The sequence below is a fragment of the Streptomyces sp. NPDC050564 genome, assembly GCF_044457265.1.
Lineage (GTDB): Bacteria > Actinomycetota > Actinomycetes > Streptomycetales > Streptomycetaceae > Streptomyces.
Genome location: NZ_JBITGS010000014.1, coordinates 1 through 115343 on the forward strand (window position 1 = coordinate 1; position 115343 = coordinate 115343).

92 protein-coding genes, 12 tRNA genes, 1 other RNA gene, 3 pseudogenes and 1 riboswitch are annotated in these 115343 nt (G+C 70.5%); of the genes and pseudogenes, 54 read left to right on the plus strand and 54 right to left on the minus strand.

The annotated features are described in order from the left end of the window. Window positions 1-319: 319 nt before the first annotated feature. Window positions 320-868: a MarR family winged helix-turn-helix transcriptional regulator gene (locus tag ACIBK0_RS22500; RefSeq protein ID WP_399082639.1), complete on the minus strand. Its 549-nt coding sequence runs from the start codon at window positions 866-868 to the stop codon at window positions 320-322. A gap of 144 nt (window positions 869-1012) precedes the next feature. Here ACIBK0_RS22500 and ACIBK0_RS22505 point away from each other — a divergent pair, with 144 nt between their 5' ends. Further along, a complete protein-coding gene (locus ACIBK0_RS22505) occupies window positions 1013-2290 on the plus strand; it encodes an MDR family MFS transporter (RefSeq protein WP_399083239.1) in 1278 nt (425 codons plus the stop codon). Window positions 2291-2348: 58 nt separating this feature from the next. On the opposite strand, the gene ACIBK0_RS22510 is transcribed toward ACIBK0_RS22505, so the two are convergent. The 3 genes from ACIBK0_RS22510 to ACIBK0_RS22520 form a co-directional block, all read right to left on the minus strand. Further along, a complete protein-coding gene (locus ACIBK0_RS22510; protein ID WP_399082642.1) occupies window positions 2349-3164 on the minus strand; it encodes a class I SAM-dependent methyltransferase in 816 nt (271 codons plus the stop codon). Between the two features lie 167 nt (window positions 3165-3331). Further along, window positions 3332-4981: a SpoIIE family protein phosphatase gene (locus ACIBK0_RS22515; protein WP_399082645.1), complete on the minus strand. Its 1650-nt coding sequence runs from the start codon at window positions 4979-4981 to the stop codon at window positions 3332-3334. Between the two features lie 232 nt (window positions 4982-5213). After that, window positions 5214-6590, minus strand: coding sequence for an NAD(P)/FAD-dependent oxidoreductase (locus tag ACIBK0_RS22520; protein WP_399082648.1), 1377 nt, complete (start codon window positions 6588-6590; stop codon window positions 5214-5216). 375 nt (window positions 6591-6965) lie between these two features. On the opposite strand from ACIBK0_RS22520, the gene ACIBK0_RS22525 reads away from it, so the two are divergent. Continuing rightward, window positions 6966-7742 carry a TetR/AcrR family transcriptional regulator gene (locus ACIBK0_RS22525; protein ID WP_399082651.1) on the plus strand — a complete coding sequence of 259 codons (777 nt, stop codon included), beginning with the start codon at window positions 6966-6968 and terminating at the stop codon, window positions 7740-7742. A gap of 439 nt (window positions 7743-8181) precedes the next feature. Beyond that, the gene (locus tag ACIBK0_RS22530) at window positions 8182-10152 is read left to right on the plus strand and encodes a sigma-70 family RNA polymerase sigma factor (RefSeq protein WP_399082654.1); all 1971 of its coding nucleotides are present in this window, start codon (window positions 8182-8184) and stop codon (window positions 10150-10152) included. Window positions 10153-10171: 19 nt separating this feature from the next. Here ACIBK0_RS22530 and ACIBK0_RS22535 read toward each other — a convergent pair whose 3' ends face one another. Then, the gene (locus tag ACIBK0_RS22535; RefSeq protein WP_399082657.1) at window positions 10172-13579 is read right to left on the minus strand and encodes an AfsR/SARP family transcriptional regulator; all 3408 of its coding nucleotides are present in this window, start codon (window positions 13577-13579) and stop codon (window positions 10172-10174) included. A gap of 445 nt (window positions 13580-14024) precedes the next feature. On the opposite strand from ACIBK0_RS22535, the gene ACIBK0_RS22540 reads away from it, so the two are divergent. The 4 genes from ACIBK0_RS22540 to ACIBK0_RS22555 all read left to right on the plus strand — a co-directional run bounded on the left by ACIBK0_RS22540 (window position 14025) and on the right by ACIBK0_RS22555 (window position 17384). After that, window positions 14025-14543 carry a toxin-antitoxin system HicB family antitoxin gene (locus ACIBK0_RS22540; protein ID WP_399082660.1) on the plus strand — a complete coding sequence of 173 codons (519 nt, stop codon included), beginning with the start codon at window positions 14025-14027 and terminating at the stop codon, window positions 14541-14543. An 82-nt stretch (window positions 14544-14625) separates the two neighbouring features. Further along, entirely contained in the window at window positions 14626-15471 is an 846-nt protein-coding gene (locus tag ACIBK0_RS22545) for a DUF4097 family beta strand repeat-containing protein (protein ID WP_399082664.1), read from the plus strand. A 60-nt stretch (window positions 15472-15531) separates the two neighbouring features. Beyond that, window positions 15532-16569: an ATP-binding cassette domain-containing protein gene (locus ACIBK0_RS22550; RefSeq protein WP_399082666.1), complete on the plus strand. Its 1038-nt coding sequence runs from the start codon at window positions 15532-15534 to the stop codon at window positions 16567-16569. Then, window positions 16566-17384 (plus strand): ABC transporter permease, encoded by an 819-nt coding sequence (locus ACIBK0_RS22555; protein ID WP_399082669.1) that lies wholly within the window; start codon window positions 16566-16568, stop codon window positions 17382-17384. Before ACIBK0_RS22550 ends, ACIBK0_RS22555 begins: the two co-directional genes overlap by 4 nt. Window positions 17385-18057: 673 nt before the next feature. Here the strand turns inward: ACIBK0_RS22555 and ACIBK0_RS22560 are convergent. Continuing rightward, complete coding sequence (locus tag ACIBK0_RS22560; RefSeq protein WP_399082672.1) at window positions 18058-20160, minus strand: asparagine synthase-related protein; 2103 nt, start codon at window positions 20158-20160, stop codon at window positions 18058-18060. Between the two features lie 781 nt (window positions 20161-20941). Between ACIBK0_RS22560 and ACIBK0_RS22565 the strand changes: the two genes are divergently transcribed. The 4 genes from ACIBK0_RS22565 to ACIBK0_RS22580 all read left to right on the plus strand — a co-directional run bounded on the left by ACIBK0_RS22565 (window position 20942) and on the right by ACIBK0_RS22580 (window position 26241). Next, on the plus strand, window positions 20942-22363 hold the full coding sequence (locus tag ACIBK0_RS22565) for an MFS transporter (RefSeq protein ID WP_399082675.1): 1422 nt from the start codon (window positions 20942-20944) through the stop codon (window positions 22361-22363). Window positions 22364-22563: 200 nt separating this feature from the next. Further along, a complete protein-coding gene (gene lhgO, locus ACIBK0_RS22570; protein ID WP_399082678.1) occupies window positions 22564-23772 on the plus strand; it encodes an L-2-hydroxyglutarate oxidase in 1209 nt (402 codons plus the stop codon). A gap of 236 nt (window positions 23773-24008) precedes the next feature. After that, complete coding sequence (trmB, locus tag ACIBK0_RS22575; RefSeq protein WP_399083242.1) at window positions 24009-24809, plus strand: tRNA (guanosine(46)-N7)-methyltransferase TrmB; 801 nt, start codon at window positions 24009-24011, stop codon at window positions 24807-24809. Window positions 24810-24915: 106 nt separating this feature from the next. Further along, window positions 24916-26241 carry a PrsW family intramembrane metalloprotease gene (locus ACIBK0_RS22580; RefSeq protein WP_399082681.1) on the plus strand — a complete coding sequence of 442 codons (1326 nt, stop codon included), beginning with the start codon at window positions 24916-24918 and terminating at the stop codon, window positions 26239-26241. A 158-nt stretch (window positions 26242-26399) separates the two neighbouring features. Here the strand turns inward: ACIBK0_RS22580 and ACIBK0_RS22585 are convergent, their stop codons facing one another. The 5 genes from ACIBK0_RS22585 to ACIBK0_RS22605 all read right to left on the minus strand — a co-directional run bounded on the left by ACIBK0_RS22585 (window position 26400) and on the right by ACIBK0_RS22605 (window position 31652). Continuing rightward, on the minus strand, window positions 26400-27344 hold the full coding sequence (locus tag ACIBK0_RS22585; protein ID WP_399082684.1) for an aldo/keto reductase: 945 nt from the start codon (window positions 27342-27344) through the stop codon (window positions 26400-26402). A 156-nt stretch (window positions 27345-27500) separates the two neighbouring features. After that, window positions 27501-28538 (minus strand): M23 family metallopeptidase, encoded by a 1038-nt coding sequence (locus ACIBK0_RS22590; RefSeq protein WP_399082687.1) that lies wholly within the window; start codon window positions 28536-28538, stop codon window positions 27501-27503. Window positions 28539-28549: 11 nt separating this feature from the next. Then, a riboswitch (cyclic di-AMP (ydaO/yuaA leader) is annotated at window positions 28550-28706 on the minus strand. Between the two features lie 233 nt (window positions 28707-28939). Next, on the minus strand, window positions 28940-30115 hold the full coding sequence (locus ACIBK0_RS22595; protein WP_399083246.1) for a PP2C family protein-serine/threonine phosphatase: 1176 nt from the start codon (window positions 30113-30115) through the stop codon (window positions 28940-28942). Between the two features lie 224 nt (window positions 30116-30339). After that, window positions 30340-30413, minus strand: a tRNA-Met gene (locus tag ACIBK0_RS22600). Between the two features lie 93 nt (window positions 30414-30506). After that, a complete protein-coding gene (locus ACIBK0_RS22605) occupies window positions 30507-31652 on the minus strand; it encodes a dihydrofolate reductase family protein (protein ID WP_399082690.1) in 1146 nt (381 codons plus the stop codon). 140 nt (window positions 31653-31792) lie between these two features. On the opposite strand from ACIBK0_RS22605, the gene ACIBK0_RS22610 reads away from it, so the two are divergent. The 3 genes from ACIBK0_RS22610 to ACIBK0_RS22620 all read left to right on the plus strand — a co-directional run bounded on the left by ACIBK0_RS22610 (window position 31793) and on the right by ACIBK0_RS22620 (window position 33697). After that, window positions 31793-32302 (plus strand): MarR family winged helix-turn-helix transcriptional regulator, encoded by a 510-nt coding sequence (locus tag ACIBK0_RS22610; protein WP_399082693.1) that lies wholly within the window; start codon window positions 31793-31795, stop codon window positions 32300-32302. Window positions 32303-32428: 126 nt separating this feature from the next. Then, window positions 32429-33055: a GTP cyclohydrolase II gene (ribA, locus tag ACIBK0_RS22615; protein WP_399082696.1), complete on the plus strand. Its 627-nt coding sequence runs from the start codon at window positions 32429-32431 to the stop codon at window positions 33053-33055. Window positions 33056-33142: 87 nt separating this feature from the next. Further along, window positions 33143-33697, plus strand: a complete 555-nt coding sequence (locus ACIBK0_RS22620; RefSeq protein WP_399082699.1) for a DUF6817 domain-containing protein — start codon at window positions 33143-33145, stop codon at window positions 33695-33697. Between the two features lie 53 nt (window positions 33698-33750). Here the strand turns inward: ACIBK0_RS22620 and ACIBK0_RS22625 are convergent. From ACIBK0_RS22625 to ACIBK0_RS22645, 5 genes are all read right to left on the minus strand, one after another. Continuing rightward, window positions 33751-33823, minus strand: a tRNA-Lys gene (locus ACIBK0_RS22625). A gap of 109 nt (window positions 33824-33932) precedes the next feature. Beyond that, a complete protein-coding gene (locus ACIBK0_RS22630) occupies window positions 33933-35468 on the minus strand; it encodes an amino acid permease (protein ID WP_399082702.1) in 1536 nt (511 codons plus the stop codon). A 317-nt stretch (window positions 35469-35785) separates the two neighbouring features. Further along, the gene (locus tag ACIBK0_RS22635; RefSeq protein WP_399082706.1) at window positions 35786-37972 is read right to left on the minus strand and encodes a DEAD/DEAH box helicase; all 2187 of its coding nucleotides are present in this window, start codon (window positions 37970-37972) and stop codon (window positions 35786-35788) included. Between the two features lie 347 nt (window positions 37973-38319). Next, on the minus strand, window positions 38320-38835 hold the full coding sequence (locus tag ACIBK0_RS22640) for a hypothetical protein (RefSeq protein WP_399082709.1): 516 nt from the start codon (window positions 38833-38835) through the stop codon (window positions 38320-38322). Window positions 38836-38939: 104 nt separating this feature from the next. Continuing rightward, complete coding sequence (locus ACIBK0_RS22645; protein WP_369234815.1) at window positions 38940-39290, minus strand: metallopeptidase family protein; 351 nt, start codon at window positions 39288-39290, stop codon at window positions 38940-38942. Window positions 39291-39546: 256 nt separating this feature from the next. Between ACIBK0_RS22645 and ACIBK0_RS22650 the strand changes: the two genes are divergently transcribed. The 8 genes from ACIBK0_RS22650 to ACIBK0_RS22685 all read left to right on the plus strand — a co-directional run bounded on the left by ACIBK0_RS22650 (window position 39547) and on the right by ACIBK0_RS22685 (window position 46773). After that, entirely contained in the window at window positions 39547-41130 is a 1584-nt protein-coding gene (locus ACIBK0_RS22650; RefSeq protein WP_399083249.1) for a metallophosphoesterase, read from the plus strand. Between the two features lie 80 nt (window positions 41131-41210). Then, window positions 41211-41283 (plus strand) — tRNA-Glu (locus tag ACIBK0_RS22655). Between the two features lie 49 nt (window positions 41284-41332). Continuing rightward, window positions 41333-41407 (plus strand) — tRNA-Asp (locus ACIBK0_RS22660). Window positions 41408-41431: 24 nt separating this feature from the next. Beyond that, a tRNA-Phe gene (locus ACIBK0_RS22665) sits at window positions 41432-41505 on the plus strand. Window positions 41506-41753: 248 nt separating this feature from the next. Further along, window positions 41754-42041 carry a hypothetical protein gene (locus ACIBK0_RS22670; protein ID WP_399082713.1) on the plus strand — a complete coding sequence of 96 codons (288 nt, stop codon included), beginning with the start codon at window positions 41754-41756 and terminating at the stop codon, window positions 42039-42041. A gap of 85 nt (window positions 42042-42126) precedes the next feature. Next, window positions 42127-46107 (plus strand): ATP-dependent RNA helicase HrpA, encoded by a 3981-nt coding sequence (hrpA, locus tag ACIBK0_RS22675; protein WP_399082716.1) that lies wholly within the window; start codon window positions 42127-42129, stop codon window positions 46105-46107. 95 nt (window positions 46108-46202) lie between these two features. Next, window positions 46203-46277: transfer RNA gene (locus ACIBK0_RS22680), tRNA-Asp, on the plus strand. Between the two features lie 304 nt (window positions 46278-46581). Further along, window positions 46582-46773 (plus strand): DUF6274 family protein, encoded by a 192-nt coding sequence (locus tag ACIBK0_RS22685; protein WP_399082720.1) that lies wholly within the window; start codon window positions 46582-46584, stop codon window positions 46771-46773. A 468-nt stretch (window positions 46774-47241) separates the two neighbouring features. On the opposite strand, the gene bldC is transcribed toward ACIBK0_RS22685, so the two are convergent. Together bldC and ACIBK0_RS22695 are read right to left on the minus strand one after the other, a co-directional pair. Beyond that, complete coding sequence (gene bldC / locus ACIBK0_RS22690; protein ID WP_003949541.1) at window positions 47242-47448, minus strand: developmental transcriptional regulator BldC; 207 nt, start codon at window positions 47446-47448, stop codon at window positions 47242-47244. 557 nt (window positions 47449-48005) lie between these two features. Further along, window positions 48006-48854, minus strand: a complete 849-nt coding sequence (locus ACIBK0_RS22695) for a hypothetical protein (RefSeq protein WP_399082723.1) — start codon at window positions 48852-48854, stop codon at window positions 48006-48008. Between the two features lie 222 nt (window positions 48855-49076). On the opposite strand from ACIBK0_RS22695, the gene ACIBK0_RS22700 reads away from it, so the two are divergent. Next, window positions 49077-50162, plus strand: a complete 1086-nt coding sequence (locus tag ACIBK0_RS22700; protein ID WP_399082726.1) for a Leu/Phe/Val dehydrogenase — start codon at window positions 49077-49079, stop codon at window positions 50160-50162. A 281-nt stretch (window positions 50163-50443) separates the two neighbouring features. After that, window positions 50444-50698 (plus strand): DUF3073 domain-containing protein, encoded by a 255-nt coding sequence (locus ACIBK0_RS22705; protein ID WP_005315345.1) that lies wholly within the window; start codon window positions 50444-50446, stop codon window positions 50696-50698. A gap of 124 nt (window positions 50699-50822) precedes the next feature. Here ACIBK0_RS22705 and purM read toward each other — a convergent pair whose 3' ends face one another. The 5 genes from purM to ACIBK0_RS22730 all read right to left on the minus strand — a co-directional run bounded on the left by purM (window position 50823) and on the right by ACIBK0_RS22730 (window position 55997). Continuing rightward, the gene (gene purM / locus ACIBK0_RS22710; RefSeq protein WP_399082730.1) at window positions 50823-51920 is read right to left on the minus strand and encodes a phosphoribosylformylglycinamidine cyclo-ligase; all 1098 of its coding nucleotides are present in this window, start codon (window positions 51918-51920) and stop codon (window positions 50823-50825) included. Window positions 51921-51963: 43 nt separating this feature from the next. Continuing rightward, on the minus strand, window positions 51964-53490 hold the full coding sequence (purF, locus tag ACIBK0_RS22715; RefSeq protein ID WP_399082733.1) for an amidophosphoribosyltransferase: 1527 nt from the start codon (window positions 53488-53490) through the stop codon (window positions 51964-51966). A 61-nt stretch (window positions 53491-53551) separates the two neighbouring features. Next, window positions 53552-54346, minus strand: coding sequence for an META domain-containing protein (locus tag ACIBK0_RS22720; protein WP_399082736.1), 795 nt, complete (start codon window positions 54344-54346; stop codon window positions 53552-53554). Between the two features lie 219 nt (window positions 54347-54565). Next, window positions 54566-55360 (minus strand): sterol carrier family protein, encoded by a 795-nt coding sequence (locus ACIBK0_RS22725; protein WP_399082740.1) that lies wholly within the window; start codon window positions 55358-55360, stop codon window positions 54566-54568. A 10-nt stretch (window positions 55361-55370) separates the two neighbouring features. Continuing rightward, window positions 55371-55997 (minus strand): TetR/AcrR family transcriptional regulator, encoded by a 627-nt coding sequence (locus tag ACIBK0_RS22730; protein ID WP_399082743.1) that lies wholly within the window; start codon window positions 55995-55997, stop codon window positions 55371-55373. Between the two features lie 147 nt (window positions 55998-56144). Here ACIBK0_RS22730 and ACIBK0_RS22735 point away from each other — a divergent pair, with 147 nt between their 5' ends. Next, window positions 56145-56564 (plus strand): hypothetical protein, encoded by a 420-nt coding sequence (locus ACIBK0_RS22735; protein ID WP_399082746.1) that lies wholly within the window; start codon window positions 56145-56147, stop codon window positions 56562-56564. A 143-nt stretch (window positions 56565-56707) separates the two neighbouring features. On the opposite strand, the gene purL is transcribed toward ACIBK0_RS22735, so the two are convergent. From purL to purS, 3 genes are read right to left on the minus strand one after another with little or no spacing between them, the layout of a single operon-like run. Beyond that, window positions 56708-58966: a phosphoribosylformylglycinamidine synthase subunit PurL gene (purL, locus tag ACIBK0_RS22740; RefSeq protein WP_399082749.1), complete on the minus strand. Its 2259-nt coding sequence runs from the start codon at window positions 58964-58966 to the stop codon at window positions 56708-56710. Next, complete coding sequence (purQ, locus tag ACIBK0_RS22745; RefSeq protein WP_399082752.1) at window positions 58963-59643, minus strand: phosphoribosylformylglycinamidine synthase subunit PurQ; 681 nt, start codon at window positions 59641-59643, stop codon at window positions 58963-58965. Before purQ ends, purL begins: the two co-directional genes overlap by 4 nt. Continuing rightward, window positions 59640-59903, minus strand: a complete 264-nt coding sequence (gene purS / locus ACIBK0_RS22750) for a phosphoribosylformylglycinamidine synthase subunit PurS (protein WP_005482678.1) — start codon at window positions 59901-59903, stop codon at window positions 59640-59642. Before purS ends, purQ begins: the two co-directional genes overlap by 4 nt. A gap of 359 nt (window positions 59904-60262) precedes the next feature. On the opposite strand from purS, the gene ACIBK0_RS22755 reads away from it, so the two are divergent. The 7 genes and pseudogenes from ACIBK0_RS22755 (at window position 60263) to ACIBK0_RS22785 (ending at window position 63704) form a co-directional block, all read left to right on the plus strand. Then, the gene (locus ACIBK0_RS22755; protein ID WP_399082755.1) at window positions 60263-60580 is read left to right on the plus strand and encodes an Lsr2 family protein; all 318 of its coding nucleotides are present in this window, start codon (window positions 60263-60265) and stop codon (window positions 60578-60580) included. A gap of 142 nt (window positions 60581-60722) precedes the next feature. After that, window positions 60723-60794 (plus strand) — tRNA-Gly (locus ACIBK0_RS22760). A 79-nt stretch (window positions 60795-60873) separates the two neighbouring features. Further along, window positions 60874-60946 (plus strand) — tRNA-Gly (locus ACIBK0_RS22765). A gap of 252 nt (window positions 60947-61198) precedes the next feature. Beyond that, a pseudogene (locus ACIBK0_RS22770) lies at window positions 61199-61893 on the plus strand (ABC transporter ATP-binding protein); the annotation flags it as partial. 8 nt (window positions 61894-61901) lie between these two features. Continuing rightward, window positions 61902-62682: pseudogene (locus ACIBK0_RS22775) on the plus strand (sensor histidine kinase); the annotation flags it as partial. 287 nt (window positions 62683-62969) lie between these two features. After that, a complete protein-coding gene (locus ACIBK0_RS22780; RefSeq protein ID WP_399083252.1) occupies window positions 62970-63608 on the plus strand; it encodes a response regulator in 639 nt (212 codons plus the stop codon). 23 nt (window positions 63609-63631) lie between these two features. Continuing rightward, window positions 63632-63704 (plus strand) — tRNA-Gly (locus ACIBK0_RS22785). A gap of 125 nt (window positions 63705-63829) precedes the next feature. Here ACIBK0_RS22785 and ACIBK0_RS22790 read toward each other — a convergent pair. The 6 genes from ACIBK0_RS22790 to ffs form a co-directional block, all read right to left on the minus strand. After that, complete coding sequence (locus ACIBK0_RS22790; protein WP_399082758.1) at window positions 63830-64729, minus strand: phosphoribosylaminoimidazolesuccinocarboxamide synthase; 900 nt, start codon at window positions 64727-64729, stop codon at window positions 63830-63832. Between the two features lie 110 nt (window positions 64730-64839). After that, window positions 64840-66381: a N,N-dimethylformamidase beta subunit family domain-containing protein gene (locus tag ACIBK0_RS22795; protein ID WP_399082761.1), complete on the minus strand. Its 1542-nt coding sequence runs from the start codon at window positions 66379-66381 to the stop codon at window positions 64840-64842. Between the two features lie 484 nt (window positions 66382-66865). Further along, complete coding sequence (locus tag ACIBK0_RS22800) at window positions 66866-68683, minus strand: hypothetical protein (protein ID WP_399083255.1); 1818 nt, start codon at window positions 68681-68683, stop codon at window positions 66866-66868. A 434-nt stretch (window positions 68684-69117) separates the two neighbouring features. Then, window positions 69118-70371 (minus strand): phosphoribosylamine--glycine ligase, encoded by a 1254-nt coding sequence (gene purD, locus ACIBK0_RS22805; protein ID WP_399082764.1) that lies wholly within the window; start codon window positions 70369-70371, stop codon window positions 69118-69120. Window positions 70372-70462: 91 nt separating this feature from the next. Beyond that, on the minus strand, window positions 70463-72712 hold the full coding sequence (locus ACIBK0_RS22810; protein ID WP_399082767.1) for a DNA polymerase III subunit gamma and tau: 2250 nt from the start codon (window positions 72710-72712) through the stop codon (window positions 70463-70465). A 158-nt stretch (window positions 72713-72870) separates the two neighbouring features. Further along, window positions 72871-72969: signal recognition particle sRNA small type (gene ffs / locus ACIBK0_RS22815), an RNA gene on the minus strand. A gap of 71 nt (window positions 72970-73040) precedes the next feature. Between ffs and ACIBK0_RS22820 the strand changes: the two genes are divergently transcribed. Beyond that, window positions 73041-73128: transfer RNA gene (locus ACIBK0_RS22820), tRNA-Ser, on the plus strand. Window positions 73129-73492: 364 nt separating this feature from the next. Here ACIBK0_RS22820 and ACIBK0_RS22825 read toward each other — a convergent pair. From ACIBK0_RS22825 to ACIBK0_RS22860, 8 genes are all read right to left on the minus strand, one after another. Next, window positions 73493-75499, minus strand: coding sequence for a beta-galactosidase (locus tag ACIBK0_RS22825; RefSeq protein WP_399082770.1), 2007 nt, complete (start codon window positions 75497-75499; stop codon window positions 73493-73495). Then, window positions 75496-76809, minus strand: a complete 1314-nt coding sequence (locus ACIBK0_RS22830) for a glycoside hydrolase family 36 protein (protein ID WP_399082773.1) — start codon at window positions 76807-76809, stop codon at window positions 75496-75498. Before ACIBK0_RS22830 ends, ACIBK0_RS22825 begins: the two co-directional genes overlap by 4 nt. 51 nt (window positions 76810-76860) lie before the next feature. Beyond that, entirely contained in the window at window positions 76861-77748 is an 888-nt protein-coding gene (locus tag ACIBK0_RS22835) for a carbohydrate ABC transporter permease (protein WP_399082776.1), read from the minus strand. After that, window positions 77745-78725, minus strand: coding sequence for a carbohydrate ABC transporter permease (locus ACIBK0_RS22840; RefSeq protein ID WP_399082779.1), 981 nt, complete (start codon window positions 78723-78725; stop codon window positions 77745-77747). The genes ACIBK0_RS22835 and ACIBK0_RS22840 overlap by 4 nt, the downstream gene beginning before the upstream one ends. Beyond that, window positions 78722-80035, minus strand: coding sequence for an ABC transporter substrate-binding protein (locus tag ACIBK0_RS22845; protein ID WP_399082782.1), 1314 nt, complete (start codon window positions 80033-80035; stop codon window positions 78722-78724). Before ACIBK0_RS22845 ends, ACIBK0_RS22840 begins: the two co-directional genes overlap by 4 nt. A gap of 365 nt (window positions 80036-80400) precedes the next feature. Then, entirely contained in the window at window positions 80401-82278 is a 1878-nt protein-coding gene (locus tag ACIBK0_RS22850; RefSeq protein WP_399082786.1) for a copper resistance CopC/CopD family protein, read from the minus strand. Between the two features lie 82 nt (window positions 82279-82360). After that, on the minus strand, window positions 82361-82975 hold the full coding sequence (locus tag ACIBK0_RS22855) for a GNAT family N-acetyltransferase (protein WP_399082790.1): 615 nt from the start codon (window positions 82973-82975) through the stop codon (window positions 82361-82363). Further along, window positions 82965-85037, minus strand: a complete 2073-nt coding sequence (locus tag ACIBK0_RS22860; protein WP_399082793.1) for a penicillin acylase family protein — start codon at window positions 85035-85037, stop codon at window positions 82965-82967. The genes ACIBK0_RS22855 and ACIBK0_RS22860 overlap by 11 nt, the downstream gene beginning before the upstream one ends. A gap of 77 nt (window positions 85038-85114) precedes the next feature. Between ACIBK0_RS22860 and ACIBK0_RS22865 the strand changes: the two genes are divergently transcribed. The 5 genes from ACIBK0_RS22865 to ACIBK0_RS22885 all read left to right on the plus strand — a co-directional run bounded on the left by ACIBK0_RS22865 (window position 85115) and on the right by ACIBK0_RS22885 (window position 88187). Then, complete coding sequence (locus ACIBK0_RS22865) at window positions 85115-85837, plus strand: siderophore-interacting protein (RefSeq protein WP_399082800.1); 723 nt, start codon at window positions 85115-85117, stop codon at window positions 85835-85837. A 265-nt stretch (window positions 85838-86102) separates the two neighbouring features. After that, entirely contained in the window at window positions 86103-86696 is a 594-nt protein-coding gene (locus ACIBK0_RS22870; protein WP_399082803.1) for an HhH-GPD-type base excision DNA repair protein, read from the plus strand. A 98-nt stretch (window positions 86697-86794) separates the two neighbouring features. Then, window positions 86795-87454: an HdeD family acid-resistance protein gene (locus ACIBK0_RS22875; RefSeq protein WP_399082806.1), complete on the plus strand. Its 660-nt coding sequence runs from the start codon at window positions 86795-86797 to the stop codon at window positions 87452-87454. 122 nt (window positions 87455-87576) lie between these two features. Beyond that, window positions 87577-87951: a hypothetical protein gene (locus tag ACIBK0_RS22880; protein WP_399082809.1), complete on the plus strand. Its 375-nt coding sequence runs from the start codon at window positions 87577-87579 to the stop codon at window positions 87949-87951. A gap of 53 nt (window positions 87952-88004) precedes the next feature. Continuing rightward, window positions 88005-88187 (plus strand): hypothetical protein, encoded by a 183-nt coding sequence (locus ACIBK0_RS22885; protein WP_399082812.1) that lies wholly within the window; start codon window positions 88005-88007, stop codon window positions 88185-88187. 73 nt (window positions 88188-88260) lie between these two features. On the opposite strand, the gene ACIBK0_RS22890 is transcribed toward ACIBK0_RS22885, so the two are convergent. Continuing rightward, a complete protein-coding gene (locus ACIBK0_RS22890) occupies window positions 88261-89892 on the minus strand; it encodes a helicase HerA-like domain-containing protein (RefSeq protein WP_399082815.1) in 1632 nt (543 codons plus the stop codon). 114 nt (window positions 89893-90006) lie between these two features. Between ACIBK0_RS22890 and ACIBK0_RS22895 the strand changes: the two genes are divergently transcribed. Together ACIBK0_RS22895 and ACIBK0_RS22900 are read left to right on the plus strand one after the other, a co-directional pair. Beyond that, window positions 90007-90303 (plus strand): type II toxin-antitoxin system VapB family antitoxin, encoded by a 297-nt coding sequence (locus ACIBK0_RS22895; RefSeq protein ID WP_003999914.1) that lies wholly within the window; start codon window positions 90007-90009, stop codon window positions 90301-90303. Window positions 90304-90451: 148 nt separating this feature from the next. Then, window positions 90452-91087: a LytR C-terminal domain-containing protein gene (locus tag ACIBK0_RS22900; protein WP_399083258.1), complete on the plus strand. Its 636-nt coding sequence runs from the start codon at window positions 90452-90454 to the stop codon at window positions 91085-91087. A gap of 43 nt (window positions 91088-91130) precedes the next feature. Here the strand turns inward: ACIBK0_RS22900 and upp are convergent, their stop codons facing one another. Then, complete coding sequence (upp, locus tag ACIBK0_RS22905) at window positions 91131-91766, minus strand: uracil phosphoribosyltransferase (protein ID WP_399082818.1); 636 nt, start codon at window positions 91764-91766, stop codon at window positions 91131-91133. A gap of 175 nt (window positions 91767-91941) precedes the next feature. Between upp and ACIBK0_RS22910 the strand changes: the two genes are divergently transcribed. From ACIBK0_RS22910 to ACIBK0_RS22950, 9 genes are all read left to right on the plus strand, one after another. Continuing rightward, window positions 91942-92124 carry a hypothetical protein gene (locus tag ACIBK0_RS22910; protein WP_399082821.1) on the plus strand — a complete coding sequence of 61 codons (183 nt, stop codon included), beginning with the start codon at window positions 91942-91944 and terminating at the stop codon, window positions 92122-92124. A 304-nt stretch (window positions 92125-92428) separates the two neighbouring features. Then, window positions 92429-92965: a hypothetical protein gene (locus tag ACIBK0_RS22915; protein WP_399083261.1), complete on the plus strand. Its 537-nt coding sequence runs from the start codon at window positions 92429-92431 to the stop codon at window positions 92963-92965. Between the two features lie 151 nt (window positions 92966-93116). Then, a complete protein-coding gene (tadA, locus tag ACIBK0_RS22920) occupies window positions 93117-93548 on the plus strand; it encodes a tRNA adenosine(34) deaminase TadA (RefSeq protein ID WP_399083264.1) in 432 nt (143 codons plus the stop codon). A 136-nt stretch (window positions 93549-93684) separates the two neighbouring features. After that, window positions 93685-93769, plus strand: a tRNA-Ser gene (locus ACIBK0_RS22925). A 455-nt stretch (window positions 93770-94224) separates the two neighbouring features. Further along, the gene (locus ACIBK0_RS22930; protein WP_327429955.1) at window positions 94225-94404 is read left to right on the plus strand and encodes a hypothetical protein; all 180 of its coding nucleotides are present in this window, start codon (window positions 94225-94227) and stop codon (window positions 94402-94404) included. A gap of 109 nt (window positions 94405-94513) precedes the next feature. Further along, the gene (locus ACIBK0_RS22935; RefSeq protein WP_399082826.1) at window positions 94514-94807 is read left to right on the plus strand and encodes a Dabb family protein; all 294 of its coding nucleotides are present in this window, start codon (window positions 94514-94516) and stop codon (window positions 94805-94807) included. A gap of 196 nt (window positions 94808-95003) precedes the next feature. After that, window positions 95004-95873 (plus strand): RNA polymerase sigma factor SigF, encoded by an 870-nt coding sequence (locus ACIBK0_RS22940; protein ID WP_399082829.1) that lies wholly within the window; start codon window positions 95004-95006, stop codon window positions 95871-95873. 244 nt (window positions 95874-96117) lie between these two features. Further along, complete coding sequence (locus ACIBK0_RS22945) at window positions 96118-97035, plus strand: RNA polymerase sigma factor SigF (RefSeq protein ID WP_399082832.1); 918 nt, start codon at window positions 96118-96120, stop codon at window positions 97033-97035. Between the two features lie 554 nt (window positions 97036-97589). Beyond that, window positions 97590-97880, plus strand: coding sequence for a hypothetical protein (locus ACIBK0_RS22950; protein ID WP_399082835.1), 291 nt, complete (start codon window positions 97590-97592; stop codon window positions 97878-97880). Between the two features lie 78 nt (window positions 97881-97958). Here ACIBK0_RS22950 and ACIBK0_RS22955 read toward each other — a convergent pair whose 3' ends face one another. Next, complete coding sequence (locus tag ACIBK0_RS22955; RefSeq protein ID WP_399082838.1) at window positions 97959-98159, minus strand: hypothetical protein; 201 nt, start codon at window positions 98157-98159, stop codon at window positions 97959-97961. A gap of 237 nt (window positions 98160-98396) precedes the next feature. On the opposite strand from ACIBK0_RS22955, the gene ACIBK0_RS22960 reads away from it, so the two are divergent. The 4 genes from ACIBK0_RS22960 (at window position 98397) to ACIBK0_RS22975 (ending at window position 102892) form a co-directional block, all read left to right on the plus strand. Further along, window positions 98397-98900 carry a MarR family winged helix-turn-helix transcriptional regulator gene (locus ACIBK0_RS22960; protein ID WP_399082841.1) on the plus strand — a complete coding sequence of 168 codons (504 nt, stop codon included), beginning with the start codon at window positions 98397-98399 and terminating at the stop codon, window positions 98898-98900. 21 nt (window positions 98901-98921) lie between these two features. After that, complete coding sequence (locus ACIBK0_RS22965; RefSeq protein ID WP_399082844.1) at window positions 98922-101438, plus strand: MFS transporter; 2517 nt, start codon at window positions 98922-98924, stop codon at window positions 101436-101438. A gap of 106 nt (window positions 101439-101544) precedes the next feature. Beyond that, window positions 101545-102366 carry a YceI family protein gene (locus tag ACIBK0_RS22970; RefSeq protein WP_399082847.1) on the plus strand — a complete coding sequence of 274 codons (822 nt, stop codon included), beginning with the start codon at window positions 101545-101547 and terminating at the stop codon, window positions 102364-102366. Window positions 102367-102421: 55 nt separating this feature from the next. Next, window positions 102422-102892, plus strand: coding sequence for a PPOX class F420-dependent oxidoreductase (locus ACIBK0_RS22975; RefSeq protein WP_399082850.1), 471 nt, complete (start codon window positions 102422-102424; stop codon window positions 102890-102892). Between the two features lie 159 nt (window positions 102893-103051). Here ACIBK0_RS22975 and ACIBK0_RS22980 read toward each other — a convergent pair whose 3' ends face one another. The 10 genes and pseudogenes from ACIBK0_RS22980 to ACIBK0_RS23025 form a co-directional block, all read right to left on the minus strand. Beyond that, entirely contained in the window at window positions 103052-103825 is a 774-nt protein-coding gene (locus ACIBK0_RS22980; RefSeq protein ID WP_399082853.1) for a TetR/AcrR family transcriptional regulator, read from the minus strand. 79 nt (window positions 103826-103904) lie between these two features. Continuing rightward, window positions 103905-105113: pseudogene (locus tag ACIBK0_RS22985) on the minus strand (MFS transporter); the annotation flags it as partial. 137 nt (window positions 105114-105250) lie between these two features. Further along, entirely contained in the window at window positions 105251-107512 is a 2262-nt protein-coding gene (locus ACIBK0_RS22990; RefSeq protein ID WP_399082857.1) for an ArnT family glycosyltransferase, read from the minus strand. Further along, the gene (locus ACIBK0_RS22995; RefSeq protein WP_399082860.1) at window positions 107509-109014 is read right to left on the minus strand and encodes a glycosyltransferase; all 1506 of its coding nucleotides are present in this window, start codon (window positions 109012-109014) and stop codon (window positions 107509-107511) included. Before ACIBK0_RS22995 ends, ACIBK0_RS22990 begins: the two co-directional genes overlap by 4 nt. Before the next feature lie 14 nt (window positions 109015-109028). Further along, a complete protein-coding gene (locus ACIBK0_RS23000; RefSeq protein ID WP_399082863.1) occupies window positions 109029-110618 on the minus strand; it encodes a sensor histidine kinase in 1590 nt (529 codons plus the stop codon). Beyond that, window positions 110615-111355: a response regulator transcription factor gene (locus ACIBK0_RS23005; protein WP_399082866.1), complete on the minus strand. Its 741-nt coding sequence runs from the start codon at window positions 111353-111355 to the stop codon at window positions 110615-110617. The genes ACIBK0_RS23000 and ACIBK0_RS23005 overlap by 4 nt, the downstream gene beginning before the upstream one ends. A 98-nt stretch (window positions 111356-111453) precedes the next feature. Beyond that, on the minus strand, window positions 111454-112362 hold the full coding sequence (locus ACIBK0_RS23010) for an amidohydrolase family protein (RefSeq protein ID WP_399082869.1): 909 nt from the start codon (window positions 112360-112362) through the stop codon (window positions 111454-111456). Further along, complete coding sequence (locus ACIBK0_RS23015) at window positions 112355-112741, minus strand: antibiotic biosynthesis monooxygenase family protein (RefSeq protein WP_399082872.1); 387 nt, start codon at window positions 112739-112741, stop codon at window positions 112355-112357. The genes ACIBK0_RS23010 and ACIBK0_RS23015 overlap by 8 nt, the downstream gene beginning before the upstream one ends. Window positions 112742-112875: 134 nt before the next feature. Beyond that, window positions 112876-113748 (minus strand): DUF2797 domain-containing protein, encoded by an 873-nt coding sequence (locus tag ACIBK0_RS23020; protein WP_399082875.1) that lies wholly within the window; start codon window positions 113746-113748, stop codon window positions 112876-112878. A gap of 82 nt (window positions 113749-113830) precedes the next feature. Continuing rightward, window positions 113831-114196 (minus strand): HGxxPAAW family protein, encoded by a 366-nt coding sequence (locus ACIBK0_RS23025; RefSeq protein ID WP_399082878.1) that lies wholly within the window; start codon window positions 114194-114196, stop codon window positions 113831-113833. A 165-nt stretch (window positions 114197-114361) separates the two neighbouring features. Between ACIBK0_RS23025 and ACIBK0_RS23030 the strand changes: the two genes are divergently transcribed. Continuing rightward, the gene (locus tag ACIBK0_RS23030) at window positions 114362-114808 is read left to right on the plus strand and encodes a MarR family winged helix-turn-helix transcriptional regulator (protein WP_399082880.1); all 447 of its coding nucleotides are present in this window, start codon (window positions 114362-114364) and stop codon (window positions 114806-114808) included. Window positions 114809-115211: 403 nt separating this feature from the next. Here ACIBK0_RS23030 and ACIBK0_RS23035 read toward each other — a convergent pair. After that, window positions 115212-115284: transfer RNA gene (locus ACIBK0_RS23035), tRNA-Arg, on the minus strand. Window positions 115285-115343 lie beyond the last annotated feature (59 nt).

Genomic DNA, 115343 nt, shown 5'->3' on the forward strand with positions numbered 1-115343 from the left:
GTTTCCCTTTCCGGCGGTTCCGACTCTATCAGATCCTTTCGGGCCTGACTCCCAGTCAGCGGGCTTGTCTTCGCGGCTGTTGGGCCGTTCCGACGTTCCAAACTTTAGCGGATCCTCTCGGCAGTTCCTAATCGGGCCGCCGAACCCAAATCGAATTGAATTCGGGCACGCCGAATTCCACCCCGAAGGGAGATCATGCTGGTGGTTTGGTTGCCGCATCAGCGGCGGAGGTGCCGCCGCAGAACCGTTACGGCTCCGTGGCAACTCGAAGAACCTTACGGATCGGGAAGGGTGATGTCAACCGTCCCTGTCAAGATCTTTAATCGAGGTCGCTGAGCCGGCCGCCCGCGTCCGGCTGGGCGTGCTCCACTCGTCGTAGAAGACGGGTCAGAACTTCGCCCAGGACACCGCGTTCGTCAGCGGACAGGTCCTGGAGCAGGTCCTCCTCGAAGACCGTGGCGAGGCGCATCGCCTCAAGCCACTTCTCGCGCCCCTCGGCCGTGAGCTCCACGATGACGCGTACCCGATTGGACTCGTCGCGCTCCCGCGTGACCAGCCCCTCCGCTACGAGGCGGTCGATGCGGTGCGTCATCGCCGCAGGGGTCAGGCCCAGCCGCTTGGCGAGGTCGCTCGGGCCCATGCGGTACGGAGCCCCGGAGAGGACGAGGGCCTTGAGGACCTCCCACTCGGCGTTGCTGATGCCGAGCGCGGCGGTCTGGCGGCCGTAGGCGACATTCATCCGTCGGTTGAGGCGGGAGAGGGCCGAGACGATCTTCTCGACCTGGGGGTCGAGGTCCTGGAACTCGCGCTGGTAGGCAGCGATCTGTTCTTCGAGTGTCGGCTCGCTGACGCCGGGGGTGTCGCCCATGGTCGCAGTATCGCACGGCGCCGCTTGGCGTTGAAGTCCTTCGAGGTGTACAGTTCAACATCTAACTTTAGCTTCGAAGTCTTCAGGTCTGCATCGATGCAGAGGGAAGCTTCACGACCAAGGCAGGTGAAAGTGACCAGGGCGATGGGCGCAGCGATGCGCCGGATCCACGTGGGCAACGCACTCAGCGCGTTCGGGCTCGGCTTTACGGTCCCCTTCCTCTACGTCTATGTGGCGCAGGTGCGGGGACTCGGCTCCATGACGGCGGGCTTCGTGCTCGCCGTCTTCGCCGTCGCCGCTCTCGTCGTGCTGCCGTTCGCCGGGCGGGCCATTGTCCGGCGCGGCCCGCGGCCGGTCCTGCTCGCTGCCCTGGTCACCGCCGCCTTCGGAGCGATGAGCCTGGGGCTCGCGAACAGCGCCACGACCGTGCTGGTGTCGGCGGCCGCGCTCGGTGCCGGACAGGCCGTGATGCAGCCGGCGCTCGCGACGATGATCGTGGACTGCTCCACAGCGGACAGCCGCTCGCGCGCCTTCGCCATGCAGTTCTTCCTGCAGAACCTCGGGCTCGGCATCGGTGGTCTGATCGGCGGCCACATCGTCGACACCTCGCGGGCGAGCTCCTTCACGCTGCTGTTCGCGATCGAGGCGGCGATGTTCCTGCTGCTCGTCGTGATCATGTCGACCATACGGATGCCGCACGCGCCGAAGGTCGAAGGTGCGCCGCGGGCCAAGGGCGGCAGCTGGAAGCAGCTGCTCGGCAACCGGGCCATGGTGCAGCTGTCCGTGCTGGGCTTCGTGCTGTTCTTCGCCTGCTACGGGCAGTTCGAGTCGGGGCTCTCCGCGTACGGCGTCGAGGCGGCGGGGATCTCCACGTCCGCGCTCGGTACGGCGATGGCGGCCAACACAGCGATGATCGTGGTCGCGCAGTTCGCGGTACTGAAGTTCGTAGAGCGCCGGAAGCGGTCCCGGGTGATCGCCGCGGTCGGTCTCATCTGGGCTGTCGCATGGCTCGCGGCCGGTTACGCGGGCCTCGGCCACGGCAGCCGGACCATGGCCGCGGCGGCCTTCGTCTCGACGTACGCGCTCTTCGGGCTCGGCGAGGCGATGCTGTCGCCGACCGTCGCGCCGCTGGTCGCCGACCTGGCACCGACGGGCATGGCCGGTCAGTACAACTCCGCCTTCGCCCTGGTGAAGCAGCTCGCGCTGGCGGTCGGTCCCGCGGTGGGCGGGCCGATGGGGGCCTCGCTGCACGGCCCGTACATCGTGACGTTCCTGCTCTTCTCGCTCGGCATCACCTTCCTGGCCGTGCGGCTGGGGCGGCAGCTCACCCCCGTACAGAACCAGCCGTCGCTCGCAAAGAGCCGGGTGGTCGCGCAGGGCGGGGCGCCGGCGGAGCCGGTGCAGGTCCCGGCGAGTTCCTGACGGACCGATGCACGACGGCCGCGACCACCTTCACCGGGGTCGCGGCCGTCTTCGTCTGTCAGCGAACCCCTGTCACCAGGTTGGCGGTGAAGGGGAGGGTCGCGCTGCCGTCGGGGGCGGTGCGGTCCGCGAGGCGGGCGTGGACGGCGCGGCCTGCCCGTACGAGGGCGTCGTCGCCGGCGTTGTCGACGATCGACTGGCCCCAGGACGTCGACGAGAGCTGGCCGGGGGCGTATTCGGCGAGGGGCGGGAAGGCGATGCCGAAGCTGACCTCTCGGGAGGTGACGTCGTGGAAGCCGGCCGTGCGGAGGGCGGTGGTGAGACGCTCGGCGGTGCCGGAGAAGGCGCCCTCGTAGTCCGCGGCGATCTCCGGACCGCCGTATTCCTTGACGGCCTCGTACTGGGCCACGAAGTACGGGATGCGGTCCCTGTCGGCCCAGGCGGTGGCGACGAAGCGACCGCCCGGGCGGGTCACGCGGGCCGTCTCCGCGAGCGCCGCGGGCAACTCGGGGAAGAACTGGACTCCCTGCTGGCACACGATCGCGTCGAAGGCCGCGTCTTCGTAGGGGAGTTTGTCCGCCGGGGCCACTGTGAACTCGATGTCCGGGTACATGCGGGGTGCGTTTTCCCTGGCCACCCTGATCATGCCCTCATTGACATCCGCGCCCGAGACGCGGCCCGCTGGGCCCACGCGGGCGGCGGCCGCCCGTGCCGTGAAGCCGGTGCCGCAGGCCAGGTCGAGGACCGTGGCACCGGGGAACAGGTCGGCGGCGTCCAGGATCGTCGCCACGAAGGGCGCCATCAACGGCGCGGCGTACTGCTCGTAGCGCTCGGGAGCATTTCCTTTGAGCTGAAAGCCTGTTTCGTCTGCCATGGGGGAGCTACTAGCACTGGGTGGGGTGGGCGGCCAGGTGACGCGCGGGGGTGCGGGTGGGTGGTTTTTCGCCCCCTCCGCCCCTACCCGTCCCGTACCTGGGGGCTGCGCCCCCAACCCCGCTAAAAGACTGCGCAGTTCCCCGCGCCCCTAAAAGGGGCGCGGAACTACCCGCCCGGCAAGCCGAACTCGCACCAAACCGCCTTCCCACCACCCGGCGTACGCCGGGAACCCCAGCCGGAGGCGATCGTGGCGACGATGGCGATGCCACGGCCGGCCTCGTCGCCCGGCTCGGCGCGGCGTCGGCGCGGCAGGTGGTCGTCGCCGTCGGTGACTTCGATGATCAGGCGGCGGTCCGTGCGGCGCAGGCGAAGGCGCATGGGTGGGGTGCCGTGCTGCAGCGAGTTGGCGACGAGTTCGCTCGTGGCCAGGACGCCCAGGTCGTGCAGATCGGGCGGGAAGCGCCAGCTGGTGAGCACGCCGGAGGCGAAGGCACGCGCGCGTGGAGCCGCTTCGACGCCGCCGAGCAACTCCAGGGCGGCGTTGCGGAAGAGCTCGCCGTCCGGGCCCGTACGCGCCGGGTGTTGGAGGACGAGGACCGCCACGTCGTCGTCGTGGTCGGCCGTGACGCCGGCCGAGCGGACCAGGCGGTCGCAGATCACCTGGGGGGTGCCCGTGGCACCGGCCAGTGCGCGCTCCAGGGATGCGATGCCCTCGTCCAGGTCCTCGTCGCGGCGCTCGACCAGGCCGTCCGTGTACAGGACGGCCGTGGAGCCGGGGCCCAGCGGCACCGATCCCGACGTGTGCAACCAGCCGCCGGTGCCGAGCGGCGGCCCGGTGGGCTCGTCGGCCCGGTGGACGGTGCCGCTCTCGTCGCGGACCAGGATGGGCAGGTGGCCAGCCGAGGCGTACACGAGCCGGCTCTCGTTCGGGTCATGGACGGCGTACGCGCACGTGGCGATCTGGTTGGCGTCGATCTCGGTGGCGAGGCCGTCCAGGAGTTGCAGGACCTCGTGCGGGGGGAGGTCCAGGCGGGCGTACGCGCGTACGGCCGTGCGCAGCTGGCCCATGACCGCCGCCGCGCGGACCCCGCGGCCCATGACGTCGCCGATGACGAGCGCCGTGCGGCCGCCGCCGAGGGTGATCACGTCGTACCAGTCACCGCCGACCGCGGCCTCCGTGCCGCCGGGCTGGTAGGTGGCGGCGATGCGCAGGTCGTCGGGCTCCTCCAGCTCCTGCGGGAGGAGCGAACGCTGCAGGGTGACGGCCGTTTCTCGCTGGCGGCGCTCGCTGGCGCGCAGCCGTTCGGCGGCTTCGGCGTGGTCGGTGACATCGGTGGCGAAGATGAGTACGCCGCCGCCCTGGCCCTCCGGGGCGGTGTCGACGGGTGTGCAGGTGAAGGTGTACGAGCGCCCGCTCGGCACCTTGCGGGACTTGACCGTGCGGGGCTTCGCGCTGCGCAGGACCTGGTCGAGGAGTGGCAGCAGGCCGAGTTCGTCCAGCTCGGGCAGTGCCGCGCGCGCGGGCTCGCCGACGGGGCGTACGCCGAAGGCTGCCGTATAGGCGTCGTTGACGTACGCGAGGCGGTGCTCTGGACCGTGCACCAGGGCGACGAGGGCCGGGACGCGGTCGAGGACCTCGCGCACCGGCAGCTCGTCGACGGCGAGCACGGGCGGCGCGTCGTCATCCAGCTGCTCTACGCGGGCCCCGGGCACGGAGCTTTCCCCTCGTCGGTCCGGGGAGACCGTGTGCTCGGTCCGCGCTGCGGCGCGGCGCTGCGTTCCGGGGAGCCGGGCGCTCCAGCGCGTGAAGTTCACGAATCCTTGCCTCGTGTTTGTGGACTACGGCCGGCACCGGGTCGGTCGGGGTCCGGCCCGCGGCGGAGCCGCTGTTGAGTGCTGCGTCCCCCGGGGGGATGCAGCACAGTGGGGAAAGCTTCGCGGGTTCAGAGGGGCGGGCGGTGGGCCCACCCGAGGTCGTGGACCAGTCTGGCGGACCGGACCGACATCCGTCAGACGTCGGCCCAACCGGTGGAGTTCCTGGGTCCGGTCAGGACGACCCCTTCGGGTCGAGCTTGGGGTCGAGAGGATGCTTTCCACCGGCCGCGAGTTCGAACTCCGCACGGGGATGTTCGAGCGAACCGAGGGAAACGATCTCCCTCTTGAAGAGCCCCGCCAGGGTCCATTCGGCGAGCACACGGGCCTTGCGGTTGAAGGTGGGCACCCTGCTCAGGTGGTAGACGCGGTGCATGAACCAGGCAGGATAGCCCTTCAGCTTGCGCCCGTAGACGTGTGCGACGCCCTTGTGCAGCCCGAGGGACGCGACCGAGCCGACGTACTTGTGGGAGTACGTCTCGAGCGCCTCGCCGCGCAGGGAGTGCGCGATGTTGTCGCCGAGGACCTTGGCCTGACGCAAGGCGTGCTGGGCGTTGGGCGCGGTCTCCTTGCCGGGCTCGGCGGTGACGTCGGGGACGGCGGCCGCGTCTCCCGCGGCCCACGCGTGCGTGACGCCGTCGACGGTCAACTGGGCAGTGCACTTGAGGCGGCCGCGCCCGTTCCGGGGGAGGTCGGTGGCGGCAAGGAGCGGGTGCGGCTTCACACCGGCCGTCCACACGACCGTACGCGTGGGGAAGCGGGCACCGTCACTGAGGACGGCGATGCGGTCCGCGCAGGAGTCGAGGCGGGTCTCCAGCCGTACGTCGATGTTGCGGCGGCGCAGCTGGGTGATGGTGTACTTGCCCATCTCCTCGCCGACCTCGGGGAGGATGCGGTTCGAGGCCTCGACGAGGATCCACTTCATGTCCTCGGGCTGGACGTTGTGGTAGTAGCGCGCGGTGTAGCGGGCCATGTCCTCCAGCTCGCCCAGCGCCTCGACGCCCGCGTAACCGCCTCCTACGAAGACGAAGGTCAGCGCCGCATCGCGGATCGCGGGGTCGCGGGTGGAGGAGGCGATGTCCATCTGCTCGATGACGTGGTTGCGCAGGCCGATGGCCTCCTCGACCGTCTTGAAGCCGATGGCGTAGTCGGCGAGGCCGGGGATCGGGAGGGCGCGGGAGATCGAGCCGGGGGCGAGGACGAGTTCGTCGTACGTGATCTGCGCCGCGCCCGCGCCCTCCTCCTCGGTGGCGAGCGTGCTGAGCGTCGCGGTGCGCTTGGCGTGGTCGATCGACTGGACCTCGCCGATGACGATCCGGCACTGGTCCAGGACCCGGCGCAGCGGGACGACTACATGGCGCGGCGAGATCGAGCCCGCGGCGGCCTCGGGAAGGAACGGTTGATACGTCATGTACGGGTCGGGCGAGACGACCGTGATCTCGACCTCGCCCCGCTTCAGTTCGGGCTTCAACTTCTGCTGCAGGCGCAGAGCTGTGTACATCCCGACGTAGCCGCCGCCGACAATGAGAATGCGCGCACGTTCCTTCACCATCCCATGACGCACCCAGCTCTGGAGTTTGTCCACAGGCCCGGCAATTTGTGTGACCGGACGCCGACAACGCGCAGGGTTGGCCGATTTGCCGGAGTGCATGGAAGATGCGCAGGTCAGCGGGGGTGCGCGGGGTGCGCGGAGGGGGCGCAATCGGGACGTAACCGTCCCGTACTCCGATCGGGGGGCGCTCCGTGCGGAACCTGCCCCTTCTGAATTGACCCCCTCTCAACTATGTTCGTGTGTCGACGGGGTGTAGGGGGATGCGCTCGACGAGTCCGCAGGGCGGGCTCGTGCACACAAGCTTGTTCCGCACGCTCCGGCTACCAATGGCGGGGAGAGTCTCCGGGGGGAGACGTCATTACCGGGGGAACGCTTATGCACATTCAGGACTCTCATTGGTCTTCCGCGTCTGCCATCGCATCCGGTGGCACGGTCGGCGCGGCAGCGAGCGGCAACGGCCGCGGTCCGAGTGAAGGATCGCGTACGACGCCGCTGCGCGTGGACGCACAGCGCAATCTGGAGCACGTACTGCGCGCGGCGCGCGAGGTCTTCGGCGAGCTGGGGTACGGCGCGCCGATGGAGGACGTGGCGCGGCGCGCGAGGGTCGGTGTCGGCACGGTGTACCGACGCTTCCCGAGCAAGGACGTCCTGGTGCGCCGGATAGCCGAGGAGGAGACCTCCCGGCTGACCGATCAGGCACGCGCGGCGCTCGGCCAGGAGGACGAGCCGTGGTCGGCGCTCTCGCGCTTCCTGCGCACGTCGGTGGCTTCGGGCGCCGGCCGGCTGCTGCCGCCGCAGATACTGCGGGTCGGCGTCGCGGAGGACAGGGTCGAGGCGGACGAGGCGCGGGTGCCGCAGCAACGGTCCCAGCCCACGCCCGAGCTGCGGCTCGTCGAACAGCGGCAGACACCCGAGGAGGAGTCGGCGATCGCGGCGGACGACGCCGGTGCGGCGGCGCTGCTCGACGTGGTCGGCCGACTGGTGGACCGGGCGCGCGCGGCGGGCGAGCTGCGGGCGGACGTGACCGTGGCGGACGTACTGCTGGTGATAGCGACGGCGGCGCCCTCGCTGCCGGACGCCGCCCAGCAGGCCGCGGCCTCGGCACGGCTGCTCGACATCCTGCTGGAGGGGCTGCGCTCGCGTCCGGCGTGAGCCGTCCCTCGAGCCGTCACGCATCGGGCCTTCCCGGAGTACGGGTTTCCTGGAGTACGGGGTCTCCTGGAGTACGGGGTCTCCTGGGTGTACGGGTTTCCTGGGTGTACGGGTTTCCTGGGTGTACGGGGGTTTCCTGGGGTAACGGGCTTCCCGGAATCCCGGGTTCTCCCGGAGTAGCAGGCCGTCCTGGACGCGAGTGCTGCGCCACTCGCGTACCGGGTGCCGCCGGTTTCGTTCCAGACATGTCGGATGTCACGGCGACTCCCGTGCGGGGACCGTTCGTTGACTGTTCCCCAAACGAGTGACCGCTGGCTGCTCTCGTAGGCGAAGTCCCCACGGACGAGTGGTTGGTCCCTACAGGGGGGTCGGCCCCCTGAGGCCTGTGGCACTCTTGCCCGGTATTCGGGTCCGAGTGTGCAGGCGGGGGCTTTCCGCGATGAGCGTTGACGGGCGGGACGAGTCACTCGACGACGGTGGCGCGGACGGTGGCACGGGAACCGGCGGGCCGTCGACGCCCCAGGTGCCCAGTCAGGGCGGGCGGCAGAGCGGCACCCCGGGTAACACGCCGTCGGATGCCTCACCCCCGGGTGCCAGGCCGTCCCGTGGCGCGCCGGATCCCAGCGTCCCGTCGCAGCGTGACCGGTTCGACCGGCGCGACGGCGTCGCCCTGCCGCCGCCTCCGGCCGATCTGCCACCGTCCGACGCCGCTCTGATCGAGCGGATGCGCGCGGGCGACGACACGGCGTACGAGGAGTTGTACCGGCGCCACGCGGACGCCGTGCGCCGGTACGCCCGCACCTGCTGCCGAGACGGGCACACCGCCGACGACCTCACGGCCGAGGTGTTCGCGCGCATGCTGCAGGCGGTACGCGGTGGCAGTGGCCCCGAGCACGCCGTACGTGCGTATCTGCTGACGACCGTCCGCCGCGTCGCCGCGAACTGGACGAAATCGGCGAAGCGGGAACAACTGGTCGACGACTTCGCGGCGTTCGCGGCGCAGGCCGCGCGCACCTCCGAGGTCTCCGACGACGCCACGCTGGGCCTGGGAGCGGACGTCCGCGCGATGCACGAGGCCGAACAGTCCATGGCCATGCAGGCGTTCCGGTCGCTGCCCGAACGCTGGCAGGCCGTGCTGTGGCACACAGAGGTCGAGGACGAGTCGCCGAGCGAGGTCGCCACGCTCTTCGGGCTCGACGCCAACGGCACCCGCGTCCTTGCCAGCCGCGCCCGCGAGGGCCTCAAACAGGCCTACCTCCAGGCACATGTGAGCGCCACGCTCACCATGGACGAGGAGTGCGCCCGCTACGCCGACCGGCTGGGCGCCTACGCCCGCGGCGGGCTGCGCACGCGCGCCGAGCGCGGGCTGCGCAAGCACCTGGAGGAGTGCGCCAAGTGCCGGCTGGCCGCGGGCCAGATCAAGGAAGTCGCCGGCGGGATCCCCGCGGTCGTGCCGGTCGCGGTCATCGGTTGGTTCGGTGCCGCCGGGTACGCGAAGGCCGTCGCGCTCATCGCCGGTGGCGCCGGAGCGGGTGCGGCCGGGGCCGCGGCCGCCGCGGCGGGCGGCAGCTCCGGGGGCGCGAGCGCGGGGGGCGGCGTGGCTGCCTCGGAGGGGATCGGCGCGCCGGTCAAAGCAGGTATCGCGGCGGGAGTCGTCGCGGTGGCCGCGGCGGCGGTGGCGCTCGCCCTGGTCGGCAACGACGGCCCGGCCAAGCAGACCGAGGCCAAGCCGGCCACCTCGCCCGCCGTCGAAGCGCCGCTGCCGTCGCCGAAGCCGCCGAAGCCGCCGAAGAAGGCACCCGCGCCGAAGCCGCCGGTGGTGGCGCCCACCCTGACTCCTCCGCCGCCCCCTTCTCCGGCGCCCAAGCCCACACCGAAGCCGACGCCCAAGCCGTCGCCCACGCCCACCCCGACGAAGGCCGAGCGGAAGCCCACTCCCAAGCCGACCCCGACTCCTCCCCCTCCCCCTCCCGCCCCGGTCGTCTACCAGTGGAGCGAGCTGAGCTACGGCTTCAACGGCGATCACACCAAGCCCGAGATGCGGCTCGGCGAGAGCAGCTGGGTGTGGCAGCGCCATGGGGTGTCGATCGCGAACAGCCAGTACGCGCACGGCGTGACCGTCCACGGCCTGTCGTCCGTCACCATCGACCTCAACCGCAGCTGCACCTCGTACGACGCGATGGTCGGCGTCGACGACCTGACGATGGGGCTCGGCAAGGTCCGCTTCTCGGTGTACGTCGACGGGTCCCAGGCATGGCAGTCGCCGGTGATCAAGGGCGGCGACCAGGCAGTCCCCGTCCATGTGAACCTCGCCGGCCACGACACGATCCGCCTCGCCGTCGAGCCGCACACCCCGCTCGACTCGGCGGCGCCGGCGGACTGGGCGGAGTCGAAGTTCCTGTGCCGGTGAGCGCGCGTGAGGAGCGCCGTTACTCGTCGGCGTGCTCCTTGAGCGCCTCGGCCAGATCCCGCAGGGCGTCCTCCGTGGTGAAGTCCGAACCCGTGGCGCGCTCGGACTCGTAGCGAACCGGTCCGAGGGCCGCCATCGCGGCGGCCTCCGTGCGCTCGGCCTCGGCGCGCTCGCGCGCGGGACGCGGATGTCCACCGCGCCACCGCACGGCGGCCGCGAGCAGACGGATCGCGGGCGGGTGGTCGCCGAGCTCGGCGAGGAGGCCCGCCGCGACATCGACGAGGCCCGCTGCGACCACATCGGCGCACCGCGTGTCCACTGCCTCCCGCAGGGCGTCGAACAGCTTGCGCAGACCGCGCTCCGGGCCGGACTCGGCGGCCGTGACGAGCGCGTCCACCCAGTTCAGCGCAGCCGTGAACTGCGGAGGCGGGGTGCCTTGGGAACTCTCCTCGCGCGCCAGCTCGAACAGTTCACGCGCGTAGGCGACCTCGCCGTCGTCCAGGGCCACCTTGGCGCGCAGGAGGCGAACGAACGCCCGGGAGTCCATCACCCCGTACCGGTCGGCCGCCGCGCTCGCCTCGTCGAGGGCGGTCAGCGCCCGGGAACGGTCGCCCGCGCGGTAGGCGATCTCGGCAAGCCGCGCCATCAGGAAAGGCACCTCGGCGTACGCGCCCACCTCGTAGGCGAGCCGCAGCGCCTCCTCGTACTCCCCCTTCGCCTCGTCGAAAAGGCTGCGTGCCATGGCCGCCTCACCGGCCGCGCTGCACACCTGGGCCCACATCCACCGGTCCCCCACCCGCCGGCTGAGCTCGCGCAGCTCCGCCAGGTCGTCGTCCACGCCGTGCATACCTCCCGGCGCGTCGACGACCATGTGCGTACGGAACATCAGGATGACGCCGATCTCCCACTCACCGCCGTAGGCACGGCAGTTGGCGACCGCCGCGTCCATGATGGGGCGCATGTCCTCCGAGCCGTTCAGGAAGACGGCGGCCAGCGGCCAGACGATGCCCGGCATGCGTGCCGCGTCCGGGCCGCCCTTCTCGAAGACGGCCCGCACCCGCGTCACGTACTCCCGCATCCGGCCGTCGTCCCGCCCGTCCGGCGGTTCGACCTCCAGCTTCATGAACAGGTGGAGCATGCGCAGCCGCATCCGCATACCGCGCAGCGGATGCTCGTCGCTCTCGGGGGCATCGAGGAAGGCCCCCACCGGGTCCACTGCGTCCAGTGCGGCGAGGTGGGCATCACCCGCGGCGCGAGAAGACCCGCCCGCCCGTCCGGTGATCCCGGCGACGGGCAGGTCTCCACGACTGATGGCCGCGCCCAGCCGCAGCACGAGGTCCGTCCATTCCGTGCCCTCGCGCCGGAAGTTGCGCAGCCACCAGAACCAGCTCATGGCGAGGACCAGGGCGCCGGCCTCCTCCTCGTCAGCGGCGGCGATCGTGCGGTGGAGGGCCGCCCTGATGTTGTCGAGCTCGGTCTCCAGGCGCCTGATCCACGGGAGTTGCTCGGCGGAGCGCAGGAGCGGCTCGGCCTCGTCGACGAGCGCGCGCACCCACGCGCGGTGGCGCCGCTCAGCCGCGGCGCGCAGCTCGGGGACCTCGGCGGCGCGCTCGGTCGCGTACTCGTGGATGGTCTCCAGCATGCGATACCGCATGCCGCCACTGCCGTCCTCGTCATACGGGTTGGCGACGATCAGGGACTTGTCGACCAGCGCCCCGACGAGGTCGGCCGCGGGCCCGGTACAGACAGCCTCCGCGGCCGCCAGGTCCCAACCGCCCGCGAACACGGACGCCTCGCGCAGCACGGTCCGCTCCCGCTCGTCGAGCAGCTCCCAGGACCAGTCGACGACGGCGCGCAGGGTCTGCTGGCGGGGCAGCACCGTGCGGCTTCCGGAGGTGAGCAGCCGGAAGCGGTCGTCGAGCCGGTCGGCGATCTGACGAGGGGTGAGCAGCCGCAGCCGGGCGGCGGCCAGCTCGATGGCCAGGGGCAGGCCGTCGAGCCGTCGGCAGATCTCGTCCACGGCTGCCGAATCGTGCGGCGCGGCTTCGGCATCGGGGCGGACGACCGACGCCCGCTCCATGAAAAGGCGGCGAGCGGGGTCGGGCGGCAGGGGTTCGACCGGACGCACCAACTCGCCGGGCACACCCAGGGGTTCACGGCTGGTGGCAAGAATTGTGAGTCCTGGGCAGTGCGTCAGCAGGGTCTCGGCGAGCTCGGCCGCCGCACCGATGACATGCTCGCAATTGTCAAGGATCAGGAGCTGGCTGCGCGGGGCGCAGTACTCGACGAGCAGGGCGAGCGGGTCGTCCTGCGGGACCGCCATCTCGTTGGTGATCAGCACCGTTTCGCGCAGGCCGAGGGCGCTGACCACAGCACCCGGGACCGCCTCGGGCCGGTCGAGCGGGGCCAGCTCGACCAGCCACGCCTGCGGAAGCCCGGCGGCGGCTTCCTCGGCGAGGCGGGTCTTCCCCGAACCACCTGGTCCGGTCAGGGTGACCAGGCGTGCCCTCTGAACATCCGAACGGATGGCGTCGAGTTCGGGTTCCCTGCCGACGAACGAGTTCAGACGGGGACGAATGTTCCCGTTCCGCGCGGCACGGGAGGAGTCTCCCGGCTCGGCGGAGCCCGTGTGCGACGTCCCACCGGCACGGGCTTGGCGGTGAGCCGTGCCGCTCCCGGGCCACGTCCCGTCCCCCTCATCGCGCCGCGACCGGGGATCCAACAACTCCTCGTACAGCGCACGCAATTCCGGCCCGGGATCCGCGCCCAGCCCGTCCATCAGTCCGCGTCGCACCCCCTCGTACGCGGCCAGGGCGTCCGCGCCGCGGCCGGCGTCGCGCAGGGCGCGGATGAGCAGAACGTGCAGCGCCTCGTCGTACGGGTGAGCCGACGTGAGTTCTCTCAACTCCGGTACGACGTCGGTGGCGCGGCCCAGCCGCAGGTCCGCCTCGATGCGGGTCCGGGTCGCCTCCTGGCGGAGGGCCTCCGGGCGGGTCGCGACGGTGCGGTCGGGGAGGTCCGCGAGGGCGGGGCCACGCCACAGAGCGAGCCCTTCGCGCAGCCGGGCGACGGCGATCGTGGCGTCGCCGCGTTCCAGCGCCGTCTTGCCCTCCCCCACCAGTCGCTCGAAGACGAACAGATCCACGTCGTCCTTGGTGGCCCGCAAGCGGTAGCCGCCCGCCTCGGAGACGACCGTGTCCTTGCCGATGGCGCGGCGCAGTCGACCGACGAGGGCCTGTAGTGCCGCAGGGGCGTCCAGCGGGGGATCGTCCGCCCACACCTCGTCGATCAGGGTGTCCGGGGTGGTGGTGCGGGCGGGGCGTTGCGCCAGCGCCGCGAGGAGCGCGCGCACCCGGGGGCCTCCGACGGCGACCTGAGCCCCCCGGTCATCCTCCACCTGGGCGACCCCCAGAATCCTGTACCGCACCCACCCATTCTCACCGTCGCCGGCACCGGAGACATCGGCTTTCCCTGGCGAGCCTCCCCGGGCACTCCGCCTCGCCCGGCGCGGGGGTGCGGGTGGTTTGGGGAATTCACCCCCTCCGCCCATATCCGTCCCGTACCTGGGGGCTCCGCCCCCAGACCCCCGTATCGGTATTGAGGGCCTCTCATGGACAGGATTCACTGTTGCCCGTTGCCCCCTTGCGCCATCACATGGCATCACGTGGCACCGGGTGGCACCGCTTGGTGCCACCCAGTGCCGTGCGGCACTATTCCACGCCCCCTAGTGCGCGCAAGCGCGCATGGCACCACGATGACTCAGGCCAACCCCTTCACGTTTCCGCAGCTCAGGGCGGCTTTCCTCAAACCTGCCCCACGCAAGGGGCCATCCAGGCTTGCGCATGGCACCACATTGGTGCCACCATGACGTCATGGACCTCACCCCGTATGTCGACACCCTCCGCCGCGAACTCGCGGTGGCCGCCGAAGCCGGCGGGGAAGAAGCCCGCGAGCTGGCCGAGCGGCTCACGGCTCCTCTGGAGTCGGCGACCCGTCTGACCCTGCTCAACGTGCTCTCCGCCGCGATGGACGAGATCACCCGCGAACTCGCCCCTGGCTCGGTCGACGTACGGCTGCGCGGGCTCGACCCCGACTTCGTGGTGACCCCGCCGCCCGCCGACGGCGGCCCCATGGAAGCGGCCGCCGCGCCCGTCGAACCGCTCAAGGCGCAGGCGCCCGCCGACGGCGACGAGGGCGGCACCGCCCGCGTCAATCTGCGTCTGCCGGCCCACCTCAAGGCGCGTGCCGAGGAGGCCGCGAGCCGCGAGGGCCTGTCGGTCAACGCGTGGCTGGTGCGGGCCGTGTCGGCCGCGGTCGACGGCGGCACGCGACCGCGTACGACGGAGAAGACCCACACCATCGGGCAGAGCTTCACGGGCTGGGTGCGCTAGCCGCGCCCCCGCCCGCCCCACTTCACCCACACCACGTCCCACCAGCGGGGACGACCCAAAGACTCAAGAGGACGGGACAGCCATGCCTTCTTTCGACACTCCCGAAGCGATCTCGGCCACGGCGCACGTGGAGGCCGGTTCCATCCAGTTCACCGCGAGCGACCGTCTCGACACCGTCGTCGAGGTGCGGCCCCGCGACCCGAAGAAGGACCAGGACGTGCGGTCGGCCGACCAGACCGAGGTCACCTACGCGAGCGGTGTCCTGACCGTCAGGACGCCCAAGCCGCGTTATCTCGTCGGCCGCACCGGCACCGTCGACGTGACGATCGAACTGCCCACGGGCTCGCGCGTCGACATGACCGGCGCCTGGGCTCAGGTGCTCGGCGAGGGCCGGCTCGGCGAGGTCCGTGTGAAGACCTCGTCCGGCGACGTCCGCCTCGACACCACCGGCCCACTGCAGCTGACCGCCTCCCACGGCTCGATCACCGTGGACCGGGTCGAGGGCATGGCCGAGATCACCACCAGCTCCGGCAGCCTGCGCGTCGGCCTCGTCGACGGCCCCGCCGTTCTGAAGAACTCGCACGGCACCACGACCGTCGGCGCCGCGACCGGCGAGCTGCGGGTGAGCGGCGCCAACGGCGACATCCAGATCCGGCGCGCCGAGGACTCGGTCACCGCCACCACCGCCCACGGCACCCTGCGCGTGGACGAAGTCGCCCGCGGCACCGTCCAGTTGGAGACCAACCACGGCGCCATCGATGTCGGCATCCGCGAAGGCACGGCCGCCTGGCTCGACGTCAACTCGGGCTCCGGACAGGTGCGCAACACGCTCACCGCGTCCGAGACCCCCGAGAAGACCGAGGACACCGTCAGGGTCCGCGCCCGCACCCGGCACGGAAACATCGACATCCGCCGCGCCAAGGCCTGAGCGCCACATCCTCAACCAGCCCCCTCCCCCGCCCACTTCAGCCTTCGAACGGAGGGCCCCATGCCTTCATCTGTCATGCCCACGCCCAGGCGAGGCGACGGTCCGCAGTCGTCCACCGCCGTCTCCACCATCGGCCTGCGCAAGTCGTACGGCGACAAAACCGTCCTCGACGGCATCGACCTGCGCATCCCGGCCGGGTCCGTGTTCGCACTGCTCGGGCCGAACGGCGCGGGCAAGACCACCGCCGTGAAGATCCTTTCCACGCTCATCGCCGCCGACGGCGGGCAGGCCCAGGTCGCGGGCCACGACGTCGCCACGTCACCGGACGGGGTGCGTGCCGCGATCGGCGTCACCGGTCAGTTCTCCGCCGTCGACGGGTTGATCACCGGTGAGGAGAACATGCTCCTCATGGCGGACCTGCACCACCTGTCCAAGCGCGAGGGACGGCAGGTCGCCGCCGAGCTGCTGGAGCGGTTCGATCTCACCGAGGCCGCGAAGAAGCCCGCCTCCACCTACTCCGGCGGCATGAAGCGCCGCCTCGACATCGCCATGACCCTGGTCGGCAACCCGCGGATCATCTTCCTCGACGAACCGACCACCGGCCTCGACCCGCGCGCCCGCCACAACATGTGGCAGATCATCCGCGAACTCGTCACGGGCGGCGTCACCGTCTTCCTCACCACCCAGTACCTGGAGGAGGCCGACGAGCTCGCCGACCGCATCGCCGTGCTCCACGACGGCAAGATCGCCGCCCAGGGCACCCCCGACGAGCTCAAGCGGCTCATCCCCGGCGGACACGTCCGGCTCCGCTTCACCGACCCGGCCGCCTACCAGAGCGCCGCCTCCGCGCTGCGCGAGGTCACCCTCCCCCACTCTCGGCTTCGCTCGAGCGGGGGGACCCCCATCGACGAATCCCTCGCCCTGCAGATCCCCAGCGACGGCAGCCAGCGCGAGCTGCGCTCCATCCTCGACTGGCTGGACTCGATCGGCATCGAGGCCGACGAGCTGACCGTGCACACCCCCGACCTCGACGACGTCTTCTTCGCCCTGACCGGCAGCACCAACCAGCCGAACCAGCCCAAGGAGGCTGACCGATGAGCACCCCCCTGGCTCCCGCCCGCCCGACCCGGATCTCCCTCGCCGTGCGCGACTCGTCCACGATGCTGCGCCGCAACCTGCTGCACGCCCGGCGCTACCCCTCCCTCACCCTCAACCTGCTGCTCACCCCGATCATGCTGCTGCTGCTCTTCGTCTACATCTTCGGCGATGTGATGAGCGCCGGCATCGGGGACGGCGGTGCCGGCCGGTCCGAGTACCTCGCCTATCTCGTCCCGGGCATCCTGATGCTGACCATCGGCGGCACCACGATCGGCAGTGCGGTGTCCGTGGCCACGGATATGACCGAGGGCATCATCGCCCGCTTCCGTACGCTGGCGATCCACCGCGGGGCGGTGCTCATCGGGCACGTCGTCGGCAGCGTGCTGCAGTGCGTGATGAGCGTGGTCCTCGTCGGGGCCGTCGCCGTGGCCATCGGCTTCCGCTCCACCGACGCCACCGTCCTGGAGTGGATCCTGGCGGTCGGGCTGCTGGCGCTCGTCTCCCTGGCGCTCACCTGGATCGCGGTCGGTATGGGCCTGTCCAGCCCGAACGCCGAGGCGGCCAGCAACAACGCCCTGCCGCTGATGGTCCTGCCGCTCCTCTCCAGCGCCTTCGTGCCGGTCGACGCGATGCCGGGCTGGTTCCAGCCGATCGCCGAGTACCAGCCCTTCACGCCCGCCATCGAGACCCTGCGCGGGCTGCTGCTCGGCACCGAGATCGGCCACAACGGATGGCTGGCCGTGGTCTGGTGTGTGGGGCTGGCCGTGCTCGGCTACGTCTGGTCCAAGTCGCTGTTCAACCGCGACCCGAAGTAAGGGCCCGCAACTCACGGGCCGCGCCGACAGCTCGTCCCACTCCAGGGCGGCGTACTCCGACACCGCGTCGGCGTACGCCGCCCCGTCGGCGTTCTCCGCCGCCTGCCGGGCCAGCGCCGCCGACATCGTCGGCCGGGAGGGAGAGGCGTGGCCAGGTGCGTGGACGGGGCTCGTCGCCTCGCCCTCCCGCCGGACAGGTTGAGGTACCGGCCACGCTGAAAAGCACCCGCAAGGTGGGCAGATGGGGCCCGTCGACAGGTGAGGCCTCAGCCGCGGTGAACGGTGCAGGCAGGGCCAGTGCATTGCACCCGCAGTCGCCGACGCACGGAAGGGGCCGTGCCGGTACATCACATGCCCCGTCGCTCACGTGGTTGCCAACAGGCCGAGCCCTGAAAGCCAACCGATCTGCCACCGGCGACGGGGCGGATGTACCGGCACGGCCCCGCCCCACCCACCGGCCGGAGGCGGAACCACCCACCGGCGCCAACCCGACCTACCCACCAGCGGAGACAGAGCCACCCACCGGCACAAACCCGCCCCACCCACCAGCGGAGACAGAGCCACCCACCGGCACAAACCCGCCCCACCCACCAGCGGAGACAGAGCCACCCACCGCGCCACCCCGCCCGCACCACCCACCGACGAAACGGCGCACGCGGCGCCCCACCCCCAGCTACCCCCGCCGAACCGCCCCGGCCCCCGCCCCCAACGCCCGCCCCTGCGGCACGATCCCCGCAGGCACGGCCCGCTGTCGGGCAGGGGTTCCCGTCCAGCAGGTCCCCCGCCGGGCCAGCAGCCGCCGAAGCCACAGCTCCAGGGAGATCAGGTCGGCCAGCCCGTCCAGGGGCAGCGGCTCGCCCTCCGCGGCCCCGCGCAACGCCTTGCGGACCACGCGGGCCTCGACCAGGCCCGCCTGGGCGAGCAACGGCGTGTCGAACAACGCGATCAAGGGATCCGCGGCCACCCGCAACCCCGTACGCGCGGCCGCAGCCGAGGACGCGTGGGAAGGCGCGCCCCACCCAGCGGGGAGATCAGCCACCCCCGCCCCCTCCAGCACCGTCCGCAGAATCGCCGACCGCGCCCCGGGCTGCACCCGCAGCGCCTCCGGCAGGTCACGGCACGCACGTACCACCTGGTTGTCGAGGAACGGCGCGTGCAGCCGCTGGAAGCGGATCTCGGCGGCCTGCTCCAGGACCCGCAGATCCGCCGCGTGACGCGCAAGCGCCGCACGCGCGCGGAAGTCACCCGGCCGCTGCCCGGGACCGACCCCGGGCCGCCCCGTCGCGCCCTGCAGGCGAACCGATACTTCAGCCAGCGCCTCCCCGGTCAGCCATCGCGCCGCGGGCCCGGGTCTGGCCCAGGTGAGCGCGGCGAGCGACGCCCCCACAGCACCCCCCGGCTCCTCGAACCGCCGGTGCAGCAGCCGGTCGGCGAGCTCGTCGACACCGGTGCGGTACGGCGTACGGGCCAGCTTCCGCGCGGCGCCGTACACGCGCGCGGGGACCAGCACCGACCCGTCGGCCTTGGCCAGCGCAGCGACGGGCTTCACCAGATGTCGCCGCTTGCGGTCCATCAACAGGTCGGCGAGCCGCGCCGGGTGGGCGTCCAGGACCTGCCGGGCGCCGTACCCCGTGAAGTGGTCCGCGCTCCCCGAGGAGAGCCGCACGCGATGCCGGGCGGCCGTGACCAGCGAGGGGCCCGGCTCGTCCGTCAGCGGGCCCTCCAAGTCGGCGTAAGGCAGCACCTCTTCGCCCCCGGTGACGACCACGTGGTGCAGCCGGGGATTCGCGGCCAGCGTCCCGGCCCGCTCCAGCTCGGCCTCCCGCCCGCTGACGGCGAGGTCGTTGAAGGTGACCGCGAGAAGACGCTCACCGGCGCCCGTGCCGTGCCCGAGGACGGTCCCGGGCGCCCCCGGAAGCCCGGCCGCGAGCAGCGCCAATGTCCCGGAGGCGGGCCCGCCCGAGAGGTCGGCGCCGATCCCCGGCACCGGCATCCCGCGCGCGGCGCGCCGCTCGGCGGGCCCCATTCCGGGCACGGGCCCGGGGTCCACATCCGTGCCTGGCACATGGCGCGGGGCGGCGAGACGCGCGCGTACGGCCTCCACGAGGGCGTCACGCACGGCGTCCACGGCGCTCGTCGGGTCGGCCGAGGGCGCCGCGACCGCGAGCGAGGCGACCGGTTCGTACCCGGCGATCTCGCGCGCCCCGGCACGCAGGATCAGCGCGTGCCCCGGCGGGATGCGCCGCACACCGTCGTAAGGGGTCGAGTCGTGCACCGCGGCCGGTACGTCGGGGGCGGCGAGCAGCGCCGCGAGATGCCCGAAGTCGAGGTTCGCCTCGATGAGGTCGGCGAGGGGCAGCGCGGCGGTCGCGTAGGCCGTACCACCCGCCCAGGGGGTGTAGAACACGGGTCGTGCGCCCGCGAGATCACCGCAGACGGTCACCCTCCGGCCCACCTGGACGACCGCCGTGTAGCTGCCGGACCAGTTGGTCAGATGCCGAAGTGCCCCTCCGCGCGCGGCGAACAGCCCGACCCGCAGCTCTTCGTCGGAGGCTCCGCAGGTGCCGAGTACGGCGATCCGGTTCTGCGCGTCGGCCTTCACCACGCGCACCTCGTCGGGACGCCAGTCGCCGACGGCCCAGAGCGGATCGGGGTCGCCCCACAGGAGTTGGGAACCCACCGGGTGAACGGTCTCACCGTCGCTGCCGGTGGCGCCCGCCGAGCCGATCTCAGGCGCTCTGGCGGCGGTACTGCTCCACCCCACCAACCATCGCATCGCCGCCTCCACAGGCTGTGGACAACCAGTGCACCGTACGAACTGGGCACCATGCTGCCACGAAGGAAGCGCGTGAGAGGGCCCCTGCGGCGGCTTGCACTCCCTGAAGTGCGCCCCCAAGTGGGCGCCCGTGCCGATCCGAAGCCGACGCGTGCCCGCCGTCTCCCCACCCGCCACCGACGGAGAGCCGACTCCCGAAGTGGTGTCGAGCGCCCCGCCCGCCGACCTTCGGAGCGGTGCCGAGCGCTTCCTCGACCGGCACTCGACCAGCCCAGGGCCGACGCGAATGCGCCCCCGGTACGCTCCCCCAAAACCCCCTGCGCGCCCTCAACTGACGTGGTAGGAGCCCTAATCGCCCTCGATGGCCACCGTCGATTTTCGGCCAAATCGGCTGCGGATGCACAGGCGCGCACACGCTCCGTACAGGCCTTGCGCACCGCTCCGCAACGCACAGTCCGGGAGGCGGAGTTCGCCTCCCGGACCGGTCCGCCGCCCGCGGGGATGTAGGCGGCGGTGTCCCCCAGCCCACTGGATCCAGTACAGCGGGCCGACCCACGCACGATCCATGGAAGCGCTCCCCCGATGGCCGGAGAAGAGCGCACGGACGGGCGCACGGCCACACAGCGGGAGCACGCCGCAACCGTCCGTACTGTCGTACGGACCACAATCCCGCCATCCGGAAGTACGCCCCTTAACGCTTGGGATGGGGCGAACTACGCTGGGTTTACGAATGCCGCGTGGTTATGCCAGCGCGGCAGCCGTCTGTGTCGAGGGGTGGCGCATGTCCAGGGAGCAACGCGGGCCGAACGAAAAACTCGGCGCCGTTCTCGCCCTCGCGGGAATCAGCAACGCAGGACTCGCGCGACGCGTCAACGACCTTGGCGCTCAACGCGGGTTGACTCTTCGCTACGACAAGACGTCGGTGGCGCGCTGGGTGTCGAAGGGAATGGTGCCCCAAGGTGCGGCGCCGCACCTCATCGCGGCCGCGATCGGCCAGAAGCTCGGCCGCCCGGTGCCGCTCCACGAGATCGGCCTGGCCGACGCGGATCCCGCACCCGAAGTGGGCCTCGCCTTCCCCCGTGACGTCGGACAGGCGGTGCGGTCGGCGACCGAGCTGTACCGCCTCGACCTCGCCGGGCGCCGGACCGGCGGCGGCATCTGGCAGTCGCTGGCGGGCTCGTTCGCAGTAAGCGCATACGCAACTCCCGCGTCACGGTGGCTGATAACCCCGGCCGACAGCTCGGTGGCGCGCGAGGTGAGCCCCGGTGAGGGCTCCGGAGCACCGCTGAAAGTCGGCCACAGCGACGTGCAGAAGCTCCGCGAGGCAGCCGAGGACGCCAGGCGCTGGGACTCCAAGTACGGGGGCGGCGACTGGCGTTCGTCCATGGTGCCCGAGTGCTTAAGGGTGGAGGCGGCACCGCTGCTGCTCGGCTCCTACTCGGACGAGGTGGGCAGAGCCCTCTTCGGAGCCAGCGCCGAGCTCACCCGCCTCGCCGGGTGGATGGCCTTCGACACCGGCCAGCAGGAGGCGGCCCAGCGCTACTACATCCAGGCGCTGCGCCTGGCCCGGGCGGCCGCCGACGTGCCTCTGGGGGGCTACGTACTCGCCTCCATGTCCCTCCAGGCGACCTACCGCGGCTTCGGCGACGAGGGCGTCGACCTCGCCCAGGCCGCCCTGGAGCGCAACCGGGGACTGGCGACAGCCCGCACCATGAGCTTCTTCCGCCTGGTCGAGGCACGCGCGCACGCGCGCGCCGGTGACGCCCAGGCGGCCGGCACCGCCCTGCGGGCCGCCGAGGGCTGGCTGGAGCGGGCCCGCGACGGCGACCACGACCCGTCCTGGCTCGGTTTCTACTCGTACGACCGCTTCGCCGCCGACGCGGCCGAGTGCTACCGCGACCTGAAGGCACCGCGCCAGGTGCGCCGCTTCACCGAGCAGGCGCTGTCGAAGCCGACGGAGGAGTTCGTACGCTCGCACGGGCTGCGCCTGGTGGTGTCGGCGGTCGCCGAGCTGGAGTCGGGCAACCTCGACGCGGCGTGCGAGCAGGGCGTACGGGCGGTGGAGGTCGCCGGACGCATCTCCTCCGCCCGCACCACCGAGTACGTGAAGGATCTCCTGCACCGGCTGGAGCCGTACGGCGACGAACCGCGCGTGGTCGAACTGCGGGAGCGCGCACGGCCGCTGTTGATGGCTCCCGCGTAGGTGCTCCGTTCGGGGCAGGATCCGACGCGTCTGCCTGGCGCTGCGGTCTCGGGGCCGCAGGTTGTGTGTGCTGCTCGCGCCCGCGCGGCGCAGCCGCATGATGTGACGGCCCCGCGCCCCTTCGGGGTGCAGGGGCCTCCCCCGGGTTTGAGCGCGTTGTCAGTGGCGCAGTGCACTATCGAAGTCGGGAGGTGGTGCAGGTGCGGGAGCTCGGGTACGACTGCGATGTGCTGGTGATCGGCGGCGGAATCGTCGGCCTGTCGACGGCGTATGCGATCACGCGCGCGGCACCGGGCACGCGGGTGACGGTGCTGGAGAAGGAGCAGGGGCCCGCCCGGCACCAGACGGGGCGCAACAGCGGGGTGATCCACAGCGGGATCTACTACCGCCCGGGCTCCCTCAAGGCGCGGTACGCGGTGCGGGGCGCCGCCGAGATGGTCAAGTTCTGCGCGGAGTACGGCATCGCGCACGCCGTCACCGGCAAGCTGATCGTCGCCACCGACAAGGCGGAGCTGCCCCGGCTGCACGGACTGGTCCAGCGCGGCCGGGAGAACGGCATCCCGGTGCGAGAGCTGGGCCCCGCCCAGATGGCGGAGTACGAGCCACAAGTGCGCGGGCTGGCCGCCATCCATGTCGGCACGACCGGGATCTGCGACTTCGTCGCGGTGGCCCGGCAGCTCGCGGAGTCCTCCGGTGCCGACATCCGGTACGGGGCGGATGTCGTCCGCGTCGACCGGCGGCCCGGGCGCGGCGCCGCCGTGCTCACCACCGACGGGTCGGTGGTCCGCGGGCGCGTGCTGGTCAATTGCGCGGGGCTGCACTGCGACGAGGTCGCGCGGCTCGTGGGGGACGACCCGGGAATGCGGATCGTCCCCTTCCGGGGCGAGTACTACTCGCTGGCGCGGCCCGAGCTGGTGCACGGGCTGGTCTATCCCGTGCCGGACCCCGCTTTCCCCTTCCTCGGGGTTCACCTCACCCGGGGGATCGACGGAGATGTCCACATCGGGCCGAACGCGGTGCCCGCGCTCGCCCGGGAGGGGTACGGCTGGGGTGTCGTACGCCCTCGTGAGCTGGGGGCGACCCTGGCGTGGCCAGGGGCCTGGCGGATCGCTCGACGGCACTGGCGGTACGGGGCGGGGGAGCTGCGGCGGTCGCTGTCGAAGCCGGCGTTCACGGACGCCGTGCGCCGGCTGTTGCCCGCGGTGACGCCGGACGATCTGGTCCCCGCGGCGGCGGGGGTCCGTGCGCAGGCCGTCCTGCGCGACGGGACGCTGGTGGACGACTTCCTGATCCGGGAGGGTCCCCGGACCGTGCACGTGCTGAACGCGCCGTCGCCTGCCGCGACGGCCTCTCTGCCGATCGGCAGAGAGGTTGCCCGGAGGGCGCTGGGTGCGCTGGCGGGGGCGTGAGAGTTTTTTCGCCCCCTCCGCCCCTACCCGTCCCGCACCTGGGGGCTACGCCCCCAGCCCCCACCGGTTGTCCCTTGGCTGCGGACGGTGGGGGCTTGTCGCGCAGTTCCCCGCGCCCCCCTTCCGGGGCGCAGCCCCCCGTCGCGACCAACCGCCGTAAAATCGACCCCACTGTGTCTGAGTCCTCCTTCACCTCGCCCGAAGAGCCGCGTCCCGTCCCACCCACCGGCGGCTCGCTGGGTCATGCCCGCGCCAAGGGGGAGCCCCGGTTCCCCGACGGACCGAAGGCCGACCCCGCCGGGTCGCACTTCGAGCGTCGAATCCGGAGTTTTCAGCCGCGGCGCAGTCGCGTGACCGCCGGGCAGGCGGACGCGCTGCAGCGGCTGTGGCCCAAGTGGGGGCTGGACATCGACGGGCAGCGGACGATCGACCTGGCGGAGCTGTTCGGGGGCGACCTGCCCGTCGTGCTCGAGATCGGGTTCGGGATGGGCGAGGCCACCGCGCACATGGCGGCCGAGGACCCGGAGACCGGAATCCTCGCCGTGGATGTGCACACCCCGGGACAGGGCAATCTGCTCAATCTCGCGGACCGGAACGGTCTGTCCAACATCCGGGTCGGCAACGGCGACGCGATCATCCTGCTCAGGGAGATGCTCCAGCCGGAGTCCCTGAGCGGCCTGCGCGTGTACTTCCCGGACCCGTGGCCCAAGAAGCGGCACCACAAGCGGCGGCTGATCCAGCCGGAGTTCCTCAGCCTCGTCGCGACCCGCCTCAAGCCGGGCGCCCTGGTGCACTGCGCGACCGACTGGGAGCCGTACGCCGAACAGATGCTCGAAGTGCTGAGCGCACACCCGGACTTCGAGAACACCCAGCCCGACGGCGGTTACGCGCCACGTCCGGACTTCCGGCCGCTGACCCGTTTCGAGGGCCAGGGACTGGACAAGGGTCATGTGGTGAACGACCTCCTGTTCCGGCGCGTACAGCACCTCGTAGACCACCCGGACCAGCAGCCGGACCAGCAATCCGTCGACGGCTGAAGCCCGCTGAAGCCCCGCGGGAGTCTCTCGGACGTCTCTCGGGAGCCCCCTGGGCGGCACCAGGCACCGTCGCGGGCTGCGCCCCTCCCTCGTTAGGGTCGATGCCGTGGCCACCTTTCCCCCGTACCCGACGCACCCCAGCGGTCCCGCCGGCGGTGCGCTGCGGCACGCACACTGGTGGCAGCGGAAGTGGGTGCGGTACGGCGCGCTGATCGCGTTGCTCGCGATCAGCGGGCTCGTGATCCTGGCCCTCGTCCGCGAACAGACCGGCACCGAGGGCTTTCTGGTCGGCCTCGGCCTCGCCGTGTTCCCCGTGCCGCTCCTCATGGCCGCCTTCCGGTGGCTGGACCGGGTCGAGCCCGGGCCCTGGCGGAACCTGCTCTTCTCCTTCGCCTGGGGCGCCTGCGCGGCCGCGCTGATAGCGATCGTCGCCAACAGCTTCGCGACCAGATGGATAGCGACCGCGACCGCCGATCCCTCCAGCGCCGACACCCTCGGCGCGACCGTCATAGCGCCCATCGTCGAGGAGTCCGCGAAGGCGGCGGCCGTGCTGCTGGTCTTCCTCTTCCGCAGACGGGACTTCACCGGGATCGTCGACGGGGTGGTGATAGCCGGGGTCACCGCCACCGGCTTCGCGTTCACCGAGAACATCCTCTACCTCGGCACCGCCTTCGGCACCGACCAGCTCAGCGGCGAGAGCGGGCTCGCGTCCGTCACCGCCGCGACCTTCTTCGTCCGCGTGGTGATGTCGCCCTTCGCGCACCCGCTGTTCACCGTGCTGACCGGCATCGGCTTCGGCATCGCGGCCCTGTCCGCCGAACGCCAGCATCTGCGCCGCGTCCTGCTCCCCCTCACCGGACTGCTGCTCGCCATGGGCATGCACTCCGCCTGGAACAGCTCGTCGAGCTTCGGGGAGTACGGGTTCTTCGCGGTGTACGCCGCGTTCATGGTGCCCGTGTTCGGCCTGCTGACCTGGCTGGCCGTCTGGACGCGGCAGCGTGAGCTGCGCACCGTGCGCACGGAACTGCCCGCGTACGCCGTCGCCGGGTGGCTGACCGCGCCCGAGCCGTATGTGCTCGGTTCGATGCGGGCGCGGCGGCTCGCCCGCGAGTGGGCCGGACACCACTTCGGGAAGGCCGCGGCTCGCTCGGTCGCGGAGTATGAGGCGTACGCGACCTCGCTGGCGTTTCTGCGGCACCGGGGGCGCCGGGGGCGCGCGGGTGCCGACTTCGTCGTGCGGGAGCGGGAGTTGCTCGACGAGCTGTGGCGCCGCCGGGAGGTGGCCCGCCCGGCCCTGTCCTACGCGGCCCGGGCCACGGCCCCGGTGGTCCCGGTACCCCCACCATGGCCCGCGCACGGCTACGCGTACACGTACAGCCCCTACGGAGCCGCGGCCACCCCATATCCCGCGTACAACCCGTACCGCACGTAGTTCTTTCGCCCCCTCCGCCCCTGCCCGTCCCGCCCCTGCCCGTCCCGTCCCTGGGGGCTGCCGCCCCCAGACCCCCGCTCAAAAGATCGTGCAGTTCCCCGCAGCCGAAAGGCTGGTACGGGAATGGGCAGGGGCGGAGGGGGCGTAGAAACAACCGCTTACGCCGACGCCTCCGTCAGCTTGCTCAGCTCCCCGTCCGTCAGGACCAGGTCCGCCACCCCGAGCAGCGCCGGCAGCTGCTCGGGCGTCCGCGCCGAAGCAATCGGCGCCGCGACCGTCGGCTGGGCGGCCAGCCATGCGAGGGCGACCGTGGCGACCTCGGCGTCATGGGCCTGGGCGACCTCGTCGAGGGCGGCGAGCACGCGAAGCCCGCGCTCCGTCTCGAGGTGCTTGGCCGCGCCCTGCGCCCGCGCCGAGTCCACCGTCGCTCCCGGCCGGTACTTGCCGGTGAGGAATCCGGAGGCGAGGGCGAAGTACGGGACGGCCGCCAGACCGGAGCGGGACGCGATGTCGCGCAGCGCGCCCTCGTACGTATCGCGCGAGACGAGGTTGTAGTGCGGCTGGAGGGCGACGTACCGCGCGAGCCCCTCGCGGTCGGAGAACTCCAGGGACTCCCGGAGCCGCTCGGGCGAGATGTTGGACGCGGCGATGTGACGCACCTTGCCCGCCTTCACCAGCTCGTCGAGCGCGCCGATGATCTCCTCGACCGGCACCTCGGGCTTGTCGAAGTGCGTGTAGTAGAGGTCGATGCAGTCGGTGCCCAGGCGGCGCAGGGACGCGTCGGCCGCGGCCTTGATGTTGGCGCCGGACAGCCCCGGATACTCGGGGTGCTGGCTGACTTTGGTGGCGACCACGACATCCGAACGGTTGCCGCGCGCCTTGAGCCACTTGCCGATGATGGTCTCGGACTCGCCGCCCTTGTTGCCCTCGATCCACGCCGAGTACGAGTCGGCCGTGTCGAGGAAGTTGCCGCCGGCGGCCGCGTACGCGTCGAGCACGGCGAAGGACTGGGCCTCGTCGGCGGTCCAGCCGAACACGTTGCCGCCGAGGGAGAGCGGGAAGACCTCGAGGTCGGAGGAACCAAGCTTGCGCAGAGAAGTCATGCTCAACTTCAACACCCGTACCGGATGGGTGTATTCCACACGCGATTACCCGCCCGATTACCCGCACGCCCCGCACGACTGCGCACACGCCTGACCGGCAGCCCTGACGTCGGGGGGTTGTCGTCAGGACCACCGGGGATCAGGAGAACGTACGTGTCAGGGGGTGAGGCCCTTGCCGAGCAGCCACGCCATCGGGTCGATCGCGTCGCCGCCGTCGGGGTGGACCTCCAGGTGCAGGTGCGGCCCGGTGACGTTGCCCGTCGCGCCCACGCGCCCGATCACGTCACCCGTGGCGACCTTCTGGCCCACGTTGACGCTGATCGACGACTGGTGGCAGAACCACAGCTCCGTACCGTCGTCGAGGGTGAGGACCGTGCGGTAGCCGTAGGCGCCGGCCCAGCCCGCCTCCGTGACGGTGCCGCTGTGGATCGCCTTGATCAGCGTGCCGGTGGGCGCGGCGAAGTCGAGACCGGTGTGGTAACCGGAGGACCACATGGAGCCGGCGTCGCCGAAGCGGCCGGTCAGCGTGTACGAGGAGGTGGGCAGCGAGTAGCTCTTGGCGAGCTCGGCGAGACGCTTGGCCTCGGCAGCCTTCTTGGCCGCCTCGTCCGCCTGCTTCTTCGCGGCGGCGGCCTTGGCCTCGGCGTCGTCCTGCTGCTTGGCGGCGAGCGCGACGGCCTGCTTCGCGGCGGCGGTCTCGGCGGCGTCCTTGGCCGCACTGTCGACCTGGTCCTGCTGCGACTCGGCCTGCTGCATGATGCGGGCGCGCAGTGCCTCGCCCGCGTCGGTGGTGCCCTGCGCGGAGTCGGCGCCGGTCAGACCGGCGCTGGTGAGCGGGGTGGTGGAGCCCTTCGGCGTGCTGGAGCCGCCGTCGGATATCAGAGCCTTGGCGGACTCGGTGACCGACGACAGGTCGGGCAGCGAGATCGACACCGGCGACTTGCCGGGCGCCGCGGTGGCCATGCCGCCCGCGCCGACGGCGGCGATGACGCCTACGCCGAGAACCGTGGAGCTGCGGGCGAGTCCTCCGCCGCGCTGCTTGCTGACGCGGTGCCGGCCGCGGACGGGACGGACGGAATCCTCAGTGGGATTCCACTCCTCCCAGGGACCCTCGTCGTTGCCGTACGCGTAGCCGAAGGGCTGTGTGTCGTCGGGCGCGAACGAGGTTTGCTGGGCAGGCCGGTTGGACGCCACGTGGGCGTGCTCCTTTCCTTCCTTCTCGCCTACCGGGTTAGCTGACGGGTTCGGAGCAGGAAGGTCTCCTACGCGCGTCCACCACGGTTTCTCCACCGTGAAAGACGCTCGATTCACCCCAAGTTGGTGGTTCCCCGGTTCCCTTGCGGAATTCGGCGCGTGCGCACGGAGCCGCCTCTTGTGACGGCTGGGACGACCGCGCTGCGTTATCGAACGTTAATAGACCCGGGTACCGGATTCCAAGCTGTTCGGACTGATCGTTAACGCTTTTGGCCAGGACTTTGGGGTCACCACCGGCCTAAATCGGGCGAGTTGACCACGCTCCATAAACATCGATTCAGTTGACGGTGCGTCAGTTGTTATGCGGAGGGACACCGTCCGATCACCCCTCGTGACAACGATCAAGAACGCCGTACGGACGACTCGTCGGGAAGCCGCGGAGGCGACTCCCAAGAACGCCGCACGGCCAGCAACGCCATGTCGTCCGTCGTGCCGTCCCCCGTGTGCCGGCGGACCTCCTCGGCGAGGGCGGCCAGCAGGGCGTCCGGCCCGGGGAAGACGCGTCCCGCGAGGCGCGCGGCGGGATCGTAGAAGCCCCCGCGCCGGTCGCGGGCTTCGGACAGGCCATCGGTATGGAGGAGCAGCGTCGCGCCCTGCGGGAACTTGGCCTGCATCGCCCGGTCGGGCCAGGTGCCCAACTCGCCCATGCCGAGCGGCAGCGCGGGATCCTCGGCGTCGAGTGTGACGAGCGTGCCGTCCGCATGCAGCAGCAGCGGCGGCGGATGGCCGCGGTTGACGAACCGTACGACGTCCTCGCCGTGCGGGATCTCCGCGAGTACGGCCGTGGTGAACCCCTCGAAGGCGTCGAGGCCCTCGCGCCGGGTGCCCTCGCGCGCCAGCGCCCGTTCCAGGCGCTGCGCGACCGCCTCCAGCGTCGCCTCCTGCTCGGCCGCCTCCCGGAACGCCCCGATGACGACGGCGACGGCGCCCACCGCGCCCATGCCCTTGCCGCGCACGTCGCCCACGACCAGCCGTACGCCGTGCGGGGAGTCCTGCACCGCGTACAGGTCGCCGCCGATGAACGCGTCCGCCTGCGCGGCCTCGTAGCGCGCCGCGATCTCGAGGCCGCCGATCCGCTCGTCGGGTTCCGGCAGCACGGCGCGCTGGGCGGACTCGGCGATCTCCCGGACCGTGGCGAGCCGTGCGTCGCTGCGGCGGACGAGAATGTTGATGACGACGGCCAGGACGCCGGCCGTCGCCACCGTCACCACTTCGGTGACGGAGTCGACGTCCAGGACGATGCCGAGCCTGATGTGGATCGCGAACACCGCGGTGATGGCCGCGAGGCCGGTGAGCACCGTGCCGCGCAGTGAGTAGAGGGGCGCGGCCACCAGCGGCGCGGCCGTGAAGAGGGGGGCCGCGGTGAAGTCGGACGGCATGAAGTAGTCGTAGAAGGCCCCGACGACGATGAGCAGCGCGGGAAGCGCCCGGACGAAGGCGCGCGCCTTCGAGATCCTGTGCCGGCCGGGTTCCCCGCGGCCGGGCCGCGGGGTGCTCCCGAGGCCGGGGGTGGGCATGGGGTCGCCGGACAGCCGTCCACCGGACCGGTCGTACGGGCCCTGGGCCCGCTGCTCGCCTGTTTGCTGCCCCACTCATCCAGGTTTCCCGGAGCGGGGGCAGCGGGCGACCCGTGTGGACCGACCGGGGGATGCGGAGAGGAGGGGGATGTGCGGAGCCGTGGTGACCGGCACACACCAAGGGCCGGAACTCGTGAATCCGAGTTCCGGCCCTTGGCCTTCAGTAGCGGGGACAGGATTTGAACCTGCGACCTCTGGGTTATGAGCCCAGCGAGCTACCGAGCTGCTCCACCCCGCGTCGTTGAAACCAGTGTACGCCATCCGTAGGACCCGAAGCACACACGTTTAAACGCGCCCCCGTGCGGGCCCCAGCGGCAGGTGTCGGCAGGATTCACAAAAGGTGCCGGTTGGGCTCCTTGGCCCGCTCCTCGTACTCCGGGAGTACGACCACGTCGGCGCCCTCGGCCACGAGGAGTCCGTTCCCGTCGGCCCCGGCGACGAACGTGTCGGGCTCCCGCCAGGCGGTGACCACCCGCCGTACCCCCGCGTCGAGAATCAGCCGGGCACACGGGGCGGGCCGGGAGGCTCGCCGGGCGCAGGGCTCCAGACTGCTGTAGACCGTGGCCGAGCCGAGGCGCGGATCGGCGGGGTCGATCTTGGCGAGCGCCGCCTCCTCGGCATGCACCACGGAGTCGCCGCCCTCACGGGAGTACCCGCGCGCCAGCTCGGTCCCATCGGCGGCCACCACCACCGCGCCCACGCTGAACGCGGTCTCCGAGGGCGGGCACAACGCGGCAAGCTCGCAGGCGAGCGTCAGCCAGTGCCGGTCCGCGGCGGCGGCGAGCCGCCCGACGCCGGGCGCCGTGGGGACGTACCGGATGAGGACGACGTCCCCGACGGCCCGCGTCTCCATCAGCCGCATCCGCCCGGGGGGATACGCCCCGGGACCGAACAGCCGCGGTGCGTCCGGCTCCCCGACGAAGAGCGGCGCGACGGCGAGCTGCAGTTCGTCCGCGAGCTCCTCGCGCATCAGCTGGGTGTGGACCCGTCCGCCCCCTTCGACCATGAGGCGCCGCACACCTCGTACGTCATGAAGGTGTTCCAGGAGCACACGCCAATCGAGCTCGGGACCGGTCGACACGATGTCGACGCCGAGCCCGTCGTCGAGTCCGCGCAGGGCGTCGGTCGCCCTCGCGGCGCCCTTGTCCGTCGTGTAGACGATCTTCTCGCCACCCGTGTGCCAGAACTGGGCCGCCGGGTCGAGGTCGCCGGACCCGCTGACGGTCACCTTCAGCGGGTACTCGGGGCGGCCGGCGGCCACCCGGGCCGCGCGGCGCCTGGCCGAGTTGACCAGGAGCCGGGGATTGTCCGAGCGGATCGTGCCCGCGCCGACCAGGATCGCGTCGCTGGACGCCCGCACCTCGTCGACCCGGTCGAAGTCGGCCGGGCCCGAGAGCAGCAGCCGCTCGGGGCCTGTGTCGTCCAGGAAGCCGTCGAGGGAGACGGCGGCGGACAACAGGACGTAGGGGTGGGGCATGGGGGCGCACCCTCCGGCTCGCGGTGGCCCGTACGGTTCACGGACTCACGATGGCTCGTACGGTTCACGGACTCAGGATGACTCGTACGGTTGACTCAAGGCCTGTGGTTCAACTTTTAAACAATACCTAGACTGGCGACATGACGACCCGCTGGCTCTCCCCCGCCGAACAGCGCGCCTGGCGCTCGTACGTCTCCGCCTCCTCGCTCCTGGAGGACGCGATCGACCGCCGGCTCCAGGCGGAAGCGGGCATGCCCCACCTCTACTACTCCGTCCTGGCCATGCTGTCCGAGGCGCCGGACCGGCGGCTGCGGATGACCGAGCTCGCCGAGATATTGAAGATCACCCGCAGCCGGCTGACCTACGCGGTGACGCGACTGGAGAGCGACGGCGCGGTACGGCGCGAGGGCTGCCCCACCGACAAGCGAGGCCATGTCGCGGTCCTCACGGACGATGGCATGGCCCTCCTGGAACGGGCGGCGCCGGGGCATGTGGAGACGGTGCGGTCGGCGGTCTTCGACCATCTGACCCCCGAGCAGGTGGGGCAGTTGGAGGAGATCTGCGGGAGCATCGCGCGGGCGATCCAAGGCGAAAATTCCGGGGTCGGTGGGGAAGATCTGCCGTGGCGGCGGCGTTCCTCCCCATCGTGAGGGACGCGATGGGCGGGTAAAGTCCGTTGCTTGAACTTTAAAGCACATGTACTGTCTGCCTCCAGGAACATGCTTCAAATCTGAAGCACCGTCCACGAACCCGCTGGACCGGACCGGAGAGACAACATGCGCGATTACCCCACCGCCACCGTGCGCACCCGCGTCACGGTCCCCCTGCGCTTCGGCGACGGCTACTCGGTCGACGCGGAGCTGGTCACCTTCCACGGCCTCGCCGACGACAAGGAGCACCTGGCCGTCGTCCTCGGCGCGCCCGGGGCCGACCCGCTGGTGCGACTGCACTCCGAGTGCCTGACCGGTGACGTCTTCGGCTCGGCCCGCTGCGACTGCGGCCCGCAGCTGCGCGAGGCGGTGGAACAGATCGCGGAGCGGGGCGGGGTACTGCTGTACCTGCGCCAGGAGGGCCGCGGCATCGGCCTCTACAACAAGCTCGACGCGTACGCCCTCCAGGACCAGGGCCTGGACACCTACGCCGCCAACGCCGCGCTGGGCCTGCCCGAGGACGACCGCGACTACACGGCCGCCGCCCAGATGCTCCAGGCCCTCGGCATCGACTCCCTGGACCTGCTCTCCAACAACCCCGACAAGGCCGACCAGCTCCGCGACCTCGGCATCACGGTCTCCCACCGCGTGCCGACCGGCGTCTTCACCACGGCCCACAACGTCCGCTACCTCCGCGCCAAGGTCCTCCAGACCCAGCACACCCTCCCGCTGCCGGAACTCACGGCGGGCTGACGCTCCCGGTCCACCGATTGACTGTCCCGTCGTCCCTGCCGAGGATCTGCCGAGAGGGCCGACAGGTCCTGTCAGGAGGAGTGGCCCATGGAGGAGGCAGCGGCGCAGACCGGGGCGGAGGCCATCGCCCTGTTGCGCGAGCTCGGTGCGGAGCACATCGACCATCCGGGGGGCACACTGCTGGCGCACCTGGTGCGGGTGCGGGACCGGCTGGCCCGCTGGGAGGCCCGGCCCGCGCTCCAACTCGCCGGGCTCTGCCACGCGTTCTACGGCACCGACGGCTTCGCCACCGCCCTGCTCCCGGCCGACCGCCGCGCCGAGCTCAGATCCGTCATCGGCGCCGAGGCCGAGGCCCAGGTCCACTTCTACGCGAGCTGCGACCGGACGGCCTCGTATCCGACCCTAGCGTCCCCGTCCCCCGCCTTCCGCGACCGCTTCACCGGCCGCACCTGGGCCCCCGCCCCGCCACAGCTCCGCGACTTCGCCGAACTCACCGCCGCCAACGAACTCGACCTCGTGGACGAGAACCCGGACTGGCGAACCCAGTGGGGCCCCGGTCTGCTGACCCTCTTCACCGGCTTCCGCCCGCTCCTCAGCGACCACGCCTGGCGCGACTGCGAGGAATCCCTGCTCACCGCCTGAACAACGACAACAGCGCCCCGCCCGGCCGAAGCCGGGCGGGGCGCTGTGCGCGGTAGACCCTGTGGGACTCGAACCCACAACCAATGGATTAAAAGTCCACTGCTCTGCCAATTGAGCTAAGGGTCCACGCACCGGCCCGTATCGATCCCGTGCCGATGCAACCCCGAGCATAGCCGGACGTGGCCGGGACTCCGATCGGGTATCGGGGACCCGGCCACGCCAAAAGCGTGCAAGGTCATGGATCGACCGGTTCGGGCGCGCCCTTGCGGGCCTCCTCGCGGGCGATGGTGCGTTGGTGGTCGGGATTGAGGAACCAGTGGCGCGCCGAGGCCAGCCACCAGGTCGCCGCGAAGCCGAGGACGACCAGGACGGCGATCGGCGCGTAGTTGAAGGTCTCCCAGGTGACCGGCGAGACCTGGGGCAGCATGAACAGGACGGTGATCACACCCACCCAGCCGACCGCGACGACGCCCACGAGCCGGGACCAGCGGCCCAGGTGCCAGGGCCCGTGTTCGAAGGCCTCGCCCTTGCGCAGCCGCAGCAGCGTCGGGATGACGTAGGCGACGTAGAGCCCGATGACCGCGATCGAGGTCACGGCCGCGTAGGCCGCGTAGTTGATCAGGTACGGGAGGCCGAGCACCAGCGCTGCCAGCGCCGCCAGCCACACCGCCGCCACCGGTGTCCGCGTGCGCGGGCTGACGGTGTGCCACACACGCGAGAAGGGCAGCGCGCCGTCGCGCGAAAAGGCATAGATCATGCGGCTGTTGGCGGTGACCGACGCCATCCCGCAGAAGAGCTGCGCACCGATCACCACCAGGAGCAACAGCTTGCCCGCCGTGGCACCCAGCGCGTCGAGCAGGATCTGCGCCGGGGGCGCGCCGGTCGCCGAGCCCAGCTCCTTGTCGTACGACTGGATGGCGAAGGTGAAGCCGAGGAGCAGGACGAATCCGGCTATCCACGATGTCCAGATGGACTGCACGATGCCCTTCGGGCCGGCCGTGGACGCGTCGTGGGTCTCCTCCGTCATGTGGGCCGAGGCGTCGTACCCGGTGAAGGTGTACTGGGCCATCAGCAGGCCGATGAGGACGACGTACACACCGCTGCCCCAGCCCGTGTTGTTGACGAACTTCGTGAACACGAAGGACGCCGACTGGTGGTGGTCCGGCACGAAAGCGAGCGCGCCCACGATGACCGCGACGCCCACCACGTGCCACCACACGCTGATGCTGTTGAGCACGGCGACGATCCGTACGCCGAAGGTGTTCAGGAGGCCGTGCAGGACCAGGATCCCGGCAAAGAGGAGGACCGTGCGGCCCGGCGTCACCTCGAAGTCGAACTGGAGGTTCAGATAGGCGCCGAGGAACGAGGCGGCGCCGAAGTCGATGCCCGCGGTCACCGCGACCTGACCGAGGACGTTGAACCATCCCGTGAACCAGGCCCAGGCGGCGGCCGTACGGGACGGGGCGAGCCGGTGCGCCCAGAAGTACAACCCGGCCGAGGTGGGATAGGCCGAACAGATCTCGGCCATGGACAGCCCGACGAACAGCGTCATCAGTCCGACCGCGACCCAGCCCCAGGTGATCACGGCGGGGCCGCCGGTGTTCATGCCGAACAGATACAGCGTCAGACAGCCCGACAGGACCGAGATGATCGTGAAGGAGACCGCGTAGTTGGAGAACGCCGACATGCGGCGGGCGAGAACCTGCGTGTAGCCGAGCTGGGCAAGCCGTTCTTCGTCCGACAGCCCACTCGCTACGGCGTCATCTGTCATGCCCCCAGCGATTCCCTCGCCGAGGGCATGACATGCGCCAGGCGATTGGCCAAAAAAGGCCCTCGCAGCTCTGCCGGCCGCTCGCGATCTCCACCCGTGAGCCGAACGGCCCGTTCCCCTTGCCGTCGTCGCGCTGGAGGTTGCCCGCGGTGTCCCGCTCGACCAGGGCTTTCTTCCCGTCGCCGATGACGTCCCGACGCCGGCTTCGCGGCGGCACGGGCACCGACCACACAAGCGGGCTGATCCGGCCGGCGGTTCACAGAAAAGTGGCCCCCACCCGAACCCGGGTGGGGGCCACTTCACTACGTCACTCGGCGTCAGCCGTTGCGCTTCCAGCGCGGCTTCTCGTCGCGGCGGAAGGAACCGGTGCCGGTGCCGGTGCCGGTGCCGCGGTGGTCGTCACGACGGCCGTACGGGCGGTCGTGGCTGCCGGAGCGGAAACCGCTGGAGGGGCGGTTGTCCTGGCGGTCGCGGTTGAAGGGACGGTCGCTGCCACGGTGGCCGCCACGCTCGTCGCGGCGCTCGAAGGAACGCCCGCCACGGTCGTTGTCACGGCGGAACCCACCACGGTCGTTGTCACGACGCTCGTCACGGCGGAAGCCGCCACGGTCGTTGTCGCGGCGCTCGAAGGAACGGCCACCACGGTCGTCACGGTTGAAGCCACCGCGGTCGTCACGGTTGAAGCCGCCGCGGTTGTCGTCACGACGCTCGAAGGAACGGCCACCACGCTCGTCACGACGGTCGCGGTTGAAGCCACCCCGGTTGTCGTCACGACGCTCGAAGGAACGGCCACCACGGTCATCGCGACGGTCGTCACGGCGGAAGCCGCCACGGTCGTTGTCACGACGGTCGCGGTTGAAGCCGCCCCGGTTGTCGTCACGACGCTCGAAGGAACGGCCGCCACGGTCGTCACGACGGTCGTCACGGCGCTCGTAGTTGCCCCGCTCGTCACGGCGCTGACGCGGCTGCTCGTACGCCGGACGCTCGGCGGGCTGCTCGGACACGGCGGGCACCTCGGCGGGAGCCTCAGTCACGGCCTGCTCGACGACGGCCTCGGCGGCGGCGGCGAGCGCGGCCTCCGGGTCCTCGCCCCGCTCGCGCGCGGCACGGGCGATCAGCCGGTCGGCCTCCCCGCGCAGCTCGGCCGCACGACGCTGCGCGCGCTCCAGCTCCTTGGTGAGCTGCGAGACCTCGCGCTCGGCCTGCTGGGCGGCGTCGCCCGCCGACTGGGCCTGGACCTCGGTCATCGAGCGGGCGCCGGTGATCTCGGCGACCTCGGGCTCGAAGGCCGTACCGGAGTTGATGATGTGACGCGCGGCGTCGACGCCCGCGTCCTCCATCAACCGGAAGATCTGCCGGCGCTGGTGCGGCAGCGACAGCGAGACGACGGTGCCGGAGCGGCCCGCGCGAGCGGTACGCCCGGAGCGGTGCAGGTAGTCCTTGTGGTCGCCGGCCGGGTCCACGTTCAGGACCAGGTCGATTCCGTCCACGTGGATACCGCGGGCGGCGACGTCGGTCGCGACGAGCGCGTTGACGTAGCCGTCCTTGAAGTCCGCCAGCGTCCGGGTCCGCGCGCCCTGGGTCATGCCGCCGTGCAGCGCGTCGGCCTTCACACCGGCGTCGCGCAGCTGCTCGGCGATACGGTCGGCGCCCAGCTGGGTACGGACGAAGATGATCGTGCGGCCCTTGCGGGAGGCGATCGCGGCGGTGACCGGCGCCTTGTCCTTGGGCTTCACGATGAGGATGTGGTGCGACATGGTCGTGACGGCGCCCTGGGCGGCGTCGACCTCGTGCGTGACGGGGTTGCTCAGGTAGCGCTTGACCAGCGTGGAGATCTCGTTCTCCATGGTGGCCGAGAACAGCATGCGCTGGCCGCCGGCCGGGATCTGGTCGAACAGCTCGGTGACCTCGGGCAGGAAGCCCAGGTCGGACATCTGGTCGGCCTCGTCGAGGACGGCGACCTGGACGTTCTCGAGGGAGCAGGCTCCGCGGTTGATGACGTCGCGCAGCCGGCCCGGGGTGGCGACGAGGATGTCGACGCCGCGCTCCAGGGCGTAGATCTGGTTGCCCATCGACGTACCGCCGCAGACGACCTTCATCTTCAGGCCGAGGACGTCGCCGTACGGCTGCAGCGCGTCCGCGACCTGCATGGCGAGCTCACGGGTCGGGGTGAGGATGACGGCGCGCGGCTTCTTCTTCTCGGTGTGGCCGCCGGCGAGCTGCGCCAGGGTCGGCAGACCGAAGGAGAGCGTCTTGCCGGAGCCGGTGCGGCCGCGGCCGAGGATGTCCTTGCCGGCCAGGGCGTCCGGGATGGTCGCGGCCTGGATCGGGAAGGGGGTGGTCACGCCGTTCTGCGCGAGCTTGCGAACGACGCCCTCGGGCAGGCCGAGGTCCGCGAAGGTGACCTCGGGAGCGGACTCGACGGTGTCGACGATCTCGACGGCTTCGTTGCCCTCGTTGTTGTTCTCGGGCACGACGACGTGATCAGTACTGGAAACAGACATGCGAAATGCGAACCTTCCGGAGTTCTTCGGCACGCGCCCAAACTCCGTGAAGTCGCAATCGACCGCCTCTATGCGGTCCGGCCACGGCAAGGGAGAGTACGCGCCACGCGGCGCTCTCTGCGGCGGCGCCGGGCAAATGGGATCAAACGATCTACTACCATACGCACCCTTCCCTCATGAAGGCAAACTGAGCCCATACGACCAGGTCAGGGTGCTTTTTGAGTCACCTGGTCGCATCAACAACGCTACCGCGCCCCCGTCGGCGGCGCTGTTGTACCGGCCACATCCACGGCCCCGGCGCCCGTGAACCCCGCCACATCCGCCCCGGCTCACCCCAGCGCAGCCCGCTACACCGGCGCACCCGCCTCGGGAGCGGGCTCGCGCTGCACGAGCTGCGTCGCCTGCTGCTCGTGCGCCGAGGACGACGGCTCAGCCGTAGCCGGATCGGAAGCCGGCGGCGGCGACGCCGGCGGAGGCGGAGGCGTTGGCTCCGCGGTGGTAGGCGTGGGACTCGGCACCCCCTGCGGCGGTGCGGGCGCCTCTGTCCGCCCCTTCCCGCCCTTGCCCGGGGCCTTGGCGGACGGCTTCGCACCCCCGGAGGCCGACGCCGACACAGAAGCGTCCCCGGACGTGGACTCGCCGGGCTTCGGGGAGGCGGACCCCTTCGCGTGCTTCCCCCCACGGAACCCGGCACCGCCCCCGCTCACCGCGGAACCGCCGTCGGGCGCCTCCCCGGCCCGCTGCCCCGCCGAGTGGGCGGGCCCGGGCTGCTTCCCGTCGTCACCCACGCTCATACAGCCGGCGGCCGCGACGACGACCATGATCGTGGCGGCCAGACGGACGGGTACGTACAAGGTGCGCACGGGCAGCCACCTCCGAGGGCGGAACGGGTGTCCTCCTGCCCAACTCCCGCCGCCCACAAGAAGACACGCGCCCCGACACGCCAACCAAGAGGAACGGGCGAACGTCAGCCATACCCGAGCGCGTGCAACCGCGCGTCGTCGATCCCGAAGTGATGGGCGATCTCATGAACCACGGTCACTTCGGTCTCCGCGACCACGTCCTCGCGCGTGTCGCACATCCGCAGAGTCGGCCCCCGGTAGATCGTGATCCGGTCGGGCAGAACCCCCGCGTACCACTCCCCACGGTCCGTCAGCGGAGTCCCCTCGTACAGCCCGAGCAGCTCGGGATCCTCGGCGGGCGGTTCGTCCTCGACGAACACCGCCACGTTGTCCATCAGCCGCGTCAGTTCCGGCGGAATCCGGTCCAGGGCCTCGGCGACCAGTTCCTCGAACTCCTCGCGCGTCATCTCCAGCACACCGCCATTGTCCGGCACGACGCCGCCGCAGGAGAGTCGACGACAGCGCCGTATGCGCATCACGACGACCACGTACGGGACTCATGAGGACGCCGTACGAGAGCCACGGCGAGCCCGTAGGGGTGTCACGGCGAGCGCGTACGAGGCGCATGGCGACGCCGAGAATCACCGCCCCCGCGTACGGGAGTCACGGCACCCGCCCGACAGCGGGCACGCGCGCCGCATACCCGCCCGCACACTTGGGCATACGGGACCAATGGCCCGCGTCCCCGCTGCCGTAACCGCCGCCGCGCACCGCATTCGAAGCCGCGCCCGGACGGCGGCCCGTCCCCTGACCCGCCGCTACCGCGACCGCCGCGCGCTCCCCGCGGTCGAGCTCGTCCCCCAGCCGCACCCCTACCCCCGCGCGCTCGGCCTGCTCTGCGTCGTCCTCCTCGGCGCCTGGCTGGGCCTGCTGATCGTGGGGAACGTACGCGTCCCGGTCGGGCCCATGAACACCACCATGACCCTGCGCCCCTCGCTCGCCGGCGGCACGAAGATCAACGTCTCCCCGCTCGGCGCACTGGAGCTGCGCAGCCACGAAGCCCCGATCCGCCTCGACGTGGACGTCGACCAGCTCGACCCGGTGCGCGCCCAGGCGCTGGTAGACCACCCGGAGCGATTGTCCGGCCTCCAGGACGAGGTCGCGCACGACGTCGAACACGGCACCCTCGACCTGGCCGTACGGTCCTGCATCGCGGTCGTCTCCGGCGCCACCGCACTCGGGCTCGCGGTCTACCGCCGCCCGCGCCGCGCCCTCGCCGCGGGCGGCCTGGCTCTCACCCTGCTGGCCGCGTCCGGAGCGACGGCGTTCGCCACCTGGAACCCGAACTCGGTCCTGGAGCCGAAATTCTCCGGGCTCCTCTCCTCGGCACCCTCCCTGGTCGGCAACGCCCGCAGCATCGTCAGTGAATTCGACGTCTACCAGAAGGAGTTGGCGCGCCTGGTGACGAACGTGACGAAGCTGTACGACGTCACGTCCACGCTCCCGACGTACCAGCCCGACCCGTCCACGATCCGGGTGCTGCACGTCTCGGACATCCACCTCAACCCTGCGAGCTGGAAGATCATCGCCTCGCTCGTGAAGCAGTACGACATCAACGTGATCGTCGACTCCGGCGACACGATGGACCACGGCACCGCGGCCGAGAACGGCTTCCTGGACCCCATCGCGGACCTCGGAGCCCCGTACGTCTGGGTCCGCGGCAACCACGACTCCCGCCTCACCCAGCGCTACCTGGAGCGCATGAAGAACGTGCGCGTCCTGGACGACGGCCGGGCGGTCACGGTCGCGGGACTGCGCTTCGCGGGCATCGGCGATCCGCAGTTCACCCCCGATCGCGCCGTCACCCCGGGCGGCAACCCGGCGGAGGAGCTCGCGGGCGCCCGCCTGGCGTCGGCGCTGCACGACCAGCGGGTGGCGGGCACCCCCGTGGACATCGCCATCGCCCACGAGCCGTCGGCGGCACGCGGGACGGACGGCGAGGTCCCGATGGTGCTGGCGGGCCACCTCCACCACGAGGAGATGGAGGTCATGAAGTACGGCACCCGCCTGCGCGTCGAAGGCTCGACGGGCGGCAGCGGCCTGCGCGCCGTCGAAGGCAAGTACCCCGACCCCATCGAGGCCTCGATCCTCTACGTGGACCGCGACACCCGCCGCCTGCAGGCCTGGGACGAGATCAAGCTGGGCGGTCTGGGCCTGACAACCGCCGAGGTCAGCCGCCACCTGCCGAAGGAGAACCAGCCGGGGGCCGGCCTGCCCGCGACCCGGTCCCCCACCCCCGCCGGAACCACCCCGTAAACCGTTTTGGCGATACCTCCCGCCATCCCATATGCTTCTCACGTCCCCGACGCGCTGAGAAGCGCCCAGGCGGGCCGATAGCCCTCATCGTCTAGCGGCCTAGGACGCCGCCCTTTCAAGGCGGTAGCACGGGTTCGAATCCCGTTGGGGGCACGCAGAACGGTGTGCGACACTGGTTTCGCTTGTTCGCACACAACAGCTTGGTCCTGTGGAGCAGTTTGGAGTGCTCGCCACCCTGTCAAGGTGGAGGCCGCGGGTTCAAATCCCGTCAGGACCGCTGAAGTTCCGTAAGGGACTTCGTGGCTGGGTAGCTCAGTTGGTACGAGCGATCGCCTGAAAAGCGATAGGTCGCCGGTTCGACCCCGGCCCCAGCCACAACCCGAAGGCCCCGTCCATACGGACGGGGCCTTCGTCGTGCCTGGAACCCGATGGACATCACCACCCTCCGACTCAACTTGGCATGTCCCCGGCACGGCGCTACGTTCGGCCTGGCCGAAGCAGCGCTTACTGGTGGGGGGACCATGACGACCAGCCCTGATGAGTCGAAAACCGCATCGCAAGGCGGATCGGAAGCCGAGTCGCAAGGCGGGTCAGGAGCCGAGTCGCACGGCGGTTCGGGAGCCGTGGCGCCGGCCGCGGGTGAGTCGAAGGTCACGGGCGAGCTGAGGCTGGAGCGGGACCGTGCACTCTTCGGGCTGATAGCCGTCGGGCTGAGCAATGTCGTGATCGCGGCGATCGCCGGGGTAGCCGTGTGGCAGCTGAACGGCGACAAGTCGGTCGCCCTCGGCGTCATCAGCGCCGCTTTCACGGCTGTCAGCACGATGACCACCGCATATCTCGGTATCAAGGCCGTTTCCAACACCGCGAAGGCCATGTCGCAGCGCGACACATCCCCCCGCGACCAGACCTGACCGAAGGTCGCACGCCCCGAGCCGGAGCCGCCGGGCGCAAAAGCGTTCGCCAGGAATTTCGGCGAGGTGAGATCCTGGACCGCGTATGTCTACGCATCCTGCCCCCGCCCTCGGCGATCTCGCCCCCCGTCTGGCCGAGCTGTCCCTGCGCGACGCGCACCGGCTCGGGCGCAGGCTCGAAGGCGCGCGCAAGATCCGCAAGCCCGAGGCCCGCTCCGCCGTGCTCGCCGAGATCGATGCGGAGGTCGCCAAGGGCGAGCTCCGCATGGCCGAGCGCCGTACCCGCGTACCCGCCGTCACGTATCCCGAGCAGCTCCCGGTCAGCCAGAAAAAGGACCAGATCGCGGAGGCCATACGCGACCACCAGGTCGTCATCGTCGCCGGTGAGACCGGGTCCGGTAAGACCACCCAGATCCCCAAGATCTGTCTCGAGCTGGGGCGCGGCGTCCGCGGCATGATCGGGCACACCCAGCCCCGTCGTATCGCCGCCCGTACCGTCGCCGAGCGCGTCGCCGAGGAGCTGGACACGCCGCTCGGCGAAGCCGTCGGCTGGAAGGTCCGCTTCACCGACCAGGTGAACCAGGACGGCACCTTCGTCAAGCTGATGACGGACGGCATCCTGCTCGCCGAGATCCAGACCGACCGCGAGCTGCGCGCGTACGACACGATCATCATCGACGAGGCCCACGAGCGGTCCCTCAACATCGACTTCCTGCTGGGCTACCTCGCCCAGCTGCTCCCGAAGCGTCCGGATCTCAAGGTCGTCATCACCTCCGCGACCATCGACCCCGAGCGCTTCTCCCGGCACTTCGGCGACGCTCCGATCGTCGAGGTCAGCGGGCGCACGTACCCCGTCGAGGTCCGCTACCGCCCCCTCCTCGAAGAGGACGGCGACGACGCCGACCGCGACCAGATCACCGCGATCTGCGACGCCGTGGAGGAGCTGCAGGGGGAAGGCAAGGGCGACATCCTCGTCTTCCTCTCCGGCGAGCGGGAGATCCGCGACACCGCCGACGCGCTGACCAAGAAGAACTACCGGTTCACCGAGGTCCTCCCCCTCTACGCCCGCCTCTCGCACGCCGAGCAGCACCGTGTCTTCCAGCCGCACACCGGACGCAGGATCGTTCTGGCGACCAACGTCGCCGAGACCTCGCTCACCGTCCCCGGCATCAAGTACGTCATCGACCCGGGCACCGCCCGGATCTCCCGCTACAGCCACCGCACCAAGGTCCAGCGGCTGCCCATCGAGCCGGTCTCGCAGGCGAGCGCCAACCAGCGCAAGGGCCGCTGCGGCCGTACGTCCGACGGCATCTGCATCCGGCTCTACTCCGAGGACGACTTCCTCGCCCGCCCGGAGTTCACGGACGCGGAGATCCTCCGTACGAACCTGGCGAGCGTCATCCTCCAGATGACCGCGGCCGGCCTCGGCGAGATCGAGAAGTTCCCGTTCATCGACCCGCCGGACCACCGCAACATCCGTGACGGCGTCCAACTCCTCCAGGAACTCGGCGCGTTGGATCCGACGGAAAAGGACCCGCGCAAGCGGCTCACGCAGACCGGCCGCAAGCTGGCCCAGCTGCCCGTGGACCCACGGCTCGCCCGGATGGTCCTGGAGGCCGACAAGAACGGCTGTGTGCGCGAGGTCATGGTGATCGCGGCCGCGCTCTCCATCCAGGACCCGCGCGAGCGCCCGGCCGACAAGCAGACGCAGGCGGATCAGCAGCACGCCCGCTTCAAGGACGAGTCGTCCGACTTCCTCGCGTTCCTGAACCTGTGGCGGTACGTCCGCGAGCAGCAGAAGGAGCGGGGCTCGTCCGCGTTCCGCCGCATGTGCAAGCAGGAGTACCTGAACTTCCTGCGCATTCGCGAATGGCAGGACATCTACTCCCAGCTCCGCACGGTCGCCAAGCAGATGGGCATGCATCTGGAGGAGCCGTCGGCGGGTACTTCCGCGGCCGACCAGAGCGTCCACGTCTCCCTGCTCGCCGGCCTTCTTTCCCACGTCGGCATGAAGGACGTGAAGGAGGCCGGAGGGGAAGGCGGGAGAAACACAGCGAAGAACGAGTACCTGGGCGCGCGGAACGCGAAGTTCGCGATCTTCCCGGGCTCCGCCCTCTTCAAGAAGCCCCCGCGCTTCGTGATGTCCGCCGAGCTCGTCGAGACCTCCCGTCTCTGGGCCCGCGTCAACGCCAGGATCGAGCCCGAGTGGGTCGAGCCCCTGGCCGGACACCTGCTGAAGCGCACGTACAGCGAACCGCACTGGGAGAAGGACCAGGCCGCGGTGATGGCGTACGAGAAGGTCACGCTGTACGGCGTACCGATCGTCGCCCAGCGGAAGGTCAACTACGGCCGGATCGATCCCGAGACCTCCCGCGAGCTGTTCATCCGCAACGCGCTCGTCGAGGGCGACTGGCGTACGCACCACAAGTTCTTCGCCGACAACCGCAAACTCCTCATCGAGGTCGAGGAGTTGGAACACCGCGCGCGGCGCCGGGACATCCTGGTCGACGACGAGACGCTCTACGACTTCTACGACCAGCGTGTGCCCGAGCACGTCGTGTCCGGGGCGCACTTCGACTCCTGGTGGAAGCACAAGCGCCACGAGGAGCCCGTCTTCCTCGACTTCGAGCGCTCGATGCTCATCAACGAGAAAGCCGGGGCGGTCACGAAGGACGACTACCCCGACTCCTGGCGCCAGGGACGGCTGAAGTTCCGGGTGACCTACCAGTTCGAGCCGGGCGCGGACGCGGACGGCGTGACCGTCCACATCCCGCTCCAGGTGCTCAACCAGGTCACGGACGAGGGCTTCGACTGGCAGATCCCGGGCCTGCGGGAAGAGGTCGTCACCGAGCTCATCCGGTCCCTCCCGAAGCCGATCCGCCGGAATTACGTCCCTGCCCCGAACTTCGCGCAGAGGTTCCTGGAGCGGGCCGTGCCCCTCCAGGAGCCGCTGACCACGACGATGGCCCGCGACCTGAAGCGCATGGTCGGCGTCCCCCTCACGGCCGACGACTTCGACTGGTCCCGGGTCCCCGACCACCTCAAGATCACCTTCCGGATCGTCGACGAGCGGCGCCGCAAGCTCGCCGAGGACAAGGACCTTCAGGTGCTGCAGCTCCGGCTGAAGCCGAAGGCGCGCAAGGCGATCTCGCAGGCCGCGGCGGCGACCGCGGAACGCGCGGGCGGCGAGTCCCTGGAACGTACGGGGCTGGCGGACTGGACGATCGGTTCACTGACGCGCCTCTTCGAGACCCGTCGCGCCGGCCAGCCGGTCAAGGCGTACCCGGCGCTGGTCGACGACGGCGACACCGTCTCCGTGCGGCTCTTCGACACGGAGGCCGAGCAGGCGCAGGCCATGTGGAAGGGCACGCGCCGGCTGATCCTGCGCAACATCCCGGTGAACCCGGGCAAGTTCGCCTCGGACAAACTCACCAACGCCCAGAAGCTCGCCCTGTCCGCCAACCCGCACGGCTCGATCCAGGCCCTCTTCGACGACTGCGCGATGGCGGCCGCGGACAAGCTGATCGGGGACTTCGGGGGCCCCGCGTGGGACGAGGAGTCGTACCGGAAGCTGTACGACAAGGTGCGTGCCGAGATCGTCGACGCGACAGTCCGTACGGTGGGCCAGGTGCAGCAGGTGCTGGCCGCCTGGCAGGCCTGTGAGCGCCGTCTGAAGGCCATCAAGAGCCCGACGCTGCTGGCGAACCTCACGGACGTGCGGACGCAGCTGGACGCCCTCGTGAAGCCCGGCTTCGTCACGGCGACCGGGCTGCGCCGGCTTCCGGACCTGATGCGCTACCTGGTCGCCGCCGACCGCCGGCTGCAGCAGATGCCGACCAGCGTCCAGCGGGACACCACGCGCATGGAGAAGGTCCACGAGATGCAGGACGAGTACGCCTGGCTCCTGGAGCAGCTGCCGCAGGGTCGGCCGATCCCCTCGTCGGTCCTGGACATCCGCTGGATGATCGAGGAGCTCCGGGTCAGTTACTTCGCGCACGCGCTCGGTACGGCGTACCCCGTCTCGGACAAGCGCATCGTGAAGGCGATCGACGCGGCTGTCCCGTAACCGCTTCTGTACGTTGGGTGAGTTCGACCCCGGGGCCACCCTCCTGTACAGTCTCTTCTCGCAGCACAGCGCAGGAATCAGCTGCTGCGAAACATGGTCCTGTGGAGCAGTTTGGAGTGCTCGCCACCCTGTCAAGGTGGAGGCCGCGGGTTCAAATCCCGTCAGGACCGCAGTGAACAAGGGCCCCGCATCCTTCTCGGATGCGGGGCCCTTGTCGTATGCGCCGCCGGGGCCGACGCAGGGGTGTCTTTCTTCGCCCCCGCCGCCCCCACCCGTCCCGTGCCGGGGGCTCCGCCCCCAGACCCCCGGGTTGTTCCCTTGGTGCGGGCCGGGGGGCTCGTCGCGCAGTTCCCCGCGCCCCTTCAGCGGCGGCAGAGGCGAAACAAACCCGCCCGCCGGCCCCCCGCCGCCTTGACGGCGTCACATTCCGCCGGTACCCAGAAACCAGGGCCCCTCGACCCCTCGGAGGTGCGTATGGCGGCGACCGCTAGGCACGAGACGCGAGCTCTGCTCCGCGCCCACCTGTCGGCCGCCTCCGGGTACCGCCACCTGACGCGGCACTGCCCGATCTGCCACCAGCTCCTGCGGCTGGCCATGGAGCCCGCTGCACGGGGCGAGGAGGACCCCGAGAGCGCCCGCGAGGGCGAAAGCCCCTCCAAGGCGTGACCAGAGGCGGCGGACCCGCTCAGCGGACGGTGGGAGTCCGGAGGTGCGTCCGTCTGCGCGCGGCCTCAACTCCCTTAGCGCAGAAGCCCCGTGAGCAACAAGGACTGCGACATGTGACGGGTGTCACCGCATAAGTTTTCAGAACCGCGGAACTTACACCCCACCTACAACTGGTCAATTTAATATGTGCAATTGCACCCTCTTCCGGGGACGCCCAAAGGAGATACGACACCCCTCCCCAGACTCCGACAAGGCCGCTCACAGGCCGGCCCTCCGGGCACGAACAGGGCACAAAAAAGATCGCGCTGGACCCGGCGGAGTCCAGCGCGATCTACGACGCACCCTTGTCACGTACCAAAGAAGCTTGGGCGTGGGTTCTGTTGGGGCAGGACCCGCGTCGCTTGGAGCTGTGGTTCGGGCGCCTCGGCGGGTTGGGGGACCTACCGAATTGCCCGGTTATGGAGTTGTTCAGGCCTCGCTGCGCTGCTGCGGGATACCCGCGAGCAGTGCGCGGACCTCAGCCTCGCGGTAGCGGCGGTGCCCGCCGAGCGTGCGGATGGACGTAAGCTTGCCGGCCTTCGCCCACCGCGTGACCGTCTTGGGGTCGACGCGGAACATCGTGGCGACCTCAGCCGGGGTCAGCAGCGGCTCGGCATCAGGGGTGCGAGCGGTCATGAGCGGCCTCCTCGGGAGAACCGAACCTTCTCGGTTCTTTCCTCTAAATTCTGCACCTTGACCCGCGTTGCCCGAAATGGCGGACGCGAGTCGAGTCGGTTATAGGACGAACGGCTTGTCCTCGGCACTACAACTACACCATCTGTCCAGCCGCGTCGGCCAAACCGATGGAATTGCCCTCCCAGGTGTTCATCAGCGACGGAAGCCGATGGACCATGCCATAGCGGACAGTCACGCCACTGTGACGATCAGTCACAGGGCGATCAGGAGTCATCAGACCCCCCATAGCGTGCAATGCTGAGATTCCACCCATAAATGGATGGATGGAGCCTTCCCCCGGACTCCTTGTCCTATTTTGGCACGAGGAGGGGCAAGCGGCGCAAGAGCCAGGTAAGTGCCGTCCATCACGCTTGGCACCGCCTTGACACCGCTTGAGACGAAAGCCCGGATCAGGACCTACGTCCCGGAGTGAGGGTTCTTCAGCGTGGGAGGACCATACGCCAGTTCGAGGCAAACCAGTGAGAAGCAGATCACACGACCCACACGCCTCGGAGGTCTCAGTTGGCCGAGCGCCGGTCCCTGACCGAACGCCACCGCTCCACGAGCCGCCCGTACGCCTCGCCCGCCGCGACGCCGTCCCCGCCGCGCAGCGCCTCGATGCCCTCGGCGACGTCCGCGGCCGAATGGTCGCCCTCGAGGTGCCCGGCCGGCAGCACGTGCACGAGCCCGCCGTAGTCCAGCTCGACCAGCGAGCGCGGATGGAACTCCTCCAGCCAGCGCCCCACGTCCACCAGACCGTCGATGAGCGGTCCCTCGTCGAGGGTGTCCTTCAGCGTCTTCAGGGCCCGCGCCGTGCGCCGCCGGGCCTGCACCATCGGCGTCCGGTAGCGCAGCACCGGCTCGGCGCCGCCGGGCCCCGCCCCCTTCTCGTACTCCCGCTCCTCGTCGGAGACGAGCACGAACCAGTTCAGCGGCACCTGCCAGGTGGAGGTACGGATCCACGGACGGGCGTCGGGGTTGCGGGCCATCCAGCGCTCGTAGTCCAGGGCGGCCTGGCGGCGTACCCACGGCGGCAGCACCGCGTCGAGGACGGGCGCCGGCAGCTCCTCGGCCAGCTCGCCCAGGGCCTGCCAGCCGCGCAGCCGGGTGCGCCAGGGGCAGACACAGAGCACCCCGTCGACCTCCGCCACGAAGGCGTCGCCGCTCTCCTGTACCGGCACCGGGATCGGCGGGGTGGGCAGCAAGTCGGCCAGCGAGCGGCGCAGTTCATCCTGGTACGAGGGGCGCTCCGCGCGGCGGGCATAGCGCGCCCAGTGGCCCCGCTCCGGCTCCGGGAAGGCGGCCAGCGGTTCATACACGCGCAGATACGACGCGTACGGGACGATCACCGAGGACACCTTGGGCACGCCTGCTCCCTCCCCCGTTGGCCACCAGGAAAACCAGCGGAAACCGCTCACAACCTCACGAGAAATCTATGCAAATCGAACCACGGCTGTACTCCGCCGGTAGGTGATCCTGAACACTGCACCGAAGGCGGGTGGGCGCAGGCTCTAGTCTCATGCCCACGGCGCCCGCCATCCGCACGGGCCCGGCACCCAACCGCCGCTTATTACCTGGGAGTCACCACAGTGACCGACGTAACCGACGGCGTCCTGCACACCCTGTTCCATTCGGACCAGGGGGGGCATGAGCAAGTCGTGCTCTGCCAGGACCGCGCCAGCGGCCTCAAGGCCGTCATCGCCATTCACTCCACCGCACTGGGCCCGGCCCTCGGCGGTACGCGCTTCTACCCGTACAGGAGCGAGGAGGAGGCCGTCGCCGACGCCCTCAACCTCTCGCGCGGCATGTCGTACAAGAACGCCATGGCCGGTCTCGACCACGGCGGCGGCAAGGCCGTGATCATCGGCGACCCGGAGCAGATCAAGTCCGAGGCGCTGCTCCTCGCGTACGGCCGGTTCGTGGCCTCGCTGGGCGGCCGGTACGTCACCGCGTGCGACGTCGGCACGTATGTGGCCGACATGGACGTCGTGGCGCGCGAGTGCCGCTGGACCACGGGCCGCTCGCCCGAGAACGGCGGCGCCGGGGACTCTTCCGTCCTCACCGCCTTCGGTGTCTTCCAGGGCATGCGGGCCTCCGCCCAGCACATGTGGGGCGACCCGACGCTGCGCGGCCGCAAGGTCGGCATCGCCGGCGTCGGCAAGGTGGGCCACCACCTGGTGCAGCACCTGCTGGAGGACGGCGCCGAGGTCGTGATCACGGACGTACGCGAGGAGTCGGTGCGCCGGATTCTGGACAGGCACCCGGCCGGTGTCACGGCCGTCGCGGACACCGAGGCACTCATCCGCACCGAGGGCCTCGACATCTACGCCCCGTGCGCGCTGGGCGGGGCGCTCAACGACGACTCCGTGCCCGTCCTCACCGCGAGGATCGTGTGCGGCGCCGCCAACAACCAGCTCGCGCACCCGGGCGTCGAGAAGGACCTCGCGGACCGCGGGATTCTCTACGCCCCCGACTACGTGGTGAACGCGGGCGGTGTCATCCAGGTCGCCGACGAACTGCACGGCTTCGACTTCGACCGGTGCAAGGCGAAGGCCGCCAAGATCTTCGACACCACGCTGGGCATCTTCGCACGTGCGAAGGAAGACGGCATTCCGCCGGCCGCCGCGGCCGACCGGATCGCCGAGCAGCGGATGGCGGAGGCCCGGCGTCGCTGACCGTGTGACGGGTACCCGCCGACGGTAGTTAGAGAGAACTCTCACGTCTGTCGGCGGGTCGTCGGCCAAGAAGAGGTTAAAATCGCGGTTGACCAGCGAGGACGGGGCTCCTCGCGGGTTCTGCGCACACGCGCGTCCTGCGGGCGACGTACCGTATGGGCGTGGGCTCAGGTACCGTGGAAGCCCTACGGACCGGTCTCTCCGCGGAGAGCCCGTTCCAGATCATGAACGCGTGTCAAGACTCTGGGGCCGTCGAGCCCCGTCACCGAGGGGGTCGAGCCATGGGGCGCGGCCGGGCCAAGGCCAAGCAGACGAAGGTCGCCCGCCAGCTGAAGTACAACAGCGGCGGGACTGACCTGTCGCGTCTGGCCAACGAGCTGGGCGCTTCGACTTCGAGCCAGCCGCCGAATGGCGAGCCGTTCGAGGACGACGACGAGGAAGACGACCCGTACGCCCAGTACGCGGATCTGTACAACGACGACGAGGACGAGGACGACGAGTCCGGTCCGTCGTCACAGCAGCGTCGCGGCGCTTGACTGTCCAGCAAGCTTCACCCGGTCCGGGGCGGATACGCGCCGGACCGGGTTTTGCGCTGCCGTCAGATGCCGTCCGGCGCCGTCAGCTGCCCGTCCGGGGCACCGCCCCGGACGGGATCACTGACTAGCCGGCGTAGTCCCCGATGAGCGCCGCGCCCGTCTCGTGTTCGCCGCGCTCGGTGATCTCACCGGCGATCCAGGCGTCCACCCCGCGGTCCGCGAGGGTGGCCAGTGCCACGCCCGCAGACTCCTCGGGGACGATCGCGATCATGCCCACGCCCATGTTCAGCGTCTTCTCCAGCTCCAGGCGCTCGACGTCGCCGGTCCTGCCGACGAGGTCGAAGACCGGGGCCGGGGTCCAGGTCTCACGGTCGACGATGGCATGCAGGTCGTCCGGGATGACGCGGGCCAGGTTGGCCGCGAGCCCCCCGCCGGTGATGTGGCTGAACGCGTGCACCTCGGTGGTCCGGGTCAGCGCCAGGCAGTCCAGCGAGTAGATCTTGGTGGGCTCCAGGAGCTCTTCGCCGAGCGTGCGGCCGAACTCCTCGACGTGCTGGTCCAGGCGCAGGTTCGCCCGGTCGAACAGGACATGCCGGACGAGCGAGTACCCGTTCGAGTGAAGACCGGAGGCCGCCATGGCGATCACCGCGTCACCCTTACGGATACGATCCGAGCCGAGCAGCTGGTCGGCCTCGACCACACCGGTGCCCGCCCCCGCGACGTCGAAGTCGTCCGGACCGAGCAGACCCGGGTGCTCCGCCGTCTCGCCGCCCACCAGGGCGCACCCCGCGAGCACACACCCCTCGGCGATGCCCTTCACGATGGCCGCGACGCGCTCCGGGTGGACCTTGCCGACGCAGATGTAGTCGGTCATGAAGAGCGGCTCGGCGCCGCACACCACGATGTCGTCCATGACCATCGCGACCAGGTCGTGGCCGATGGTGTCGTACACGCCGAGCTGCCGGGCGAGGTCGACCTTGGTACCCACGCCGTCGGTCGCGGAGGCGAGCAGCGGGCGCTCGTAGCGCTTGAGGGCGGAGGCGTCGAAGAGGCCGGCGAAGCCGCCGAGGCCACCGAGGACCTCGGGGCGCTGCGTCTTCTTCACCCACTCCTTCATCAGCTCTACGGCGCGGTCGCCCGCTTCGATGTCGACGCCGGCAGCCGCGTAGGAAGCACCGGGGGTGCCCGTCGACGCAGTCGACTGATCAGAAACAGCAGACATTGCCTGGGATCTTTCGGGTTGGTGAAACGGGGCTCTGCGGCGCTTACGGGCGACGGATGGCGTCAGCCGCGGCCGTGGCTGCGGGACCCGCGGCCAGCTCGGTCTCCAGGAGCTGCTTGCCGAGCAGCTCGGGGTCCGGGAGCTCCATCGGGTACTCGCCGTCGAAGCAGGCGCGGCACAGGTTCGGCTTGGCGATGGTGGTCGCCTCGATCATGCCGTCGATGGAGATGTACGAGAGGGAGTCGGCGCCCAGGGAGGTGCCGATCTCCTCGATGGTCATGCCGTTGGCGATCAGCTCCGCGCGGGTCGCGAAGTCGATGCCGAAGAAGCAGGGCCACTTCACGGGGGGCGAGGAGATCCGGATGTGGACCTCGGCCGCGCCCGCTTCCCGCAGCATGCGCACCAGCGCGCGCTGGGTGTTGCCGCGCACGATCGAGTCGTCGACGACGACCAGGCGCTTGCCCTTGATGACTTCCTTGAGCGGGTTCAGCTTCAGACGGATGCCGAGCTGGCGGATCGTCTGCGAGGGCTGGATGAAGGTCCGGCCGACGTAGGCGTTCTTGACCAGACCCGCGCCGAAGGGAATGCCGGAGGCTTCCGCGTAACCGATCGCGGCGGGCGTCCCGGACTCCGGGGTCGCTATCACCAGATCGGCCTCGACAGGGGCTTCCTTGGCGAGCTTGCGGCCCATCTCGACGCGCGAGAGGTACACGTTCCGGCCGGCGATGTCCGTGTCCGGACGGGCCAGATAGACGTACTCGAAGACACAGCCCTTGGGCTTCGCTTCCGCGAATCGTGACGTACGCAGGCCGTTCTCGTCGATGGCGACGAACTCGCCCGGCTCGATCTCGCGGACGTAGGCGGCGCCGCAGATGTCGAGGGCGGCGGACTCGGAGGCGACGACCCAGCCACGCTCCAGGCGGCCGAGGACCAACGGGCGGATGCCCTGCGGGTCGCGAGCCGCGTAGAGGGTGTGCTCGTCCATGAAGACGAGGGAGAAGGCGCCCTTGACCTGCGGGAGGACCGTGTGAGCGGCCTCTTCGATGGTCAGCGGCTTGCCGTCGTCGTCGACCTGGGCCGCGAGGAGCGCGGTCAGCAGGTCGGTGTCGTTGGTGGCCGCCACACGTGTGGTGCGGCCGTCCTGCTTGGGCAGATCGGCGACCATCTCGGCGAGCTGCGCCGTGTTGACGAGGTTGCCGTTGTGGCCGAGCGCGATGGAACCGTGCGCGGTGGCGCGGAACGTCGGCTGGGCGTTCTCCCAGACGGAGGCGCCGGTGGTCGAGTAGCGGGCGTGACCGACCGCGATATGACCCTGGAGCGAACCGAGAGAAGTCTCGTCGAAGACCTGGGACACAAGGCCCATGTCCTTGAAGACGAGGATCTGGGAGCCGTTGCTGACCGCGATTCCCGCGGATTCCTGACCCCGATGCTGGAGGGCGTACAGCCCGAAGTAAGTGAGCTTGGCGACCTCTTCGCCCGGAGCCCAGACACCGAAGACGCCGCAAGCGTCCTGGGGGCCTTTCTCACCGGGGAGCAGATCATGATTGAGTCGACCGTCACCACGTGGCACGCCACCGAGTGTAGGCGAGATCGACCACGGGTCCGAATTGGGGATACGGGGTCCCCAACGATCACTTGCCGGCGACGGCGCTGACGACGGTGCCGTTTGCGCTGGTCAGCGTGAGGGTGCGGTGATCCAATTCGTATCCGACCGCGCCGCCGAAGAGGCCGAGCAGGGTCTTCTCGGTGTCCATGAGTGAGCCGTCGCACATCATGCGTGTGGTCCTGGCAGCCCCGAGGGTGATGTGTCCGTCGCGGACGGTGGCGATTGCGGACACGTGGTTGCAGCCCAGGCTGCCGCCGAGGGTGCCCTGCTTCTTGTCGAGGACGAGGTACGCCTTGGCTCCGGCGGGGAGGGAGTGGGCCACATCGGCGTCGCCGAGGGCCGTGACGTTCCACCGGGTGCCGTAGAGGGGGGCGTCCTGCTCCTTGGTGAGATCGACGCGGTCGCCGTCGTCCGTGGTGAGCGTCAGTTCGTCGCCCTTGACCTTGCTGGTGAACGTGCCGCCGGCGAAGGTACGGGTCAGGCTCTTCTCGAAGGCCATCGGGGCCTTCCGGCAGCCCATGTCGGTCATCTGGATGTTCCCGAAGTCGACGTGGTCGCCCTTGAGGGTGACGGTCGAGCCGAAGCTGTTGCAGCCCGCGTTGCCGCTGACCCGGCCGTCCTCGCCGATCCGCAGATACGCGCTCTCGGGTGCCTGCCTGGTCCTGCCGTCCACCGTGAGGCTGTCGAGGGTCCAGTGGACTCCGGTGACGGGTGACGAGCCCGCCCCCACGGAGCTGCTGCCGCTGCCCGGCTGTGTGCCGCAGGCCACCGCGAGCGGAAGCAGGGTCAGTGCGGTGAGCGTCAGTCGCTGCTTGTCCATGCCGATGTGACGGGAGGGGTGGGGTGGTCGGTTCCCGGTTCTTTCGCCCCCTCCCGCCCCTGCCCATTCCCGTCCCTGGGGGCTGCCGCCCCCAGACCCCCTGAAGGGGCGCGGGGAACTGCGCGATCAACCCCCACCCGCCCACAGCCGAAAGGCTGGTCGGGACGGGCAGGGGCAGAGGGGGCGAAAGAGGCCTTACGCGGGCGGCAGCGGGGCGGCTCAGCCCATCAACGGGAGGAGCCCTCCGAGGTCCGCGCGCTCCCCGCTCGCGCTGACCTTGGCATCCTCCAGCGCCGCCTGCCAGGCCGTACGCCCCGTAGCGAGCCGGATCCACGTCAGCGGATCGGTCTCCACGACGTTCGGCGGAGTGCCGCGGGTGTGCCGCGGCCCTTCCACACACTGCACGACGGCATACGGCGGAATCCGCACCTCCGTCGACGCCCCCGGTGCCTTCACGGCAAGCGCGTCGGCGAGCAGCCGAGTGCAGGCGGCGAGCGCCTGACGGTCGAAGGGGATGTCGGTGCCCGCGGCGCGGTTCAGGTCGTCGGTGTGGACGACGAGTTCCACGGTGCGCGTGACGAGGTAGTCGGCGAGGGCCATCGCACCGGTGCGCGCCGCGAGCAGCCGGTCGTCCGGCGCCGTGGGCAGACGCTCGGCGATCCGCTGCTCGGTGCGGTCGTAGAGCGCGTCGAGGTCGGGGTTCTCCTCGGCGAGCGCGCTGCTGCCGTCGGCGATGTCGCCGGACCGCGCGGCAGTCGCGAAGGGCCAGTCGAGGAGCCCGAGCTCGGCCTTCACCGGCTCGTCCCGGTCGAGGTTCCGGCTCACGGTCTCGACGGCCATCGTGATGTGCGCGGCCAATTCCCGCACCGTCCAGTCCCCGAGGTGCGTGTGCCGTGCCAACTGCTCCTCGGTGAGGGCGCGAACGCCGTCTCGTACGTTCCCGAACTGCGCGAGCACCGCCGCGCGGATCTTGGCGGAGTCGTACGTACGGGCGCGTCTCTTGGCCGGGGGCATGGTCATCACCCTAGAGCTTGACGGCGTATCCGCTCAGACCCTTTTCGATCAGGTCGAAGGCATGCCGGGCGCGTTCGGCGGCGTCGGCGGCGACGACGTCCGGGCTCTCGCCGGCTTCGACGCGGTTGTGGTGCTCCTCGATGAGTGCGTTGCGGGCGGCGCTCAGTGTGGCGGCGACGACCGTGGCGAGCATCGCGTCGCCGGTCTCCTCGGCGAGGATGCCGGCCAGGTCTCGCGAGCCCTTCTGGGCGGCGAGAAAGGCGCGTTCCATCAGGGCCGGGGTCTCCATGACGAGTCGGCGCACCTGGCGGGCGAAGGGCTCGCTGTGCAGGCCCACCGAGGGATCGCGGGCCTCGACCAGCTCCAGGAACTGCCGGCGTACGGCGTCCACCGCGGATTCGCCCGGTTTCCGCTCGCGCACGGCGCGGGCCACGTCGCCGAAGTGCTCCTCCATGGGGCGGAAGACCAGGTCCTCCTTGGTGCCGAAGTAGTTGAAGACCGTCATCTTCGACACCTCGGCCGCTTCGGCGACCTCCTGCACCGAGACGTTGTCGAAGCCCCGCTCGACGAAGAGGTCGACCGCCGTCCGGTAGATCCGCTTCGCCGTCTGCAGCTTCTTGCGTTCGCGTGCGGCCACCGGTACGCCCGGTCCTCCCCGATCGTCGTCGCACTGATCGTCACGGCCGCCGCGGCCCTCGCCCTGTTCCTGTGGCGGCAGACCCGGGCGACCGAACCGATCCTCCCGCTCTCGCTGTTCCGGGTCCGCGAACTGCGCCTCGGCTTCGTGATCCAGGCCCTCGTGGGGGCCGCGATGATGTGCGCCATCTACTACGTGCTCGTCTATCTGCAGATCGTCCGCGGCGTCGCCAGCTCCTCCGCCGGTCTCTACCTGATCTTCATGGCAGTCGGGATGTCGACGGCGGGCCTGCTCTCCGGACGGCTCACCATGCGAGGCTGGTCCGCGCGGACCTTCACCCTCAGCGGCACGGCCACCACCGCCCTCGCCTTCGCCGCCCTCGCCCGGCTGTCCGGAACCGCCCACGCCGAGGGCGTGCGCGCCTTCGTCTCCGCGACGGACGTGGTGTTCTGGAGCGGCGCCGCCCTGATGGCGCTCGCCGCGATTCTGGCGGTGCGGCTGCCCAGGCCGGAGCGGCCGGAGAACACCGAGCAGCCCTCGCGGCAGCCGGAGCCCGTCCCGGCCTGACGGTCGGATCCCGACCTGACGGTCGGATCCCGGTGTGAGGGTCTGACGCCGACCCGACGGCCGGGGCCAGGCCCGACGTACACACGATGAAGGCCCCGCCCGTTCCCCGGGCGGGGCCTTCATCGTCGTACGACTGCCGAGTGCTACGCGAGCAGCGCCGGGATCGTGCCCTCGTGCGCCGTCCTGAGCTCGTCCAGCGAGAGCGCGAACTCGCCCTGGACGTCGACCGTGTCACCGTCCACCACACCGATACGGGTGACGGGCAGGCCCCGCGCACCGCACATGTCGTTGAAGCGGAGCTCTTCCGAACGCGGGACGGCGACGACCGCGCGGCCCGCCGACTCCGAGAAGAGGAAGGTGAAGGCGTCGAGACCGTCGGGGACGATCAGCCGTGCGCCCTTGCCGCCGAGCAGCGCCGACTCGACCACGGCCTGGATCAGACCGCCGTCCGACAGGTCGTGCGCGGAGTCGATCATGCCGTCGCGGGAGGCCGAGATGAGGATCTCGGCGAGCAGCCGCTCGCGCTCCAGGTCGACCTGCGGCGGCAGACCGCCGAGGTGGTCGTGGACGACCTGCGACCAGGCCGAACCGCCGAACTCCTCACGGGTGTCGCCGAGGAGGTAGAGCAGCTGCCCGTCCTCCTGGAAGGCGACGGGCGTGCGACGGGCGACGTCGTCGATGACGCCCAGCACCGCCACGACCGGGGTCGGGTGGATGGCGGCCTCGCCCGTCTGGTTGTAGAGCGAGACGTTGCCGCCGGTCACCGGGGTGCCCAGCTGCTGGCAGGCGTCGGCGAGACCGCGGATGGCCTCGGCGAACTGCCACATGACGGCCGGGTCCTCGGGCGAGCCGAAGTTCAGGCAGTCGGAGACGGCGAGCGGCTTGGCACCGGTCGTCGCGACATTGCGGTAGGCCTCGGAGAGGGCGAGCTGTGCGCCGGCGTACGGGTCGAGCTTGGCGTAGCGCCCGTTGCCGTCCGTGGCGATGGCGACGCCGAGTCCGGTCTCCTCGTCGATGCGGATCATGCCCGAGTCCTCGGGCTGCGCCAGCACCGTGTTGCCCTGCACGAAGTGGTCGTACTGGGAGGTGATCCAGGACTTGGAGGCCTGGTTGGGGGAGGAGACCAGCTTGAGGACCTGGTCCTTGAGCTCCTCCGAAGTCGCCGGCCGCGGAAGCTTGTTGGCGTCGTCCGCCTGGAGGGCGTCCTGCCAGGAGGGACGGGCGTACGGGCGGTCGTACACGGGGCCTTCGTGCGCCACGGTCCGCGGGTCGACGTCGACGATCTTGCCGCCGTGCCAGTAGATCTCCAGGCGGTCTCCGTCCGTCACCTCACCGATGACGGTGGCGATGACGTCCCACTTCTCGCAGATCTCCAGGAAGCGGTCGACCTTCGCCGGCTCCACGACCGCGCACATGCGCTCCTGCGACTCGCTCATGAGGATTTCCTCGGGCGAGAGCGTGGAGTCGCGCAGCGGCACGTCGTCGAGGGTGACGCGCATGCCGCCGGAGCCGTTGGAGGCCAGCTCGGACGTGGCGCACGACAGTCCCGCCGCGCCGAGGTCCTGGATGCCGACGACCAGCTTCTCCTGGAAGGCCTCCAGGGTGCACTCGATGAGCAGCTTCTCCTGGAAGGGGTCGCCGACCTGGACGGCCGGACGCTTCGACGGCTTGGCGTCGTCGAAGGTCTCGGAGGCGAGGATCGAGGCGCCGCCGATGCCGTCGCCGCCCGTGCGGGCGCCGTACAGGACGACCTTGTTACCGGTGCCGGACGCCTTCGCGAGGTGGATGTCCTCGTGCCGCATGACGCCGATGGCGCCGGCGTTGACGAGCGGGTTGCCCTGGTAGCAGGCGTCGAAGACGACCTCGCCGCCGATGTTCGGCAGGCCCAGGCAGTTGCCGTAGCCGCCGATACCGGCGACGACACCGGGCAGGACGCGCTTGGTGTCGGGGTGGTCGGCGGCGCCGAACCGCAGCGGGTCGACGACGGCGACCGGGCGGGCGCCCATCGCGATGATGTCGCGCACGATGCCGCCGACACCGGTGGCCGCGCCCTGGTAGGGCTCGACGTACGACGGGTGGTTGTGCGACTCGACCTTGAAGGTGACGGCGTAGCCGTGGCCGACGTCGACGACACCGGCGTTCTCACCGATGCCGACGAGGAGGGCGTCGGACTGCGGGGCCTTCTCGCCGAACTGGCGCAGGTGCACCTTCGAGGACTTGTAACTGCAGTGCTCGGACCACATGACGGAGTACATGGCGAGCTCGGCACCGGTGGGCCGGCGGCCGAGGATCTCCACGACCCGCTCGTACTCGTCCTTCTTCAGGCCGAGTTCGGCCCAGGGCAGCTCGACGTCGGGGGTCGCGGCCGCGTTCTCGACCGTGTCCAGAGGCGTGCGGCTCATGCGTTGACCAGCTTCTTGAGGATCGAGGTGAAGAAGGGGAGGCCGTCGGTGCGGCCGGTCCCGACGAGGGGCTCGACGGCGTGCTCGGGGTGCGGCATGAGACCGACCACATTCCCGGCCTCGTTGGTGATGCCCGCGATGTCCCGGAGGGAGCCGTTGGGGTTGAAGTCGAGGTAACGGAAGGCGACCCGGCCCTCCGCCTCCAGCATGTCGAGGGTGTGCTCGTCGGCGACGTACCGCCCGTCCATGTTCTTCAGCGGGATGTGGATCTCCTGACCCGACTCGTAGTCGGTCGTCCAGGAGGTCTCCGCGTTCTCCACCCGCAGCTTCTGGTCGCGGCAGATGAAGTGGAGGTGGTTGTTGCCGAGCATCGCGCCGGGGAGGAGGTGCGCCTCGGTGAGAACCTGGAAGCCGTTGCAGATACCGAGGACCGGCATTCCGGACTTCGCCTGCTCGATGACGGTCTCCATCACGGGCGAGAAGCGCGAGATGGCACCGGCACGGAGATAGTCGCCGTATGAGAAACCGCCGGGGAGCACCACGGCGTCGACCTGCTTGAGGTCCTTGTCCTTGTGCCAGAGAGCGACAGGTTCGGCACCGGCGAGCTTGATCGCGCGCTGTGTGTCACGGTCGTCGAGGCTGCCGGGAAAGGTGACGACTCCAATACGAGCGGTCACTTTCCTGCCTCCGCGACTTCCTCGACCTTGACGGTGAAGTCCTCGATCACGGTGTTGGCGAGGAAGGATTCCGCGAGTTCGTGGATGCGGGCGAGAGCGGCGTCGTCCACCGGTCCGTCCACTTCCAGTTCGAATCGCTTTCCCTGACGTACGTCGGAGACACCTTCGAAACCGAGGCGCGGCAGTGCACGCTGCACCGCCTGGCCCTGGGGGTCGAGGATCTCCGGCTTGAGCATGACGTCGACTACGACGCGTGCCACTGGCACTCCCGGTGTGTGGTGCTGAGCAGGTCCCTTCAGACTACCTGCACAAAATTTCTACTCGCGTAGATTCGTAGAATCCTACGTGAGCCCGATCACGATCCCGCATCGACGCGGGGGCCTGCACGGAAAATCCTGGGAAAAACCGCAGAAGAGCGGCAGGACCCCATTGCCTTCGGACACGCGGAAGGATTTAGTCGGGCTTCACAATGCATTGCCGGGCACTGTACAAATGAATTGGCAATAGCCGATACTTTGCCCAATAACAGCCGGACAGTCGACATCTCCCCGACAACTCCGTGACGTCCGCGCACGTCATGACTTGATCGCAGAGGTGTCGCACGAAGGGACCGATATTCGTGGCGCAGCGTGTCGTGGTCACTCTCTTTGACGACATCGACGGCTCAGAAGCGGCGGAGACGATCGCCTTCGGACTGGACGGCAAGTCGTACGAGATCGACCTCAATCCAGCTAATGCCAAGAAACTGCGTAAGGCGCTCGCGCCCTACGTCGAGGCCGGCCGCAAGCAGTCGAAGTCCGGGAAGGCGTACACGCACACCGCGCTGACCCCCGACCCGGCCGCCGTCCGCGCCTGGGCCCGCTCCAACAAGATGGACGTGCCGCCGCGGGGCCGCATCCCCAAGAAGGTGTACGAGGCGTTCGCCGAGTCGCACTGAGCCCCGGGTCCTCCGGGGGCGCCCGCGGGGACCCCTCATCGGGCCCTGGGAACAGCCGACTTGCGCTGACCCCCCGCTGATCAGCTAGAGTCTGGAGCACGCCGAGGGGCAAGGCCGAAAAAGCCGGAGCTCACGGAGTCGCGCGGGTGTAGTTCAGTAGCAGAACATCCCCCTTCCAGGGGGAAGGCGCAGTGTGCAATTCCTGTCACCCGCTCTGCATCGCTTACCGACCACTGTTGTGGATCAGGTAGGCTGGTGCTCGCACCGATCGGTGAAAGCCGGTCGGAGGCAATGCGGACGTAGCTCAGTTGGTAGAGCGCAACCTTGCCAAGGTTGAGGTCGCGAGTTCGAGCCTCGTCGTCCGCTCCGGCATGAAGGCCCCAGTCATTGGCTGGGGCTTTTTGCTGTGCCCTTCTCCTTCTCCCTACGCCCTCTGTCGATCTCCGTACGTCTTCCGCCCCAGCTGCGTACGTGTTCCGCCGATCTCCGTAAGCCTCTCGCCGATCTCGGTACGCCTCCCGCCGATCTCGGTACGCCTCCCGCCCATCTGACATTTGTCATGCGGAGTGATGACACCGCGCACTGCTGCCGGGTCCTGTCCGCGGGGACGCTGATTTCATGAACACGAACGAGCACGATGACGTGATTGAGGTCACTGATCTGCGGCGTGTGTACGGGGGAGATTTCGAGGCGGTTCGCGGAGTCACCTTCTCCGTGGGCCGCGGAGAGCTCTTCGCCCTGCTGGGCACGAACGGCGCGGGCAAGACGTCCACCGTCGAACTGCTGGAGGGCCTCGCGCCCCCGGCCGGCGGACGGGTCCGGGTCCTCGGGCGCGATCCCTACGCGGAGCGGGCGGCCGTGCGGCCCCGGATCGGCGTGATGCTGCAGGAGGGCGGCTTCCCCTCCGAGCTGACCGTCGCGGAGACCGTACGGATGTGGGCGGGCTGCACGAGCGGGGCACGCCCCACGGCAGAGGCCCTGGACCTGGTACGGCGTGATGGACCACGAGACGGCGGGTCGCGTCGTCAAGCTGCGCACCGGTGAGCTGCAGCGGACGGCGACCGCACTGCTGCCAGCGATGCCGAGGTCCGCTTGGCCGCCTCGCTGTTCGTGTGAAGCAGTTGTCCGGGGGCGAGAAACGCCGGCTGGACCTGGCACTCGCGCTGCTCGGCCGCCCCGAGGTCCTCTTCCTCGACGAACCGACGACCGGACTCGACGCCGAAGGACGCCGGAGCACCTGGGAGTTGGTGCGCGAGCTGCGCGACGGCGGCACGACGGTGCTGCTGACCACCCACTACCTGGAAGAGCCGGAGGAGCCGACGCGGTGGTCGGTGAGGCCGCGGGTGCCGGAGCGGTGTCCTTTCCACTGGGCTTCCCGGGTCCCTCCGCGCTGATCACAGCCGGTGTCGTCATGCTGGCCGCCGGGTTACTCACCTTCACCGCAGCCTTCTCCGTCTGGCTGCTCAACGCCGTCTACGAACTCGACGAGGCCCGCGAGACCCGCGCCCGCCTCGCCGTCGCCGAGGAACGGCTGCGCTTCGGGCGCGATCTGCACGACGTGATGGGCCGCAATCTGGCGGTGATCGCCCTCAAGAGCGAGCTCGCCGTCCAGTTGGCCCGGCGCGGGCGACCGGAAGCCGAGGACCAGGTCGAGGTTCAGCGGATAGCCCGGGAGTCACAGCGGGAGGTGCGCGAGGTCGTACGCGGCTACCGCGAGGCCGACCTCGGCAGCGAACTCGCGGGCGCCCAGAGCGTGTTGACGGCCGCCGGCATCGACCGCGAGGTCACCGGCTCGGCAACGGCACTGCCCACCCAGGTCCAGTCGGCGCTCGGCTGGGTCGTACGGGAGGCGACGACGAACGTGCTGAGGCACGGGGACGCGGAGAGGTGTGCGGTGTCCTTGCGGGTGGCGGAGGGCCGGGTCACCGTCACCGTCGAGAACGACGGGGCGCCCGGCTCGGGGTCAGCCGTCGAGCCGGGGAGGGGGTCCGGGCTCGCGGGGCTGCGGGAGCGGCTCACAGAGGGTGGAGGGGGTGCTGCGGGCCGGGCCCGCCGGGGAGGGTGTGTTCCGCTTGACGGCGGAGGTGCCGCTGCCGATGCCGATGCGGCTGGGGCCGGGGGCGGATTCGGGGTTGGGTTCGCGGGCGAGGTCGGATTCGAGGTCGGGGTCGGGGCCGACGGCGGATTCGGGGGCAAGGGCGGGTTCGGGGTCGGGGCCGGGGCCCGGTTCGGCGTCGGATTCGAGGACGGATTCGGGGTCGGGGCCAGGTTCGGCGTCGGGGCCCGGTTCGGTCGAGGATCCGGCTTCGGAAGCAGGGCCGCTTCCGCTGCTCGGTGCACATCCAGTGAGCGAGGTCACCCCGTGACGTCTGTACCGTCCGGCTCTCCCATCACGTCCGCACCGGACGCCCCTTCCACCCCACCCGTGCGTCTGCTGCTCGCCGACGACGAGCATCTGATCCGGGGAGCGCTCGCCGCGCTGCTCGCCCTGGAGGACGACCTGGTCGTGGTGGCCGAGGCGGCGACCGGGCCGGAGGCGCTGGCCATGGCACGGGCGCACGAGCCCGATGTAGCCGTCCTGGATCTGCGGATGCCGGGGGCCGACGGTGTGAGGGTAGCCACATCGCTGCGGGCCGAACTGCCGGACTGTCAGGTGCTGATCGTGACGAGTCATGGGCGGCCGGGGCATCTGAAGCGGGCGCTTGCGGCAGGTGTGCGCGGGTTCGTCCCGAAGACGGTGAGCGCTCAGCGGCTCGCGGAGATCATTCGTACAGTGCATGCGGGAAACCGTTATGCGGACCCGGAGTTGGCCGCCGACGCGATCTCTGCCGGGGACTCGCCGCTCAGGGCGCGCGAGGCCGAGGTGCTCGAATTCGCCGCCGACGGGGCGCCCGTCGCGGAGATCGCCGAGCGGGCCGCGCTGTCCCAGGGGACCGTACGGAACTATCTGTCGTCGGCCGCGTCCAAGCTCGGGGCGGAGAACCGTCACGCGGCGGTGCGACTCGCGCGCGAGCGAGGTTGGGTATAGTTGCTCTCGCGCCACGGCGCAGTGCGGACGTAGCTCAGTTGGTAGAGCGCAACCTTGCCAAGGTTGAGGTCGCGAGTTCGAGCCTCGTCGTCCGCTCCGCAGAAGAAGCCCCCGACCTCAGGTCGGGGGCTTCTTCGTGTGTTCGGGACCCCTTCGCGCGCTCGGGGACTCGGGGATTCCGCGTGTGCTCGGGCCCGGCTGGTCGCCGGGCCCGGTGGGGGTTACGACCAGCTCGTGCCGGTCAGGCGCTCGTACGCCTCGACGTACTTGGCGCGGGTCGCCTCGACGATGTGCGGAGGCAGCGCGGGCGGCGGCTGCTCGCTCTTGCGGTCCCAGCCGGACTCGGGGGAGGTCAGCCAGTCGCGGACGTACTGCTTGTCGAAGGACGGCTGGGGGTGACCCGGCTCCCACTCGTCGGCGGGCCAGAAGCGGGAGGAGTCCGGGGTCAGCACCTCGTCGGCGAGGACGAGCGTCTCGCCGTCGTAACCGAACTCGAACTTGGTGTCCGCGAGGAGGATCCCCCGCTCGCGCGCGATGTCGCGGGCGCGGCTGTAGACGGCGAGGGTCGTCTGGCGCAGCTGGGCCGCGGTCTCGGCGCCGACCTGGCGGGCGACCTCCTCGTACGACACGTTCTCGTCGTGCTCGCCGACGGCGGCCTTGGTGGCGGGGGTGAAGATCGGCGCGGGGAGTTCCGAGCCGTCGACAAGGCCCTCGGGGAGGGCGAGGCCGCAGACCGTGCGGGACTCGTTGTACTCGACCAGGCCGGAACCGGCGAGGTAGCCGCGCGCGACGCACTCGACCGGGACCATCCGCAGGGACTTGCAGATCAGGGTGCGGCCGGCCCAGTCGTCGGGGGCGCCCGGCGGAAGTTCGGTGCTCAGGACGTGGTTGGGGACCAGATCGGCGAGCTTGTCGAACCACCACAGGGAGAGCTGGGTGAGCGTGCGGCCCTTGTCGGGGATCTCGGTGGGGAGCACCCAGTCGAAGGCGGAGATGCGGTCACTGGCGACCATCACGAGGTCGCCCGCCTCGTTCTGGTACAGCTCGCGCACCTTGCCGGTGTGCAGATGCACCAGACCCGGAACCTCCAGGGGCTCGGGCTTTTCAACGAATCCGGACACGGTTCCTCCCCGTGGTTCTGTCCAATTGGCTCGATTCTCCCGTATGCGGGGAGCGGCTTTGGCCAGGGGGTGTGTGGTGACGTTCGGGACGCCCTTCGTGCGGTGTCCGGTCAGTCGCGTTTGCAGATGCGGTCGAGCAGGTTGGCCGTCGCCCGCTGGATACGGGTGTCGACGTGGCCGGGGCGGTCGAGGGCCGGGGACCACGCGAAGGTTCCGGATGCGAAGACCAGGGCGCCGGACGGCGCCCGGTAGAGCGACGTCTCCTGGTGGCGGATGATGCCCTCGCTGTCCCGGTACGGGGAGTGGGAGAGCAGGATCCTGCCCTGGTGCTCGGGGAGCGGTGTGCGGGGAAAGTAGCGGTCGGCCTCTCCCGCGACCATGCCCTCCAGTTCGTCGCCCTCGTGGGCGCCGGTCGCCTCCCACAGCCAGTGGTCGGCGTTGCGGACCACGAGGGGGTGGGGTTCGGGGACACGTCCCGCGTACTGGATGCCGATGAGTTGCTGTTCGGAGCGGTCGATTTCACGCCACAGCGCGGGCTTCCCGGGGCCTTTGCGTTTGCGGCAGGTCAGCAATCGGTCGGCGACACCGGACGGGGACGGGCCCAACTCCACCTGCCAGTACATCGTGTTGGCGGAGAGGAAGACGAGCGATGTGCCGTTCTCGCGGGCGAGTTCCGTCGTGCGGCGCATCTGCGTCGACCAGTACTCGTCGTGGCCCGGGAAGACGAGGCCGCGGTAGCGGGTGGGGTCGACGCGGCCGGCGTGCAGATCGCGGGCGTCGGCGTAGGCGAGGTCGTAGCCGTAGCGCTCGGCCCAGCGGATGAAGTCGTAGGCGTGGCCCACGTGGAGCGGGAGGCCCGCGCCCGCGTACGGCCGGTCGAAGGAGACCGTCGTCGCGGCGTCGGCCTCGCCCAGCAGGCGGCCGTCCTCGTCCCACGCGTGGTACAGGCTGGCGCCGGTGTGACCGTCCTCCGGGTACAGGTTGTACGCCTGCCAGGTGATGTCCGGGAGCAGGAGGAGCAGGTCGGCGGGGTGGTTGTCGCGGATGGTGAACGGGACGTGGGAGCGGTAGCCGTCGGCGGTGGTGAGCACTGCGACGTACGCGCCGATGCTCCAGTAGGTGGGGATCTGAAGGCGCCAGGACAGCCACCAGTGGTGGCAGGAGACGGTTCGGTCGGCGGTGAGAGGCGGAGGCTGGACGATGCCGGAGAGGCGGGGGCTGGTGGTGATCTTGCTGGCGCCGTCGCCTCCGTAGTGGCCGATCCGGTAGATGTCGACGCTGAATTCCTGGGGCGGGTCGACGGTGATGTGGAAGTCGATGGCCTCGCCGGGGGCGGCCGCGCCCGTGGAGGTGAACCCCTTGATCTGGCGATGGACGTCGTCGGCGGAGCGGGGGCCTCCGGCACGGGGGTGGGGGATGGGTCGCTTGGCCGACCTGGCCCTGGCGTCGCGGTCTTCGCGCTCGTCCCGTACGAGAGTGGTGCCCCCCTGGGCGGGGTCGAGGTGATCGATGTACCAGGGGACGACGTGGCCGGTGTCGTCGAAGTAGTGCTCGTCGCCGCGGAGCCAGGGGACGGGGCCCTGGCCGAAGGGGTCCGTCACGGCATGCGCGAGTGCGCCTGACTCCCAGCGGCGAATCTGCTCCGACCCCATGCCTGCTCCCCTCCCTTTTGCCCCCGTCGTCCTTGTAAGCCCTTGCCGCGTGCGCGATCGGTCCCAGCACATCACATTACGCACGCGGTCCGTCACCGTTCGTCGCGAATTGACGCGAGTGGAATGTTTGCCTCCGCCTTTCCGTCGGGGGGTGGGGCGGGTTTGCGTCGGTGGTGGTTCCGCCTTTCCGCTGGTGGGCGGGGTTGCGCCGGCGGGTGGGGCGGTTCGCGCCGGTGGGTGGTTCCGCCTGCGGCCGGTGGGTGGGGCGGGGCCGTGCCGGCATCCCACCCGCCCGACGGAATCCCCGTTGCACTGGTCAGTCCGGGCGGCGCTGGAGATCTTTCAGCCCGTCCGGCGTTTGAGGACGAGGCCGTTCAGGCCGAAGCGGGGGTCTGGGGGCGGCAGCGCCCAGGTAGGGGACGGGTAGGGGACGGGTAGGGGCGGCGGGGGCGAAAGACTCGCTCGCGGGGCGCGGCCGGGGGTCTCAGACCAGGCGGACCGGTTTTTCGGGGCGGACGCCGAGGTGGCGGAGCCACTCGCGGAGGGGCGCGGGGTCGCCGGTCTCGACGAGACTGAGGACGCGCGGGCCCAGATCCGCGGCGCGTTCGCCGTCGATGAGGAGGGACGGGCCGTCGAGCCAGTCGAGGCCCGGCGCCGCCCCGGCGGTGTCCATCGCGGCGCAGCACACCATCGCCGTGACGTGGTCGGCCAGTAGCTCCCGGCCTGTGCGGGGTGGCTGAAGGGGGAAGAGAGGGAGCATCCCGTCGTCCCAGAGGGCCCGGGCGGGGTCCTGCGGCTCCGGGCCCCCGACGGGGGCGGGCGCCGGGGCCGACGCCTCCTCGCGGGCCAGCTCCGCGCTTAGCCCGGCCGCCAGCGAAGCCGTCCGCTCGTTCCCGAGGCCGACGTCCGCGTCGTCCTCGTCCTCGGTCATCCCCATCTGCGCGTACGCGTCCTCGCGCGAAGTGGCGAGGGCAGCCGAGTCCGGGTCCTCCGGCCGCGCGGACAGGTGGTCCATCACCCGCGCCAGCGTCGGGCCGTCCGAGTCACGTGCCGCCGGGTCGGTGGAGTGCCGCACGCCGAGCGCGTCCAGCACCCGGTGGAGGCGGGCCGCGTCGGTGCGCCATTTGCGGTCGACGACCTCCTCCGGGTAGTCCTGCCAGTTGACCGGCGCCCAGTCGGGCCCGGACTCGGCAGGACCGCCGTGGAAAAGGCGGGCGGCGAGGAGCGAGGCCGCCTCGTCCACCGTGCCGGGCTCTTCGAGCAGGTCGCAGGCGGGGCGCTCGCCGAGGCGGGAGGCGAAGCCCTCGGCCAGGCGGTCGCGGCGGGACAGCTCGGTCAGGGCCGCGACGACACCCGCGTCCAGCCGGGACGGCCAACGGCCCATCCGCCAGGCGGGCAGCGCGACCCGGGTCAGGAGCCGGTCCCAGCCCGCGTACGCCAGACCCACCTGCTCCTGGGCGACGATCCGCAGGCCGTAATCCACAGCCTGTGCACGCTCGGCCGCGGCGGCCGCCACGCCGCGTTCCATCTCGGCCGCGTGGCCCCGGCAGCTGCGCAGCAGCAGGCGGGTCACCCAGCCGACGGCGCCGAGCACCGTGCGGGAGAGCGGGCCACGGGCGGGGGTCGACGTCACGGCCACGGCCGCGTCCAGGCCTCGTACGAAGCGACGGGCCGCGGCTATGTCGGGGTGCGCCGACGGACCCGTACCGGCGACGACCGGGGCGAGGACCGCGCGCAGTTCGCCGACCCGCATCCACCACAGGAAGGGGGAGCCGATGACGAGGACCGGCGCGGAGGGGGCACGGCGGGGCTGTGTCGACAGTCCCCGTACGCCCCGCGCTCCACGTATGCCTCGTACTCCCTCTATCTCGTCCCTGCCCTCGGGCGGAGGCGGGCCGTGTGCCGGATGGGTCCGGTCCTCCAGCCAGCTGTCGCAGTCGGGGGTGAGCGCTATCGCCGAGGGTGCCGGGACGTCGAGGCGGTCGGCCAGGTCGCGGACCATGCGGTAGAGGTCGGGCGCCGATTCCTCGGCGATCGGGACGGTGGGGCTCACGGCCGGCCGCGAGCGGGCCACGACGAGCGCGATGCCCGCGGCGGCGAGGAGGACGATCGCCGCGAGGACCGAGACGATCCAGCGCGTGACCCCCCAGTGCCCGCCGACGATATGGCCGGTGGAGCCGCCCACGAGCAGCACGACGGCGACGGCCGCGGGCAGCAGGGCGACGGCCAGCGCCCTGCTGCGTATGCGCAGCACGGCGAGAGCCCGGGAACGCGCGGCCTGCGCGCCCACCTCCACACCCATACCGGTCACGACCGGACGTCACCCCCTACTGTCCGCCCCGCGCCGACTGTCTCGCAGCCCGCACCGACGGATGCCCTGGTGTTGCTCACTCCCCCACTGTGGCACCCATCACTGACATCGCAATGCCGGTGGGCCAAGTGCCGGAACGCTTTCGCCGCACCCTAGTTGGGGCCCCGGCCCCCGTCAGCCGGATGGGGCATCGGTCACTCGATGGAATGGCTTTGGGGAAAGGTGGATGACGGTGGGCAACGATCAGGCCCCGGTTCCGTACAGAAATCCACGCGGGCAGACGTGCAGAAATCCATGCGGAAATCCGGGCAGCAAGAGGCCCCGGATTCCGTGCGGAATCCGGGGCCCGGAAGCTTGCCGAGCGGCGAAGGCGCCTCGGCGGGATGAGCGGGTGCGACTGGACTGCGACTGGTCCGCGACCGGGGCTACTCCCCTGCCGCCGCCTTCGCCGCGATGTCCGTGCGGTGCTGCGAACCGTCGAGACCGATGCGGGCCACCGCCGCGTACGCACGGACGCGGGCCTCGGTGAGGTCGGTGCCGGTCGCCGTGACGGAGAGCACACGGCCGCCCGCGCTCACCACCGCGTCGCCGTCGCGCTTGGTCCCGGCATGCAGGACGTACGCGTGCGGGGCGTCCTGGGCCGCCACCTCGTCGAGCCCGGTGATCGGGTCGCCGGTGCGCGGGGTGTCCGGGTAGTTGTGCGAGGCCACGACCACCGTGACGGCGGCGTCGTCGCTCCAGCGCAGCGGCGCCAGATCGGCGAGCGTGCCGTTCGCCGAGGCCAGCAGCACGCTCGCGAGCGGGGTCTTCAGGCGGGCGAGGACGACCTGGGTCTCCGGGTCGCCGAAGCGGGCGTTGAACTCGATGACCCGTACGCCGCGGCTGGTGATCGCCAGACCCGCGTAAAGAAGACCGGAAAACGGTGTGCCGCGGCGGCGCAGTTCGTCGACGGTCGGCTGGAGAACGCTCTCCACGACCTCCTCCACGAGCTTCGGGTCCGCCCACGGGAGGGGCGAGTACGCGCCCATGCCGCCGGTGTTCGGGCCCTCGTCGCCGTCCAGCGCGCGCTTGAAGTCCTGGGCGGGCTGCAGCGGGACAACGGTCTCGCCGTCCGTGATCGCGAAGAGCGAGACCTCGGGGCCGTCGAGGAACTCCTCGATGACGACGCGGTCGCAGGCGTTGGCGTGCGCGCGGGCCTTCTCGAGGTCGTCGGTCACGACGACGCCCTTGCCGGCCGCCAGCCCGTCGTCCTTGACGACATACGGGGCTCCGAAGGCGTCGAGCGCCTCCTCGACCTCCTCGGGCGTCGTGCAGACGTACGAGCGTGCGGTCGGGACCGCCGCACTCGCCATCACGTCCTTGGCGAAGGCCTTGGAGCCCTCCAGCTGCGCGGCCTCCTTCGAGGGGCCGAAGCAGGGGATGCCCGCCTCGCGCACGGCGTCGGCGACCCCCGCGACGAGCGGGGCCTCCGGGCCCACGATCACCAGCTCGGCGCCGAGCCCGGCAGCCAGCGCGGCCACGGCGGCGCCGTCGAGGGCGTCGACCGCGTGCAGCTCGGCCACCTCCGCGATGCCTGCGTTCCCGGGGGCGCAGTACAGGGCGGTGACGTCGGGGTCGAGGGACAGGGAACGGCACAGGGCGTGTTCGCGGGCGCCGCTACCGATGACGAGGACCTTCACGGGGTCAGCCTAACCGCCGTGAGCGGGTGCCTTTGTGGGGGCTTCCGAAGCGGGGGGTGCTGGGCGTTGGTGGGATCCTACGAAAAGGGGGTCACTCGTTGGAGAACTCCTCCATCACTGTCGCGCCCAGCTCGCGGACGATCAGGTCGTGGCCCGAGAGGGCGGACTCGTCGAGGTCGGGGTCGTCGTCCTCGGGAATGTCGTCCTCGGGGGCGACCGGAGGCGGTTCGGGGGCCGGAGGAGTCGGTGCCGGGGCGGGCGCGGCCGGGGCGTGGCCCGCGGACGGGCCGCCCTGGGGAGCCGCGGGGCGCGCCGCCTGGGCCGGCGGCTGCTGGGGCGCGGGGCGGGGGGCGGCCGGGGCCGCGCCGTAACCACCGCTACCGAACCCTGAGCCGGCAGGACCCGCCGGCGCGGAGCCGCCCGAACCGCCCGAGGCGTCGACGATCGCCTCGATCTTCCACTGGACGTTGAACTGCTCGGACAGTGCCTGCCGCAGGACCTCCTCGCTGCCGCTGCTCGCGAAGTTGTCCCGCGCGCCCGCGTTGACGAAGCCGATCTGCAAGGTCGTACCGTCGAAGCCGGTCACCTGCGCGTTCTGGCTGAGCAGGATCCAGGTGAACCGGCGGCGGTTCTTCACCGCCTCCAGAATGTTCGGCCACAGCATGCGGGGGTCGGGGCCGCCAGGGGCCTGCGCCGCGGCAGGGGCGGGTGCGGCCGCGGCAGGAGTGGCGGCGTGCGTGGGCGACGGAGCGGGAGCCGCCGGTGCCGGAGGCTGCCCCCCACCCGCGGGGGCCGCCGTCGGCCACCCTCCGGGACGCCGGCCACTGCCCGCGGCCGTGGCGGTGGGCCAGGCACCGGGCGCGGCCTCCGCCGGAGCGCCGGCCGGGGGCGAAGCGGCCGGAGCCTGCGGCTGCGCGGCCACGGGAGGGGCCACCGGGGCAGCAGGGGGCGCGCCGACCGCCGGAGCCGCGGGCACCGCCGGCTCGGGAGCCGCTCCCACGCCCTGCGGGGCCCCGGCGCCGGAACCACCTCCCCCCGGTCCAGCCCCCCGCACCGCCGCACGAGCCGCCGCGGGCCCGCTCCCCGGAGGAACAGCCTGGCCTGTCGGCACGGGCGCCGCACCGTGCACCTCGGGCCCGGGCACGTACCCCATGACAGGGCCGCCCCCGCCACCCGAGAAGTTCACCCCGCGCTCGATGCGGTCCAGCCGGGCCATGACGGACCGCTCGTCCCCGTACGCGGCGGGCAGCATCACGCGCGCGCAGATGAGTTCGAGCTGGAGCCGCGGCGAGGTGGCGCCGCGCATCTCCGTCAGCCCCTCGTTGACGAGGTCGGCGGCGCGGCTCAGCTCGGCGGCGCCGAAGACCCCGGCCTGGGCCTGCATCCGCTCCACCACATCGGCCGGAGCGTCGATGAGCCCCTTCTCCGCGGCATCGGGCACGGCGGCCAGAATGACGAGATCCCGCAGCCGCTCCAGCAGGTCGGCGACGAACCGCCGGGGGTCGTTACCTCCTTCGATGACCCGGTCCACGACCTCGAAGGCCGCGGCGCCGTCACCGGAGGCGAAGGCCTCGACGACGGAATCGAGCAACGACCCGTCCGTGTAGCCGAGCAACGAGGTCGCCATGGCATACGTCACACCGGCCTCGGCCGCCCCCGCGAGCAGCTGATCCATGACGGACATGGAGTCACGCACGGACCCCGCGCCGGCCCGAACGACCAGCGGCAGCACACCGTCCTCGACCGGAATGCCCTCACGCCCACAGACCTCGCCCAGGTACTCCCGAAGGGTCCCCGGCGGCACGAGCCGGAACGGATAGTGATGTGTACGCGATCGAATCGTCCCGATGACCTTCTCGGGCTCGGTGGTGGCGAAGATGAACTTGAGGTGCTCCGGCGGCTCCTCGACGACCTTCAGCAGCGCGTTGAAGCCGGCCGACGTGACCATGTGGGCCTCGTCGATGATGTAGATCTTGTACCGACTGCTCGCCGGCCCGAAGAAGGCCTTTTCCCGCAGGTCACGGGCATCGTCGACACCACCGTGCGAGGCGGCGTCGATCTCGATGACGTCGATGGACCCCGGACCATTGCGCGCGAGATCGCGGCACGACTGGCACTCCCCGCAAGGCGTCGGCGTAGGCCCCTGCTCGCAGTTCAGACACCGCGCCAGAATCCGCGCGCTGGTCGTCTTCCCGCACCCGCGCGGACCGCTGAACAGGTATGCGTGATTGACCCGGTTGTTCCGCAGCGCCTGCTGCAACGGGTCGGTGACATGCTCCTGCCCGATGACCTCGGCGAACGACTCCGGGCGATAGCGGCGGTACAGCGCGAGAGACGACACGCATACGAGGTTATAGGCGCCCACTGACAACAAGGACCGCCCGACAAAGCATCCCCAGCGTCCCCGACGTCCCGGCGGATCACATCCCGGCCCTGTCCGGCATCCCGGCGGAACGCATCCCCGAGGTCGCGGCGGATCGCATCCCCGCCGTCCCCGCAAACGCAAGCGCCCCCCACGCACCCGCCAGAGCCAACCTACCCTTGCTGCCTTCCGGCCCTGGGGGAGTTCAGTCAGATAGCGCCACGTGAGGGGCTCTGCACAGAGTACAGGATCTGGGCAGGGGGAACGAGTTCGCGAGCACTCCTCAACGTCTTGTATTGTTTGCGGCGGAGGATTCGCCTAGAGGCCTAGGGCGCACGCTTGGAAAGCGTGTTGGGGGCAACCCCTCACGAGTTCGAATCTCGTATCCTCCGCCAGTGCCTCACCGGGCACGATGTCGAAGGGCCCCACCGTTCGCGGTGGGGCCCTTCGACGTTTTCCGTTGCCGTCCTCGGGTTCGAGGCGGCCCCGGTCAGCACTGCGTCATCCGGGACCGGGGCGCTCAGGTTCCCGCGTGGACGTAGGCCGCCCAGACATGGCGGCATCGCGCTCGCCCTCCTCGGCGCCTGGTGGTGGCCCGCGGCGCCCGTCGGGGCCATGGTCTGGCTGGCCTCCTGGCGGTCGCTGCGCCGCGCGGTGGGGGCCCTGTGCCGCACCACCGAAGCCGTCTTCGCCCTGCAGCACACCGTCCACCCGACACAGCCCTGACACGGCGCACACTCCCGGGGCTCCCGGGACGCCTCAGCTGCGGCGCGGCTCCCGTACGACCGCCACACCCCCCGGCGGCACCGTGACCGTCCCCGAGAGCCGCTCGCCGGTGAGCAGTTCCGTCGCCCCGTCGGGGACCGGGATCCCGGCGCCCCGACCGCTGTGGTCGATCAGGAAGAGGTACTCGGCGTGCGGACCGCGCCGCCGGACCGCCTCGACGCCGGGCGGAGCGGCGGCGACCGGCTCGACGCCCGCCTCCGTACGGATCCGGGTCAGCAGCTCGGCCAGAGTGGCCGGGTCGGGGCGGGTGGCCAGGTACCAGGCGGTGCCCGCGCCGTACGCGTGACGTGTCACCGCCGGGACACCGGCCAGCGGTCCCTCCGTGTACGAGACCAGCGCCTGGGCCCCGGTGAGGCGCACGCGCTCCGACCACAGGGTGGCCGTGCCGCCCCCGCTCAGGCCCACCGGCTCGCCCGGCAGCAGCGGGAACAGCTCGTCGGACCGTACGCCGAGCGCCTCCCGGAAGGCGCCGGGGTAACCGCCCAGCCGCACATGGCAGTTCTCGTCCACCGCCCCGCTGTGGAAGCCCACCGCCAGTGTGCCGCCGCGTTCCGCGAAGCCGACCAGATTCGCCGCGCCCGCGTCGTCCACCAGGTACAGGCTCGGGGCCAGGACCAGGCGGTACGACGACAGGTCGGCGTCCGGGCGTACGAAGTCCACTGCCACGCCCGAGCGCCACAGCGGCTCGTACCAGTCCCGGACCAGGTCCTGGAAACGGAGTTCGCCGCTCGGCTGGGAGGGCAGCTCCAGGGCCCAGCGGGCGTTCCAGTCCCAGACGACGGCCACGGAGGCCGTGCCCGTGCTGCCGCGTACCTCCGCCAGGGCCTTCAGGTCGGCGCCCAGCGCCACCACGTCCTGCCAGATCCGGCTGTCCGTCCCCGCGTGCGGCAGCATCGCCGAATGCCACTGCTCGGCACCCGCTTTCGCCGCCCGCCACTGGAAGTAGGCGATGCCGTCCGCGCCGCGGGCCACATGGGCGAGAGCGTTGCGGCGCAACTCCCCCGGATTCTTCGCCCGGTTCACCGGCTGCCAGTTCACGGCGCCCGTGGAGTGCTCCATCAGCAGCCAGGGGCCGCCGGCGAGCGAGCGCGTCAGGTCGCCGCTGAGCGCGATGTCGATCTCCGACTCCGGATCCGTGGACCGCAGGTAGTGGTCGTTCGAGACCACGTCCAGCTCCGGGGCCCAGCGCCAGTAGTCCAGCGCGTCGAAGTTGTGCATCACCATGAAGTTGGTGGTCGCCGGCACGGCAGGGGCCGCCGCGCGCAGGACGTCGCGCTCCGCCGTGTACAGGGACAGCAACTCGTCCGAGCAGAAGCGGCGCCAGTCCAGTCGGTGGGTCGGGTTGGGGACGGCTCCGGTGGCGCGGGGCGGCAGGATCTCGTCCCAGTCGTAGTACCACTGGCTCCAGAAGGTGGTGCCCCAGGCGTGGTTCAGCGCCGCCAGGTCATCGCCGTACCTGGCCCGGAGCCACGCGCGGAAGGCCGCCGCGCTCGTGTCGCAGTAGCACTCCGCGTTGTGGCAGCCGTACTCGTTGTGGACGTGCCACATCGCCACGGCCGGGTGGTCGGCGTACCGCTGTGCCAGCGCTCCCGCGATGCGCAGGGCGGCCTCCCGGTAGGCGGGGCTGCTCGGGCAGAACGTCTGGCGGCTGCCGTACGACAGCGTGCGGCCGTCCCGGTCCACCGGCAGCGCCGTGGGGTGGGCGCGGAAGAACCACGCCGGGGGCGCGGCCGTGGGCGTGGCGAGGTCGGCGGCGATACCGTTCTCCCGCAACAGATCCAGCAGCCGGTCCATACGGGCGAAGTCGAACTCGCCCTCGGACGGCTCCAGTAGGGCCCACGCGAAGATGCCCACGCTGACCATGGTCACGCCGGCCTCGCGCATCAGGCGCATGTCCTCGGCCCAGACCTCCTCGGGCCACTGCTCGGGGTTGTAGTCGCCGCCGTAGGCGATGCCCGGGACGGACAGCGTGCGGTTCATCGGGCAACTCCTCCGAGCAGACGGCGCGTTGTGGTCATGCCCCACTCGTCCAGCGACAGCAGCCGGTCGCTGGACGCCATCAGTCCGCCGGTCGACTCCACGTGTGCCGCCCAGCGTTCACGGGTCTCCACGGCGGGGCGGGCCATCAGGCAGTCGGGGTCGTTGACCCAGAGGCGGCCGTGCTGCCACTGGCGTCCCCCACCGGTGAACTCGGCGGGATCCTGGCCGGGCTGGGAGTAGTCGTCGGCCTCGGGGCGGCGGTGCGGAGCCGTGTCGGGGCTGACCCGCATCGCGTCGAACAGGCCGATGGAGGGGAGGATCGGCGCGCCGCAGCCCAGCAGATACGCGTCCGGGCCGATCGCCTCGCGGATGAGCGAGATGCCTTCGCGGTACGCCGTCAGCGCGTCGTCCGAGGAATGCCGTACGCCGTCCAGCGCGCCCGCGTACAGGAAGTCGACCTTGAAGTAGTCGTAGCCCTCGGCGCGCAGGGTCCTGAACACGTCCGTCAGATACGCCGCCGCGTCAGGATGCGTCGTGTCCAGGACGCACAGGTCGTGCCCCCAGTTGCGGCCCGCGTGCGCGAAGCCGCCCTGCGGGTCCCGTACCAGCCACTGCGGATGCTCGGCCGCCAGTTCGCTCGCCGGGTCGACCAGGAACGGTGCCGTCCAGATGCCCGCCCTGCGGCCCCGCGCGCGGATGGCCTCCGCGATCCCGGCGCGGGAGCGGAAGCGGCCGGACAGCGTCAGCCAGTCGCCCAGCGCGCTCTGGTAGCCGTCGTCGATCTGGACGACGTCGATGGGCAGGTCGAGGGTGTCCATCGCGCGGAGGTTCTCGTGGATGTCCTCCTCGGTGACCGCGGTGAAGTACTCGTACCAGGAGCACCAGACGGTGGGCGCCGGTCGCGGGGCGGCGAGACCGAGGCCCTGCGCCCACGTGGCCAGGGCCGACTGGATGTCCCTGCCGGTCAGTTCCCGAACGGGCCCGTCGGCGCTGACCTCGGCCCGTTCGCCGTGCACTTCCAGGCGGATGGAGGGGACGGCGTGCAGCGGATCGGCCGCCGCCCACAGCCGCACCGGCGAGCCGTCACCAGGGGCGAGCGCCAGGAGTCCCTCCCCCTGGAAGACGCCGGACGGGACGGTGCGCCCGGGCCGGTAGCAGACGGTCGCCCAGTTGTCGTCGGTCGGGCGGTACGGCTTGTCGCCGAGGGCGTAGGCGCCGCTGGGGCTCCAGGACTGCCAGCCCTCCTCGTGGACCCGGGCGGTGCGCGGGTCAACGGGCACAAGGGCGAGGGGCGTGAAGGGGTGGGGCACGGTGGTTCTCTTTCAAAGGGTCGGGCGTCGGCCACGACATCAGGTCGGGCGTCAGCCCTTGTTGGCACCGAGCGTGAGGCCGCTGACGAACTGGCGCTGCAGCGCGAAGTACACGATCAGCGTCGGGATCGCGGTGAGCAGGGCGCCGGCGGCGACCAGGTTGGGGTCGGTGAAGTACTGCCCGGAGAGGTTCTTCAGGGCCGAGGTGATCGGCATGTTCTCGCCGGTCGAGATGAGGACGATGGCCCAGAAGAAGTCGTTGTAGATCCAGATGGACAGCAGCGTCGCCAGGGCCGCCATCGCCGGGCGGCACAGCGGCAGCACGATCTGCCAGTACATCCGCCACACCGAGGCGCCGTCGACGAGCGCGGCCTCGGTGAGCTCGTGCGGCAGCATCCGCATGTAGTTGCTCAGCACGAAGGCGCAGAAGCCGGACTGGAACGCCACGTGGATGAGGACCAGGCCGAGCGCGGAGTCGTACAGCTTGCCGCTGACCGTGATGCCGGGCAGGTCGATGAGCAGGAACATGCGGTAGAGCGGGGTGATGATGACCTGCTGCGGCAGCAGGTTGCCCGCCGTGAAGACCAGCAGCAGGGCGAGGTTGACGCGGAAGTCGAACCGGCTGACGTAGAAGGCGACCATCGACGACAGGAACAGCGTCAGCAGCACCGCCGGGACGGCGATGAGCAGCGTGTTGCCGAAGTAGTGCGCCATGTCCGACTGCGTGAACGCGTTCGTGAAGTTGTCGAAGCTCAGCTTGTCGGGCCAGGAGACATAGCCCTTCGCGCTGGTCTCGGCGTACGGACGCATGGCCGCGTACAGCGCCCAGAGCAGCGGGGCCAGCCAGGCCAGCGCGGCGCCCGCGAGGAACAGGTGCAGCAGCAGCCGGGCGGGGCGGACGGGCGCGCGCCTCTTCGGCGCGACAGTGGCGGTGCTCATGCTCGCCGCTCCTTCCGGAAGGTGCTCACCAGGTACGGAATGATCACGACGAGCGAGATCAGCAGCAGGACGACCGCGATGGCGGACCCGTATCCGATACGGCTGGACTCGCCGATGATGTTGTCGGTCACGAGGATCGAGAGCAGTTCGGTGCCTTGGGCTCCACCGTTGAAGACGTAGACGAGGTCGAAGGCGCGCAGCGACTCGATGATGGTGACGACCAGCACGATGGTGTTGGTGGGGCGCAGCGTCGGGAAGATGACGTTCTTGAAGGTCTGCCATTCGTCGGCGCCGTCGAGCGAGGACGCCTCGCGCAGCGAGGGATCGACGCCCTTCAGACCGGCCAGATAGAGGATCATCATGTAGCCGGTGTGCCGCCAGGAGGCGGCGATGAGGATCGCCCACAGGTTGAGGTGCGGGTCGCCGATCCAGTCGATGTAGTGGCCGGGCTTGTTGGCCCCGATGAGGCTGTTGATCAGGCCCGTGTCGGGGTTGTAGACGAGCTGCCAGACGAAGCCGATGCACGCCATCGACACGACCACCGGCAGGAAGAACGCGGTCTGGTACACCCTGCTGAACCGGATCTTCTTGTCCAGCTGCACGGCGAGGAAGAGGCCGAGCGGGGTCGGGATCAGGATCAGGACCACGAACCAGATGACGTTGTGCTGGACGGCGGGCCAGAACTGCGGGTTCTGGGTGAACAGTTCGCGGAAGTTCTGCAGCCCGACCCATCTGATGGAGTCGAAGCCGATGCCGTCCCAGGTGGTGAAGGCGAGGGCGACGGAGGCGAGGGCGGTCACCCAGACGAGCGCGATGTGCAGGATCGTCGGGACGCCCGCCATCAGGCCCAGCGTGAACCGGTCGCGGCGGGTGAGGAGGCGGCGGTGTCCCCGCGGCCCCCTCTTGCCGGGTGCGGGGGCCGGAGGCGGCGCGACGGCCGCCTCCGGCATCTCAGCGGTGCTGGTGTCGGTGCTCATGAGGACGCGAAGATCGTCTTCTTCTGGCGCTCGATCGACGAGAGCAGGCTGTCCACGCCCTTGGGGTCGCGGACGAACTTCTGCAGCGCGGGCTGCATCACCGTGGAGGTGAAGTCGGGCCGGCTGTCGCGGTCCATGTACTGCGTGAGGTTCTTGGCGCCGCTGATCAGGTCGTACCCCTTCTTCTGCATGGCGCTGTAGGAGGAGGTGTCGGCCTTGGTGGAGGCGGCGACCACGTTCGGGTCCGACTTGAGGTAGATCTGCTCGGCGGCCGGGGTGCCCAGGTACTCCAGGAGCTTGACGGCACCGGCGTGGTTCTTCGGGGCCTTGCTGAGCATGAAGCCGTCCGTCGGGGCCTCGACGGTGTCCTGCCCGTACGAGGGGTCGATCTCCGGGAACGGGAAGAAGTCCAGGTCTTCCCGGTCGGCGGCGTTGGTGAACTGCTGGCCCACGAACATGCCCAGCAAGTACATGCCGGCCTTCTTCGACACCAGGGTCTGGGCCGCGTCCTGCCAGGTGCGGCCGACGGCGCCGTCCTGGTGGTAGGGGAGGATCTCGGCCCAGTTGTCGAAGGCGGCGCGGGTGCGCTTGTCGGTCCAGGACGCCTTTCCGGCCATCAGCTCGACGTGGAAGTCGTAGCCGTTCGTCCGGAAGTTGATCTGGTCGAAGGTACCGAGCGCGGGCCACTCGTCCTTGTCGCCGAAGGCGATCGGGACCAGGTTGTCCTTCTTCATCTGCTTGCACAGGGCGATGAACTGGGACCAGGTGGTGGGGACTTCGTAGCCGTGCTGCTTGAAGACGCTCTTCCGGTAGAAGATCGCCCAGGGGTACGTGTACAGCGGGACGAAGTAGTACTTGCCGTCCTCGCCCTTGCTGAGCGCCTTCATCGCGTCGGGGAAGTCGCCCTCGATCGTCTTCCACACGTCGTCGATCGGGGTGGCCAGCTTCTTGCCCGCGAAGAACTGCATGCGGTAGCCGGCGAACCAGTTGAACACGTCGTCGGGCGTGCCCTGGAGGTAGGAGTTGATCTGCTCCTGGAAGGTGTTGTGGTCCTTGGTGTTCACGTCGACCGTGATGCCGGACTGCTTCTTGAAGGCCGCGTAGATGTCGGCGAAGGCCTTCTTCGGCACGGCGTCCGACGCGTTGGAGCCGAGGGTGAGGGTCTTGGGGTCACTGGCAGCGCTGCTGCCGGCGCAGGCGCTGAGCAGGGGTATGGACGCGCCGAGCGCGGCCGCTCCGCCGATGCCGCGCAGCAGGGTACGGCGGCTGGGACCCGGGACGGAGAGACCGGAGGGGGAGAGGTGGTGCATGAGCGGCTCCTGACGGGCATGTGTCCGGTCGCGGGGAGAGCGGAGTTGAGCCAGATCGAAATCAACCAGAAATCAACTTGACCGAACATCGTGGGCGCAATAACAGCCGTATGTCTTGTCATGCGTCAAGAGATGTCGGGCGCCTTTGTTGAAACGTGATCGTGGCACCGTGACCAACTCCGCCGACGGGGGCTCACCGCGGCGGCCAGGGACCGGGGCAGGGTCGCAGCCGGGCGCCGCCGGTCGGCCCGGCGAGCGCGCGAGTTGCCCTGGCGGGGGCCGGCCGGGGTGGTCGCGACGCCGCTACGTGCGGGCCGTCGATGCTGCGGGTGGGCTTCCCGGCCGGCCGCGCCGCGGTGGGCGGATCAGCCGATCTTGACGGTCTTGGAGACCGTGACCTGGTCGATGTCGCTGGTGCGCACCGTGACGTTCATCGTCCAGGTGCCGGCCAGCGGCAGCGTGAGGCCGTCCGTGCCCCAGTAGCCGCCCTTGTCGGTGAGCTCCGCGTCGAGCGGGCCGACCTTCTGCGCGGCCAGCGTGAAGGTCAGACGCAGTTCGGGGACGGTCGCGATGCCTCCGTCGGGACCCAGGATCACGGCCTGCACCGAGTTCTCGCCCACCCGGCCCGGCGTCAGCTCGATCTGCACCTTGCCGTGCCCGCCCGGCGTACCGACGTCGAAGGGGACCAATGTCGTCGACGACGTGGGCTGCCCGGGGGCCGTGGTCGAGGCCACCGCGGTCTCCTCGGCCGCCCGCCCCGGCTGGGTCCCGGTCAGCAGGGTGGTGATCACCAGGACGACGATGCCGACGGTGACCTCGGCGAGGACGGAGCGGCGCAGAGCCCGGCGGTACGCGGCAGGCTCACCGGAGCCCGAGCCGGATCCGGAACCTGACCCCGAGCCGGATCCGGAGCCTAGACCTGAGCCCGGCTCAGGGGTGGCGTCGGCCGGTACGTCCTCGGTGGCCACCGTCTCCGCGACGGCGGGACCGCCGACCGGTACAGCCACCCGTTCCGCCGGAACGGTCGCGGGAGCGGCGGTCTCCGCCATCACCAGCCGCCCCGTCCAGCGCCGCGAGTACGCCGCCCCCGCCAGCAGGAGCAGCACCCCGCACAGCTTGACGACGAGGATCCTGCCGTACGAAGTCGAGGTCAGGGCGTCCCACGAGCCGAGGCCGCGCCAGGACTGGTAGACGCCGGTGGCGACGAGGATGGCGACCGAGGCGAGGGCGAGCCGGGAGAAGCGGGTGACGACGGCCGTGGGGAGGGGCTCGTCCGGACGGTGCAGCGCGGTGAGCAGGGCGGTCAGGCCGCCGAGCCAGACCGCCATGGCGAGCAGGTGCAGCACGGCGGAGACCATCGCGGCGGGGACCTGGATCCCGGCGGACGCGTGCTCGGCGGCGGCCCAGGTGACCGTGAGAGCGAGGGCGAGCGTCCCGCCGAGCGCGAGGACACCGCGCGCCTGCCCGCGCTCGCGTACGCGCACGCGTTCGGGCAGGAAGGCGGCCGCCATCAGCAGCACCAGCCGGGCCACCAGGACCACCCCGGGCCTGCTCGTCAGCGTCTCGCGCAGGGCCGCCGGGTCGAAGGCCGAGGCGACCCCTGTGCCGCGCTCGTAGGGGCCGCGCAGCAGCAGCAGCGCGAGCGTCGACAGCAGCAGGGTCCACCAGCCGGCCTGCAGCAGGCGCCGCACGCTGCCCGGGTACCCGCAGGCCGGCACGAAGGCGCCCACGCCGATGAGCAGGGCCAGACCGCCGTACGCGACGTAGCGGGCGATGTCGTAGAGGGTGGCCGAGGCGGCGTCGGCGGCGGGTGCGGTGGGCACGGCGGCACTGGTCGCGGAGGGTTCGCCGATGGAGAAGGTGAAGGCGCCCGAGACCGGGTGGCTGTCCGCCGAGACGACCCGCCAGACCACGGTGAACGTGCCGGTGCCCAGTCCGCGCGGCAGCGTCACGCGTGCGGTGGAGGACCGGTCGCCCGCGTGGCCCGGCTTGCCCGTGTGGACACGCCGGTTCTCCGGGGTGAGCACGCGGAAGGAGTCGTCGAGGAGGCCGACGGATTCGCTGAACGTCAGCGTGACCTGCCGCGGGGCCGACTTCAGCACGCTGCCGTCCTGCGGATCGGAGCCCGTCAGCGCGGCGTGCGCGGACGCGCCGCCCACGCCGCCGAAGAGGACAAGGGCCAGGACCCCGATGATCAGGCTCACTCCCCGGACGATGCGCCGCCGGTCTCGCTGTCCGCTCACACGCCGTCTCCGTCTCACGCTTCCAGAGTCTTGGATACGTACGGACGAATCCGGCGGCGTACTCACCCGCCGCAGCGGGAGATTACTCCCCAAAGGCCGCCTTCCTGGTGAGGAAGGCGAGTCGGGCGCGCTTCTCGGGCAGGTACACGTCCGGAAGGTCGATTTCGGGCAGCACGACGGCCGGTCCCGGATCGAAGCCCTGCCGCTCGAAGCGGGCGATGGCCTTCCCGTTGCGCTCGTCGGGGTCGACGACGACCCGCTCGCGGTCCAGGCCGACCAGCACGTACGTGGTGAAGGCGACCAGCAGCGAAGAGGAGAAACCCGGGCGCGCGCCGGCCTGTCCGGGCGGCCCGATCAGCAGGTGGACTCCTATGTCGCCCGGCTCGACGTCGTAGCACTCGCTGACGCGGTCGGCCTCGGGCTCGTAGGTCTGGAAGAGCGCGACCGGTTCGCCGTCCTTGACCGCGAGGAAGGCGTGGTGCGTGTCGAGCGAGGCGAGATGCAGATACGTGTCCAGGACCTGCTGCTTCGTCAGCCCGTTCATCCCCCAGAACCCGGCCCGCTCCTGGGCCACCCAGGTGTGCACGATGTCGAGGTCCGCGTGCGGGTCGAGGGGCAGGATCCGGACGGTGCCGAAGCCGTCGACCAGCTGCTCGTGAACGGCCTCGCGGTCGCGCGCGTACGGCTCAGTCGTCATGGTTCTCCTTGGTCAGCTCGTTCCAGTCGGTGGCCACCGGGACCAGATCCCCCTTGAGCCACAAGGGGAGTTGGTCGCGGTGGTGGGCCGCGCCCGGGACGCCGTCGGCGCCGAGGGGAACCACCCAGAGGCTGTTGTCGCGGTCGGCGAGATCCCAGACGTAGCGGGCGGCGGGGCCTCGCGCGCTCAGGTCCGCCAGACCGGGCACCGCCGACGTGCACAGCACGCAGTCGTGGTCGCCGGAGAGCCGAGGGGCCCGGTACGAGGGGTCGGGGAGCGCGCGCCACGGGGCGAGCCGGTGGGTGTCACCCCAGGTGCCCGGCGTGCGGCCCGCCGCCACCTCCTCGACGGCGTCCCGCACCACGGCGTCGCGGTCGATGCCGTACAACTCCTTGGCCTTCAGCAGGTTTTCGAGGGCGAAGCCGACGCGCGGGGTGAGGGCGAGCCAGGGGAGGAAGACCTCCGGGTAGGCGGGCGGATCGGCCAGCACGGCCAGCGCGGGGTGCGCCGCGAGCCGCCGTACGACGGCGCCGCGCACCGCCGCGTACGCCGCCGCCTCGCTGCTGTCGGCGTCCATCCGCCGGTCCCAGCCCAGGAGTTCCGACCTGAGCGCGACCGCCTCGGGGCCGAGCCCCTCACCAAGGGCGGCCAGCCGGTCCAACAGGGCGGCGGCCGAGGCGAGATGGGTGTCCATGTGCACGGCGGCCATGTCCCGGGCGGACCAGATCCGCGACGCGTCGAGGAGCTGCCGGATGCGGGTGGCACGGTGCGGCGGGGCGAACTCGACGCCCAGCGGGGTCGCCGGGCCACGCTGGTTCGCCATCACGGCTACACCGTCCTCGAAGGATCCGTACGGCATCTCGTGCCAGCCTCGCCACTCGTGCCCGGGCTCCCAGGCGGCCACCACCCGCGTGCGGTTGTCCTCGCTCCGGACCGGGACCCGCCCCGCGACCCGGTGCAGCACTCCGCCCTCGGTGTCGGCGGCCTGGACGACGTTCACGGGCTCCGTCCAGCGGTCGAACGCCCGGTCCACGTCGGCGACTTCACGGGCCCTGAGCAGAGGCAGGAGCGCGCTGAAGCCGAGATCCTCGCTCACGCGAGGCGGGTAGCGCAGGCTGATGGACTCCTCCGCGCCCATTCCCCCGATGACCACAGGTCCGCGCGGGGTCTCCAACACCTCGACCTCGACGGCCCCGCCTCCGGCCACCTCCACGCTCTCCGTGTGGCGCGCCACGGGCCGCCACGCACCGTCCGGATCGAGGGCTTCGACGGCCTCGACGGACGACCCGGTCGGCCTCAGGCGCTCGCGGTACAGGTCCTGGTAGTCGGCCATCGCGTTGGTGATCGCCCAGGCGACCGTTCCGGTGTGGGCGAAGTGGGCGATGCCCGGGACGCCGGGGACGGCGAGCCCGACGACGTCGAACTCGGGGCAGCGCAGGCGGATCTGCTGATAGACACCGGGGTCCTCGATGAAGCGGTGCGGATCACCGGCGATGACGGCCTGCCCGGTGACGGTCCGTTCGCCGCTCACCAGCCACCCGTTGCTCCCCGAGGTGCCGGGCCCGTCCGTGGCGAACAGCTCGACCGCCTCCGCGCCCAGCAGCCGCACGACCTCCTCGCGCCACAGTTTGGCGGGGAACCCGGCGAACAGGATGTGCGTCCCGAGCCAGACGCCGAGCGGGCTCCAGGGCTCCCAGCGGCCGGGGGCGAGCCCGGTCGCGGCGAACTCCGGTGCGCGCCGGGCTCCTTCCGCCAGCCCCTCATTGACCCCCTGCACATACGAGACGACCCACGCGGCGGTCTCGGGGTCCCGTCTCTCCAGGGCGGCGAAGCAGCGTCTGGCCGTGTCGTCGAGCCGGGCCCGGCGTGCGAACCGGTCCCAGGCGACAGCCTCAGTGCCGAGGAACGCGGCCGAGGTGCCCTGCGATCGGTGCCGTTCGACCTCGAGCTGCCAGGCGCGGTCCAGGGCGGTGGTACGGCCCTGGGCGTGAGCGAGTTCCTGTGCGCTGTCCGCGCGCAGGTGCGGGATGCCCCAGGCGTCACGGTAGATCTCGACGGTCACGAACCATCCCCACTCTTCTCAGGTTAGCCTAACCTAACTCACATTCTGCGGGATCGTACGCGAGGGGTGAAGACGGCATGGGCCGCGGTCATGGCTGGGAGGGCGCGGTCCTCAAGCTGCTGCGCGCCAGGGATTTCACCTTCACGGTGACCGGCGCCGAGGACGTCACCCCGCACTACCGGCGGCTGCACCTCACCGACGGCGGCATGCTCGCGGCGACCGGGGTCCACCCGACCATGTGGGTACGCCTGTGGTTCGACGACGCGGGCAAACCGCGTCAGCGGGCGTTCACGCTCGTCGATCCCGACCCGGCGGCCGGGACCTTCGACCTGGAGTTCGCCCTGCACGAGGGGCGCGCCGGCGACTGGGCGCGGGCGGCCGCGCCCGGGGACACCATCGAGGCGACGGTCCACGGCACCGGCTTCGAGCGGCCCCGGCCCGACCCCTCGCGCGTCTTCGCGATCGCCGACCCGGCATCGCTTCCCGCCCTCAACTCCCTTCTCGACGCGCTGGATTCGGGACCGGCGACCATCTGGTTCGAGGGCACGCCGAGCGGCCTCCCCCTCCGCGTGGACCCGGCCCGGCACGAGGTGCGCCACGTGCCGCGGCTGCACTCCGGCGCGCACCTGGTCGAGGAAGTGCGCGCCGAACTGCCCGGACTGCTCAAGGCCGAGCCGGATCCATACGTCTGGATCGCCTGCGACACGACGACGACACGGGCACTGTCGTCGTACGTCCGCAAGGAAATGGCCGTTCCCCGGCAGCGGACGCATGCGCTGGGGTACTGGCGGGCGACGTAGCGGAACGTCCGGGCTCGGGCTCGGACTCACGTACGGACTTGGCGGACTTGCGTGCGGACCTGCGTGCGGAAGTGCACAGGGACTTGCTACGGACCTTGGCCCACGGAATTGCGCACGGACCTGCTACGGACCTTGCGTACGGAATTGCGCACGGACTCGCGTACGGCTTTCCAGGACCTCGTGAGTCGGGTGGGGGCGGGTGCCGTTCGACGGTCGCACGTCGCGCCCGGCTGCGCCCGGCAGGCGGTCGGGCGATCATCTACCCATGAACGTCACTCTTCACCTCGCCCAGGACCCCGAGGCCGACGAACTCCTCGGCCGCAGTCCGCTCGCCGCGCTGATCGGGATGCTGCTGGACCAGCAAGTGCCGATGGAGTGGGCGTTCAAGGGCCCGTCGACCATCGCCCAGCGGCTGGGCACGGACGACCTGGACGCGCACGAGATCGCGGCGAACGACCCCGAGGCCTTCGCCGCGCTCCTGTCGGAGAAGCCGGCCGTGCATCGCTACCCGGGATCGATGGCCAAGCGGATCCAGCAGCTGTGCCAGTACCTCGTCGAGCACTACGACGGGGACGCGAGCGCGATCTGGCAGGGTGTCGAAACCGGGCAGGAACTGCTGAAGCGGCTGGAGGCCCTGCCCGGGTTCGGCAAGCAGAAGGCGCAGATCTTCCTCGCGCTCCTCGGCAAGCAGTTCGACGTACACCCCAAGGGGTGGCGCGAGGCCGCGGGCGCCTATGGCGAGCCGAAGTCCTTCCGCTCGGTGGCGGACATCACCGGCCCGGAATCCCTGGCCAAGGTCCGCGCCCACAAACAGGAGATGAAGGCGGCGGCCAAGGCGGCGAAGGCCTCCGGCCGGTAGGCCCCGGGTGTTTTTCACCCCCGCCCGCCGACCCCGCCGTGTCCACCGCTCGGCTCATCCCAGTGGCGGGCGCCCCCGGGCCGTTCACAGCATGGGTCATGACCGAGCCACCGAGCGGCTCCCCCTGGGGCCCGGAGTACGACGACGACCGCCACGTGCACGCCGCGAAGGAGGCGCGCGCCCCCACGGTCGAGCCCGAGGGCCCCCTGCACTTCCTCTCTCGCGCCACCTGGCAGACCGTCCTGGTCGCCGGCATCGCCGCCCTGGTGCTCGGCGTCCTGGTGCTGATCTGGCCGGGCGCCTCGCTCCTCGTCGCGGGAGTGCTCTTCGGCCTCTATCTGATCTTCAGCGGCGTTCTGCAACTCGTCGCCGCCTTCGGCACCCACGCGGCGACGTCCCTCCGTGTGATGGCGTTCATCAGCGGCACGCTGTCCATCCTGCTGGGCCTCTTCTGCTTCCGGGGCGCGATGCAGTCGATCCTGCTGCTCGCCCTGTGGATCGGCATCGGCTGGCTGTTCCGCGGCATCACCCAGACCATCGCCGCCGCCTCCGACCCGAGCGTGCCGGCCCGCGGCTGGCAGGTCCTCCTCGGAATCGTCAGCTTCCTCGCCGGAATCGTGCTGATCGCGTCCCCGTTCGAGTCGGTCGCCGTCCTCACCGTCGTCGGCGGCTGCTGGCTCGTCGCGGTCGGCCTCGTCGAGATCATCATGGCGTTCCGGATCCGCTCCGGCGCCCGGGCCGTCCCCCACATCGTGTGACCGCTCCCCGACGCCGCCCGGCGTCCCCGGACGTCAACCCGGCGACCGCCGGGTACGCCAACAGGGCGGATCTCCCGGCAGACCCGATGAACCACCGGCCCCCGGTGGGGAGATGACGTCTTATGAGCCCCGCTCCGCGCCACCCGCACCCGCTGCGCCGGTGCGCGCGAGCGCGGGGAGGGGCTCCTTCGAGTGCCTGGCTGCGGATTCTCATCGTGCTCATCGTCGCGATGCTCGCCACGGGCGCACACCCCGAGGTGTTCGCCACGTCCGCCGCCACCACCACGGCCACCGCCGGATCGGGCACCGCCGAACACGACGTACTCGACACGGCCCTGCGACCGCCCACCCGCCAGGCACACCGTCCTCTCACCGCCCTGGGCCCCGACGCGGGCCACACCGAGCGGGAGGCGGGCCCCCGCCCCGTACGGGCACCCGCACCAAGCTCGTGCTCCCCCGCCCTGCACGCCCTGCGCTGCGTGGTCCTGCGCTGCTGACGGACCCGGCTTCCGGACCGGTCCCTCACCAGCGAACACAAGGACACCCCCCCATGCCCAACGACCCCTACGCGGTGCTGCGCGCCCTGCTGCGCGCGGAAGCCGTACGCAACGCACCGAAGCCGGACCACCGCCCCGAGCCGGACGGACAACCGTCCGACCGGCACCTGTCGGACGGACAACTTCCCGGCGGACCAGCGCCGATCACACCCATCAAGGAACACGGCCGCGACTGATCACGGAAGGCGACCGCTTCTTCCCCTTCACCGGGAGGGAGTGGTCGCCCCTCACACCGGACGGAGCGGGCGCCTACCGCCGGCGCCGCGCCGTCCCGAAGAGCGACCTGGTGATCTCCCGCCCGATCTGCGTGCCGACGGACCGGGCGAGCGACTTGAACAGGCCGCTGCCGACGACCTGCTCGACCATCGACTCCACGTGCCTGTCCTGCTTGGGGCGCCCCTTCGAGGGGGCGGGTGCGGCCGGCGGCGCCGCCTCCCGCGCCGTCAGCTTCTCGTACGCCGACTCCCGGTCGACCGCCTGCGCGTACCGCCCGTACAGCGGCGACCCCTTCACCGCCTGATCCAGCGCCTCCGCGTCGACCGGCCCCATCAGGGACCGCGGCGCCCGGAGCCGCGTCACCGCGACCGGCGTCGGCGCGCCCTTATCGCTCAGCACGGTGACGACGGCCTCCCCGGTGCCGAGCCCGGTGAGGAGCTCCTCCAGGTCGTACCCGGAGTCGGGGAAGGTCTTCACGGTAGCCTTCAGCGCCTTCTGGTCGTCCGGGGTGAAGGCCCGCAGCGCGTGCTGGACACGGTTGCCGAGCTGGCCGAGAACGTCGGCGGGTACGTCCTTCGGGGTCTGCGTCACGAAGAAGACGCCGACTCCTTTCGAGCGAATGAGCCGGACGGTCTGTGTGATGGAGTCCAGGAAGGCCTTCGAGGCGTCGTCGAAGAGCAGATGGGCCTCGTCGAAGAAGAACACGAGCTTGGGTCTGTCGCAGTCGCCGACCTCGGGAAGGTCGTGGAAGAGGTCGGCGAGCAGCCACATCAGGAAGGTCGAGAAGAGCTGCGGCTTGTCCTGCACCTCGGGGAGTTCGAGGACGGACACCACGCCGCGCCCCTCGGACGTCGTACGCAGCAGTTCGCCGGTGTCGAACTCCGGCTCCCCGAAGAACGGGCTCATGCCCTGCGCCTCGAAGGCGGTGAGGGAACGGAGGATCACGCCGGCCGTGGCGGTGGACAGTCCGCCGAGGCCCTTCAGCTCCTGCTTGCCCTCGTCCGAGGTCAGAAAGGCGACCACCGCACGCAGGTCCTTGAGGTCGACCAGTTCCAGGCCCTTCTGGTCGGCGTAGTGGAAGATCAGGCCGAGCGACTGCTCCTGGGTCCGATTGAGCTGGAGCACCTTGGACAGCAGCACCGGGCCGAAGCTGGTGACCGTGGCCCGTACGGGGATGCCGTCGCCCATGCCGCCGAGCGCGTAGAACTCGGCGGGGCACCCGGCGGGCGTCCACTTCTGGTGGACGTCCCGGGCGCGCTCCTGGACCCTGTCGTTCGACACGCCCGGCGCCGACACTCCCGACACATCGCCCTTGATGTCGGCGAGGAAGACGGGCACCCCCTGGGCCGACAGCTGCTCGGCGATCAGCTGGAGGGTCTTGGTCTTGCCGGTGCCGGTGGCGCCCGCGACCAGGCCGTGCCGGTTGAGCATCGGCAGCGGTATGCGGATCTGCACGTCGGGCAGGCACTGCCCGTCCCAGAGCAGGGCGCCGAGATCGAGAGCGGGGCCGGAGAAGGCATACCCGGAGGCGATCTCCAGGGCCTCCTGGGGGAGAGCGGGAGCGCTGCCGGCCTTCTCGGGAGCGATGGCGCAAGCCGTCTTGGGGGCGGTGGCCGGGGCCGACCGTGGATCGGTGACGGCAGGACCAGTCTCGCTGTCGCTCATATCAGGCCCCTGTTCCCGATTTGCGCGGATTTACGGCGTGAACGGCGTCTTTTCCAGCGTCGCACTCCGGCGCCATGGCTGCGCCCGGAAGGTCTTGACCGGTAGGCTTTCCGTGTGATCTTCAAGCGCATCGGAAACGGACGGCCGTACCCCGACCACGGCCGGGAAAGCACCCGGCAGTGGGCGGACGTCGCGCCGCGCCCGGTCCGCCTCGATCAGCTCGTGACGACCAAGGGCCAGCTCGACCTGGAAACACTGCTCGCCGAGGACTCGACGTTCTACGGCGACCTCTTCGCGCACGTCGTGAAGTGGCAGGGCGACCTGTACCTGGAGGACGGCCTGCACCGCGCCGTCCGCGCCGCGCTCCAGCAGCGCCAGGTCCTCCACGCACGTGTGCTCGAGCTCGACTGACAGGCCCGCTTTCCAAGGCTCGGTTCACCGAGCCTGACCCGGGGTTGGCCCTTTCGGGTTCTCCTGGGCGGTATCCAATGATCATCTAGTAGGCATTGCTGCCCGGGCGCACTACGCTGCGCCCATGAGCATGCTCACTCCCCCTGGCATGGGCGGCCAGTATCGGATCACGGGGGACAAGTACCCGCGGATGCGCCGACCCAAGGGGCGCCGGAGGCTCGTGTTCCTGGTCGTCGCCTCCGTCACCGCCCTAGGGCTGATCGGGTGGGGGACCCTGCAGCTCATCGACGTCTTCACGGGCGGCGGCGACAAGGCCACGGCGGCGGGCTCCAAGGGGAACTGCCCGTCCAAGGCCGGCCCGTCGGCCGAGGCATCCACGGCGTCCACAGCGACCACCGCCCTGCCCGAGCCCGGCCAGATCACGGTGAACGTCCTGAACGCCACGCCCCGCAGCGGGCTCGCCAAGGCGACCGCGGACGAGCTGAAGAAGCGCGGCTTCAAGATCGGCGATGTGGGCAACGCGACGGCCGCGTACGACAAGAAGGTGGACGGCGCCGGGATGCTGCTCGGCGCGAAGGCGGCCTACGCGGCCGCCCTCCCCGTCCTCAACACGCAGCTCGCCGGCGCCGAACTGAAGACCGACGGCCGCGAGAAGGCCGACGAGGTCGACCTCATCATCGGCACCGGTTTCAAGTCGCTGACGAAGAAGGAGGACGCCGACAGGGCCCTGGCCGTCCTGGCCAAGCCCCGGTCAACGCCCTCCACCTCGCAGAAGAGCTGCTGAAAGCCTCGTCCTGGGAGTTTCGTAGACCGTCCTCGTAAAGGGGCTACTCGGCAGCCCCGTACATCCGGTCCCCCGCGTCTCCGAGGCCCGGCACGATGTAGCCGTGCTCGTTGAGGCGCTCGTCGACCGAGGCCGTGACGACGGTGACCGGCGTGCCCGCCAGTTCACGCTCCATGACCTCGACGCCCTCGGGTGCGGCGAGGAGGACCACGGCGGTGACGTCGTCGGCGCCGCGCTTGATCAGCTCCTGGATCGCCGCGACGAGCGTGCCGCCGGTGGCCAGCATCGGGTCGAGAACGTACACCTGGCGCCCGGAGAGGTCGTCCGGCATGCGGGTGGCGTACGTGGAGGCCTGGAGCGTCTCCTCGTTGCGCACCATGCCCAGGAAGCCCACCTCGGCGGTCGGCAGCAGCCGGACCATGCCGTCGAGCATGCCGAGACCCGCCCGCAGGATCGGCACGACGAGGGGGCGCGGGTGGGAGAGCTTGACACCCGTGGTCGAGGCGACCGGGGTCACGAGGTCGACCTGCTCCGTGCGCACGTCCCGCGTGGCCTCGTAGGCGAGCAGGGTGACCAGCTCGTCGGCGAGGCGCCGGAAGGTCGCGGAGTCGGTGCGCCGGTCGCGCAGGGTGGTGAGCTTATGGGCGACCAGGGGGTGGTCGACGACGTGGAGACGCATGTCGACAACAGTAGCCGGGCCCGGGGTGCCCGCCACTGCCCCGCCCGCTTCGGACAAAAACCCTTGCCCCGCGCGACGCCGCCCGTCAAGCACCCGCCCGCTCAGTCACCCGAATGCTGGCATCAAACCGTCCGGCAGAGGGAAAGTGGGAGGGACGGACCTGGGGTGGTGGCCTATGCGGAACCAGGAAGAGGAGTCCCCCGAGCAGGTGGAGACCGACGCCGAGCGCAGGAGGCGCCGCGCCCAGTTCCTGCGGGAACTGACCGAGGCACGCGAGCTGCGCGACCGGGTCCAGCCCCGCCGCGCCAAGGCCGCCCGACTGCGCCACGCCATGCGCATGCGCACCTTCCGCTGGTAGCGCGCCCGCCCGGACCGACGGCGCACACGCCCCGAGCCGGTGCCCCGCCCGTACCAACCCGATCCCCCACCCGTGCCGCGCGAGCCCGTGTCTGGGCCGGGAGGTGCGTACGAGGCGCCGACAGCCGCGTACGATCCGCTGTTAGCGATCAAAAGAGGCAGACACAGCAGGCCGAAGACGTCCCCTGAACGCTCTGTTTCTGCCACGATTCCGAGTGGGTGGGGCTCGGAGAAACACTCCCCGCCCACAGCCTCCGCCGGGGGGACCCCCAACCGGCACGCCTATGACCAGTGGGAGAGTCACGGTGTACTTCGCCGCACTGCTCGCGCGCACCGAAGACGGGTGGGAAGCGAGCGACACAGAGCTCGACGATGTGGAGACCCTGTCGGATCTGACCGACCTGGCCCGTGAAGCCTCGGACGAGGACACGGTGCTCGTGCTCATCGAGCAGGAGGACGCGTGGTTCGGCGTCGTCCGCGTGGACGGCGAGGAGGACCCTCGTATCTACGTCTCGGACGCCGCCGCGGCTGCCCGCAGCTCGTACGGCGAGATCCTGCTCACGGACGAACTACTAGGACGGGAGCCCGGCGACGACGACGCCGACCTGGACTCCCTCGACCTGGACGGCACGGAGGACGGTGAACCCGAGGACTCCGACGAGGACGAGGAGGAGGAGACCGCGTCCGACGAGGCCGTTTCGCACAGCCCCGTCGGGGACCGCGACATCCTCGCGGACCTCGGAGTGAGCGAGAAGGAACTGCTCGCCCTGGACGAAGGCGACGCGCTCAGCACGATCGCCGACGCCCTGGGAGCGGCGGAGGTCCTGGAGACCGTCCGCTAGGGCCTGGAAGTCTCCGGGGAGCTTCCGCGAGTCCCTGGAGATCTCTCACCAGGCCCTGAAGACCTTCCGCTAGGTTCCCCGGGTGAGCACGACCGAGGAAACTCCACAGCCCGATCCTGCCGATCCGGTACGCGACCGCTGGCGGGCCGCGATGCGGCTCGCCCTGGACGAGGCCCACCTGGCCGTCCGGGGCGGGGATGTTCCCGTCGGCGCCGTCGTGCTGTCCGCGGACGGTACGACGGTGCTCGCGACCGGGCACAACGAGCGCGAGGCCACCGGCGATCCGACGGCCCACGCCGAGGTTCTCGCGCTGCGCCGGGCCGCCGCAGAGGTCGGTGAGTGGCGGCTGACGGGCTGCACGCTCGTCGTCACCCTGGAGCCCTGCACGATGTGCGCGGGTGCGCTCGTGCAGTCCCGGGTGGACCGGGTCGTCTACGGCGCCCGCGACGACAAGGCGGGCGCGGCCGGCTCCCTCTGGGACCTCGTACGCGACCGGCGGCTCAACCACCGGCCCGAGGTGATCGAGGGTGTCCTCGCCGGCGAGTGCGCGAGCCTGCTCACCGACTTCTTCCGCGACCGCTGATCATCGGGGCTGTTTCCGCGACCGCTGATCGTCGCCGCTGATCACCGGAGCTGCTTCCACGGCCGCTGATCGTTGATCATCCGGGTCACCGAAACGGATTTCAGACCACGGCCCACCTTGGGGTAGGGTCTCCCTCGGTAGCGTGTCCGAGCGGCCGAAGGAGCTCGCCTCGAAAGCGAGTGTGGCGCAAGTCACCGAGGGTTCAAATCCCTCCGCTACCGCTTGAGAAGGGCCCCGTCGAGAGACGGGGCCCTTTGTGCGTCCGGCAGTCGCGCGAGTGCGCGCGAACAGTCGCCCGGGTGCACACGAAAGCCCCGGCGCCGCTCGCGCCGGGGCTTTCGCGCACCCGATCCCGGGGGCTCCCGCACCCCATCAGGACGGGGGAGGCGGCATCGAGGGGGACAAGCCGCTTCCCCCGATGGAGAAGGACCCACAAGTCCGCGCCGCTGTCTGGGGGAAGCCTGCGGCGGGGACCCCGCAGTGGGATCCGTCCCGGCCCAGCGGATTCCTGCCGATTCCGCCGGGCTCACCATCCATCCTGGGCCCGACGGCGCCCGGATCGGCCCGGCAAAAGGCCTCGACCAGCGGGCCGTTGGTCCTTAAAAGCGGCGTGAAGGTTACACTCACCGCCGGCAACAGGGGGCCCACCGGGCGCAACAGTCACAGGGAGGCCGCGATGGCGGTGAATTCGAAGAAGATCGCCGTCTACGTGCTCGTGGTCTTCGCGCTCTACGTGATCATCACGGATCCGGCCAAGGCTGCTGATTACGTCCAGATAGGGTTCGAAGGCATATCGAACGCCGCTCAGGCCATCGGAGACTTCATGACCTGGGTCGCCGACGGAGCCAAGAACTGAGCCGGAACCCAGCCGGCGCAGAGCCCGAACCGAGCCGGCGCCGTGCCCGAAGCGAGCCGGCGCCGAGCCGACGGGGCAGAGACAAGAACCGCACCACCAGGGAGTGTCCGTGATCCGCCATCTGGTCCTCTTCAAGCTCAACGAGGGTGTCGAGCGCGACGACCCGCGTGTGGTCGAGGGCGTGGCCGCCTTCCGCACGCTCGGCGACCGGATCCCCGAGCTGCGCTTCTGGGAATGCGGCTGGAACATCACCGACCGGCCCATCGCGTACGACTTCGCGATCAACTCCGCCGTCGACGACACCGACGCCCTGAAGCGGTACTTGGAGCACCCGGCGCACCAGGCGGGCGTCGCACTGTGGCGGGAGTTCGCGACCTGGGTGATCGCCGACTATCCGTTCTGACCCTTCCGGGCCGCACCGTTTCGAAGCCTCTGGCCGCCACCGGCCAGGGGTTTTTTGTGCCTTACACCCCAACTCTCCCTCAACACGGTGTTATGCGGTGCTTGCACACAGTGCACATGTCTTGTGATGCTATGACCGCTTTTGACGGATGAGTTGATCACGGATGAGTTGACGGATCCCAGAGGTGGAGTTGACCGTGCCGGCCAGTACTGCGCCTCAAGCACCGCCACACGAAGTCGCACCGGCAGTCGCACGGGACGTCGTGCAGGAAGTCGCGCCGGAGCAGGCCTCGCCCGAACGCCGCCGCGGTGCCGAAACCCGGGCCCTCACCCAGGTGCTCTTCGGTCAGCTCAAGACGCTGGAGCCGGGCACCCCCGAGCACAACCGCGTACGCGGGGCCCTCATCGAGGCCAACCTCCCGCTCGTCCGGTACGCGGCCGCCCGCTTCCGCAGCCGCAACGAGCCCATGGAGGACGTCGTCCAGGTCGGGACCATCGGACTGATCAACGCCATCGACCGCTTCGACCCCGACCGGGGTGTGCAGTTCCCGACCTTCGCGATGCCGACCGTGGTCGGGGAGATCAAGCGGTACTTCCGGGACAACGTCCGCACCGTCCACGTACCGCGCCGGCTGCACGAGCTGTGGGTGCAGGTGAACAGCGCGACCGAGGACCTGACGACCGCCTTCGGGCGCTCGCCGACGACCGCCGAGATCGCCGAGCGGCTGCGTATCGGCGAGGACGAGGTGCTGTCCTGCATCGAGGCGGGCCGCTCGTACCACGCGACATCCCTCGAAGCGGCCCAGGAGGGCGACGGGCTGCCGGGACTGCTCGACCGGCTCGGTTACGAGGACCCGGCACTCGACGGGGTCGAACATCGCGACCTCGTACGGCATCTGCTCGTACAACTGCCCGAGCGCGAACAGCGGATCCTTCTCCTGCGCTACTACAGCAATTTGACGCAGTCACAGATCAGCGCGGAACTGGGAGTCTCCCAGATGCATGTGTCAAGGCTGCTCGCCCGCAGTTTCGCGCGTCTTCGATCCGCAAACAGGATCGAGGCGTAACCGCTGAGAGCGAATCGCTCAGCGGCGCCTTTTCCGACAGTTCAGTACTGAAAAACCGTCAGACCCCCTCTTTCCAGGGCCGATTCACCCCCTCCATGTCGACATGTCACTACAGCGTGTTGCCGACATGTGACATTCTTCCGGAAGCGCGTTTGCCGCGGCCTCGCCTCCGGTATTCAGGTGGAGGCTGCGTTCCTCCGACGGGAGCGACTGCCGCGACCGTCCGCGACCCAAAGGGGGTGGCATGTCCGCAGACCAGGGCAGCTCGAAGGTGCTCACGCTCATGAAGAGCGAGTCCGCGCCCGACGCGCTTCACGATGTCCCGGCCCTTCCGGCCCCCGACGCCGTCCCGGCCTCTCCGGCCCCCGAAGCCGTCCTCCCGGCCCCCGAATCCTCGGGCGCCATCGACACCCGCACCCTGTCCCGCTCCCTGTTCCTGCGGCTGGCCGCACTCGGCGAGAACAGCCCGGAGCGCGCCTACGTCCGGGACACGCTCATCGAGCTCAATCTCCCGCTCGTCCGGTACGCGGCCGCGCGCTTCCGCTCCCGCAACGAGCCGATGGAGGACATCGTCCAAGTGGGCACGATCGGCCTGATCAAGGCGATCGACCGCTTCGACTGCGAACGCGGCGTGGAGTTCCCGACGTTCGCGATGCCGACGGTCGTCGGCGAGATCAAGCGGTTCTTCCGCGACACCTCGTGGTCGGTGCGCGTGCCGCGCCGCCTCCAGGAGCTGCGGCTGGCCCTCACCAAGGCCAGCGACGAGCTCTCGCAGAAGCTGGACCGCTCCCCCACGGTCGGCGAACTCGCCGCGGTCCTGGGCGTGTCCGAGGAGGACGTCGTCGACGGCCTCGCCGTCGGTAACGCGTACACGGCCTCGTCCCTCGACTCCCCCGCCCCCGAGGACGACGGCGGCGAGGGCTCCCTCGCGGACCGCCTCGGCTACGAGGACACGGCCCTGGAGGGCGTCGAGTACCGCGAGTCCCTCAAGCCGCTGCTCGCCAAGCTGCCGCCCCGCGAGCGCCGGATCATCATGCTCCGCTTCTTCGCGAACATGACCCAGTCGCAGATCGGCGAGGAGGTCGGCATCTCCCAGATGCACGTCTCCCGGCTGCTGACCCGCACGCTCGCGCAGCTGCGGGAAGGGCTCATCTCCGACTGACCGCCCCACGCAGGCTTCATAATTGACGGGGCGTCAGCCACACTGGCGCGATGCGTCGAGAGTCGATACGTGGTCGCCGAGGTGCCCTTGTGGGTGCCTCGGCGGCTGTGCTGTGTCTGGGTGGCGTGCTGGCCGCGTGCGGGGGTGGCGGGGGTGGCGACGGGTACGTCGCCGTCGGGGCCGCGGGGGGTTCGCCCGGGGGACCTGGGGCGGTGGTGGCCCCCTCGGGAGACGTGTCACTGATGCCGCTCGAGGGCGGGGGTGACGCGGCCCTCGACTCCAAGGGAACGGACGCTTCCGGGAGTTCGGGCTCCGGGGAGACGGCCTCAGGTCCCGGCTCCGAATCCGGTCCGGCCTCCCGAGAGACGACTTCGGGCTCCGGCGATCCGGCCGACGGAAGCGGTACGTCGACGTACCCGTCCGGTGACGGCAACTCCGGGCCCACGAGCGGGGGTTCGAACGGTGGTCCAGGCGGGACTTCGGGGCACGCGTCCGCGACGCCGACCCCGACGGCGTCAGGGTCCACGGCGAGCCCCGGGCCCGCTGTGCTCAGCGTGGGCACCCCCTCGCGCGAGGCCACCGATCAGCGGTGGTGCGAGAAGGTGACCGTCTCGTTCCGCAACACGGGTGGTACGGCCGTGCGTTCGGGCACGGTGACCTTCGGGACGCACATCATCGGAGCGCTCGGGATCGACTGGGCGACGATCGAGTCCACCGAAGACCTTCCCGCGCCGATCACCGCCGGCACGAAGAAGGACAAGACCTGGACGGTGTGCGTCGACGCGTGGCGCGTGCCGCTGGGCATGCACATCGAGACGCGGGACGTATCCGTCCGGTGGAAGTAGGGCTTCGCCCCGCACTCAGAGCCGTACGACTTCGCTCCGCCGTGGCCACTTGAGCGCGAGCCGAGCCACTCGCCGGGCTTACTTGAGCGCGAGCCAAGCCACCGCGGCCACGACCAACACGGCGACGACGACGCCGACGATCAGGCCGATACGGGGCCCCGCGGGGGCGGCCGCCTGCTGCTGCTGTCGGCCCTGGGGGGCCTCGTCCACGAACGCACGGAACATCTGGGTGCTACCCGCGGGGTCGTAGTTGCCCTCGGGGCCCTGGGTGTTTGCCATGGAGCAGGACACTAGCGAATGCGCAGGGACTGCCCAAGTGCGGGGGCCACCGGGACTCGGTGATCCTGGCCGCGGCTTTCCAGCGATCTCCCCGCCAGACCGCCCCTCCCACCTGCAAGTTTACGTTTACCAATGCTTGCCTTTGCCAAGTTTTTAGCCCTGCATGCCCTTTTTAGTTTGCCTGCGGCAACCAACTTATTTATGGTTGCCCTAAGCAACGAATACGGGAGGTGTGTGATGGCCGAGCAGGCGCAGTACGAGGAGCTGGCTCGTCAGCTCAGCGCCATCGGTGCCGTGAAGCGGGACATGGGGCGGATCCTGCCGCCCGACTGCCCCGGAGGCTCCGCTGCCGTGCTGACGCTGCTCGGCCGGTACGGCGAGATGCGGATGAGCAGGCTCGCCGAGTTGCTCTCCGTGGACATGTCCGTGACCAGCCGCCATGTCGCGCACGTCGCGGACCGGGGCTGGATCGAACGGTCCCCCGACCCGGCCGACAAGCGCTCACGCATCCTGCACCTGACCGCCGCGGGCCAGGAGCAGCTCGACGAGCTCTCCCGGCGCACGACGCGGCTCCTCGCCGACCGGCTGAGCGACTGGTCCGACCACGAGGTCGGGCTGCTCATCGCGCTCATGGGCCGGCTGCGGGAGAGCTTCGGCGACTGCCGTGCCACACCGCGGCCGCCCCACCCGCACCCGTATGCGACAGCGCATCCCGAACTGACCACCCGTACACCCGCTTAAGCACGTAAGAAAAGGAAGCCCATGGCAACGACCACACCAGCCGGTGTGCGGGGCTCTCACGCCAAGCACGGAGGCGCCGCCGACGGCGCTCCGATGACGCACCGGCAGATCATGGAGGCGCTCTCCGGGCTGCTGCTCGGCATGTTCGTCGCGATCCTGTCGTCGACGATCGTCTCCAACGCGCTCCCCAAGATCATCGGCGACCTGGGCGGCGGCCAGTCCGCCTACACCTGGGTCGTCACCGCCTCGCTGCTCGCCATGACGGCGACCACACCCCTGTGGGGCAAGCTCTCCGACCTGTACAGCAAGAAGGCGCTCGTACAGATAGCCCTGATCATCTACGTCCTGGGATCCGCTGCCGCGGGTCTGTCGCACAACGCCGGCATGCTCATCGCCTGCCGTGTCGTGCAGGGCGTCGGCGTCGGCGGTCTGTCCGCCCTCGCGCAGATCGTGATGGCTGCGATGATCTCCCCGCGTGAGCGTGGGCGCTACTCCGGCTACCTCGGTGCGACGTTCGCCGTCGCAACCGTCGGCGGCCCGCTGCTCGGCGGTGTCATCACCGACACGAGCTGGCTCGGCTGGCGCTGGTGCTTCTACGTCGGTGTGCCGTTCGCGGTCATCGCGCTGATCGTGCTGCAGAAGACCCTGCACCTGCCCGTGGTGAAGCGGGATGTGAAGGTCGACTGGGGCGGCGCGTTCTTCATCTCCGCCGCGGTCTCCCTGCTGCTCCTGTGGGTCACCTTCGCCGGTGACAAGTACGACTGGATCTCGTGGCAGACGTACGCGATGGTCGGCGGCGCGGTCGTCCTCGGGCTGCTGTTCATCCTGGTCGAGTCCAAGGCGAGCGAGCCGATCATCCCGCTGCGGCTGTTCCGCAACCGCACCATCACCCTCTCCTCTCTCGCGTCGCTCTTCGTGGGTGTCGCGATGTTCACCGGCACGGTCTTCTTCAGCCAGTACTTCCAGCTGGCCCGCGACAAGTCCCCGACGATGTCGGGCGTCATGACGATCCCGATGATCGGCGGCCTGTTCATCTCCTCCACGGTCTCCGGCCAGATCATCACCAAGACCGGCCGGTGGAAGTACTGGCTGGTCGCCGGTGGCGCCCTGGTGACCGCGGGCCTGGGCCTGCTCGGCACGATCCGCTACGACACGACGTACTGGCACATCGCGATCTTCATGGCGCTGCTGGGCCTCGGCATCGGCATGATGATGCAGAACCTGGTGCTGTCCACACAGAACCAGGTGGCCCCGTCCGACCTCGGCGCGGCCAGCTCCACGGTGACGTTCTTCCGTTCCCTCGGCGGTGCGATCGGCGTCTCCGCGCTCGGCGCGGTCATGGCCAACCGGATCACCGACTACGTCAAGGACGGTCTGACCGACCTCGGCCCCAAGTACGCCAAGCTGGCGTCCGGTTCCAGCTCCAGCAGCATCCCGGACATGGACAAGCTGCCCAAGCCGCTGCGCACCGTGATGGAGAGCGCGTACGGCCACGGCATCGCGGACGTCTTCCTGATCGCCGCCGGCATGGCGCTGATCGCCTTCCTCATCGTGCTGTTCATCAAGGAGGTGCCGCTGCGCACCTCGGGCGCGCTGGCCCAGGCCGCGGAGGCCAAGGCGGAGGTCGCTGCTCCGGCCGCTGCCGAGACCCCGGCCGCCGTCGAGGAGAGGGTCCCGAGCTGGGCCGTCGCCGTCACCGAGACGGGCCCCCAGGGAACGCAACCGTTGGCGGCAGCCGCCACGGCGACGAAGGAGAGCGGCCCGATGCCCTTGTCCGGCGGAATCCCGGTACGCGGTTACGTCCGCGGCGCGGAGAGCGCGCCCGTGCCGCAGGCCGCGGTCACGCTGATCTCGCTCGCGGGACGGCAGCTGGGCCGCTCGGTCGCGCAGGCCGACGGTTCCTACGCGGTGGACGCGCCCGGCGTCGGGTCGTACGTCCTGATCGCCTCCGCCGACGGCTTCCAGCCGCAGGCCTCGACGATCGTCGTGAACGACGAGCCGGTCGCGTACGACATCCTGCTGAGCGGCACGAGCGGGCTGAGCGGTGTCGTCCGGGCCGCCGCCTTCGGCACCCCGGTCAAGGACGCCATGGTCATCGTGACCGACGTCCGCGGTGACGTGCTGGCCACCGGGACCACCGGTGAGCAGGGCGAATTCACCTTCGCCGAACTGGTGCCGGGTGTCATGACGGTCGCGGTGAACGCCGCGGGCCACCGGCCGCGGGCCCTGCCCGTCGAGGTCGGCGGCGCCGGAGTCACCCGCATCGAGGTCGAACTCGACTCGGGCGCCCAGGTCCAGGGTGTCGTACGGGCACCGTACGGCCCCCTCGCGGACGCCCGCGTGACGCTGGTGGACGCGGCGGGCAACGTGATCGGCACGGCCAGGACCGGCACGGACGGCGCGTACGCCTTCACCGACCTGGACACCGGCGAGTACACGGTCATCGCGACGGGCTACCCGCCGGTGGCGACGGCCCTGACCGTGGGCGGCCGCGGAGTCGACGACCACGACATCGACCTCGCCCACCCCGGCGAGTAGTCCGAGCCCCGGCCCGTGGGGACGCGCGCACTCTGAGCGGAGGTGCGCCCCCCACGGGCCGGTTTCATTGCGACCAATTTTTCATGCATTGCAGGGAGAAAACGGGATGGGACTGACCGCACGCATCCGCACGCGGGACGGGTGGGCCGTGTCGCACGCGGTCGTCACGGTGACCGACATGACCGGTACACAGGTGGTGCGCGCCGAGGCGGACAACGAAGGAGCCGTGCACGACACGACCGCCCTCGCGCCCGGCGCGTACACCGTGATCGTCACCGCGGTCGGGTACGCCCCCGCCGCGTCCAGCGCGATCGTCACGGCGAGCGGCCGGGCCGAGGTCGGCAACGTGACCCTCGCCCGCCAGGGCGGCACCGAGCTTCCACCGCCCGGCCCCTGGACCATCGACCCGGCGCACTCCTCCGTGGGTGCGGTCGCCCAGCACCTGGGCATCTCCAGCGTGCACGGCCGCTTCACGGACTTCGCGGGCTCGATCGAGATCGCCCCCGACGAGGTGGCCAAGTCCCGCGTGGAGGCGGTGATCCAGGCCGCCTCCATCGACACCGGCAACGGCATGCGCGACGGGCACCTGAAGTCCCCGGATTTCCTGGACGTCGGCACTTACCCGCAGATCACGTACCGCTCGACGGGGCTGGCCCCGGCCGGTTCGGACCGCTGGACGGTCCATGGCGAGCTGACGATGCACGGGGTGGTGCGGCCGGTCGACCTGGACCTGGCCTACCTCGGCACCGGCGCCGACCCTTGGGGCGGCACCCGCGCCGCGTTCCGCGCGACCGCCGAACTCCACCGCGAGGACTTCGCCATGAACTACAACCAGGTCGTCCAGGCTGGCATCTCGGCCATCGGTACGACATTGAAGGTGGAGCTGGACATTCAGGCGGTGCAGGGGGAATCGCTGCCGCAGGCGTGAGCGTAGGCACGGCAGGGTCAGCCTGGGCGGGCCACTGTGCCCCTAGGCTGCACCCATGGCACCGAACATCGCGACGAACACCTCCGTATCCCGCGACGAACTGCTGGACTTCGTACGCCCCCGCCACCGCGCCATCCTCCTCACCCGCCGGGCCGACGGCAGCCCCCAGGGCTCGCCCCTGACCTGCGGAGTCGACGACTCGGGGCGCATCGTGGTCTCGACCTACCCCGAGCGCGCCAAGACCCGCAACGCCAAGCGGGACGAGCGTGTCAGCCTGATCGTGCTGAGCGACGAGTGGAACGGGCCGTGGGTCCAGATCGACGGCACGGCGGAGGTCGTCGACTCCCCCGACTCGGTCGAGCCGCTCGTCGAGTACTACCGCAATATCGCCGGCGAGCACCCGAACTGGGACGAGTACCGCGAGGCGATGCTCAAGCAGGGCAAGTCGATCATCCGGGTCACCCCGGAGCGGTGGGGGCCGGTGGCGACCGGGGGCTTCCCGGCGCGGCTCGCTCCGCAGGAGTAGGAGCGGCTTCTTCGCCCCCTCCGCCCCTGCCCGGTCCCGTACTTGGGGGCTGAGCCCCCAGGACCCCCCTTGCGTTGTTCTGTCGGGGCGGGCCGGTGGGTTGTCCGCGCAGTTCCCCGCGCCCCTTTTGGGGGCGGGGGGGGCGAAGAAGGCCGTCCCTCAGCCGCGCTGGACCATCGTCTCGATGCCCGCGATGAGCATCTCCAGGGCGAAGGCGAAGTCCCGCTCGCGCATCTCCTCGACCGTGTCGCCCCCGCGCGCCTCCATCAGATCCGCCGCGCTCTCGAGGTTCGCAGCGAACTGCGGCTGTTCGCTGATGGTGCTCATGGCCTGGCGGAAGTACTCGTCCTGGGACATGCCCGCGGAGGCGCACCGCTGCACGAAGTGCCCCTCGATCGTGCCGAAGCCGTACACGAACTGGAAGACGGCGGAGAGCGCGCCCATCTGGCCGTGCGGCGGCAGCCCCGTGTTGCCGACCACCTGCTGCACACGGAGCGAGAAGGCCATGGAGTGCGGGCCGATGTTGAGGAAGTTGCCGATGAGCGGGGACACCCAGGGGTGGCGCACCAGCAGGGCCCGGTAGCCGACGGCGAGGGAGCGCAGCTGATCGCGCCAGTCCTCGCCGGACTCGGGATCCGGCAGCTCCAGTTCGCCGAAGACCGCGTCGAGGGCCAGTTCGAGCAGATCGTCCTTGGTGTCGACGTACCAGTACACGGACATCGCGGTGACGTTCAATTCGGCGGCCAGCCGGCGCATGGAGAACTTGGCCAGCCCCTCCGCGTCCAGCAGCCGCACCGTGACCTCGGTGATCCGCTCCCGGTCGAGTCCCGACGGCTGGCCGCCACCACGGGCCGCACCGCCCCGGTGGGCCTTGCCCTCCAGCCAGACACTGGTCCGCGCCGGACGCTTGGCCCTGTCGGCTGCCCTCACCATGGCGCACCTTCCTCGGAAATCGGACTGCGGGGCGGGCCGGAATTCCCCGGTCCGCCTCCCTGATGATGCTAAGCGGGCGTTACGCGGAAACCGCCATCGCGGAGTCTGCCCTCTCCGCCCGCCGCAGCAACGCCGCCGCGACCAGTCCACCGAGTAGCACCGCCACCGCACCCACCGACTGGCTGCTCTCCAGGCCCGACGAGAACGCGTCGGTGATCCGTCCCCGCTCCTCGTCCGAGCCGGCCGAGGCGAGCGCGGCGGGAAGCGAGCTCGCCGCCACCGGAATCAGTGCCGCGAACCGGGAGTTGAGGACGGCACCGAGGACCGCTACGCCCAGCCCGTTGCCGAACTCGGCGAGCGTGCCGTTGATGCCCGCGCCGACGCCCGCCTTCTCCCGCGGGGTCGCGCTCATGATGGCGTGCGCCACGGCGGGGTTGGCCATGGCGCACCCCGCGCCGATCAGCAGCAGGCCGAGCAGCGTGCCGCCGTACCCATGCGTCGCGCTGTCGGAGAGTGTCGCGATGGACACCAGCCCCGCCGACATCAGCATCATGCCGAGCGCGATCGACGCCGGCGAGCCGAGCCTCGCCGTCCACTTCGCCGACAGGCCGGAGAAGTTCAGCGCCACGACCGACAGCGCGAGCGGCGCCGCGCGCAGTCCGGCCCCCAACGGGCCGCACCCGAGGACGAATTGGAGGTGCCGGGCGAGGAGGAACAGCGCACCGCCCATACCGAAGGTGATGAGCACCGCACCCGCGACCGCTCCCGTGAAACGCCGGTCCCGGAAGCAGTGCAGGTCGGGCATCGGGTACGGAATCCGGCTCTCCCAGTAGGCGAACGCGGCCGGCACCGCCACGGCGACCCCCGCCGTGACCAGCACCCGTCCCGACGTCCACCCGTGCTCGGGGCCCGAGATGATCGCGTACACGAGCGCGGTCATACCGATGGTGGAGAGCAGCGCGCCGAGGAGATCCGGGCGGTCACCTCGCCCCGGGGGTCCGGGGGTTGCCCCCCGGGAAAACGCAGCCTTCGACTCCGGTACGAGGGCCATCACCGCGCCCAGCCCCAGCGCCGCCACCGGCAGATTGACCAGGAAGATCGCGCCCCACCAGAAGTGGTTCAGCATGAAGCCGCCGAGGAGGGGGCCTGCGGCGAACCCGAGCGCGTTCACGGCGCTCCAGATGCCGATCGCCTTCGGGTGCTCGTCGGGCGTGAAGATCTGCGTCGCGACGGCGAGGATCGTGGTGAGCAGCAGCGCTCCGCCCACGCCCATGCCCGCCGGGCATGCTGTACACCGCAGAACAGTTCCCATACGGCGCACAACGCGATATTCGGCACCGTACGAAAGCGGCATGCGGCACCGTACGAAAAGGGCGGTGGCCCGGAGCGGGATCGCCCCGGGCCACCGCCCTGTGGAAGGAACCGTCAGCTGCTGCTCGTCGGCTGCGTCAGGTCGTAGAAGGTGGCTGAACCGACTGTCACCTTCTTGAAGTTGGCCGTGACCCACGAGCCGATCTGCGAGGAGGTGCCGGAGTTGCCGCCACCGCCCATGCCGCCGCCCGAGATGAAGTAGTGGATCCTGCCGTCCTCCACGTACTTCTTGAACTGGGCCAGTGTCGGGGACGGGTCGGTGCCGTTGAAGCCGCCGATCGCCATCACCGGCTTGCCGGTGGCGAGCTGATAGCTCGCGGAGTTCTGAGAACCGATGGCCGCGGCAGCCCAGGTGTAGTCCTCGGCGTTCGTCTCCAGCAGCTTCTTGGCCGCGGAGCCGACACTCGCGCCGTTGAGCAGACCGCCCACGCCGCCACCGCCCATGCCGCCCTCGCCCATCGCGCCACCGCCGGGCATGCCACCCTGCTGGTTCTGGCCCTGGGTGTTGCCGTTGCCCTGCTGGTTCTGACCGGGGAAACCGCCGGTACCGCCGGTCGGGGGCTGGCCCATGCCGCCACCCTGCTGGGTGTTGCCGTTGCCGTTCTGCTGGTTCTGGCCGCCACCGGGGAAGCCACCCCGCATGCCACCGCCGCCGGGACCGCCACCTCGGCCGCCCATCATGCTCGCGCCCGCGGGACCGGCCGTCACGATGGAGCCGGTGTGCCCGGTGTTCACGGTGGAGAGCGTGTACGCCGTCGGGCCCGCGATCGAGGCCACGAAGCTCAGCCCAATTGCCGCGAGCGCCAGTTGACGGCCCAGCCTGGCCGCGAAGATCAGACCGAGGGCGCCGGCCAGACCGCCGATGAGGACCAGCCACTTCAGCCAGGGCAGGTAGTCGGGGGTGCGGTTGAGCAGGACGTATCCCCAGGCCGCGGTCGCGGTGACCGAGGCCGCGAGGGTGAGCGAGGCCCAGATCCTGGACCGCTCCTCCCACAGGACCGTCACGCCCATGCCGACCACGGCCGCGATGTAGGGGGCCAGGGCGATCGTGTAGTACTGATGGAAGATGCCCGCCATGTAGCTGAAGATGACCGCGGTCATCAGCAGCGCGCCGCCCCAGGCGAGGAACGAACCGCGGGCCAGGTCGGTCCGCTTGGCCTTGCGTGTGAGCACGAGCCCCGCGGCGAGCAGGATCAGCGCGGCCGGCAGCAGCCACGAGATCTGGCTGCCGATCTCCGAGTTGAACATCCGGTCCCAGCCGGTCTCGCCCCACTGGCCGGTGCCGCCGCCCCCGCCACCGCCGCCGACGCTGCCGGTCTCGTCGCCGTTGATGCGGCCGAGGCCGTTGTAGCCGAAGGTCAGCTCGAGGAAGGAGTTGTTCTGCGAGCCGCCGATGTACGGGCGGGAGGACGCGGGCCACAGCTCCACGATCGCGACCCACCAGCCGCCGGCGACGACCATCGCGACCGCCGACAGGGCCAGCTGGCCGAACCGCTTCTTCAGCTTCACCGGCGCGCAGACCGCGTACAGGACCGCTAGCGGCGGCAGGATCAGGAAGGCCTGCAGGGTCTTCGCCAGGAAGGCGAAGCCGACCGCGACGCCCGCCCAGACCAGCCACTTCGTGCGGCCGTCCTCAAGACCGCGGATCACGCAGTAGACGGTGACGGTCATCAGCAGCGCGAGCATCGCGTCCGGGTTGTTGAACCGGAACATCAGCGCGGCGACGGGAGTGAGCGCGAGCACGGCGCCCGCGATCAAACCTGCCGCTGGGCTGAAGCGGCGCCGGACGGCCGCGTACAGGACGCCGACCGTGGCCACGCCCATGAGCACCTCGGGAACGAGGATCGCCCACGAGTCGAGGCCGAAGATCCGCACCGACAGGGCCATCGGCCACAGCGACGCCGGGGGCTTGTCGACCGTGATGGCGTTCGCCGAGTCGAGCGAGCCGAAGAACATCGCCTTCCAGCTCTGGCTGCCGGCCTGCACGGCCGCGGAGTAGAACGAGTTGGCGTACCCGGAGGCGATCAGGTTGTACAGGTACAGCACCGCGGTGGCGAGCAGCAGGCCGAGGAAGGCGGGGCGTGCCCAGCGCGGGTCCTCGGGCCGGCCGCGCCAGACCCGGCGCGCGAAGGGCTGCTCGGGATCACCGGTGCCAGGGGATGGAACGGGGGGCGCGGCCGGCACGACCGGCTGGTGCACGGCTGTGGCTCCCTGCGTATCCGGCGGCCCCCAGGAGGGATTCCCGCCCTGCGTGTCCGGTGGTCCCCAGGAGGCACTCCCGCCCCCCTGATGGCTCGTATCGGGCTGAGTCGTCATCGTGCGTTCCTCGGATCGTGATCGTGCGGGCGCACCGCCTGCAACTGCATGGTCGAGTCCCCCCAGGTGCGGTCCGCGGCTTCACCGGCGCGGAACTGGGCTGTGTCGTAGGAAGAGGTGTCGTACGGGGACGGGGACGCCGCCGGGCGCTGGGGCAGCGGCGGATGCGCGGCGTGCGCGTGCGAGGCCTGGGCGTGCGGGGCCGTCGCGTAGGTGGGCGAGGCCGGGTTGTACGGGGCCACGACCTGCGACGGCGTCTCGCCCTGCCGGTCCGGGAAGACCCAGGCGCGGAAGAGCAGGAACCGCAGCACCGTCGCCGCGAGGTTGGCGGCGATGAGGACCGCCAGCTCGGTGGAGTGCGAGGGGCTGGTCGTCGCCGCGTTCAGGGCGGCGAGCGAGCCGCTGGTGAGGGCGAGACCGATACCGAAGACGACCAGGCCCTGCGCCTGGTGCCGGATGGCACTGCCCCGGCCGCGTACGCCGAACGTGAGCCGCCGGTTGGCCGCCGTGTTGGCGACCGCCGACACGAGCAGGGCGAGCGCGTTGGCGACCTGCGCCCCCGAGAACGACCGGAAGCCGCTGTAGAGCAGCAGATAGAAGAGCGTGGACAGACCGCCGACCACGCAGAACCCGACGAGCTGGCGGGCGAGTCCCTTGGGCACGTCGGTCAGGTCGCGGTCGCGCGGGTCGTCCCCGAAGGGCCGGGCGAGCCGGTCGAGCGGCAGCGAGCCGGTGGCGAGAGCGCGTCCCACCCGCCACACCCCCTTGAGGTCGTCGGTCGCGGTCTTCACGATGTGCACCGTCGAGTCCGGGTCGTCGACCCAGTCGACCGGCACTTCGTGGATGCGCAGTCCGGCGCGCTCGGCGAGCACCAGCATCTCGGTGTCGAAGAACCAGCCGGTGTCCTCGACCAGGGGCAGCAGCACCTGGGCGACATCACGGCGGATCGCCTTGAAGCCGCACTGCGCGTCCGAGAAGCGGGCCTGCAGCGAACCGCGCAGGATCAGGTTGTACGTGCGGCTGATGAACTCCCGCTTGGCGCCGCGCACCACCCGCGAGGAGCGGGACAGCCGGGAGCCGATCGCGAGATCCGAGTGACCGGAGATCAGCGGAGCCACCAGCGGCAGCAGCGCGTTGAGATCGGTGGACAGATCCACGTCCATATAGGCGAGGACCGGGGCGTCCGAGGCCGACCACACGGTCCGCAGCGCCCGGCCGCGGCCCTTCTGCTCGAGCCGGAAGGACGTGACCTCCGGGATCTCCGCCTCCAGCCGCGCGGCCACCTGTGGGGTGGTGTCCGTGGACGCGTTGTCCGCGACGGTGATGCGGAACGCGTACGGGAACGTGCGCTTGAGGTGCTCGTGCAGTCTGAGCACACATGGCTGGAGGTCCTTCTCCTCGTTGTAGACGGGGATCACTACGTCCAGGACAGGCGTACCGGCGTCTCCGGCCGGGAGGTGCTCCCGCGCCGGCAGGTTGCCGGGAGAAGAGTCGGTTCGCATGCGAACGACTCTCGTCAAGCGCCCTGTTGCACCCATGTGGTGGCGCTGTGCTGTGCCTGTGAGTGCGATTGCCACTGTGTTTCCAGAGCAAGCGCAGGCAAATGCAGGGTGAACACCGTCCGGCCGGGGACGCTGTCGACGGTCACGGCACCCCCGTGCGCGGACGCGACGGCCTGCACGATCGCGAGCCCGAGACCGGTCGATCCGGAGGCACGGGAGCGCGACGAGTCACCGCGCGCGAACCGCTCGAAGACACGTGGGAGCAGATCGGCGGGAATCCCGGGCCCGTCGTCCTGGACGTCCACGCAGAGCCACGGCCCGTGCCGGTGCACGCGTGCCGTGACGGTCGTACCCGGTGGCGTGTGCGTGCGCGCGTTCGCGAACAGATTGACCATGACCTGTTGCAGGCGTGCGGCGTCGGCCGACACCAGGGCAGGCTCCTCCGGCAGTTCGAGCCGCCAGTTGTGGTCGCGCCCGGCCGCCCGGGCGTCGCTGACAGCGTCGATGACGAGCGGTACGAGGTCGGTCTGCTCGTGCTGCAGCGGCCGCCCGGCGTCGAGCCGCGCGAGCAGCAGCAGATCCTCCACGAGCAGGGTCATCCGCCCCGTCTCGGACTCGATGCGCCCGAGCGCGTGCCGGGTGTCGGGACCCGTCTCTTCCCTGCCGCGTCTGGTGAGCTCGGCGTACCCGCGAATGGATGCCAGTGGCGTCCGCAGCTCATGACTCGCGTCCGCGACGAACTGCCGTACGCGCATCTCACTCTGCTGCCGCGCGTGCAGGGCGCCGTGGATGTGGTCGAGCATCCGGTTGAGCGCCGCACCGACCTGCCCGACCTCGGTGTGCGGATCGGACTCCGACTCGGGGACCCGCTCGTACAGGGTGACTTCACCGGTGTGGAGGGGGAGTTCGGAGACCCGGGTGGCGGTGGCGGCGACCTTGCGCAGGGGGCGCAGGGCGAGGGTCACGATGGCGGCGCCCGCCAGGGAAGCGGCCACCAGACCCGCACCGGTGACGCTGATCTCGACGTAGATCAGCGTGGTGAGGGTGTTGGTGACGTCGCTGGTCGGGAGTGCCACGTAGAAGGCGCCGTTCCTGCCTTCCTGATACTGCACGCGGTACTCGCCCCGGCCGGGGATCTCCACGGTGTGCGGGCGCTTGTCCTTCGCGACGGAGGCGAGGACGGCCAGCTGGCTGTCGCTGAGCTGGACCGGGGTGGGCTGCTTGACCCCGCCGGAGTCCTTCTTCCCCACGCTGACGATGCCCTTGGTGACCTCGCCGTCCTTGACGATCGCGCCGATGGCGCCCATGCCCTGCGGGCCACGGATGACAAATTCGAGGGGATCCTTGACGATGTCGTCGCCGTTCGGGAGGCGCACGGGCCCGTCGCTGCCCACCGGGCCACCCGCGGCGCGCATCGACGCCTCACCCAGGTTCTTGTCCAGTTGGTCGTACAGGTGTGAGCGCAACGCGATCGTGGTCACCGTGCCGATCACCGCGCACACGACCGCGATCAGCGTCACGGACGCGACGACGAGCCGCGTCCGCAGCGTGCGCGGCTGTCGTCCTCGCCTCTTCTGCGTACGCGGCCGTCGTCGCCGGCTCATGACGCCGCGGGCTTGATCAGATAACCGGCTCCACGCCGGGTGTGGATCATCGGCTCACGGCCGACGTCGATCTTCCGCCGCAGGTAGGAGATGTACAGCTCGACCACGTTGGCCTGGCCACCGAAGTCGTACGACCACACGCGGTCGAGTATCTGCGCCTTGCTGAGCACCCGGCGCGGATTGCGCATCAGGAAGCGCAGCAGCTCGAACTCGGTCGCGGTGAGGTGGATGTTCTCGCCGGCCCGCGACACCTCGTGGCTGTCCTCGTCGAGGGTGAGGTCCCCGACGACCAGCACGGAGTCGGAACGCCGGTCGGCGGCACCGGAACGGCGGATCAGCCCGCGCAGCCGGGCCACGACCTCTTCGAGGCTGAACGGCTTGGTGACGTAGTCGTCGCCACCGGCGGTGAGCCCGGCGATCCGGTCCTCGACGGCGTCCTTCGCCGTCAGGAACAGCACCGGCACGTCGGGCAGCTCACGACGCAACCGGCCGAGGACGGCCAGCCCGTCCATGTCGGGCAGCATCATGTCGAGAACGACGGCGTCGGGCCGGAACTCGCGGGCGGTCTGCACTGCACCCTGTCCGTCACCCGCGCTGCGGATCTGCCAGCCCTCATAGCGAAGGGCCATGGACAGCAGCTCGGTGATCGACAGCTCGTCGTCCACCACAAGCACTCGGACGGGGCTCCCGTCCGGCCTCAGCAGTTCGGTGCGCCCCTGGGGCGAGGTCGTGGTCATAGCGGAAACCTTGGTGGGCGCCGCTGAGAGCATCCTTGCGGGAACCTGTGTTTTTCCTGAGAAACACACAGGCGCCTCTCAGGGAACTCCTTGGAAGATCACGCGGGTGCGGTGCCGGGAGCGGCCTCGGAGGCGATCTTGAAGAGGCGCGCGCCGTTCTCGTAGCAGACCGCCCTGAGCCAGTCGTCCCCCAGCCCGAGCCGCTCCAGGGCGTGCAGCTGGTGCACGTACGGATACGGGATGTTCGGGAAGTCGGTGCCGAGGAGGACCCGGTCGCCGAGGTCGGCGAGCCGGGGGAGCGCCTCGCGCGGGAACGGCGCGAGGGGCTCGCTGAAGTCCGTGAACGCCATCGTCGTGTCGCACCGCACCTCCCCGTACCGCTCGGCGAGGTCGAGGAAGTCCTCGTATTCGGGCATCCCCATGTGCGCGACGACGAGCCGCAGCCGGGGATGCCGGGCGAGTACCTGCGCGATCGGCCCGGGCCCGGTGTGCTTGCCCGGCGAGGGACCGGACCCGCAGTGGATCACCACGGGGACCCCGGCCTCGGCGAGCAACCCCCACACAGGATCGAGGAGTTGATCGCTCGGGTCGTACGCCCCCACCTGCACATGCGCCTTGAAGACCCGCGCCCCCGAGTCCACCGCCTCCCGCACGTACGTCTCCACGCCCGGCTCGGGGAAGAGGGTCGCGGTGTGCAGGCAGTCGGGGGTCCGGCGGGCGAAGTCGACGGCCCAGGAATTGAGCCACTGGGCCATGCCGGCCTTGTGCGGGTAGAGCATGGCCGTGAAGGCCCGCACGCCGAACCCCCTGATCACCGCGAGCCGTTCGTCCTCGTCCGCGCGATAGGTGATCGGCCACTCGACGCCGCCCGTCAGCGGTCCGAGCCCGTCGAAGTAGTCCCACACCTTGCGCAGCACGCGCTCGGGCATGAAGTGCGTGTGCACATCGACGAGCCCGGGGAGCCCGAGCCGCTCCCAGAACCCCCGGACCTCCGCCGCCTCAGCCACGTCCGACCCGTTCAGGTTCGGACCCGTCGCTGCGCTCGAAGCCGTGGCTGTGCTCGACCTTGGCGATGTGGAGGGTGTAGCGCTCGTACCAGTGGGCACGCCCGTACTCCTTCGCCGCCCTGTGCTCCTGATGATTCCTCCACACGTCGATGGCGGCCAGGTCCCGGAAGTAGGCGATGGTGATCCCCAGCCCGCCGGGCGTACGGGCGGCATCCTCCCCGAGGTACCCGGGAATCTCCTTCACCAGCTCTCCCATGCGCTCGGCCGTCTCGCCGTACCCATGGTCGCCTTCCGTTCGTACGGAGGTGAACACGACGGCGTAGTACGGCGGTTCATGGGCTGCGACGGGTGCGACAGGCGCATTCGGATGATCGCTCATGTCCGCCACTCTGGGCTCGGCCGCACGGGCCCGTCCAGCACCTTTCCGAACGGGATCCAAAAGGGATCGAAGTCTTGACCATCCCGGCGACGTTTTCCCCTCTCCCGGAAGAGCTCTTCACAAGGGAGCCAGCCTCAGAAGAGCCCGTCCTGCACGCCGCCGTCTCTCAACTCCTTTACTGGAACGGTGAGTCCCGGATCCTCGGCACCGACGGCGGTCAGCTCCCAGCCGGTCATCAGCCGCGTATCGAGTACGACGACTCCGCGCCCGGTGAGGAGATGGAGATCGGGCCCCGCGGCAGCGCACAGCTCCCCGCTCACCACGCCGCCGGCGACGAGCTCGCTCACGACCCCCACCGCGGGCGGGAGTCCGGCCAGCCCGAACACCTCGGTGTGGTCGACCGGTTCGAAAGGCTCACGCCGCAGCGACTCGGGCCAGGCATCGAGCCGCCCGACGCGCGCATGCAGCTCCGCGATCTCGGCCACCCGCTCGTCGGGCCCGGGCAGGCCGGCCCGCACGACCCGCTTGTCGGCGTACGGAATCCGATCCGGCACCTTGAGGGCGGCCCGCAGCAACTCCTCGGCCCGCCGAGCGGCCATCAGCGGCCCCTGCCCCAGCCAGCCGAAGGTGACGGCACCCTGCTCCAGGAGCCGCGCGGACCCCCGCTCGACCGCGGTGATCCCGACCTTCACCATCCCGGGCCCGAACCACGCCAGATATACGTGGTACGGCCGCGGGTCATCGGCCATCGTGTCGGCGGCCACGGAGTGCGCCCGGTCCAGCCGCGCGCACTCTTCGCACCGCGCGCCCGTACCGCGCCCGGGCACGACGGCCCGCACGGGACACTCATGTCCCCGAGCCCCCACGCATGTCCGCACACCCCCGTCCACGACCCCGAACGCCACCCGCTTGCCCCGGGCCAGCGGACTGCCTCGCCCGTCGCCCCACACCAGCACGGGGCCGTCGACCGACCACCTCAGTCCCGAACATCTCCAGACCCGCCGCACTCCCATGACATTAGAGGGCGGCACTGACAATGGCTCTGCCCAGCGATGTTGCCGCTGACGAGGAAGAACGAAGCCGAAGAGATCAGCCGACGGACTCGGTCACCGGCTCACCCGTGCCCGACTCGGCGCTCGCCCGTACCGCAAGCCCCGCGGGCCGCCCCCGCCCCGCAAGCCGGCAGCCGAGGCACCCGGGGTGCCCCTCCCGCGCACTGAGGTCCTTGACCCGCATGCCCCACTGCCCGACGGGCCGGCGCCCGGGCGGCTTGCCCCAGCCAACGAGGTGCAGCGCCCAGGTGGCCAGGACGCTGATCACACTGACACCCAGCCCGCCCCACACCGCCAGGGCATCCCCGGCGCAGATGCCGAACCCGATCCCCGTTACTCCGACGGTGGCGATCCCGAACCCGGTCCAACCGGCGACGGTGTGCCCTTCGTCGTACTGGCTCATGTACGACCCCCTCCTGCTCCGACGACTAGACTTCTCCCAACCCCTCACTACCTAAGAAATTAAGCACCGAAACCTCTCACGCGCTAAGGGAAATCGATGCAGCAGGGCGGCCCACCACGCTCACGCCCCCAGCCGCCCGCGACGCCGGCCCAGGTGATCTCCACCATGGACCACCTGATCGCGACGAACATGCGGGCCCAGCAGGAGATGGCTCAGCGGCTGAACCTGAACCTCACCGACCTCATGTGCTTCACCTGCGTCCTGAAGGCGGGCGACAACCTGCTCACCGCCGGGGACCTGGCGGAGCACGCGCGCGTCACGACCGGCGCCGTCACGGGCATCCTGAACCGCCTCGAACGCGCGGGCTACGTCACCCGCCGCCCCGACCCCACGGACCGCCGCCGTGTCCGCATCGCCGCGCAACCGGCCGCGGTCACCCGTGTCCTGGCCCTCTACGAGCCCTACTACGCCCGCCTGGCCGAACTCCTCGCCGGCTACACCCCGGCCGAAGTCACCGTCCTGCAGGACTGGTTCACCCGCTCGGGCCAACTGACGAGCGACTACCTGGAAGAGCTGCGCGAAAGAAACCAGGCCACGGGAAAGACCACGTAGGACTTCACGCAGGTCCACCCTGACGGCCTGATGCTCTCGCCCGTTGCCGTACTCCCCTACAACACAGCACGAAAGAGCCCCGCTCCGAAGACCGGAACGGGGCTCTTGACCGGCCGGGTCACGGCGTCAGTCATCCTTCTGCGGAACACCCGGCACACATGCAGCTCGCTCCTGGTCGCCCTCGAGGTCCAGGTCCACCCAGAGGTGGCACAGCGCATCTGCGGCACTCGAGATCGCCATGACGATGGAGGTCCACTCCGCAGCGAGCGAGGAGCAGGCGCGTGCTGCGATCAGCGAGCTGTCGGACACAATGGGGGACCGGTTGACCCGGTTGCTGTACTTCGCTGCTGTACGGCTCTGAAACGCAGGAGGCCCCGGATCTCTCCGGGGCCTCTCACCTGTGTGCACTCGGCAGGATTCGAACCTGCAACCTTCTGATCCGTAGTCAGATGCTCTATCCGTTAAGCTACGAGTGCTTGTTTTGTTGTTGTCCCGCTCCCGGGCTTTCGGCCCGCTCGCGGCGACAGGAAGAACA

Coding starts and splice junctions, on each gene's coding strand:
- ACIBK0_RS22500 (WP_399082639.1), bottom strand. CDS start 868: ATGGGCGACACCCCCGGCGTCAGCGAGCCGACACTCGAAGAACAGATC.
- ACIBK0_RS22505 (WP_399083239.1), top strand. CDS start 1,013: ATGGGCGCAGCGATGCGCCGGATCCACGTGGGCAACGCACTCAGCGCG.
- ACIBK0_RS22510 (WP_399082642.1), bottom strand. CDS start 3,164: ATGGCAGACGAAACAGGCTTTCAGCTCAAAGGAAATGCTCCCGAGCGC.
- ACIBK0_RS22520 (WP_399082648.1), bottom strand. CDS start 6,590: ATGGTGAAGGAACGTGCGCGCATTCTCATTGTCGGCGGCGGCTACGTC.
- ACIBK0_RS22525 (WP_399082651.1), top strand. CDS start 6,966: ATGCACATTCAGGACTCTCATTGGTCTTCCGCGTCTGCCATCGCATCC.
- ACIBK0_RS22530 (WP_399082654.1), top strand. CDS start 8,182: ATGAGCGTTGACGGGCGGGACGAGTCACTCGACGACGGTGGCGCGGAC.
- ACIBK0_RS22540 (WP_399082660.1), top strand. CDS start 14,025: ATGGACCTCACCCCGTATGTCGACACCCTCCGCCGCGAACTCGCGGTG.
- ACIBK0_RS22545 (WP_399082664.1), top strand. CDS start 14,626: ATGCCTTCTTTCGACACTCCCGAAGCGATCTCGGCCACGGCGCACGTG.
- ACIBK0_RS22550 (WP_399082666.1), top strand. CDS start 15,532: ATGCCTTCATCTGTCATGCCCACGCCCAGGCGAGGCGACGGTCCGCAG.
- ACIBK0_RS22555 (WP_399082669.1), top strand. CDS start 16,566: ATGAGCACCCCCCTGGCTCCCGCCCGCCCGACCCGGATCTCCCTCGCC.
- ACIBK0_RS22560 (WP_399082672.1), bottom strand. CDS start 20,160: ATGCGATGGTTGGTGGGGTGGAGCAGTACCGCCGCCAGAGCGCCTGAG.
- ACIBK0_RS22565 (WP_399082675.1), top strand. CDS start 20,942: ATGTCCAGGGAGCAACGCGGGCCGAACGAAAAACTCGGCGCCGTTCTC.
- ACIBK0_RS22585 (WP_399082684.1), bottom strand. CDS start 27,344: ATGACTTCTCTGCGCAAGCTTGGTTCCTCCGACCTCGAGGTCTTCCCG.
- ACIBK0_RS22595 (WP_399083246.1), bottom strand. CDS start 30,115: ATGCCCACCCCCGGCCTCGGGAGCACCCCGCGGCCCGGCCGCGGGGAA.
- ACIBK0_RS22605 (WP_399082690.1), bottom strand. CDS start 31,652: ATGCCCCACCCCTACGTCCTGTTGTCCGCCGCCGTCTCCCTCGACGGC.
- ACIBK0_RS22610 (WP_399082693.1), top strand. CDS start 31,793: ATGACGACCCGCTGGCTCTCCCCCGCCGAACAGCGCGCCTGGCGCTCG.
- ribA (WP_399082696.1), top strand. CDS start 32,429: ATGCGCGATTACCCCACCGCCACCGTGCGCACCCGCGTCACGGTCCCC.
- ACIBK0_RS22620 (WP_399082699.1), top strand. CDS start 33,143: ATGGAGGAGGCAGCGGCGCAGACCGGGGCGGAGGCCATCGCCCTGTTG.
- ACIBK0_RS22630 (WP_399082702.1), bottom strand. CDS start 35,468: ATGACAGATGACGCCGTAGCGAGTGGGCTGTCGGACGAAGAACGGCTT.
- ACIBK0_RS22635 (WP_399082706.1), bottom strand. CDS start 37,972: ATGTCTGTTTCCAGTACTGATCACGTCGTCGTGCCCGAGAACAACAAC.
- ACIBK0_RS22650 (WP_399083249.1), top strand. CDS start 39,547: ATGGCCCGCGTCCCCGCTGCCGTAACCGCCGCCGCGCACCGCATTCGA.
- hrpA (WP_399082716.1), top strand. CDS start 42,127: ATGTCTACGCATCCTGCCCCCGCCCTCGGCGATCTCGCCCCCCGTCTG.
- ACIBK0_RS22685 (WP_399082720.1), top strand. CDS start 46,582: ATGGCGGCGACCGCTAGGCACGAGACGCGAGCTCTGCTCCGCGCCCAC.
- bldC (WP_003949541.1), bottom strand. CDS start 47,448: ATGACCGCTCGCACCCCTGATGCCGAGCCGCTGCTGACCCCGGCTGAG.
- ACIBK0_RS22705 (WP_005315345.1), top strand. CDS start 50,444: ATGGGGCGCGGCCGGGCCAAGGCCAAGCAGACGAAGGTCGCCCGCCAG.
- purM (WP_399082730.1), bottom strand. CDS start 51,920: ATGTCTGCTGTTTCTGATCAGTCGACTGCGTCGACGGGCACCCCCGGT.
- ACIBK0_RS22720 (WP_399082736.1), bottom strand. CDS start 54,346: ATGGACAAGCAGCGACTGACGCTCACCGCACTGACCCTGCTTCCGCTC.
- ACIBK0_RS22725 (WP_399082740.1), bottom strand. CDS start 55,360: ATGCCCCCGGCCAAGAGACGCGCCCGTACGTACGACTCCGCCAAGATC.
- purL (WP_399082749.1), bottom strand. CDS start 58,966: ATGAGCCGCACGCCTCTGGACACGGTCGAGAACGCGGCCGCGACCCCC.
- ACIBK0_RS22795 (WP_399082761.1), bottom strand. CDS start 66,381: ATGGGGTCGGAGCAGATTCGCCGCTGGGAGTCAGGCGCACTCGCGCAT.
- ACIBK0_RS22800 (WP_399083255.1), bottom strand. CDS start 68,683: ATGGGTGTGGAGGTGGGCGCGCAGGCCGCGCGTTCCCGGGCTCTCGCC.
- ACIBK0_RS22825 (WP_399082770.1), bottom strand. CDS start 75,499: ATGAACCGCACGCTGTCCGTCCCGGGCATCGCCTACGGCGGCGACTAC.
- ACIBK0_RS22835 (WP_399082776.1), bottom strand. CDS start 77,748: ATGAGCACCGCCACTGTCGCGCCGAAGAGGCGCGCGCCCGTCCGCCCC.
- ACIBK0_RS22840 (WP_399082779.1), bottom strand. CDS start 78,725: ATGAGCACCGACACCAGCACCGCTGAGATGCCGGAGGCGGCCGTCGCG.
- ACIBK0_RS22845 (WP_399082782.1), bottom strand. CDS start 80,035: ATGCACCACCTCTCCCCCTCCGGTCTCTCCGTCCCGGGTCCCAGCCGC.
- ACIBK0_RS22855 (WP_399082790.1), bottom strand. CDS start 82,975: ATGACGACTGAGCCGTACGCGCGCGACCGCGAGGCCGTTCACGAGCAG.
- ACIBK0_RS22865 (WP_399082800.1), top strand. CDS start 85,115: ATGGGCCGCGGTCATGGCTGGGAGGGCGCGGTCCTCAAGCTGCTGCGC.
- ACIBK0_RS22870 (WP_399082803.1), top strand. CDS start 86,103: ATGAACGTCACTCTTCACCTCGCCCAGGACCCCGAGGCCGACGAACTC.
- ACIBK0_RS22875 (WP_399082806.1), top strand. CDS start 86,795: ATGACCGAGCCACCGAGCGGCTCCCCCTGGGGCCCGGAGTACGACGAC.
- ACIBK0_RS22880 (WP_399082809.1), top strand. CDS start 87,577: ATGAGCCCCGCTCCGCGCCACCCGCACCCGCTGCGCCGGTGCGCGCGA.
- ACIBK0_RS22885 (WP_399082812.1), top strand. CDS start 88,005: ATGCCCAACGACCCCTACGCGGTGCTGCGCGCCCTGCTGCGCGCGGAA.
- ACIBK0_RS22890 (WP_399082815.1), bottom strand. CDS start 89,892: ATGAGCGACAGCGAGACTGGTCCTGCCGTCACCGATCCACGGTCGGCC.
- ACIBK0_RS22900 (WP_399083258.1), top strand. CDS start 90,452: ATGGGCGGCCAGTATCGGATCACGGGGGACAAGTACCCGCGGATGCGC.
- upp (WP_399082818.1), bottom strand. CDS start 91,766: ATGCGTCTCCACGTCGTCGACCACCCCCTGGTCGCCCATAAGCTCACC.
- ACIBK0_RS22910 (WP_399082821.1), top strand. CDS start 91,942: ATGCGGAACCAGGAAGAGGAGTCCCCCGAGCAGGTGGAGACCGACGCC.
- tadA (WP_399083264.1), top strand. CDS start 93,117: ATGCGGCTCGCCCTGGACGAGGCCCACCTGGCCGTCCGGGGCGGGGAT.
- ACIBK0_RS22930 (WP_327429955.1), top strand. CDS start 94,225: ATGGCGGTGAATTCGAAGAAGATCGCCGTCTACGTGCTCGTGGTCTTC.
- ACIBK0_RS22945 (WP_399082832.1), top strand. CDS start 96,118: ATGTCCGCAGACCAGGGCAGCTCGAAGGTGCTCACGCTCATGAAGAGC.
- ACIBK0_RS22955 (WP_399082838.1), bottom strand. CDS start 98,159: ATGGCAAACACCCAGGGCCCCGAGGGCAACTACGACCCCGCGGGTAGC.
- ACIBK0_RS22960 (WP_399082841.1), top strand. CDS start 98,397: ATGGCCGAGCAGGCGCAGTACGAGGAGCTGGCTCGTCAGCTCAGCGCC.
- ACIBK0_RS22965 (WP_399082844.1), top strand. CDS start 98,922: ATGGCAACGACCACACCAGCCGGTGTGCGGGGCTCTCACGCCAAGCAC.
- ACIBK0_RS22970 (WP_399082847.1), top strand. CDS start 101,545: ATGGGACTGACCGCACGCATCCGCACGCGGGACGGGTGGGCCGTGTCG.
- ACIBK0_RS22975 (WP_399082850.1), top strand. CDS start 102,422: ATGGCACCGAACATCGCGACGAACACCTCCGTATCCCGCGACGAACTG.
- ACIBK0_RS22980 (WP_399082853.1), bottom strand. CDS start 103,825: ATGGTGAGGGCAGCCGACAGGGCCAAGCGTCCGGCGCGGACCAGTGTC.
- ACIBK0_RS22990 (WP_399082857.1), bottom strand. CDS start 107,512: ATGACGACTCAGCCCGATACGAGCCATCAGGGGGGCGGGAGTGCCTCC.
- ACIBK0_RS22995 (WP_399082860.1), bottom strand. CDS start 109,014: ATGCGAACCGACTCTTCTCCCGGCAACCTGCCGGCGCGGGAGCACCTC.
- ACIBK0_RS23000 (WP_399082863.1), bottom strand. CDS start 110,618: ATGAGCCGGCGACGACGGCCGCGTACGCAGAAGAGGCGAGGACGACAG.
- ACIBK0_RS23005 (WP_399082866.1), bottom strand. CDS start 111,355: ATGACCACGACCTCGCCCCAGGGGCGCACCGAACTGCTGAGGCCGGAC.
- ACIBK0_RS23015 (WP_399082872.1), bottom strand. CDS start 112,741: ATGAGCGATCATCCGAATGCGCCTGTCGCACCCGTCGCAGCCCATGAA.
- ACIBK0_RS23025 (WP_399082878.1), bottom strand. CDS start 114,196: ATGAGCCAGTACGACGAAGGGCACACCGTCGCCGGTTGGACCGGGTTC.
- ACIBK0_RS23030 (WP_399082880.1), top strand. CDS start 114,362: ATGGACCACCTGATCGCGACGAACATGCGGGCCCAGCAGGAGATGGCT.